General features: G+C 63.1%; 111 protein-coding genes (2 of these 111 cut by a window edge). 50 read left to right on the forward strand and 61 right to left on the reverse strand.

Annotation, left to right across the window (positions count from 1 at the left end):
• The 3 genes from spoT to gmk form a co-directional block, all read right to left on the reverse strand.
• A protein-coding gene (gene spoT / locus HV822_RS09195) for a bifunctional GTP diphosphokinase/guanosine-3',5'-bis pyrophosphate 3'-pyrophosphohydrolase (RefSeq protein WP_238869674.1) crosses the window boundary here: on the reverse strand, positions 1–99 show its beginning. Its footprint begins 2,046 nt before the window's first position; the window shows 99 of its 2,145 coding nt (coding positions 1–99); it begins with the start codon at positions 97–99; its stop codon lies off the left edge, out of view.
• Positions 100–173: 74 nt separating this feature from the next.
• Positions 174–437: a DNA-directed RNA polymerase subunit omega gene (rpoZ, locus tag HV822_RS09200; protein ID WP_238869676.1), complete on the reverse strand. Its 264-nt coding sequence runs from the start codon at positions 435–437 to the stop codon at positions 174–176.
• Positions 438–525: 88 nt separating this feature from the next.
• Entirely contained in the window at positions 526–1,149 is a 624-nt protein-coding gene (gene gmk / locus HV822_RS09205; RefSeq protein WP_238869678.1) for a guanylate kinase, read from the reverse strand.
• Between the two features lie 106 nt (positions 1,150–1,255).
• On the opposite strand from gmk, the gene HV822_RS09210 reads away from it, so the two are divergent.
• Genes HV822_RS09210 through HV822_RS09220 form a run of 3 tightly spaced genes read left to right on the forward strand, consistent with a single transcriptional unit; the run spans position 1,256 to position 3,676 of the window.
• A complete protein-coding gene (locus HV822_RS09210; protein ID WP_238869680.1) occupies positions 1,256–2,503 on the forward strand; it encodes a DUF2254 domain-containing protein in 1,248 nt (415 codons plus the stop codon).
• 59 nt (positions 2,504–2,562) lie between these two features.
• Positions 2,563–2,874, forward strand: a complete 312-nt coding sequence (locus HV822_RS09215; RefSeq protein WP_238869682.1) for an EthD family reductase — start codon at positions 2,563–2,565, stop codon at positions 2,872–2,874.
• A 46-nt stretch (positions 2,875–2,920) separates the two neighbouring features.
• Complete coding sequence (locus HV822_RS09220) at positions 2,921–3,676, forward strand: GntR family transcriptional regulator (RefSeq protein ID WP_238869683.1); 756 nt, start codon at positions 2,921–2,923, stop codon at positions 3,674–3,676.
• 30 nt (positions 3,677–3,706) lie between these two features.
• On the opposite strand, the gene HV822_RS09225 is transcribed toward HV822_RS09220, so the two are convergent.
• A complete protein-coding gene (locus HV822_RS09225) occupies positions 3,707–5,065 on the reverse strand; it encodes an NCS1 family transporter (RefSeq protein ID WP_238869685.1) in 1,359 nt (452 codons plus the stop codon).
• A 111-nt stretch (positions 5,066–5,176) separates the two neighbouring features.
• Positions 5,177–5,920, reverse strand: coding sequence for an aspartate/glutamate racemase family protein (locus HV822_RS09230; RefSeq protein ID WP_238869687.1), 744 nt, complete (start codon positions 5,918–5,920; stop codon positions 5,177–5,179).
• A 138-nt stretch (positions 5,921–6,058) separates the two neighbouring features.
• On the opposite strand from HV822_RS09230, the gene puuE reads away from it, so the two are divergent.
• The 10 genes from puuE to HV822_RS09280 all read left to right on the forward strand — a co-directional run bounded on the left by puuE (position 6,059) and on the right by HV822_RS09280 (position 16,857).
• Positions 6,059–6,994, forward strand: coding sequence for an allantoinase PuuE (gene puuE, locus HV822_RS09235; RefSeq protein WP_238869688.1), 936 nt, complete (start codon positions 6,059–6,061; stop codon positions 6,992–6,994).
• A 2-nt stretch (positions 6,995–6,996) separates the two neighbouring features.
• On the forward strand, positions 6,997–7,842 hold the full coding sequence (locus HV822_RS09240; RefSeq protein WP_238869689.1) for a bifunctional allantoicase/(S)-ureidoglycine aminohydrolase: 846 nt from the start codon (positions 6,997–6,999) through the stop codon (positions 7,840–7,842).
• Positions 7,843–7,852: 10 nt separating this feature from the next.
• Entirely contained in the window at positions 7,853–8,350 is a 498-nt protein-coding gene (locus tag HV822_RS09245) for an ureidoglycolate lyase (RefSeq protein WP_238869690.1), read from the forward strand.
• A gap of 205 nt (positions 8,351–8,555) precedes the next feature.
• On the forward strand, positions 8,556–9,446 hold the full coding sequence (locus HV822_RS09250; RefSeq protein ID WP_238869692.1) for an AraC family transcriptional regulator: 891 nt from the start codon (positions 8,556–8,558) through the stop codon (positions 9,444–9,446).
• A gap of 99 nt (positions 9,447–9,545) precedes the next feature.
• Positions 9,546–11,753: a TonB-dependent siderophore receptor gene (locus HV822_RS09255; RefSeq protein WP_238869694.1), complete on the forward strand. Its 2,208-nt coding sequence runs from the start codon at positions 9,546–9,548 to the stop codon at positions 11,751–11,753.
• A 3-nt stretch (positions 11,754–11,756) separates the two neighbouring features.
• Entirely contained in the window at positions 11,757–12,680 is a 924-nt protein-coding gene (gene fepB, locus HV822_RS09260; protein WP_238869696.1) for a Fe2+-enterobactin ABC transporter substrate-binding protein, read from the forward strand.
• Positions 12,677–13,681, forward strand: a complete 1,005-nt coding sequence (locus HV822_RS09265) for a FecCD family ABC transporter permease (RefSeq protein ID WP_238869697.1) — start codon at positions 12,677–12,679, stop codon at positions 13,679–13,681. Before fepB ends, HV822_RS09265 begins: the two co-directional genes overlap by 4 nt.
• Positions 13,678–14,700, forward strand: a complete 1,023-nt coding sequence (locus HV822_RS09270; RefSeq protein WP_238869698.1) for a FecCD family ABC transporter permease — start codon at positions 13,678–13,680, stop codon at positions 14,698–14,700. The genes HV822_RS09265 and HV822_RS09270 overlap by 4 nt, the downstream gene beginning before the upstream one ends.
• An 11-nt stretch (positions 14,701–14,711) precedes the next feature.
• On the forward strand, positions 14,712–15,530 hold the full coding sequence (locus HV822_RS09275) for a heme ABC transporter ATP-binding protein (protein ID WP_238869699.1): 819 nt from the start codon (positions 14,712–14,714) through the stop codon (positions 15,528–15,530).
• 10 nt (positions 15,531–15,540) lie between these two features.
• Entirely contained in the window at positions 15,541–16,857 is a 1,317-nt protein-coding gene (locus HV822_RS09280) for an NtaA/DmoA family FMN-dependent monooxygenase (protein WP_238869701.1), read from the forward strand.
• Between the two features lie 44 nt (positions 16,858–16,901).
• Here HV822_RS09280 and HV822_RS09285 read toward each other — a convergent pair whose 3' ends face one another.
• Entirely contained in the window at positions 16,902–17,768 is an 867-nt protein-coding gene (locus tag HV822_RS09285) for a YicC/YloC family endoribonuclease (RefSeq protein WP_238869703.1), read from the reverse strand.
• A gap of 149 nt (positions 17,769–17,917) precedes the next feature.
• Here HV822_RS09285 and rph point away from each other — a divergent pair, with 149 nt between their 5' ends.
• On the forward strand, positions 17,918–18,637 hold the full coding sequence (gene rph, locus HV822_RS09290; protein WP_238869704.1) for a ribonuclease PH: 720 nt from the start codon (positions 17,918–17,920) through the stop codon (positions 18,635–18,637).
• 77 nt (positions 18,638–18,714) lie between these two features.
• Positions 18,715–19,107 (forward strand): DUF4870 domain-containing protein, encoded by a 393-nt coding sequence (locus HV822_RS09295; protein WP_238869706.1) that lies wholly within the window; start codon positions 18,715–18,717, stop codon positions 19,105–19,107.
• Positions 19,108–19,286: 179 nt separating this feature from the next.
• On the opposite strand, the gene HV822_RS09300 is transcribed toward HV822_RS09295, so the two are convergent.
• Entirely contained in the window at positions 19,287–20,066 is a 780-nt protein-coding gene (locus HV822_RS09300; RefSeq protein WP_238869709.1) for an exodeoxyribonuclease III, read from the reverse strand.
• Positions 20,067–20,138: 72 nt separating this feature from the next.
• On the opposite strand from HV822_RS09300, the gene pyrE reads away from it, so the two are divergent.
• Complete coding sequence (gene pyrE / locus HV822_RS09305) at positions 20,139–20,783, forward strand: orotate phosphoribosyltransferase (protein ID WP_238869711.1); 645 nt, start codon at positions 20,139–20,141, stop codon at positions 20,781–20,783.
• 113 nt (positions 20,784–20,896) lie between these two features.
• Positions 20,897–21,490, forward strand: a complete 594-nt coding sequence (locus HV822_RS09310; protein ID WP_238869713.1) for a DUF4124 domain-containing protein — start codon at positions 20,897–20,899, stop codon at positions 21,488–21,490.
• A gap of 5 nt (positions 21,491–21,495) precedes the next feature.
• Here the strand turns inward: HV822_RS09310 and HV822_RS09315 are convergent, their stop codons facing one another.
• From HV822_RS09315 to coaBC, 5 genes are read right to left on the reverse strand one after another with little or no spacing between them, the layout of a single operon-like run.
• Positions 21,496–21,960, reverse strand: coding sequence for an acyl-CoA thioesterase (locus HV822_RS09315; protein ID WP_449555748.1), 465 nt, complete (start codon positions 21,958–21,960; stop codon positions 21,496–21,498).
• Entirely contained in the window at positions 21,957–22,862 is a 906-nt protein-coding gene (gene argB / locus HV822_RS09320; RefSeq protein ID WP_238869715.1) for an acetylglutamate kinase, read from the reverse strand. Before argB ends, HV822_RS09315 begins: the two co-directional genes overlap by 4 nt.
• Positions 22,863–22,888: 26 nt before the next feature.
• Positions 22,889–25,393 (reverse strand): phosphomannomutase/phosphoglucomutase, encoded by a 2,505-nt coding sequence (locus HV822_RS18170; protein ID WP_275419338.1) that lies wholly within the window; start codon positions 25,391–25,393, stop codon positions 22,889–22,891.
• A gap of 41 nt (positions 25,394–25,434) precedes the next feature.
• Positions 25,435–25,890 (reverse strand): dUTP diphosphatase, encoded by a 456-nt coding sequence (gene dut, locus HV822_RS09330; RefSeq protein ID WP_238869716.1) that lies wholly within the window; start codon positions 25,888–25,890, stop codon positions 25,435–25,437.
• Between the two features lie 9 nt (positions 25,891–25,899).
• The gene (gene coaBC / locus HV822_RS09335; protein WP_238869717.1) at positions 25,900–27,102 is read right to left on the reverse strand and encodes a bifunctional phosphopantothenoylcysteine decarboxylase/phosphopantothenate--cysteine ligase CoaBC; all 1,203 of its coding nucleotides are present in this window, start codon (positions 27,100–27,102) and stop codon (positions 25,900–25,902) included.
• Positions 27,103–27,225: 123 nt separating this feature from the next.
• On the opposite strand from coaBC, the gene radC reads away from it, so the two are divergent.
• From radC to rpmG, 3 genes are all read left to right on the forward strand, one after another.
• Complete coding sequence (gene radC / locus HV822_RS09340; RefSeq protein WP_238869718.1) at positions 27,226–27,900, forward strand: RadC family protein; 675 nt, start codon at positions 27,226–27,228, stop codon at positions 27,898–27,900.
• A 186-nt stretch (positions 27,901–28,086) separates the two neighbouring features.
• Positions 28,087–28,323, forward strand: coding sequence for a 50S ribosomal protein L28 (gene rpmB, locus HV822_RS09345; protein WP_083723971.1), 237 nt, complete (start codon positions 28,087–28,089; stop codon positions 28,321–28,323).
• A gap of 11 nt (positions 28,324–28,334) precedes the next feature.
• Positions 28,335–28,490 (forward strand): 50S ribosomal protein L33, encoded by a 156-nt coding sequence (gene rpmG / locus HV822_RS09350; RefSeq protein ID WP_083723973.1) that lies wholly within the window; start codon positions 28,335–28,337, stop codon positions 28,488–28,490.
• Between the two features lie 83 nt (positions 28,491–28,573).
• On the opposite strand, the gene HV822_RS09355 is transcribed toward rpmG, so the two are convergent.
• Both HV822_RS09355 and desA read right to left on the reverse strand, forming a co-directional pair.
• Positions 28,574–29,461: a M23 family metallopeptidase gene (locus HV822_RS09355; protein WP_238869719.1), complete on the reverse strand. Its 888-nt coding sequence runs from the start codon at positions 29,459–29,461 to the stop codon at positions 28,574–28,576.
• Positions 29,462–29,537: 76 nt separating this feature from the next.
• Positions 29,538–30,719 carry a delta-9 fatty acid desaturase DesA gene (desA, locus tag HV822_RS09360; protein ID WP_238869721.1) on the reverse strand — a complete coding sequence of 394 codons (1,182 nt, stop codon included), beginning with the start codon at positions 30,717–30,719 and terminating at the stop codon, positions 29,538–29,540.
• A 150-nt stretch (positions 30,720–30,869) separates the two neighbouring features.
• On the opposite strand from desA, the gene HV822_RS09365 reads away from it, so the two are divergent.
• Positions 30,870–33,137, forward strand: a complete 2,268-nt coding sequence (locus HV822_RS09365; protein WP_238869722.1) for a putative bifunctional diguanylate cyclase/phosphodiesterase — start codon at positions 30,870–30,872, stop codon at positions 33,135–33,137.
• Complete coding sequence (locus HV822_RS09370) at positions 33,130–33,795, forward strand: cupin domain-containing protein (protein ID WP_238869723.1); 666 nt, start codon at positions 33,130–33,132, stop codon at positions 33,793–33,795. Before HV822_RS09365 ends, HV822_RS09370 begins: the two co-directional genes overlap by 8 nt.
• A 7-nt stretch (positions 33,796–33,802) precedes the next feature.
• On the opposite strand, the gene HV822_RS09375 is transcribed toward HV822_RS09370, so the two are convergent.
• Positions 33,803–34,600, reverse strand: a complete 798-nt coding sequence (locus HV822_RS09375) for an undecaprenyl-diphosphate phosphatase (protein ID WP_238869726.1) — start codon at positions 34,598–34,600, stop codon at positions 33,803–33,805.
• A 246-nt stretch (positions 34,601–34,846) separates the two neighbouring features.
• On the opposite strand from HV822_RS09375, the gene HV822_RS09380 reads away from it, so the two are divergent.
• Positions 34,847–35,866, forward strand: a complete 1,020-nt coding sequence (locus tag HV822_RS09380) for a cyclase family protein (protein ID WP_238869727.1) — start codon at positions 34,847–34,849, stop codon at positions 35,864–35,866.
• Between the two features lie 261 nt (positions 35,867–36,127).
• Entirely contained in the window at positions 36,128–38,251 is a 2,124-nt protein-coding gene (locus HV822_RS09385; RefSeq protein WP_238869729.1) for a methyl-accepting chemotaxis protein, read from the forward strand.
• 422 nt (positions 38,252–38,673) lie between these two features.
• Here HV822_RS09385 and HV822_RS09390 read toward each other — a convergent pair whose 3' ends face one another.
• The 6 genes from HV822_RS09390 to HV822_RS09415 all read right to left on the reverse strand — a co-directional run bounded on the left by HV822_RS09390 (position 38,674) and on the right by HV822_RS09415 (position 46,197).
• A complete protein-coding gene (locus HV822_RS09390; protein ID WP_238869731.1) occupies positions 38,674–39,603 on the reverse strand; it encodes an electron transfer flavoprotein subunit alpha/FixB family protein in 930 nt (309 codons plus the stop codon).
• Between the two features lie 2 nt (positions 39,604–39,605).
• The gene (locus HV822_RS09395; RefSeq protein WP_238869732.1) at positions 39,606–40,355 is read right to left on the reverse strand and encodes an electron transfer flavoprotein subunit beta/FixA family protein; all 750 of its coding nucleotides are present in this window, start codon (positions 40,353–40,355) and stop codon (positions 39,606–39,608) included.
• 165 nt (positions 40,356–40,520) lie between these two features.
• The gene (locus tag HV822_RS09400) at positions 40,521–41,654 is read right to left on the reverse strand and encodes an acyl-CoA dehydrogenase family protein (RefSeq protein WP_238869734.1); all 1,134 of its coding nucleotides are present in this window, start codon (positions 41,652–41,654) and stop codon (positions 40,521–40,523) included.
• 11 nt (positions 41,655–41,665) lie between these two features.
• The gene (locus HV822_RS09405) at positions 41,666–42,862 is read right to left on the reverse strand and encodes an acyl-CoA dehydrogenase family protein (RefSeq protein WP_238869736.1); all 1,197 of its coding nucleotides are present in this window, start codon (positions 42,860–42,862) and stop codon (positions 41,666–41,668) included.
• A gap of 65 nt (positions 42,863–42,927) precedes the next feature.
• Positions 42,928–45,021 (reverse strand): 3-hydroxyacyl-CoA dehydrogenase NAD-binding domain-containing protein, encoded by a 2,094-nt coding sequence (locus HV822_RS09410; RefSeq protein WP_238869738.1) that lies wholly within the window; start codon positions 45,019–45,021, stop codon positions 42,928–42,930.
• Positions 45,022–45,399: 378 nt separating this feature from the next.
• Positions 45,400–46,197, reverse strand: coding sequence for an IclR family transcriptional regulator (locus HV822_RS09415; RefSeq protein ID WP_238869740.1), 798 nt, complete (start codon positions 46,195–46,197; stop codon positions 45,400–45,402).
• Between the two features lie 256 nt (positions 46,198–46,453).
• Here HV822_RS09415 and HV822_RS09420 point away from each other — a divergent pair, with 256 nt between their 5' ends.
• Complete coding sequence (locus HV822_RS09420; protein WP_238869741.1) at positions 46,454–48,079, forward strand: AMP-binding protein; 1,626 nt, start codon at positions 46,454–46,456, stop codon at positions 48,077–48,079.
• Positions 48,076–48,744 carry a crotonase/enoyl-CoA hydratase family protein gene (locus tag HV822_RS09425; protein ID WP_238869743.1) on the forward strand — a complete coding sequence of 223 codons (669 nt, stop codon included), beginning with the start codon at positions 48,076–48,078 and terminating at the stop codon, positions 48,742–48,744. The genes HV822_RS09420 and HV822_RS09425 overlap by 4 nt, the downstream gene beginning before the upstream one ends.
• 56 nt (positions 48,745–48,800) lie before the next feature.
• Here the strand turns inward: HV822_RS09425 and HV822_RS09430 are convergent, their stop codons facing one another.
• From HV822_RS09430 to HV822_RS09450, 5 genes are all read right to left on the reverse strand, one after another.
• A complete protein-coding gene (locus HV822_RS09430; RefSeq protein ID WP_238869745.1) occupies positions 48,801–49,628 on the reverse strand; it encodes an acyl-CoA thioesterase in 828 nt (275 codons plus the stop codon).
• A gap of 148 nt (positions 49,629–49,776) precedes the next feature.
• The gene (locus HV822_RS09435) at positions 49,777–50,256 is read right to left on the reverse strand and encodes a YbhB/YbcL family Raf kinase inhibitor-like protein (protein ID WP_238869746.1); all 480 of its coding nucleotides are present in this window, start codon (positions 50,254–50,256) and stop codon (positions 49,777–49,779) included.
• Positions 50,257–50,311: 55 nt separating this feature from the next.
• Positions 50,312–50,608: a hypothetical protein gene (locus HV822_RS09440; RefSeq protein WP_238869747.1), complete on the reverse strand. Its 297-nt coding sequence runs from the start codon at positions 50,606–50,608 to the stop codon at positions 50,312–50,314.
• 201 nt (positions 50,609–50,809) lie between these two features.
• Positions 50,810–52,009, reverse strand: a complete 1,200-nt coding sequence (locus HV822_RS09445; RefSeq protein WP_238869748.1) for a 3-oxoadipyl-CoA thiolase — start codon at positions 52,007–52,009, stop codon at positions 50,810–50,812.
• Positions 52,010–52,013: 4 nt separating this feature from the next.
• Positions 52,014–53,528, reverse strand: coding sequence for a 3-hydroxyacyl-CoA dehydrogenase (locus HV822_RS09450; protein ID WP_238869749.1), 1,515 nt, complete (start codon positions 53,526–53,528; stop codon positions 52,014–52,016).
• A 224-nt stretch (positions 53,529–53,752) separates the two neighbouring features.
• Between HV822_RS09450 and HV822_RS09455 the strand changes: the two genes are divergently transcribed.
• From HV822_RS09455 to HV822_RS09475, 5 genes are all read left to right on the forward strand, one after another.
• On the forward strand, positions 53,753–54,181 hold the full coding sequence (locus tag HV822_RS09455; protein WP_238869750.1) for a PaaI family thioesterase: 429 nt from the start codon (positions 53,753–53,755) through the stop codon (positions 54,179–54,181).
• Positions 54,178–55,524 (forward strand): hypothetical protein, encoded by a 1,347-nt coding sequence (locus HV822_RS09460; RefSeq protein ID WP_238869751.1) that lies wholly within the window; start codon positions 54,178–54,180, stop codon positions 55,522–55,524. The genes HV822_RS09455 and HV822_RS09460 overlap by 4 nt, the downstream gene beginning before the upstream one ends.
• Position 55,525: 1 nt before the next feature.
• Positions 55,526–56,338, forward strand: coding sequence for a bifunctional DNA-formamidopyrimidine glycosylase/DNA-(apurinic or apyrimidinic site) lyase (gene mutM / locus HV822_RS09465; RefSeq protein WP_238869752.1), 813 nt, complete (start codon positions 55,526–55,528; stop codon positions 56,336–56,338).
• Between the two features lie 132 nt (positions 56,339–56,470).
• Positions 56,471–56,803, forward strand: a complete 333-nt coding sequence (locus tag HV822_RS09470; protein ID WP_238869753.1) for a multidrug transporter — start codon at positions 56,471–56,473, stop codon at positions 56,801–56,803.
• Positions 56,804–56,887: 84 nt separating this feature from the next.
• A complete protein-coding gene (locus HV822_RS09475) occupies positions 56,888–58,693 on the forward strand; it encodes a Na/Pi cotransporter family protein (protein ID WP_238869754.1) in 1,806 nt (601 codons plus the stop codon).
• Positions 58,694–59,141: 448 nt separating this feature from the next.
• Here the strand turns inward: HV822_RS09475 and fusA are convergent, their stop codons facing one another.
• Positions 59,142–61,226 (reverse strand): elongation factor G, encoded by a 2,085-nt coding sequence (gene fusA, locus HV822_RS09480; RefSeq protein WP_238869755.1) that lies wholly within the window; start codon positions 61,224–61,226, stop codon positions 59,142–59,144.
• Between the two features lie 293 nt (positions 61,227–61,519).
• Between fusA and HV822_RS09485 the strand changes: the two genes are divergently transcribed.
• Positions 61,520–62,965 carry a YfcC family protein gene (locus tag HV822_RS09485; RefSeq protein ID WP_238869756.1) on the forward strand — a complete coding sequence of 482 codons (1,446 nt, stop codon included), beginning with the start codon at positions 61,520–61,522 and terminating at the stop codon, positions 62,963–62,965.
• 36 nt (positions 62,966–63,001) lie between these two features.
• Here HV822_RS09485 and ggt read toward each other — a convergent pair whose 3' ends face one another.
• From ggt to HV822_RS09515, 6 genes are all read right to left on the reverse strand, one after another.
• Entirely contained in the window at positions 63,002–64,717 is a 1,716-nt protein-coding gene (gene ggt / locus HV822_RS09490) for a gamma-glutamyltransferase (RefSeq protein WP_238869757.1), read from the reverse strand.
• 4 nt (positions 64,718–64,721) lie between these two features.
• Positions 64,722–64,973, reverse strand: a complete 252-nt coding sequence (locus HV822_RS09495; RefSeq protein WP_238869758.1) for a YfhL family 4Fe-4S dicluster ferredoxin — start codon at positions 64,971–64,973, stop codon at positions 64,722–64,724.
• Positions 64,974–64,989: 16 nt separating this feature from the next.
• A complete protein-coding gene (gene coaD, locus HV822_RS09500) occupies positions 64,990–65,469 on the reverse strand; it encodes a pantetheine-phosphate adenylyltransferase (protein ID WP_238869759.1) in 480 nt (159 codons plus the stop codon).
• A 125-nt stretch (positions 65,470–65,594) separates the two neighbouring features.
• Positions 65,595–67,184, reverse strand: coding sequence for a GMC family oxidoreductase (locus tag HV822_RS09505; RefSeq protein ID WP_238869760.1), 1,590 nt, complete (start codon positions 67,182–67,184; stop codon positions 65,595–65,597).
• Between the two features lie 9 nt (positions 67,185–67,193).
• Entirely contained in the window at positions 67,194–67,730 is a 537-nt protein-coding gene (locus tag HV822_RS09510; RefSeq protein ID WP_238869761.1) for a twin-arginine translocation pathway signal protein, read from the reverse strand.
• 36 nt (positions 67,731–67,766) lie between these two features.
• Positions 67,767–69,209 (reverse strand): coniferyl aldehyde dehydrogenase, encoded by a 1,443-nt coding sequence (locus HV822_RS09515; protein WP_238869762.1) that lies wholly within the window; start codon positions 69,207–69,209, stop codon positions 67,767–67,769.
• Between the two features lie 147 nt (positions 69,210–69,356).
• Between HV822_RS09515 and HV822_RS09520 the strand changes: the two genes are divergently transcribed.
• A complete protein-coding gene (locus tag HV822_RS09520; RefSeq protein ID WP_238869763.1) occupies positions 69,357–70,013 on the forward strand; it encodes a TetR/AcrR family transcriptional regulator in 657 nt (218 codons plus the stop codon).
• On the opposite strand, the gene HV822_RS09525 is transcribed toward HV822_RS09520, so the two are convergent.
• From HV822_RS09525 to HV822_RS09540, 4 genes are read right to left on the reverse strand one after another with little or no spacing between them, the layout of a single operon-like run.
• Positions 69,983–70,984 carry a hydrolase gene (locus HV822_RS09525; RefSeq protein WP_238869764.1) on the reverse strand — a complete coding sequence of 334 codons (1,002 nt, stop codon included), beginning with the start codon at positions 70,982–70,984 and terminating at the stop codon, positions 69,983–69,985. The two genes, HV822_RS09520 and HV822_RS09525, sit on opposite strands and share 31 nt — an antisense overlap.
• The gene (gene rsmD / locus HV822_RS09530; RefSeq protein WP_238869765.1) at positions 70,981–71,562 is read right to left on the reverse strand and encodes a 16S rRNA (guanine(966)-N(2))-methyltransferase RsmD; all 582 of its coding nucleotides are present in this window, start codon (positions 71,560–71,562) and stop codon (positions 70,981–70,983) included. The genes HV822_RS09525 and rsmD overlap by 4 nt, the downstream gene beginning before the upstream one ends.
• The gene (locus tag HV822_RS09535) at positions 71,559–73,127 is read right to left on the reverse strand and encodes a M16 family metallopeptidase (protein WP_238869766.1); all 1,569 of its coding nucleotides are present in this window, start codon (positions 73,125–73,127) and stop codon (positions 71,559–71,561) included. The genes rsmD and HV822_RS09535 overlap by 4 nt, the downstream gene beginning before the upstream one ends.
• A complete protein-coding gene (locus HV822_RS09540) occupies positions 73,124–74,470 on the reverse strand; it encodes a M16 family metallopeptidase (protein WP_238869767.1) in 1,347 nt (448 codons plus the stop codon). The genes HV822_RS09535 and HV822_RS09540 overlap by 4 nt, the downstream gene beginning before the upstream one ends.
• 145 nt (positions 74,471–74,615) lie before the next feature.
• Here HV822_RS09540 and ftsY point away from each other — a divergent pair, with 145 nt between their 5' ends.
• The 5 genes from ftsY (at position 74,616) to HV822_RS09565 (ending at position 79,401) form a co-directional block, all read left to right on the forward strand.
• Positions 74,616–75,818 (forward strand): signal recognition particle-docking protein FtsY, encoded by a 1,203-nt coding sequence (gene ftsY / locus HV822_RS09545; RefSeq protein WP_238869768.1) that lies wholly within the window; start codon positions 74,616–74,618, stop codon positions 75,816–75,818.
• Entirely contained in the window at positions 75,819–76,484 is a 666-nt protein-coding gene (gene ftsE, locus HV822_RS09550; RefSeq protein ID WP_096006367.1) for a cell division ATP-binding protein FtsE, read from the forward strand.
• Positions 76,484–77,482 (forward strand): permease-like cell division protein FtsX, encoded by a 999-nt coding sequence (gene ftsX, locus HV822_RS09555; RefSeq protein WP_238869769.1) that lies wholly within the window; start codon positions 76,484–76,486, stop codon positions 77,480–77,482. Before ftsE ends, ftsX begins: the two co-directional genes overlap by 1 nt.
• A gap of 333 nt (positions 77,483–77,815) precedes the next feature.
• Positions 77,816–78,679, forward strand: coding sequence for an RNA polymerase sigma factor RpoH (rpoH, locus tag HV822_RS09560; RefSeq protein WP_238869770.1), 864 nt, complete (start codon positions 77,816–77,818; stop codon positions 78,677–78,679).
• A gap of 116 nt (positions 78,680–78,795) precedes the next feature.
• Positions 78,796–79,401 (forward strand): hypothetical protein, encoded by a 606-nt coding sequence (locus HV822_RS09565; protein ID WP_238869771.1) that lies wholly within the window; start codon positions 78,796–78,798, stop codon positions 79,399–79,401.
• Between the two features lie 10 nt (positions 79,402–79,411).
• Here HV822_RS09565 and mtgA read toward each other — a convergent pair whose 3' ends face one another.
• A complete protein-coding gene (mtgA, locus tag HV822_RS09570; RefSeq protein ID WP_238869772.1) occupies positions 79,412–80,164 on the reverse strand; it encodes a monofunctional biosynthetic peptidoglycan transglycosylase in 753 nt (250 codons plus the stop codon).
• Between the two features lie 50 nt (positions 80,165–80,214).
• On the opposite strand from mtgA, the gene HV822_RS09575 reads away from it, so the two are divergent.
• The 4 genes from HV822_RS09575 (at position 80,215) to trmB (ending at position 82,510) form a co-directional block, all read left to right on the forward strand.
• On the forward strand, positions 80,215–80,589 hold the full coding sequence (locus HV822_RS09575) for a DUF423 domain-containing protein (protein WP_238869773.1): 375 nt from the start codon (positions 80,215–80,217) through the stop codon (positions 80,587–80,589).
• A gap of 108 nt (positions 80,590–80,697) precedes the next feature.
• The gene (thiS, locus tag HV822_RS09580) at positions 80,698–80,898 is read left to right on the forward strand and encodes a sulfur carrier protein ThiS (protein WP_238869774.1); all 201 of its coding nucleotides are present in this window, start codon (positions 80,698–80,700) and stop codon (positions 80,896–80,898) included.
• A gap of 23 nt (positions 80,899–80,921) precedes the next feature.
• Entirely contained in the window at positions 80,922–81,713 is a 792-nt protein-coding gene (locus HV822_RS09585) for a thiazole synthase (RefSeq protein ID WP_238869775.1), read from the forward strand.
• 65 nt (positions 81,714–81,778) lie between these two features.
• Positions 81,779–82,510 (forward strand): tRNA (guanosine(46)-N7)-methyltransferase TrmB, encoded by a 732-nt coding sequence (trmB, locus tag HV822_RS09590; protein WP_239031115.1) that lies wholly within the window; start codon positions 81,779–81,781, stop codon positions 82,508–82,510.
• A gap of 32 nt (positions 82,511–82,542) precedes the next feature.
• Here trmB and HV822_RS09595 read toward each other — a convergent pair whose 3' ends face one another.
• The gene (locus HV822_RS09595; RefSeq protein WP_238869776.1) at positions 82,543–83,862 is read right to left on the reverse strand and encodes a substrate-binding domain-containing protein; all 1,320 of its coding nucleotides are present in this window, start codon (positions 83,860–83,862) and stop codon (positions 82,543–82,545) included.
• Between the two features lie 223 nt (positions 83,863–84,085).
• Between HV822_RS09595 and HV822_RS09600 the strand changes: the two genes are divergently transcribed.
• From HV822_RS09600 to gloA, 3 genes are all read left to right on the forward strand, one after another.
• Entirely contained in the window at positions 84,086–85,261 is a 1,176-nt protein-coding gene (locus HV822_RS09600) for a GGDEF domain-containing protein (RefSeq protein WP_238869777.1), read from the forward strand.
• Positions 85,262–85,715: 454 nt separating this feature from the next.
• A complete protein-coding gene (locus HV822_RS09605; RefSeq protein WP_238869778.1) occupies positions 85,716–86,576 on the forward strand; it encodes a crotonase/enoyl-CoA hydratase family protein in 861 nt (286 codons plus the stop codon).
• 249 nt (positions 86,577–86,825) lie between these two features.
• Positions 86,826–87,356 carry a lactoylglutathione lyase gene (gene gloA, locus HV822_RS09610; RefSeq protein ID WP_238869779.1) on the forward strand — a complete coding sequence of 177 codons (531 nt, stop codon included), beginning with the start codon at positions 86,826–86,828 and terminating at the stop codon, positions 87,354–87,356.
• 85 nt (positions 87,357–87,441) lie between these two features.
• On the opposite strand, the gene HV822_RS09615 is transcribed toward gloA, so the two are convergent.
• The 11 genes from HV822_RS09615 to HV822_RS09665 all read right to left on the reverse strand — a co-directional run bounded on the left by HV822_RS09615 (position 87,442) and on the right by HV822_RS09665 (position 96,501).
• Entirely contained in the window at positions 87,442–87,987 is a 546-nt protein-coding gene (locus HV822_RS09615; protein ID WP_238869780.1) for a DUF922 domain-containing protein, read from the reverse strand.
• Complete coding sequence (locus tag HV822_RS09620) at positions 87,987–88,424, reverse strand: acyl-CoA thioesterase (RefSeq protein WP_238869781.1); 438 nt, start codon at positions 88,422–88,424, stop codon at positions 87,987–87,989. The genes HV822_RS09615 and HV822_RS09620 overlap by 1 nt, the downstream gene beginning before the upstream one ends.
• Positions 88,425–88,442: 18 nt before the next feature.
• Complete coding sequence (locus tag HV822_RS09625; protein WP_238869782.1) at positions 88,443–89,606, reverse strand: iron-containing alcohol dehydrogenase; 1,164 nt, start codon at positions 89,604–89,606, stop codon at positions 88,443–88,445.
• A 475-nt stretch (positions 89,607–90,081) separates the two neighbouring features.
• On the reverse strand, positions 90,082–91,284 hold the full coding sequence (gene hemW, locus HV822_RS09630) for a radical SAM family heme chaperone HemW (RefSeq protein WP_238869783.1): 1,203 nt from the start codon (positions 91,282–91,284) through the stop codon (positions 90,082–90,084).
• Positions 91,285–91,403: 119 nt separating this feature from the next.
• On the reverse strand, positions 91,404–92,021 hold the full coding sequence (gene rdgB / locus HV822_RS09635; RefSeq protein WP_238869784.1) for an RdgB/HAM1 family non-canonical purine NTP pyrophosphatase: 618 nt from the start codon (positions 92,019–92,021) through the stop codon (positions 91,404–91,406).
• A complete protein-coding gene (locus HV822_RS09640) occupies positions 92,011–92,442 on the reverse strand; it encodes a DUF4426 domain-containing protein (protein WP_238869785.1) in 432 nt (143 codons plus the stop codon). The genes rdgB and HV822_RS09640 overlap by 11 nt, the downstream gene beginning before the upstream one ends.
• A 23-nt stretch (positions 92,443–92,465) precedes the next feature.
• Complete coding sequence (gene metW, locus HV822_RS09645; protein ID WP_238873578.1) at positions 92,466–93,056, reverse strand: methionine biosynthesis protein MetW; 591 nt, start codon at positions 93,054–93,056, stop codon at positions 92,466–92,468.
• A gap of 2 nt (positions 93,057–93,058) precedes the next feature.
• On the reverse strand, positions 93,059–94,201 hold the full coding sequence (gene metX, locus HV822_RS09650) for a homoserine O-succinyltransferase MetX (RefSeq protein WP_238869786.1): 1,143 nt from the start codon (positions 94,199–94,201) through the stop codon (positions 93,059–93,061).
• A 171-nt stretch (positions 94,202–94,372) separates the two neighbouring features.
• On the reverse strand, positions 94,373–94,963 hold the full coding sequence (locus HV822_RS09655; RefSeq protein WP_238869787.1) for a YggT family protein: 591 nt from the start codon (positions 94,961–94,963) through the stop codon (positions 94,373–94,375).
• Positions 94,964–94,972: 9 nt separating this feature from the next.
• On the reverse strand, positions 94,973–95,791 hold the full coding sequence (proC, locus tag HV822_RS09660) for a pyrroline-5-carboxylate reductase (RefSeq protein WP_238869788.1): 819 nt from the start codon (positions 95,789–95,791) through the stop codon (positions 94,973–94,975).
• A 23-nt stretch (positions 95,792–95,814) separates the two neighbouring features.
• Positions 95,815–96,501 (reverse strand): YggS family pyridoxal phosphate-dependent enzyme, encoded by a 687-nt coding sequence (locus HV822_RS09665; RefSeq protein WP_238869789.1) that lies wholly within the window; start codon positions 96,499–96,501, stop codon positions 95,815–95,817.
• A 78-nt stretch (positions 96,502–96,579) separates the two neighbouring features.
• Between HV822_RS09665 and HV822_RS09670 the strand changes: the two genes are divergently transcribed.
• Both HV822_RS09670 and HV822_RS09675 read left to right on the forward strand, forming a co-directional pair.
• The gene (locus tag HV822_RS09670; protein ID WP_238869790.1) at positions 96,580–97,614 is read left to right on the forward strand and encodes a type IV pilus twitching motility protein PilT; all 1,035 of its coding nucleotides are present in this window, start codon (positions 96,580–96,582) and stop codon (positions 97,612–97,614) included.
• A 61-nt stretch (positions 97,615–97,675) separates the two neighbouring features.
• Positions 97,676–98,830, forward strand: coding sequence for a PilT/PilU family type 4a pilus ATPase (locus tag HV822_RS09675; protein WP_238869791.1), 1,155 nt, complete (start codon positions 97,676–97,678; stop codon positions 98,828–98,830).
• Positions 98,831–98,996: 166 nt separating this feature from the next.
• Here the strand turns inward: HV822_RS09675 and siaD are convergent, their stop codons facing one another.
• The 11 genes from siaD to gshB form a co-directional block, all read right to left on the reverse strand.
• On the reverse strand, positions 98,997–99,788 hold the full coding sequence (siaD, locus tag HV822_RS09680; protein WP_238869792.1) for a biofilm regulation diguanylate cyclase SiaD: 792 nt from the start codon (positions 99,786–99,788) through the stop codon (positions 98,997–98,999).
• Between the two features lie 7 nt (positions 99,789–99,795).
• Positions 99,796–100,173, reverse strand: a complete 378-nt coding sequence (siaC, locus tag HV822_RS09685) for a biofilm regulation phosphoprotein SiaC (protein WP_238869793.1) — start codon at positions 100,171–100,173, stop codon at positions 99,796–99,798.
• Positions 100,174–100,194: 21 nt separating this feature from the next.
• Positions 100,195–100,737, reverse strand: coding sequence for a biofilm regulation protein kinase SiaB (gene siaB, locus HV822_RS09690; protein WP_238869794.1), 543 nt, complete (start codon positions 100,735–100,737; stop codon positions 100,195–100,197).
• Between the two features lie 19 nt (positions 100,738–100,756).
• Positions 100,757–102,748, reverse strand: a complete 1,992-nt coding sequence (siaA, locus tag HV822_RS09695; RefSeq protein WP_238869795.1) for a biofilm regulation protein phosphatase SiaA — start codon at positions 102,746–102,748, stop codon at positions 100,757–100,759.
• A 62-nt stretch (positions 102,749–102,810) separates the two neighbouring features.
• Entirely contained in the window at positions 102,811–104,091 is a 1,281-nt protein-coding gene (locus HV822_RS09700) for a dihydroorotase (RefSeq protein WP_238869796.1), read from the reverse strand.
• A gap of 3 nt (positions 104,092–104,094) precedes the next feature.
• A complete protein-coding gene (locus HV822_RS09705) occupies positions 104,095–105,090 on the reverse strand; it encodes an aspartate carbamoyltransferase catalytic subunit (RefSeq protein WP_118131860.1) in 996 nt (331 codons plus the stop codon).
• Positions 105,091–105,097: 7 nt separating this feature from the next.
• On the reverse strand, positions 105,098–105,607 hold the full coding sequence (pyrR, locus tag HV822_RS09710) for a bifunctional pyr operon transcriptional regulator/uracil phosphoribosyltransferase PyrR (protein WP_238869797.1): 510 nt from the start codon (positions 105,605–105,607) through the stop codon (positions 105,098–105,100).
• Positions 105,608–105,615: 8 nt separating this feature from the next.
• Positions 105,616–106,044, reverse strand: a complete 429-nt coding sequence (ruvX, locus tag HV822_RS09715) for a Holliday junction resolvase RuvX (RefSeq protein ID WP_238869798.1) — start codon at positions 106,042–106,044, stop codon at positions 105,616–105,618.
• The gene (locus tag HV822_RS09720; protein ID WP_238869799.1) at positions 106,044–106,601 is read right to left on the reverse strand and encodes a YqgE/AlgH family protein; all 558 of its coding nucleotides are present in this window, start codon (positions 106,599–106,601) and stop codon (positions 106,044–106,046) included. Before HV822_RS09720 ends, ruvX begins: the two co-directional genes overlap by 1 nt.
• 140 nt (positions 106,602–106,741) lie before the next feature.
• Positions 106,742–107,638 (reverse strand): energy transducer TonB, encoded by an 897-nt coding sequence (locus HV822_RS09725; RefSeq protein WP_238873579.1) that lies wholly within the window; start codon positions 107,636–107,638, stop codon positions 106,742–106,744.
• 143 nt (positions 107,639–107,781) lie between these two features.
• Complete coding sequence (gene gshB, locus HV822_RS09730; RefSeq protein ID WP_238869800.1) at positions 107,782–108,735, reverse strand: glutathione synthase; 954 nt, start codon at positions 108,733–108,735, stop codon at positions 107,782–107,784.
• 225 nt (positions 108,736–108,960) lie between these two features.
• On the opposite strand from gshB, the gene HV822_RS09735 reads away from it, so the two are divergent.
• The 3 genes in view from HV822_RS09735 to HV822_RS09745 are tightly spaced (at most 51 nt apart) and all read left to right on the forward strand, a layout consistent with a single transcriptional unit that may run on beyond the window.
• Positions 108,961–109,374, forward strand: coding sequence for a response regulator (locus HV822_RS09735; RefSeq protein WP_238869801.1), 414 nt, complete (start codon positions 108,961–108,963; stop codon positions 109,372–109,374).
• A 38-nt stretch (positions 109,375–109,412) separates the two neighbouring features.
• Positions 109,413–109,778, forward strand: a complete 366-nt coding sequence (pilH, locus tag HV822_RS09740; protein WP_083725030.1) for a twitching motility response regulator PilH — start codon at positions 109,413–109,415, stop codon at positions 109,776–109,778.
• 51 nt (positions 109,779–109,829) lie between these two features.
• Positions 109,830–110,018: the beginning of a chemotaxis protein CheW gene (locus HV822_RS09745; RefSeq protein ID WP_238869802.1), read on the forward strand. The gene runs 348 nt beyond the window's last position; 189 of the gene's 537 nt are visible here — the first part of the coding sequence; it begins with the start codon at positions 109,830–109,832; the stop codon falls past the right edge of the window.

Below are 110,018 nucleotides of genomic sequence, written 5' to 3' on the forward strand. Positions count from 1 at the left end.
GGCCTGTTCGGCGTAGAAATAGGCGCGCCGGACCAGGTTGACCTGCTCCGGCTCAAGGTAGTTACCCAGATTGTCGGCAAAAACCTCTATCGCAGACATGTAGCTCTCCCGCACCCGCCAGCGCGGGTGATGACCTCAGGGATAGCCGGCCTGCGCAACAGCAAACCTGTCTCTTACTCGGCCAGCTCGTCGGTCGCTTCCAGCGAGTACAGCGGCTCCTGCTGATCCTGCAGGGCTTCTTCGGCCATGATGGCGTTGGTGACCAGGCCGTCGGCCACTTCACGCAGTGCCACCACGGTGGGCTTGTCGTTTTCCCAGGCTACCTTGGCTTCTTTGCCACCGGTGGCCAGCTGACGGGCGCGCTTGGAGGCCAGCATGACCAGCTCAAAACGGTTTTCTACATTTTCCAGGCAGTCTTCAACGGTAACGCGAGCCATGGGGTACTCCGGAAAGGATAAACAATTGAACGCAAGGCGCCCCGAAACGGACAGGGGCGCAGGACCTGACAGTCTACCGGCTGGCGCCTCAGTCTGACAAGAGTGCCTGCAGCAGCTCGGTGTGACGGGCTTGCTGGGTGACCGTCTGCAGCCGGTCGCTGCGCACGATGGCGCGCAGGTCTTCCAGGGCGTGCTCAAAGGTGTCGTTGATGACCAGGCTGTCAAATTCGACGTAGTGGCTCATTTCGGCCTCGGCCTCGGCCATGCGCTGGTCGATCACCTCGTCCTGATCCTGACCGCGCTGGGTCAGACGCTGGCGCAGGGCCTCGCGCGAGGGCGGCAGGATGAAGATCGAATGTGCCTGCGGCAGCTTGTGGCGCACCTGCTGCGCGCCTTGCCAGTCGATTTCCAGAATCAGGTCACGGCCTTCGGCCAGTGCTTTTTCGACCGCGCTCTGGGAGGTGCCGTAGAGGTTGCCGAACACCTCGGCGTGTTCCAGAAAATCACCGGTCTCGACCAGCTTGAGGAAGGTCTCGCGGTCGGTGAAGTGGTAGTTGACGCCATCCTCCTCGCCGGGCCGCATCGGCCGGGTGGTGTGCGATACCGACACCTGCAGGTTGGGGGTCAGCTCGATCAGCGCCTTGACCAGGCTGGTTTTGCCCGCGCCGGAGGGGGCGGAGACGATATACAGGGTGCCGGTGGCATGGCTCATCGAGGTGGTTCCTGCGCCTTGGGGGAAAGCGCGCCATTATAGGACGTATGCCGTTCCGCGTCATGGGTGCGGTAAGCTGTGGTCATGACTGGCATGGGGACGGAAGATGATTTCGAAATGGCAATGGCTGCTGGCGCAACTGACGCGCACCTTATGGATCAGGGCAACCCTTTACGTCGTGCTGGCGCTGGCCGCCGTACTGCTGGCGGTGCCCCTGGAGTACTGGTTGCCGCCGCTGCCGGTGGATGTGGGCGCCGATGCGGTGGATCGTATTCTGGATATCCTGGCCTCCAGCATGCTGGCGGTCACCACCTTCTCGTTGAGTGTGATGGTGGCGGCCTATAGCGCCGCAACGGCCAATGTGACACCGCGTGCCACCCGCCTGCTGATGCAGGACACCACCACGCAGAACGTGCTGGGCACCTTTATCGGCTCCTTTCTGTTCAGCTTGGTGGGGCTGATAGCGCTGAGTACCGGTGTCTACGGCGAAAGCGGACGGGTCATGCTGTTTGCCGTGACCTTGCTGGTGATCGCCCTGATTGTGGTAACCATTCTGCGCTGGATCGAGCACCTGTCGCGCTTTGGCCGGGTAGGCGATACCACCGAGCGGGTTGAGCAGGTCACCGCACGCGCGCTGTCTGAGCGGATTGCCAACCCCTGTCTGGGTGCGCATTGTTGGGATGGGGAGGTGCCGCTCGGCTGCCATCCACTGTATCCGACCGACAGTTTCTACCTGCAGCATCTGGATGTGCTGACCCTGTCCGAGCTGGCCGAGGAGCACCAGCTGGCGCTCTACGTGCCGGTGCAGCCCGGCGCCTTTGTGCACCCCGCCCAGCCACTGCTCTGGGTGCAAGGGCTGCTGAACGATGACCTGCGGTGTGCGCTGTGCGATTGCTTTACCCTGGACAGCTTTCGCTCCTTCGACCAGGATCCGCGCTTTGGTTGCGCAGTATTGTCGGAGATAGCCTCGCGGGCGCTGTCGCCGGCGGTCAACGACCCCGGTACGGCCATCGACATTCTCGGACGCAGTGTGCGTCTGCTGGCGCCCTGGGCGCAGGGGCCGTTGCCGCAGCAGGCCGAGGTGTCCTGTCGGGGCGTGTGGCTGACGCCGCTCGCGCTTGATGATCTGTTTGATGACCTGTTCGGCCCGATTGTTCGCGATGGCGCAGCGCGTATCGATGTGCAGCTGCGCCTGGTCAAGTCGCTGCAGGCGCTGGCCGCGCAGCACGACTGTTTTGTAGCGCCGGCCCGGCGCCTGGCGGCAGAGGCGTTGGCGCTGGGTGAGCAGTCGCTGTTGCTGGAGGTGGACCGCCAGCGTCTGCGCAGCCGGGTAGAGGGGTTCGTCCGGCACTGACGCGTGCTATGGTGCAGGGCCGGCCAAACGGCCTATAACAACAATCGGAGTAACGCCCCATGATTCGAGTAACCGTTAGCTATCCCGCCCAGGAAAACGCCCGTTTTGACCACAGCTACTATCAGAAGCAGCATGCCGAGCTGATCCATCAGCAGCTGGACGGTCATGGCCTGCTCAAGCTGGAGGTTGACCAGTGTCTGGCCGACGGCGCTGGCCAGAGCCCGGCTTTTGTTGCCTCCGCGCACCTGTTCTTTAGCGACCTGGCACAGTTTCAGGCGGCGTTTGCTGCTGGCGGCAAAGCGCTCAATCAGGATATGACCAATTACACCGATATCGTGCCGGTAATCACCATCAGCCAGGTGGTTGCCTAGGCTACAATAGCGCGCCTTACCTTCCACTGAGCCGAGGACCCTCCTGATGACTGCCCGCCGGGTTGCGTCGGTGCTGCGTGCCGCCGACAAGAAAACTGCTAACGCCAGCGCTGTCTCTGGCGCCGGGGCGCAGCGCCACGAGCGGATCTACCAGGCCATCAGCGCGGCCATCATTGAACACCGCCTGCAGCCGGGTGCCCGGCTGCGTGAGGATGCGCTGGCCGAGGTCTTTGGCGTCAGTCGTACGGGCATTCGCAAGGTGCTGCAGCGGCTGGCGATGGATCAGCTGATTACCTTGACGCCCGGCAAGGGTGCCAGTGTCACCCGGCCGTCTGCCGAGGAGGCGCGCGAAGTCTTTGAGGCACGGCGGCTGGTGGAATGCGGCCTGATGCAGCCGCTGGTGCAGGCACTGGATGCCGAGGGGCTGCGCCAACTGCAGGCGCTGGCCGCGCGCGAGCAGCAGGCGCTGGAAGCCGGTGAGCAAAGTACCGCGATCCAGTGCTCTGCGCAGTTTCACAGTGCGTTGGCGGCGCTGGCGGGCAACCAGACCCTGGCCACCTTCGTGGTACAGCTGTGCTCGCGCTCGTCGCTGATTCTGGCGGTTTACGGCAACTCAGGCAATTTGGGCTGTGATTGCACCGATCACCAGCAGCTGTTGACGCTGCTCGAGCAGGGAGATGGTCAGGCGGCGACGGCCTTTATGGCCAAGCACCTGAATGAGATCGAGGCGTCCCTGTCTATCGACGAAGCGCCGCAGGCGGTGCCCGATCTGCAGGATGTTTTTGCCGGGTATCGCCGCTGAGTGACATCCACTCAGCGGCGATAATCAGGCTTACTGTCTGAAGCGTGCGCAGGCGGGCCAGTACTGCATCAGCAGGTAGTAGCTCAGGCCGGCGGGGATCAGGCTGGCGTACCAGGAGATGCTGGAAACGCTCAGCGCCGCCGCCACACCGATGGCCGTTGCCACCAGAGCCGCGTAGTTGACGCCGCGATAGGGGCCGTTGGCATCGTACAGGTGCTGCAGGTTCAGGGTGCGCTTGCGGATCAGGTAGTAGTCCACCACCAAGATGGCAAAGATTGGCCCCAAGAACGCCGAGTAAGTCTGTACAAACACCTGCAGGCCTTGGGCCGAGTCCGCACTGACCAGCTTCCAGGGGAAGGTGGCAAAGGCCAGCAGGCCGACGATCACCGTGGCTGGGCGGAATTTCAGCTTGAATACATCCATCAGCACATAGGTCGGCGGCACCACGTTGTTCAGCACGTTGGTGGTGACCTGCGCAAAGGCGATAAACAGCAGGGTGCACATCAGCAGCGGCGTGTTGTCCACGGCGTTGGCAAAGACCTCGATGGGGTCGGCAACACCGGTGGCCTCGGACACCATATAGCCGATCAGCCCCATGAACAGGGTGCACGGCAGGATCGACATTGAGTAAATGGTGGTCAGCAGCCCGGGGCTGGTGCCCTGCTTGTGCTCGCGTGCGTAGTCGCTGACGTTGAGGATCATGGTGCTGTAGATGCCGAGGAACAGCATGGTTGCGCTCCAGAACGGCAGCCCCCAGGAGCCTTGCATGGTCAGCAGGCTCATCGACAGCTCGTCACCGTAGCGCTGCACTGTGCTGTAGAACATGTACACCAGCGAGGCCAAGATAAAGGCGCTGCCGACGTTCTCCAGCCACTTGATGCCCTGAAAGCCCATCACCGACAGACCAATCTGCAGAAACTGAAAGGCAATGAAGAAGAACACCAGGTTGTCGAAGCCGAACAGCGTGGCCGAGACCATGTTCAGCGCGCCGGCGCCAATCCAGCTTTGAAAGCCGTACCAGACAATCGCCGGCACCGCGCGTACCAGGCCCGGCAGGCGGGTGCCGGTAAAGCCGAAGGCGCTGCGCGCCTGCACTACGAAGGGAATGCCGTACTTGTAGCCGGCGGCGCCATTGAGGACCAGCGCAATGCCGATCACAAAGCAGCCGATGGCGATGGCCAGGGTGGCCTGAATCAGATTCAGGGTGCCAACCACGCTGGAGCCCATGGTGAAGGTGCCGATGGCGACACAGCCGCCAAACCAGGCCAGCAGGTAGGAAAAGCGGCCCATGATGCGGACCTGTTGAGGGGCCAGGGACTCGTCCCCGGCGGCCTTGCCGTTCTGTGCCGGCAGCTCGCTGGCCGTTGCGCTGCTGATATCAGTGCTCATACGGCCTCCAGTTGATGTGTGATGCGCATTATTGTCTCCCGCGATTCTGTGATCGGTCGGTGGTTGTCATCCACATCCGGGGCCGCCCACGCCAGCCCCGGCGTGGTGTGCTCAGTCGGGCGTCAGGTTCGAATACTCGGCAAAACGTCCGGTGAAAGGTTTGGGCAGCGGAAAGTCCAGATCGCCGTGCTTGCTGGTTTGCAGTCCCAGGCCAACCAGCGCTTCGGCCAGCTTGACCGCGGCAGTCACGCCCTCAACGATCGGCAGGCCGACGGCGGCGCTGATCTGCGGTGTGAGGTCAGCCATGCCGCCGCAACCCAGCACGATTGCGCCAATGCCATCTTCCTGTTTGGCCTTCAGGCACTCCTCGATGATGCGCTCCAGCGCCAGGTCCGGGTTGGCTTCCAGCTCCAGCACCGGGATGTCGGCAGCGCGCACACGGCGGCAGCGGCTGGCCATGCCGTAGCTGTCGAGCAGATGCTCGGCAATAATGGTAGTGCGCGGCAGGGTGGTGACTACCGAGAAGCGGGTGCTGATCAGGGTGGCGGCGTGGAAGGCCGCCTCGGCGATGCCGATGACCGGTGCGCGGGTAAGCTCGCGTGCCGCGTTCAGGCCGGGGTCGCCAAAGCAGGCGATGATGTAGGCATCGACGCCTTCGCGCTCGCCGGCGCGGATTTCATCCAGCACGCCGAGCACGCTGACCGCCTCGTCAAAGTGGCTTTCGATGGACACCGGCCCGCTGCTCGGCTGAGTGGCAGTGATGCGTGTGTCGGCTGCGGCCACGGCGCTGGCGGCGGAGCCGATGGTGTCGGTCATGGCCTGGGTGGTATTGGGGTTGATAACGCGTATATGCATGCTGGAAACCTGTTTGTACACAACGAAACTGATTAATTGTATACAATTGCCGGCGTCAACAAAATCGAATCAGTAGCGGTGATGCTGGCTGAAAGCCTGCTTTTTGCCGGTACCTGGCTATTTCAAAGGTGATTTCCCATGGTTCAGAGCACTGAGTATCCCCGCGATCTGGTGGGTTATGGTCGCACCCCGCCGCACGCCAACTGGCCTGGCAAGGCCCGGATCGCCGTTCAATTTGTGCTCAATTACGAAGAAGGCGGTGAAAACTGCGTGCTGCATGGCGACAGCCACTCCGAGCAGTTCCTGTCCGAGATAATCGGTGCGGCGGCTTTTGATGACCGCCACATGAGCATGGAGTCGATCTACGAGTACGGCTCACGCGCGGGCGTCTGGCGCATCCTCAACGAATTTGAACGCCGGGGCCTGCCGCTGACGGTGTTTGGCGTGGCCATGGCGCTGGAGCGCCACCCGGAGCTGGCCCAGGCCTTTGTCGAGCTGGGGCATGAGGTGGCCTGCCACGGCTGGCGCTGGATTCACTACCAGAACATCCCCGAAGCGGTAGAACGCGAGCACCTGCAGCGTGCCATGGACATCTTCCAGCGCCTCTACGGTGCCCAACCCGAAGGCTGGTACACCGGTCGCGACAGCCCCAATACCCGCCGTCTGCTGCTGGACCATGGTGGTTTTACCTACGACAGCGATTACTATGGCGACGATCTGCCGTTCTGGACCCGCGAGGCCGACAGCCAGGGGCAGTTGCATAATCACCTGATCGTGCCCTATACCCTGGATACCAACGACATGCGCTTTGCCGCCCCCCAGGGCTTCAATACCGGTGACCACTTCTTCCAGTACCTGAAAGATGCCTTCGACGTGCTCTATGCCGAAGGTGAAGAGGCGCCCAAGATGCTGTCGATCGGTCTGCACTGCCGCCTGATCGGCCGCCCGGGCCGCTTCCGTGCACTGCAGCGTTTTCTTGATTACATCGAATCCCATGACCGGGTGTGGGTGACACGTCGTGTCGATATCGCCCACCACTGGGCAGCCCACCACCCGGCTCAACCTCAGGAGTAAGCATGGCCAAGCAATCTGAACCCCGCAGCTACTATGCGCCCACCGGCGGACATCCGCCGCAGACCCAGCTGACCACCGACCGCGCGGTGTTTACCGAAGCGTACGCAGTGATCCCCAAGGGCGTGATGCGCGACATCGTTACCAGCCACCTGCCGTTCTGGACCGGTACCCGCCTGTGGGTACTGTCGCGTCCGCTCTCCGGCTTTGCCGAGACCTTCTCGCAGTACATCATGGAAGTGCAGTCGGGTGGCGGTAGCGACAAGCCGGAAACCGACCCGACCGCCGAGGGCGTGCTGTTCGTGGTGGAAGGTGAAATGACCCTGACCCTCAACGGTCAGCAGCACCAGATGAAAGAGGGCGGCTACGCCTTTATTCCGCCGAGCAGCGACTGGCAGTTGCATAACAACAGTGGCGCCGTGGTGCGCTTCCACTGGGTGCGCAAGGCCTACGAGAAAGTCGACGGCGTTGATGTGCCGGAAGCCTTCGTTACCAACGAAAACGACATCACCCCGCTGGAAATGCCCGGCACCGATGGCGCCTGGAGCACTACCCGTTTTGTCGACATGAGCGACATGCGCCACGACATGCACGTGAACATCGTCAACTTCCAGCCGGGCGGCGCGATTCCCTTCGCCGAAACCCACGTCATGGAGCACGGCCTCTATGTGCTGGAAGGCAAGGCGGTCTACCTGCTGAACAAGGACTGGGTCGAGGTTGAAGCCGGCGACTACATGTGGCTGCGCGCCTTCTGCCCGCAGGCTTGCTACGCCGGTGGCCCGGGCCCGTTCCGCTACCTGCTGTATAAAGACGTCAACCGTCACATGAAACTGCCGACCTTTGGCCGTTGAGGAGCAGGGGATGAGCGCTGACGTATTGCAACTGAAAGCCCAACCCCTGACACCGGAGGCCTTTGCGGCCTTCGGTGAGGTGATCGATTCGCGCAGCTCCGAGCACTTCATGATCAACTCGGGGCGCACGCGCCGGCATCACGATCTGGCCAAGATCGAGGTCGCTGGTGAGTCGCCGCGGGTGCTGATCAGCATCTTTGTCAGCCAGCCGGTCAGCGTGCCGCTGGAGCTGACCTTTCTGGAGCGCCATCCGCTCGGCAGTCAGGCCTTCGTGCCGATGCACGAGGAGCAGTTCCTGGTTGTGGTGGCGCCGCCGGGCGATGTGATTGATCCGGCTGAGGTACGCGCCTTCATCACCGACGGCCGGCAGGGCGTGAACTACCGTATCGGCACCTGGCACGCGATTCAGTCGGTGCTGGAGCGTGAAGGGGAGTTTCTGGTGGTCGATCGCGGTGGTGCCGGGCACAACTGCGATGAGTACCCGCTCAACCTGCGCATCGTTCTGTAGCGAGTCGCTGGTTAATCAGCGCCTCCCTATCTGTCTCGGGGAGCTGAGCCCGCCAGGCTTGGCTCCCTACGGCGTGATCCTCTCTGCGCCTTTTGCGCATGAAAACAATTCTCATTTGCGACCCTCTCGGGTATGCTGTGGCGCTGTCGGTCTTCTGACTGCGGGCTGATCGCTGCGCAGTCATTTGCCGTGTATTGGAGGCCATGTGCAGCAGTCCGTTTTGTCATCCATTTCGCCCGAGTCCACCGTCGGTCAGCGCCTGCTGCGGCCGGGGCTGCATTTGCACTTCGGTAGCCAAACCGCCACCGAGGATCTTCAGCGGTATGGCACCTTGAGTGATTACGTAAAACTGGTGGTGCTGCTTGACGGGGTACTGGATCTGCGGTTTGGCAATCGTCGTGTGCGCCTTGATGCCGGGCGTGTGCCGCAAATGACGCTGGTGCGTCTGGACGCGCCGCAGGACTTTGCCCGGGTGACTCACAAGGGCGAGTACTCCCGTCGCCTCAGCCTGGGCATCAGCCAGGAGTGGCTGGCGCAGGCCATGCCGCTGGCGGGTCTGGCCGGGAAGGGAGTGCAGGTGCTGCACTGGCCGGCGTCGAAGCGTGCCTGCGCGCTGGCCGAGCAGATGCTGCAGCCACCGGCGCTGGCACCTGAAATGGCCGGCATGTACTTGGAATGCCGCGCTATTGAGTTGCTGATGGAGGCCTTGATGGGCAGCAAGCTGGCGACCTCTGCGAGCTCGCCCGCCGGCATGCGTGCAGCGGCCTATCGGCGTATATGTGACCTCAGGGCCTGGTTGCAGGCTAATGCCTCGCAGCCGCTGAGTATGGATCAGATCGCGGCGCAGGGGCACACCAGCGTCGCAACCTTGCAGCGGCACTTCCGTCAGGCCTACGGCATCAGCGTGTCTGAGTTCATTCAGCGCACCCGGCTGGAGCAGGCCAGGGCGGCGCTGGAGCAGGAGGGCATCAGTGTGACCGCCGCCGGTGCCCGGGCCGGCTATGCCAATCCTGCCAGTTTCTCCACTGCCTTCAAACGCCACTTTGGCGTGTCGCCCCGTCAGTTGCAGGCGCGCATTCAGGTTTCGCGACAATGAGGCCGTCGCAAAGGTTTCTGCTGCGCTAACGAAAGACGACCACGCAGGCTCTTGAAATAATTTCGATGAGAATTATTCCCAACAAAAAGGAGCCCGTCCATGTCGTTTCATCACCCGCTGTTGCGCTCGTCTATCCCCTTTGCTCCGGTATTGTCGGTGGTGCTGTTGAGCAGCGCCGTGCAGGCGCAAGGGCAGGACGTGGAGGCGGCGGAGACGATCGCGCTGCCGGCCCTCACGGTCAACGCTTACCGCACCGCCGAGACAATCGGCGCTTCCACCAAAACCGATACAGCGCTGGTGGAAACCCCGCAGTCAGTTTCGGTAATCGAGCGCGACGAGATGGATGCGCGCGGGGTGCGCAGTCTGAACGAGGCGACGCGCTACTCGGCAGGGGTGCTACCGGAAAGCCAGGGCATCGATAATCGCGTGGATGACTTGTATATCCGCGGTTTTGACGCAGGCTCGTTCAGCAACAACGTCATGCTCGATGGCCTGCGGGCACCGTCGGACAGCAATCTGAGCTGGAACCGTACGGCCTTTGACAGCTGGAACATGGAGCGAGTGGAAGTGCTGAAGGGCCCGTCCAGTGTGCTCTACGGCCAGATTGCACCTGGCGGGTTGGTCAATCAGGTGAGCAAGACGCCGCGAGAAGATCAGCAGCAGGTGCTGCGACTGCAGATGGACGAGCATGGCCAGCGCGAAAGCGCTTTTGACCTGGGCGGCGGCAATGGACAGGGCAACGCCCTGTGGCGTGTGGTGGGGTTGTGGCGCGACGGCGACACGCAGATTGACCACACCGAGCATGAGAAATGGTTCATCGCGCCCAGCACTACCCTGCGTTTCAACGACGGCGATACCGAGGTGACGCTGCTGGGGCTGTACCAGAAGGACGATGGCGGCTCGACCTTCCAGTTTTTGCCCTATCAGGGCACCGTGGTGCCGGCCGCCGAAGGCTATATCGACAATGAGACCCTGTTGGGCGAGCCCGACTGGAACCAATACGACCGCACCGTGTGGACGGCCGGGTGGTTGGCGCGACACCAGCTGAACGAGCGCTGGAGTGTCAGCCAGAGTGCCCGTTACACCCATGTTGACTCGTTGTATCGCGCGACCGTCGGCTATGGCGTGCGCGGCACGGCGCCGACCAATCTGGATACCTTGATTGACGGGCGCTGGTTGCGTCGTCGTGCGGTGCAGGGTGAGGGTGATTCCGACGCCATCACGCTGGATACCCGGCTGCAAGGCGACTTGAGCTTTGGGGTGACGGACCACCAGTTGCTCGCCGGCCTGGATTATCAAAAAACCGACTGGACCTTCCTGCGCAAGATGGCCGCGGTCAACCCTACCCTGATTCAGGTTGACGTGTTCAACCCGGTCTATACCGGATACGACTTTGCCGCTGTGCTGGCCGACCAGTTATCGACCAAGGAAACCGATCGCCAACTCGGCCTCTACCTGCAGGATCAGATTGCCCTGAATCGCTGGCGCGTGACCCTGGGTGCGCGCTATGACCAGTTTGAGATCGACACCCTCGACCGCCTGACCAATGTGCGCTCGCAGGTAGATGATGGCGCGCTGACCTGGCGGGCCGGGCTGACCTACCTGTTTGATAACGGGCTGGCACCATACCTGAGTTACTCCGAGTCCTTTCAGCCAGCCACCGGCACTGATCGCAGTGGGGGCACATTCGAGCCGATTACCGGCGAGCAGTGGGAGGTCGGTGTGAAGTATGAGCCCGAGCGTATTGACGGCCTTGTCACGCTGGCCGCCTACGACCTGCGACAGAAAAATGTGCTCACCGCTGACCCGGACAACCTGGCAGGTGAGCGGTATCAGGTGCAGACCGGTGAGGTGCGCGTGCGGGGTATTGAGCTGGAGGGGCGAGTTACACCGCTGCCGGGCATCAGTGTGATCGGTGCGCTAACCCGCTTTGATTCGGAGGTGACACGTAACAATGATGGTTACGAAGGTAATCACATGGTGCGCGTACCGGACTGGATGGGCTCGCTGTGGGTGGATTACAGCTTTTACGGCGGCCTGCTGGACGGTCTCAGCCTGGGTGGCGGTGCCCGCTACGTGGATGAGACCTATGGCGACCTGGGCAATTACCTGAAGATTCCGGATTACACCTTGTATGACGCCGCCGTGCGTTACGACCTGGGCCGGTTTGGTGCCACGGCTGTGCAGCTGGCACTCAATGCCAGCAACCTTACCGATGAGCGTTACGTGGCAACCTGCACCGCTGCGACCGCCTGCTACTACGGCAGCGGCCGCACGTTGACGGCCAGTGTGCGTCTGGGCTGGTAACCCATGGCCGGTATGTTGCGCCTGAGTGCTGGGCTGCTGCTGTTGCTGTGCCTGTCGGTGCAGGCGGCGGACTGGCCGCGGGAGGTGATCAGCGCCGATGGGGTGATGCTGGTGCTGCAGCAGCGGCCCCTGCGCGTTCTGTCCACCTCGGTAACTCTGACCGGCAGTCTGCTGGCCATTGATGCGCCAGTGATAGCCAGTGCCACTGCCAACAATGGTGTGTACTTTGACCAATGGGCTGCGCTGGCCGAACAGCGCGGCGTGGAGCGGTTGTGGCCGGCGGGCAGCATCGACCTGGAAGCGGCCTACGTGCATGCGCCAGACCTGATTGTGGTTTCCAGCGAGGGCGCCGATTCGGCGTTGGCTCAAGTTGCCGAGTTGCGCAACATCGCGCCCACGCTGGTGCTCAGTTACGGCGATCGCGACTGGCAGGAGCTGGCCCGCCAGCTGGGTGACGCGCTGGGCCTTGAGGCCCAGGCGGAGGCGCGCATTCGCGGCTTTGAACGGCGTCTGCAGCAGGTGCGCTCAAGCATCGTGGTGCCGCCGGGCAAGGCCAACATCATCAGTTACAACGGCGCGGGCATGCCTAACCCTATCGCCACGCCCAGAGGAGCCCATGGCCGCCTGCTGGCAGCGCTGGGCTTCTATATTGAGGCGCCGGAGCCGGCCTGGCACAGCGGTCTGGATTCACCCGAAGCGTTCGTGCGTAGCGAGTACGAATATCTTACCCGTCTGCAGGCTGAAACCAGCTTCCTGTTGCGTCAGGCGCCAGCTGACACCAGCGCCTTTGTCGGTGACCCGGTGCTGGCCAATCTGCCATCGGTGCGCGCAGGCCAGGTCCATGGTTTGGGGCGTAACTCCTTTCGCATCGACTTTTTTAGCGCCAGCGAGATTGTCGATGGCATCGAGCAGGGGTTTGCACGGTGACAAGCGTCGGCTTGCGGGGCTGGCCACTGGCGCTGTCGGCTGCTCTGCTGGGGTTGGTACTGGTGTTGCTGAGCATTGGGCTGGGCAGCGCCCGCATGCCGCCGCAGACCACCCTGGCAGCGTTGCTGCAGTTTGATCCCGGCAACAGCGATCACTTGCTGGTGCGTGAGCTGCGCGTGCCGCGTACCTTGCTGGCGCTGGTGGTGGGCGCGGCCCTGGCCGCCTCTGGGGTGATCATGCAGGCGCTGACCCGCAATCCGCTGGCTGATCCGGGTGTATTGGGTGTCAACGCCGGTGCCGCCGCCGCAGTGGCAGCCGGTATTGCGCTGGTCGGCGTGCAGTCGGCTACCGGGCAGTTGCTCTGCGCGCTGCTGGGCGCCGCGCTGGCGGGAGCGTTGGTGGTGTTGCTGAGCGGGTTGCGCAGCGGCGCCGACCCGATCCGGGTAGTGCTGGTAGGCACCGCCCTGAGCGCCGTGCTGCTGGCACTGACTCAACTGATTACGCTGAACAGCGAAGAACAGGTGTTTGACCAGTTCCGCCACTGGGCGGTGGGTTCGTTGCAAGGGCGGGGCATGGCGGTGTTGTTGACGCTGCTGCTGCCGGTCGGTGGGGCGCTGCTGGCCTCGTTGCTGCTGGCGCGCGCGCTGGATGCGCTGGTGCTTGGCGAGGAGCTGGGCAGTGCGTTGGGTGCCCGGCCCCGGCTGACCTGGCTGCTGTGCGCTGGTGTGATTGCTCTGTTGGCTGGTGCGGCTACCGCGGCTGCTGGCCCGATAGCTTTTGTTGGGCTCACCGCGCCCCATCTGGCACGTCAGCTCGCGGGCGGCAATCACCGGCAGCTGCTGCCGGTGGCCATGCTGTGCGGTGCCCTGCTGACGTTGCTGGCAGATCTGTTTGGGCGGTTGGTGGCGCACCCCGGTGAGGTCAGTGTAGGCATCATGGTGGCGCTGATTGGCGGTCCCAGCTTTGCGCTGCTGGCCCGGCGCAGGCGGTTTGTCTTGTGAGCGCGCGGGTATGGCGGCTGGGGACGCTGTCGGTGCCGGTGCGCCGCCGGGTGCTGCTGGTCAACCTGCTGCTGTTGGTGCTGATCCTGCTGCTCGGATTGCTTGGAGCACTGTCGGGGCGGCTGACCTTCACGCCGGCGCAATTGCTGGAGTTGCTGCTGGCGCCGCAGCAGGGCGGTGTGCCGGGCCGCATTCTGCTGCATATTCGTTTGCCGCGTGTGCTGACTGCCCTTTGCGCAGGTGCAGCGCTGGGCGTATCAGGGGCCATTTTCCAGTCCTTGTCGCGTAACCCGCTCGGCTCACCGGACATCATCGGTTTCACCACTGGCGCTGCCAGCGGCGCCATCGCCTATCTGGTGTTTGTCGGCCAGCAGCCGCTCGGGCTGCTGCTGGCGACCCTCGCAGCCGGGCTTGCCACCGCGCTACTGGTCTATCTGCTGGCGCGGCGCGATGGTCAGGTAGACAGCTATCGCCTGGTGCTGATCGGTATCGGGATTGGCTCGACCCTGGCGGCGGTCAATGGTCTGTTGCTGGTCAAGGGCAGCCTGGACAACGCCATGCAGGCCAATCTGTGGCTGGCCGGCTCGCTTAATGCACGCAGCTGGATGCACGCCCTGCCGGTACTTGGCGGGTGCCTGGTGCTGATTCCGCTGGCGCTGTTGGGGGCACGTCAGCTGACGCTGCTGGAAATGGGGGACGACCTGGCTGCCCAGCTGGGCGTACGGATCGAGCGGGTACGCGGCTCAATGACGCTGGCTGGAGTGTTGTTGGCGGCGCTGGCCACCGCAGCCGTCGGGCCGCTGGCGTTTATCGCGCTGGCGGCGCCGCAACTGGTGCTGCGCCTGGGACGGGGACAGGGTGTACCTGTCTGCGGCGCGGCGCTGATGGGAGCCTGTCTGCTGCTGGCGGCTGATCAGGTGGCGCAGCGCATGCCCGGCGATCTGATTCTGCCTATCGGCCGCATGACTGCGCTGTTGGGCGGTTTGTACCTGCTGTGGTTGTTGACCCGCCAGCGCTGACAGGAGAAGACATGAACAACCTCACTGACACCAATGGCGTACAACTGCGGGCCGAGCATGTGGCGCTGGCCTATGACCGCCAGCGAATTATCCAGGATCTGGACCTGCAACTGCCGGCGGGCAAGATCAGCGTGATCATCGGCCCCAACGGCTGCGGCAAGTCGACTCTGCTGCGAGCGCTGGCCGGGCTGCTGAAACCGCAGGCCGGTCAGGTCTTGCTGGATGGTCGTGCGCTGGCGCGTCATGGCGCACGTGAGTTGGCCAAGCGCCTGGGGTTGTTGCCGCAAAGCTCCAGCGCGCCAGCCGGCATCAGTGTTGCCGATCTGGTGGCGCGCGGACGCTTTCCGCACCAGGGACTGTTGCGCCAGTGGAGCGCTGAGGACGCGGCAGCAGTCAGTGAGGCACTGCGCCTGACCGATCTAACCACCCTGGCCGAGCGGCCGGTCGCGCAGCTGTCTGGCGGGCAGCGCCAGCGGGTGTGGCTGGCGCTGGTACTGGCACAACAGCCGCAATTGCTGCTGCTGGATGAGCCCACCACCTATCTGGATATCGCTCACCAGTACGACGTGCTGGAGCTGTGCCGGCGACTTAATCGCGAGGCCGGCCGCACGCTGGTGCTGGTTCTGCACGACCTGAATCAGGCGGCGCGCTACGCCGACCACATGGTAGCCATGCAGCAGGGGCGCGTGGTCGCCGCCGGCACGCCAGCGCAGGTACTGCAACCGGCGTTGATTCGCCGCGTATTTGGTATCGACGCCCTGGTCGTACCCGACCCGGTGACCGGTACACCTATGGTGGTGCCGCGTCCGCCGCAATCACAAGAAGCTTGAGGATTAACCCATGAACACCCCGCAACATTTGTGTATCGGCCTGTCGCTGGCCGCGACCTGGCTCAACGGCGATGCCTGGTGCCGGCCTGACAGCCGGGTTGAGGCGCTGCACAGTGTGGACCTGTATGCGGAACTGGCGCGCCGAGCCGAGTCGGCCTGTATCGACTTTGTGTTTCGACCCGACTCGTTGTTCATCGACCCTGCCACGCTGGAGCACGGCCCCGGTTTCAGTGGCCTGGACCCGACCCTGCTGATGACCGCGCTGGCCCGCGAAACGCGGCACATCGGACTGGTGACCACCGCCTCGACTACCTTCAATCAGCCCTACATCGTCGCCCGGCAGTTGCAGTCCCTGCAGCAGATCAGCGCCGGGCGCGCCGGCTGGAATGTGGTGACTGCACTCGACGGCCAGCAGAACTTTGGTCTGCAGGAGATGCCATCGGCTGATGCGCGCTACGCCCGTGCGGCTGAGTTTACTGCGGCGGTTCGTCAGCTCTGGCGCAGTTATCCGGCTGAGGCGCTGGCGCTGGACAGGGCCGGTGGACGCTACGCCGACAGTAGCCGCGTGCGGCCGATTGACTTTGATGGGCAGCACCTAGCGGTACAGGGGCCGCTCAGCCTGCCGGGCCATCCGGCTGGAGAGGTACCGCTGTTTCAGGCCGGTGCCTCCGAGGTCGGGCGCGAGTTTGCTGCGCAGATCGCCGATGCCATCTTTGCCGCCACGCCGGACATGCACAGCGCTCGCGCGCTGCGTGCTGATCTGCAGGCTCGCACCTCACGTCTGGGGAGGGGGCCGGGCGCGGTTCGCGTGTTGCCGGGTCTGAGTTTGTATCTGGCCGGCACCCGGGCGCAGGCGCAGGAGCTCTTTGAAGCCGCCCGCAGCGAGCAGCAGCGCGCGCGCAAGCTGGCCGCATTGCAACCACTGATGCAGGTGGACTTAAGCCAGCTGCCGGCGGATCAGCCACTGGGTGTTGACGCGATGATAGCTGAGGGCGCGCCGGTGCGCAGTCGCACCCACGCCACGTTGCTGCGCCAGTTGTTGCAGCGAGAACGCCTGACTCTGGCGCAACTGTTGCGACGCCCGGAAGTGTCCGGCTCGTCACACTGGCAGGTGGTGGGGACGGTCGCTGATGCGCTGGTGGAGATTCGTCGCTGGCACGCCGCGCAGGCGATTGACGGGTTTATCGCCTTGCCGGGCGGCAGCCTGCAATCGCTGGCATTGTGCTGCGATGAGCTGGTACCGGCGCTTGCCGATCTGGGGCTATTCCGGCATTCCTACCGGAGCAGCACCTTGCGAGGACATTTGGGCCTGGCAGAAACCGGCTGAGCCTGGCCCAGGCCGGTCAACGGGTTGGGGTGAGCTGGGCGATATTACTCAATATTCTGGATCTGCTCGCGCATCTGCTCGATAAACACCTTCAGATCCACAGCGGCCTGGGTGCTGCGGGTATCGATGGCCTTGGAGCCGAGGGTGTTGGCTTCGCGGTTGAATTCCTGCATCAGAAAATCCAAGCGGCGGCCGATGGCGTCCTTGCTGTCGAGTACGCGGCGGGTTTCGACCACGTGGGTGTCGAGGCGGTCGAGTTCTTCGGCCACGTCGATCTTCTGGGCCAGCAGTACGATCTCCTGCTCGACGCGGGTGCTGTCTAGCTCCAGCTTGGCGTCGTTGAAGCGGTCGATCAGCTTCTGCCGGTGGGCGGTGAGCAGGGTCGGCATCATCTCGCGCAGGATCGCCGTGCGGTCGCTGATGCTGCCCAGGCGATCAATGATCAATTGCTTCAGCTCGGCGCCTTCGCGGGCGCGGTGCTCTTTCAGCTCCTTGAGGGCCTGATCGAACAGCGTGCGGGCCTGTTTGACCAGGTCGGCCTGATCGGTCTTCTCGCCCATTACCACACCTGGCCAGGCCAGCAGCTCCAGCGGGTTGATCGGGCCGGCGTTGTGCAGGCGGGCGCCGAGCTGCTCGGTGGTGCGGATCAGCTGGTCAAGCAGCGGCTGGTTCAGGCTGAGTTCACTGGACTGCTGCTCGGCCGGGTTAAAGCGCAGGGTGCATTCGACCTTGCCGCGTGCCACTTGCTTGCGCAGCAGCTCGCGCAACGGGCCCTCCAGTTCGCGGAAGGCTTCGGGCAGGCGCAGGGTGACCTCCAGGTAGCGATGATTGACCGAGCGCAGTTCCCAGGCCAGGTTGCCCTGATCGGTGCTGAGTTCGCTGCGCGCAAAGGCGGTCATGCTGTTGGCCATGGTGTCGTGCTTCCCTGTCAGTAGTCGGTGGATCGACCGGCATTGTAACCCCGCCAGCCTGCGCCTGGGCAATCTTCAGTACGCCAGAAAGCCGCCCATGCCTGCTATACTCCGCGCACTTCCTCCCCGCTGTACAAGGACTCCCGATGATGAAACGCCCCAGCGAACGTGCCGCCGACCAGATGCGCCAGGTCACTTTGACCCGCCACTACACCAAGCACGCCGAAGGCTCTGTGCTGGTTGAGTTTGGTGATACCAAGGTGATCTGTACTGTCAGCGTTGAAGCTGGCGTGCCGCGCTTTCTGCGTGGTAGCGGTCAAGGTTGGGTCACCGCAGAATACGGCATGCTGCCGCGCTCGACCGGCTCGCGCATGCAGCGTGAGTCCAGCCGTGGCAAGCAGGGTGGTCGCACCCTGGAGATTCAACGTCTTATCGGCCGTTCGCTGCGCGCCGCGGTTGACCTCAAGACCCTGGGCGAAAACACCCTGTATATCGACTGCGATGTGATTCAGGCCGACGGTGGTACGCGCACCGCATCGATCACCGGTGCCTGTGTGGCGCTGGTCGATGCGCTGCGAGCCATGAAGCAGCGCGGTGCTATCAAGAAGGTGCCTGAAGTGCAGATGATTGCCGCCATCTCCGTGGGTATCTATCAGGGTGTGCCGGTGCTGGACCTGGACTACCCGGAAGATTCCTCCGCCGATACCGACCTGAACGTCGTTATGACCGACAAGGGCGGCTTTATCGAAGTGCAGGGCACCGCCGAGGCGGCCCCTTTCAGCGCTGATGATCTGAACGCCATGCTGGCGCTGGCGCGTCAGGGTTGTGAGCAGCTGTTCAGCCTGCAGCAGGCCGCATTGGCAGACTGAGACGGCGTTGGTAGGCAGTGACGCACAAGTCTGTTACAACGGGCATTCTCTTCTTTAACGCATGCAAGGAGTGCCCGATGACCGATCCCGTTGATCCTGCTGTAGAAGCCCCCGTCCCACCGCCAGGCAAGCCGAGTTCGGAAGCGCGACAGTGGGCGCTGATTGCGCATGTCTCCGCCTTGCTGGGCTGCGTGTTGCCGTTCGGCAACCTGATTGGTCCGCTGATTGTCTGGCAGCTGAAAAAGGACATGGACCCTTTTGTCGATGATCAGGGCAAGGAAGCGCTGAACTTCCAGATCACGGTCACCCTGATGCTGCTGGTCTGCGTGCTGCTGATGCTGGTGCTGATCGGTATTCTGCTGGCCTGGGTGGTGGGCGTCGCCGCCTTGGTGCTGGTGATCATCGCCGCCATCAAGTCCAACGAAGGCACCGCCTACCGTTATCCGTTCTGCTGGCGCCTGATTAAATAGGCGCAAAAAAAGCCCCCGCAACCATTGGCTGCGGGGGCTTTTTGCTGTGAGGTACCTTGCTCGTATGCTTGCACCCAGACCGGTTCGCCTGGACCATCGTCTTCAGTCTTCAGTCTTCAGTCTTCAGTCTTCAGTCTTCAGTCTTCAGTCTTCAGTCTTCAGTCTTCAGCCTTCAGCTATCAGATACTCAGCGTCCAGTCGTAATCAATGATGACCGGAGCGTGCTGGGAGAAGCGGACATTGCGCGGGATCTTCGCCTGCTTGACGAAGCGGCGCAGGCCCGGGGTCAGGATCTGGTAGTCAAAGCGCAGGCCAAGATTGAGGTTTTCGGCCTGCTCGCTGTTGGGCCACCAGCTGTACAGCTCGGACTCGCGCGTGACTTCGCGGGTGGCGTCGACGTAGCCCATATTGCCGAAAATCTCGTCCATCCAGGCACGCTCCGGTGCCATAAAGCCGGGTTCATTCTGACAGTCACGCCAGTTTTTCACATCCAGCTTGAGATGGGCGACGTACAGTGAGCCGCAGTAGATGAACTCTCTACGCTTGCGGCGTTGCTTGTTCAGGTAGCCGGCAAAGTCGTCCATGAACTTGAATTTCTGGTTCAGGTCGGCGTCGCCGTCACGGCCCGAAGGCAGCAGCAGGGAGGTAATGCTGACCTTGTCGAAGTCAGCCTGCAGGAAGCGGCCGTAGCGGTCGGCGGACTCGAAACCCAGCCCCATGATGATGGCCTTGGGCGCGGTGCGGGTGTAAATGGCAACGCCGCCCTGGGAAGGTGTTTCGGCTTCAAAGCAGTATTGCCAGTAGCCGTCCAGCCAGTACGGGTCCTGCTCTAGCTCGGGGGCGGTAACGCGGATGTCCTGCAGGCAGATGACATCAGCGTCCTGCGTGCGCAGCCAGTCAAACAGACCGCGCTCGGCTGCGGCCTTCACTCCATTGACGTTGAGACTGATGATTCGCATGCGTGGCTCCCCAAAAAAGCAGCGTGTATGATACCCGAGGTTTATTGAATTTTGTAAATGATGAGGGTGCAGATGCACGAATATCAGCGGGAGTTCATTCGTTTTGCGCTGGATCGCAATGTCTTGCGGTTCGGTGAATTTACCCTCAAGTCCGGGCGCAAGAGCCCGTATTTTTTTAATGCTGGCCTGTTTAACGACGGTGGTTCGCTGAGCCGTCTAGGGCGTTTTTACGCCCAGGCGCTGGTCCACAGTGACCTGTCTGATGTGGATGTCATCTTTGGCCCGGCCTACAAGGGCATCCCGCTGGCGGCGGTGACCGCCGTTGCCCTGGCTGACAGCTTTGACCGCGATTTGCCCTATTGTTTCAATCGCAAGGAAGCCAAGGACCACGGTGAGGGCGGTACGCTGGTCGGCGCCCCGCTGGAGGGTCGCGTGCTGATCATCGACGATGTGATTACCGCAGGCACCGCCGTGCGTGAAGTCATGCAGATTATTCAGCAGGCTGGCGCCACCCCGGCTGCCGTGATGATTGCGCTGGACCGCCAGGAGCGTGGTCAGGGCGAGCTGTCGGCGATTCAGGAAGTGGAGCGGGACTTTGGCATCCCGGTGATCAGCATTGTCAGCCTGAATCAGGTAATGGACTTCATCAAGGACGACGATGAGCTGCAACAGCACCTGCCGGCAGTGCAGGCCTACCGGGCTCAGTACGGTATCTGATCCATTGCTCTGAGCAGGCAGCTATAGTTAATGTGATTTGGGTCGATATACTGCCAACTGGCCATCAACCCGATGAGGCCAAGCTGAACGCCACGGTAAAGGAACCGCCTGCGATGAAATGGATGATGACACGCGTCACGCTGACACTGGCTATGCTGAGCCCCGCGCCGGTGGTGGCAGAGTTGTACCGCTATGTCGACGATAACGGCGTAACGGTGCTCGACAGCCGGGTGCCGCCGCAATTCATCAGCCGTGGCTATGAGGTGCTGGATTCGCATGGTCGGGTAAAGCAGGTAGTGCCGGCGGCGCCCACTGCCGCTGAGCGCGACGCCCGTCGTGCGGCGCTCGAAGAGCAAGCGCAGCGTCAGGCTGCGGACTCAACCCTGTTGCGCCTGTATAGCAGCCTGGCGGATCTGGACCGGGCCCGGCAGCGTCAGCTGCAGCAAATCGACAACCAGATCACGGTAGCCAAGACCAATATCCAGGAGCTGCGTGCCGAGCGTGAGGCGTTGCAATCGCAGGCGGCCAGCCAGGAACGTGCTGGGCGGGCCGTGGAGCAGAGCATTCTTGACCAGTTGGCGGCGGTGGATGCTGAAACCCAGCGTCTGCAACGGCTGGTCCAGCGTCAACAGCAGGAGACAGTCAAGGTCACCGAAGATTTTGCGCGCCAGCGCGAGCGGCTGGCGTTTCTGCTCGGCGAATCCTGAAACCCCTAACCCTGTACGGCCGGCGCGGCCTGCTCAGGTGCGACACACTCAAAGCTGTTCACCGTCCGTTTAAAACTCTCAGGGATAGGTGTGGGCCGGCGGGTGCTCTGGTCGGCGTGCACGTAGACCACCTCCCCGGTCAGCAGCAGCTCGTCGCCTCGGTAGATCGCGGCGACAAAGCGCATGCTGCTGTTGCCAAAGTAGGCCACCCGCATATGCACATCCAGCAGGTCGTCGAACATCGCCGGCGCCTTGTACTCCAGCACGGTCTTGGCGGCAAAAAACTCGCTGCCATCCAAGCCGTCACCGGGCTGCACCCCGGCTGCCGCGCGCAATGCCCGGTAGTACTCGGTCACGCCTACGTCCACATAGTTGAGGTAGTGACCGTTGAACACGATGCCCTGCGGGTCAGCCTCGGACCAGCGCACGCGCAGCGGCGTGCTGAAGCGGAAGTCGCTTTTGCGCATCATGCTTCGCGCACCTGATTGGTGATCAAGGTACCAACGCCGGTATCGGTGAACAGCTCCAGCAGCACCGCGTTGGGCACTCGGCCGTCAACGATGATGGCGCTGCCGACGCCGCCCTGCACGGCGTCCAGGGCACAACGGATCTTCGGCAGCATGCCGCCGTAGATGGTGCCGTCGGCGATCAGCGCGTCCACCTGGGTGGTGCTCAGGCCGGTCAGCACCTTGCCTTCCTTGTCCATCAACCCGGCGATATTGGTCAGCAGCATCAGCTTCTCGGCGCCCAGCGCCTCGGCGACCTTGCCGGCAACCAGGTCGGCGTTGATGTTGTAGGAGGCGCCGTCAGTGCCCACGCCAATGGGCGCGATGACCGGGATATAGTCGTCGGAGACCAGCCGGTTGATCAGGTTGGCGTTGACGCTGGAGACCTCGCCCACGTGGCCGATGTCGATGATCTCGGGTTTGTCCATGCCGGGTGTGTGACGGCTGACCTTGAGCTTGCGGGCCTTGATCAGGCCGGCGTCCTTACCGGTCAGGCCGATGGCGCTGCCGCCATGCTGGTTGATCAGGTTGACGATGTCCTTGTTGACCTGACCGCCAAGTACCATCTCGACCACGTCCATGGTCTGGCTATCGGTCACGCGCATGCCTTCGATGAATTGACTCTCGATATTCAGACGCTTGAGCAGGTCGCCGATCTGCGGGCCGCCGCCATGCACTACCACCGGGTTGATGCCGACGGTCTTCATCAGCACGATGTCGCGCGCGAAGCTGTTTTTCAGCTCGTCGTTCTCCATGGCGTTTCCGCCGTACTTGATGACGATGGTCTTGCCGGTGAAGCGCTGGATGTAGGGCAGTGCTTCGGTAAGAACGCGTGAAACCTGGGCGGCGGCGTCGCGACTCAACATGGTGGTCTGGTGTCTCCTGTGATGATTCAGAATGAGGGGGTGAGGTCGGGTGCGACAGCCTGCAGGCGCTCGCGGAACAGGGTCTTGACCCGGTTCAGTTCCTCACTGCTGTCGGCCTCAAAGCGCAGCACCAGCACCGGTGTGGTGTTGGAGGCGCGGATCAGGCCCCAGCTGTTGGCAAAGTCTACACGGATCCCGTCCAGGCTGGTGACCTGGCCGTCACCCCAGTCGGCCTGCTCGGCCAGCGCACGAACAATCTCGAACTTGCGTTCTTCGCCGACTGTCAGGTTGATTTCCGGGGTGCTGATGCCGGCTGGAAAGCGGGCCATCACGGCGTCGGCGCTGTCGGGCTGCATGGACAGCAGCTCCAGCAGGCGACAGGCGCTGTACAGGCCGTCGTCAAAGCCGTACCAGCGCTCCTTGAAGAACAGGTGGCCGCTCATTTCGCCACCGAGCAGGGCGCCGGTTTCCTTCATCTTGGCCTTGACCAGCGAGTGACCGGACTTCCACATGACCGGGCGACCACCGGCCTGGCTGATGACCTGCGGCAGCTGGCGCGAGCACTTGACGTCAAAGACGATGTCGGCGCCGGGGTTGCGGGTAACAATGTCTTCGGCGAACAGCATCATCAGGCGGTCGGGGTAGATCATTTCGCCGCTGTCGGTGACAAAGCCCAGGCGGTCGGCATCGCCGTCAAAGGCGACGCCCAGGTCGGCGCCGCTGCGCTTGACCATTTCGATCAGGTCGGTGAGGTTTTCCGGCTTGCCCGGGTCCGGGTGATGGTTGGGGAACAGTCCGTCGACGTCGCAATACAGCGGGATCACTTCACAGCCGATGTCGCTGAGCAAGCGCTCGGCAATGACCCCGCCGACACCGTTGCCGCAATCGACCACTACCTTGAGGGGGCGAGCGATGACAATGTCGTCGACGACCTGCTGCAGATAGTCGTCCAGCACGTGCAGTTGGTCGCGGCTGCCGCTACCGGCACGCAGGTTGTTCTGCTGCAGGCGCTGGTGCAGGGCGCTGATCTGATCGCCCGACAGCGTCTGGCCGGCGATTACAATTTTCAGGCCGTTGTAGGCTGGCGGGTTGTGGCTGCCGGTGATCATCACCCCGGAGGTGGCGCCGCTGGTGTGCGTGGCAAAGTAGAGCACCGGGGTGGGGGCCATGCCGATATCGCTGACCTGACAGCCGCTGTCCATCAACCCCTGGATCAGCTGCTCGCTGAGCGCCGGGCCGGAGAGTCGGCCGTCACGGGCGACCAGCACGCGCTGTTCGCCGGCATCCAGCGAGGCGCTGCCAATGGCCCGGCCGAGCCAATACACGCCTTCCTCGGTCAGACTTTTGCCGACCACGCCGCGAATATCGTAGGCGCGGAATATTTCTGCCGGCAGGGCGGGAATGGCCTGGGCGCTGGTGACGTTGTCGTCGGCATCCTGCATGGCAAAAGGGTCGTCGTCGAGGATGTCGATGTCCAGCACTTCGGTGGGCTGGAAGACCGGCTTGCTCAGCCCATCGTCGGATGGCGGCACTGGCTTGGCGGGGCTCTCACGAGGCACATTGACGCCGACCGTCTGGCCGCTGCGCTTGACCAGTTGCAGGATGTTCTGCGCCGCTGCCTCCAGCGGGCCGAGCGCCAGGCCACCGGCTTTATGGCCGAGGGTCAGCTGGGTCAGGGTGTTGGCGTCGGCGCGCACGGCGGCGCTCCAGCCGCGCTGCAGCAGCAGTAGCGCGAAAAGTCCGCCAAGCAGCGCGAGCAGGGCACTGGCAACCAGCAACAGGATATTGGGCGTTACGCTGGACAGGCCGCTGCCGGGCTGAAACTCCAGTTGCCAGGCCGGGTTGTCGGTACTCAAGCGGATGCTCTGGCCCTGGCCGCTACCCCGTTCAAACAACACCTGCTCCGGGCCGCCGGGAAACTGCTGAATCAGGCGTACTCGGCCGGCGTCATCGGTTAGCGCGGGCAAGCTGCCGAGAATGCGCGAGAGCTGCATCACGGCGGCCAGGGTGCCGTTGGCTGGCGCGTTGGGCGAGGCGCGTAAAGGCTTGACGCTATACAGCAGCCACTGATCACCGAGCTGGTGGGCTTCGGCTGGCACCGGCAGGTCACGCTCGGCGCGGCGAATCATGTCCAGCGCGGCAAAGTTAAGCGGCGCACTACCCGATTCAATGCGTTCAGCCTTGCCGGGCGCGTGCGTATAGATGGCCAGGGTATCGGCCTGGTGGTAGTTCAGCAGTCGATCCAGGGTGGCGCTACCGCCCTGGCTCAAGGCGACCTGCAGCTGCGGATTGGCGGCAACGCGGGCCAGGTCGCGGTCCAGCTGCGCCAGCCCCTGATTCAGACCGCTGACCTGCTGGCTGGCGTAACCCTTGACCAGCGCCTGGTTGAGGCTGCTGGCATAGCCGCTCATGGCCACCCAGAGGACCACTGCGGCCGCGCCAATGCCGACCATGGCTAGGGCAACGGGAAGGTTGACGCTGGGCAGCCCGGCAGGCTTGCTGGCGCTTGGTGTTTTGCGGCTGAGTTTCATCTGCTTATGTGCCTCCCTGCGAACATGAACGGAAAGACCGGTCAGTGGGTCCCTGTGTGGCCAAACCCGCCTGCACCGCGTTGGCTATCGTCAAACTCCTTGACGATCTGCAGCTGGGCTTGCAAGACCGGGACCAGCACCAGCTGTGCAATGCGCTCGCCCGGGTTGATGGTAAAGGCGCTGCTGCTGCGGTTCCAGCAGGACACCATCAGCTGGCCCTGGTAATCGGAGTCAATCAGACCAACCAGGTTGCCCAGCACGATGCCGTGTTTGTGGCCCATGCCCGAGCGCGGCAGGATCATTGCGGCCAGACCGGGGTCGGCAATATGGATGGCCAGGCCGGTTGGCAGCAGGCTGGTTTGCCCGGCTTCCAGTGTCAGCGGGGCCTCGAGCATGGCGCGCAGGTCCAGGCCGGCGGAGCCTTCGGTAGCGTAGCTCGGCAGCGGCCATTCTTGGCCCAGGCGGGCATCCAGTACTTTTGCTTGCAGCGCGTGCATCAGGTGTCCTTAAAGTTGTTCGGCAATACGGGTGATGATCTGGCGAGCCAGCTTCTGCTTGCTGGCCTGTGGCAGGCTGCTGCGCGCCAGTTGGCGGTCAATCAGGGTGACGGCGTTATCGTCACTATTAAAGCCGATCCCGCTCTGGCTGACATCATTGGCGACGATCAGGTCCAGCTTTTTGCGTTGCAGCTTGTCGGCAGCATAGCTCAGCACGTCGTGGGTTTCGGCGGCAAAGCCCACGCAGAATGCGGGGCGCTGGTTGTGGCTGGCCAGGGTCGCGAGGATGTCCGGGTTGCGCACCAGCGTCAGGGTGAGCCCATCGTCGCTGGCGGTATCTTTCTTCATTTTTTGCTCGGCGGCGCTGGCCGGGCGATAGTCGGCGACCGCCGCCGAGGCAATAAAGATGTCGGCTGGCAGGGCGGCCTGGCAGGCGTCGAGCATGTCTTGCGCGCTGATCACGTCGATGCGCTGCACCCGTGCCGGGGTTGCCAGATTGACCGGGCCGGCGACCAGCGTAACCCGCGCTCCCGCTTCGGCGGCCGCCTCGGCCAGGGCAAAGCCCATCTTGCCGGAGCTGTGGTTGGAGATGTAGCGCACCGGGTCGATGGCCTCGCGGGTGGGGCCGGCGTTGATCAGCACGTGACGGCCAGTCAGCAGGCCGCGCTCGAAGCACTCGCTGGCCCGCGCAGCGATATCGGTCGGCTCCAGCATGCGGCCTGGCCCAACGTCACCGCAGGCCTGGCCGCCGTCACCGGGGCCGAACACTTTCACGCCGCGCTCCAGCAGCTGTGTCAGGTTGTGCTGGGTGGCGGCGTCGCGCCACATGGCCTGGTTCATCGCCGGTGCGATGGCGATGGGGGCGTCGGTGGCCAGTACCAGCGTGGTCAGCAGGTCATCACCGCGGCCCTGGGCCAGGCGGGCCATCAGGTCGGCGGTGGCAGGCGCAATCAGCACCAGGTCGGCCCAGCGGGCCAGCTCGATATGTCCCATCGCGGCTTCCGCTTCCGGGTCCAGCAGGTCGCCGTGCACCGGGTGACCGGACAGCGCTTGCAGGGTGAGCGGTGTAATGAACTCGCGGGCGGCGTTGGTCATGACTACACGCACCTCGGCGCCGGCGTCGCGCAGGCGGCGGATCAGCTCGGCGCTCTTGTAGGCGGCGATGCCACCGCTGACGCCCAGCACCACCTGTTTGTTGATTAACGACTGCATTGTGAACTCGCCCTCATGCTGCAAAAGGGGGCTTTGAGGGCCCCGCGAAATGCCCGCTACGATAGCACAGCCGCTATGTGTGGCGCTGCGCAGCACGGTGCTGGTGCGCGACAGGGAGAGTCCATGGCGATTACCGATTGGCCGATCAGTGAGCGGCCGCGTGAAAAGCTGTTGGCGCAGGGCGCGCCGGCGCTGTCTGATGCCGAGTTGCTGGCGATTTTTCTGCGTACCGGCCTGCCGGGCTGCAGTGCGGTGGACCTGGCGCGTCAGCTGTTGACGCGTTTTGGCAGTCTGCGCGCGTTGTTACAGGCAGATTTGCGTCAGTTCTCCGCCCATCCCGGGCTTGGGCCGGCCAAGTACGCGCAGTTGCAGGCGGTGCTGGAGATGGGGCGGCGGCACCTGTTCGAAGACCTCAAGCGTGGCGATGCACTGACCTCGCCGGGTGCCGTGCGGGCATTTTTGCGCAGCCGGCTGGCCGCGCTGCCGCACGAGGTCTTCGCCTGCCTGTTTCTGGATAACCAGCACCGGGTGATTGCCTTTGAAGAGTTGTTTCGCGGCACCATCGACAGCGCCAGCGTTTATCCCCGTGAAGTGCTCAAGCGGGCGCTGGCGCACAACGCTGCTGCGCTGATCCTTACCCATAACCACCCGTCGGGTGTGGCCGAACCGAGTCAGGCTGACCTGCAGCTGACCCGGCGACTGCGCGAGAGTCTGGCGCTGCTGGATATTCGGGTGCTCGACCATCTGGTGATTGGCGATGGCGACCCGGTTTCCATGGCCGAGCGGGGGTTGCTGTAACGACATTGCACTGGAAAAGTCGTTGCCTGTGTTGGCGCTTTTTGGTATAAAGCTCCGCTCTTCTCGGGGCTGCGCCTGTAATGTGTGTTTTCAGGCGGGTTAAATCCACTCGCCCCGGCTGGACAACAGATTCTTTTATGGCTTCCAACCAGTTTGGGTTGGGCAAGTGGTTGGAGAGGGTTAACCATGTCTCGAGTATGTCAGGTGACCGGCAAGGGCCCGGTTACTGGGAACAACGTTTCCCACGCTAACAACAAAACCAAGCGTCGTTTTCTGCCTAACCTGCAGTACCATCGTTTTTGGGTTGAGTCGGAAAAGCGTTTCGTTCGTCTGCGCACTTCCGCCAAGGGCATGCGCATCATCGACAAGCGCGGCATTGATGCCGTGCTGACTGAAATCCGCGCCCGCGGCGAAAAAGTCTAAGGAGCATCATCATGCGTGAATTGATTCGTTTGGTGTCTTCTGCCGGTACTGGTCACTTCTACACTACCGACAAGAACAAGCGCACCACTCCCGACAAGATCGAAATCAAGAAATTCGATCCGGTCGTGCGTAAGCACGTGACCTACAAGGAAGCCAAGATCAAATAAGATCTTCGCTTGCTGACAAAAAACCCGCTTTCGAGCGGGTTTTTTGTTGCCTGTGATCTAGGGCCCAGCAGAAGGCCCCAGGCTCAGGGCTCTCCGCCGATGGCAAAGTTCGGCAGGCTGTCGACGGGTTGGGCAAACTCGAAGGGGATGGATACCGTCTGCAGGCCGACGTTTTTCTGCACTACAAAGTGCAGGTGCGGGCCGGTGCTGTTGCCGGTGTTACCCGACAGAGCCAGCAACTGGCCCGGGTTGATGCGCTCGCCCTCGCGCACCTGTACTGAGCCGCGCTTGAGGTGCAGGTAGACGCTCATGGTGCCGTCGTCATGCAGCAGGCGGACAAAGTTGCCCGAAGGGTTGGTGCCGCGGCCGCTCTGGTTGTTCTCGATTTTCACGACCTGGCCGGCGCGCGCCGCCACGATGGGTGTGCCCTCCGGCATGGCGATATCGATGGCGTAGCGGCCCTTGAGGCCGGTGTGGCTGTAGCGCCCGCCCGGGCCCTGGGTCATGCGGAACGGGCCGCCGCGCCAGGGCAGCGGGTAATGGGTCAGGGTTTGCTCGGCGCGCGGGTCGCCCAGGGCGTGCTCGAGACGGTAGTCGTAGCTGGGGGCGCCGTCTGCGGTGGGTTGCAGGGTGACCAGACGAATCTGCTGGCGCGGCGGCAGTACCCAGTTGATGGGTTCGCTGGGTGCGCCAAGCACATTCTGGGCGTTGCTGACGGTCAGGCGGATTTCCACCGGCGCGTAGAGGTCGTTGTGGACAATCAGCGTCTCGCCACCGGCGTGCCGGCGCTTGGTGACGTACACCTCGCGGTCCACGTTTTCCACCATGGCATCGCGAAACACGATGACCTGTGCGCCCTCTACCCGTTGGTCGGTATAGGTGGTCACACCGTTGGCATCGGTGTACTTGTAGATGTTGCCGGCCAGCGCCAGCGGGCTGGCCAGCAGAAGTGTTGGCAGTAAGGCACGCATCCGCTGCTACCTTTGTTGTGATTGGTGCTTTTCTGCGAGTCTAGCGCTGAACGCGGGCCGTGGCGACCCGCGTTTGTCAGCTGGCCGGGCGTAGCGAATAGGTACGCAGCGAGTCGGCAAACTCCTGCAGCGCCTTGATACCGCTGTCTTCGGCCTGATGGCACCAGTCTTTCAGCGCCTGCAGCATGTCGTGGCTATTGGCGCTGGTACGGCCCCAGATCTGTTGCAGGGCCAGGCGTTTCTCGTAGATCACCTTGAGTGCCTGGCTATGCTCCAGCATGGTCTGAATGCGGGCCTCGTGCTTTTCATTCAGCAGGCTGGTTTCGCGGCTGAGCAGGCGCTTGGCGCGGCGGAACAGGTGACGCACCGACTGATCCATGCGCTCCAGTTCACTGCGCACCGCCGGCTTGATGACCAGCTTGCGGTACTGGGCCATGATCTGGAAGCGGTTGTTGAGAATCGCCATGGCAGTGTCCATGTCCAGCGTTTGCTTGCCCTCAACGCGGTGGGCAATCGGTGCGGTACGGCGCACTTCGGCCAGGCCCAGCAGGCTGAACAGACGAATCCACAGCCAGCCCATGTCAAACTCCCACTTCTTGACCGAGAGTTTGGCCGAGTTGGGGTAGGTGTGGTGGTTGTTGTGCAGCTCTTCGCCGCCGATCAGGATGCCCCAGGGCAGGATGTTGGTGGCGGCGTCGCGGCACTCGAAGTTGCGGTAGCCCAGGGCGTGCCCCAGGCCGTTGATAACGCCGGCTGCTAATACCGGAATCCACATCATCTGCACCGCCCAGATGGTAATGCCTAGCACGCCGAACAGTGCCAGGTCGATCAGCGCCATCAGGGTCACGCCGGCAATCGGAAAGCGGCTGTAGAGGTTGCGCTCAATCCAGTCATCCGGGCAGTTCTTGCCGTAGATGCGCAGGGTTTCCTCGTTCTTGGCCTCTTCCATGTAGAGCTCTGCACCTTTGCGCAGCACGGTAGTCAGGCCCTTGTGCACGGGGCTGTGCGGGTCATCGGGTGTTTCGCATTTGGCATGATGCTTGCGATGGATGGCGGTCCATTCGCGGGTGTTCATGCTGGTTGTCAGCCACAGCCAAAAGCGGAAAAAATGCTTGAGCGCAGGATGCAGTTCAAGAGAGCGGTGCGCCGAGTAGCGGTGCAGGTACACTGTGACGCTGACGATGGTGATGTGTGTCAGGACCAGCGTGACTGCAATCAGTTGCCACACGGACAGGTCAAGTAAGCCGTTGTACCACATAAAGACAGTTTACCTCGTTAGAATGCGCGGGCTGCACGCCCGTTTCCGGCCGATTATGGACCAACAGATGTACGATGAACATGACCATGGGTCGCTCTGCCCCCCCTACTATAGTTACCGAATGTTGATTTGCCGCCCCGGAAACATCCCATGAGGTCCTCTTCCGGTGCTTGGGCCGTCACGCTGTCCTATATCGCTGTGGCGACGGTCTGGGTGCTGTTCAGCGACTCCTGGTTACGCATGCTGGATACGGAGCTGCAGTATCGCCTGCAAACGGTCAAGGGGGTCGGCTTTGTGCTGGTCACCGGGGTGCTGCTGTTCTTCTCGGTGCGCTATCACCTGCGTCGTCGCCGGCAGCAGGAGCGCGCGTTGCGCCGTAGCCAGGAACGTTTTGACCTGGCGTTGACCGGGGGTAACGACGGTGTCTGGGACTGGAACATCGACGCGCAGCAGCTATACCTGTCGCCACGCAGCTGCGAAATTCTGGGCTTGCCGCCTGGCAGCGCACCGCTCGGTGATTGGCTGCACCTGCTCGCCGCCGAGGACCGGGCCGGCGCCCATACGGCGCTGGTGCAGCACCTGCGCGGGGACTCTGAGCGGCTGGATGTGACCTGCCGTGTGGAGCACCCGGACGGCGGGGGCGGCTGGGTGCATGCCGGAGGTCGCGCCGTGCGCGACGAGATTGGCCGGGCCACGCGGCTGGTAGGCGTGCTGCGTGATGTCAGCGAGCAGGTGGCGCGCGAGCTGCGATTGCGGCAGGCAGGGGTGATGTTTGACTGTACCAGCGAAGGGATGCTGATCTGTGATGCTGGCCAGACCATTATCGACGTCAATAACGCCTTCTGCAGTATCACTGGTTATCGTGCGGACGAGGTGATTGGCCGTCACCCAAACCTGTTGGCCTCCGGACGTCACGACGCAGCCTTTTACCGACAGATGTGGCAGCAGCTGATGGGCAGCGGTCGCTGGTCCGGGGAAATCTGGAACCGGCGCAAGAATGGTGAAATCTATCCCCAATGGCAGAACATCATCGCCGTGCGCGACCAGCGCGGTGAGCTGAGCCATTATGTGGCGGTGTTTGCCGATCTCAGCACACTCAAGCGCAACCAGCAGGAAATCGACTACCTGGCCCACCACGACCCGCTGACCAAGCTGCCCAACCGCCTGCTGCTGAACGAGCGTCTGAGCACCGCCTTGGCGCGCGCTCGGCGCCAAGGCGGCGAGCTGGGCGTGCTGTTTATCGACCTGGACCGCTTCAAGGGTGTTAATGACAGCCTGGGGCACAGCGCCGGTGATCAACTGCTGCAGCGGGTGGCTGAGCGCATGCAGAGGGTCTGCGATGACGGCGATACGCTGGCGCGTCTGAGTAGTGACGAGTTTGCGTTGCTGATCGAGCGGCCGCTGGATGTCGAGCAGTTGGGCAAGCTGGCCGAGCGCATCCTGCGGCTGTTGCAGGCGCCCTTTGAGCTGTCCGGGCAACTGCTGCATATGAGTGCCAGTGTCGGTTTGGCGATTTTTCCGCGTGATGGCTGCGATGGCGCAGAGCTGCTCAAGAATGCGGATTCGGCGATGTCGCTGGCCAAGCAGCGCGGACGCAATGGTTACGCCTTCTATACCCAGGACCTGACCGCGCAGGCGCGTCGACGCCTAAGCCTGGAAACCGACCTGCACGAAGCCATCAACACCGGGCAGCTGCGTGTGTATTACCAGTTGCAGAAATCCTTGAGCGAAGACCGCTGGGTCAGTGCCGAGGCCTTGGTGCGCTGGGAACACCCCAGTCAGGGCATAGTCGCGCCCGGCGAGTTCCTGCCGGTGGCGCGGCAGGCCGGGCTGATGGGCGAGATAGACGAGTATGTGCTGGATGAAGCCTGCCGCCAGCTGCGCAACTGGCAGCAGGCCGGCTATGGTCTGGAGTCGGTGGCGGTAAACATGTCTGGCTACTGGCTGGAGCGCGGCGATGTAGTGCGTTGTGTCGAGCAGGCGTTGCGGCGGCACGGGTTGCCACCTGCTGCGCTGGAGCTGGAGGTGACCGAGGACGAGATGATGCAGTTTGGCGATGCTGCCGTGCAGCTGCTTGATCGGCTGGCTGCGCTGGGAGTGCGGCTGGCCATTGATGATTTCGGTACCGGCCACTCCTCGTTGTTGCGACTCAAGCGCATGCCGGTTAACAAGTTGAAAATCGACCGCGGTTTTGTCGTCGATCTGCCGGGTAGCGAACGCGATAGTGCCATGGCTCGCGCAATCATTGCGCTGGGCAAGGGCCTGCACCTGCAGTTGATTGCCGAGGGCGTGGAAACCGCAGCCCAGCAGGCGTTGCTGCGCGAGCTGGGCTGCGATGTCGGGCAGGGCTACCTGTACAACCGGCCGCTGCCGGCGGCGCAGATCGAGCCGCTGCTGCAGGCGCCGCCGCATGCCTGAGTTTCAGCCGTTGCGAATGGCACGTGCGGCGCCGTGCCGGGTCGGCCCGCAGGATCAGAGCTGGCTTGCCGCGCCACAGGCCCCCATCCGGCGCTGGCCGCTGGAGCGCGAAGCGCCGGAGAGCGGACAGGTCACCAGTCTGGTTGAATACCTGCCGGGCGCGCGTTTTCCGGCCCATTGCCATCCGGCTGGCGAGGAGATACTGGTACTCGACGGCGTCTTCAGCGATCAGAGCGGTGACTTCCCGGCTGGCAGTTACCTGCGCAGCCCGGCCGGCTCGTCCCATGCGCCCTTTTCCCAGCCCGGGTGTGTGATATTCGTCAAGCTGAACCAGCTTGCTGCCGAGGACCGGCAAACCCTGCGTCTGCTGCCCGGTGCCGTGTCCAGTCAGGCCTTCGCGCCGGACATCACTGGCCAACTGCTGCATGAACATGGCCCGGAGCAGACCTGGCTGTTGAACTGTGCCGTCGGCGCGCGTCTGGTTTGGGCGGGGGCGCCGGCGGCCGAGTTGCTGGTGTTATCGGGGGGCTTGCAGGAAGGGGAGGTACGCGCTGGAGCGCTGAGCTGGTTCCGCGACCCGGCGCTGGGCAGGTTGGGGCTGCTGGCCGCGGCCCCGACCCGTGTGCTGCTCAAAATCGGGGCGCTGCGCGGCCTCTAGCGGCCGCTTACAGGAAGATCCACAGCAGCAGCGCGCCCAGCACGATGCGGTAGACCACAAACGGCTGCATACCGATGCGCTTGATGAACGCCAGGAAGTAGTGAATGCACAGGTAGGCGCTGATGCCCGACAGCACCACACCGGCTGCCATCTGCGCCCAGTCGACCGCAACCTGGCTCTCGACCAGCTCGATGGTTTCCAGGCCGCAGGCCAGAACGATCACCGGAATCGACAGCAGGAACGAGAAACGTGCCGAGGCTTCACGGCTCATGCCCAGCATCAGCGCGGCGGTCATGGTGATGCCCGAGCGCGAGGTGCCAGGGAATAGCGCCAGCGCCTGTGCGCAGCCGATGAACAGCACATCCTTCCAGTTCATCTGATATTCGCTGCGGTTGCCGCGACAGCGCCAGTCCGCCCAGCCCAGCAGCAGACCGAAGGCGATCAGGCCGATAGACAGATAGACAGGCGAGCGCAGCACTGTCTCCACCGTATCCTTGAGCAGCAGGCCGGCGAGGCCGACCGGAATGGTACCGAGAATGACCGCCCAGGCCAGCTTGGCGTCGGCGTCCAGCTGGCGCGTGTGCAGCGAGCGGAGCCAGCTCTGCAGCATGCCGATGATGTCGCGACGAAAGTAGATCAGCACCGCCGACAGGCTGCCCAGATGCAGGGCGACGTCAAAGGCCAGCCCCTGGTCCGGCCAATCGGTCAGCACTGGTACCAGAATCAGGTGGGCAGAACTGGAAACGGGAAGAAATTCGGTGATGCCCTGAACGATTGCCAGGATGACGACCTGCAGCCACTCCATGTTGACGCTGTGCTCCGTGAGTTGAGGTTGGGCGGACGCGCTCGCGCCGCTGCGGCAAAGAGGCGCAAGTAAAGCATGCCGGACCGGCGGGCGCGAGCCTTTAGGAAGTGCTGATCAACTCCTTGACGGCGGCCCTTGGCGATTATGCGCAAATAACACGCTCATTGATCGACCTGCGCGCGGATGGTTCCCGGCCGGTATTGCATGGCATTGTCGGACAAATACAACAACAAACAGGAGAGGCGCATGCGCTGGACACATCGACCAGAGGGTTCCAACTGGGGTGATTTTGGTGCCGACGATGAGCTGGGTCGGCTTAACCTGCTGACCGCAGGCAAAGTACTGCAAGGCGTGGCCGAGGTGCGCGAGGGGCGCAGTTTCTGCCTGAGTCTGCCGCTCGACTACCCGGGCGGTAATGCGCTCAATCGCTTGCGCCATCCGCCGCGGCGTTTTACCTCTGGGCGCGGCGACAAGCTCAACTACAACTTCGAGCTGCACCGGCTGAACCCGGACTTTACCGACGTGGTCAGTGACGATGCGGTACTGCTGTACACCCAGTACTCGACCCAGTGGGATGCCCTGTCGCACGTGGGTGGCCTGTTTGATGCCGATGGCGACGGCGTGCCCGAGCCGCTGTATTACAACGGCTGGAAGGCCGGAGAGCATATCTGTGGGCCGGCCGGCCACGAGGACGCGCTGGAGGGCGTGAACGCGGCGCGGCTGGGTATCGAGAAGATGGCCGAAACGGCCGTCAGCGGACGCGCAGTGCTGATCGACCTGGAGCGCCACTGCGGCCATGAGCGGGTGCTGGTGGACTATGCGCGCCTGCAGCAGATCATGCAGGCTGACGGCGTGGTGGTAGAGCCCGGCGATATGGTTTGCCTGTATACCGGCTTCGCTGATGTGATTCTGGAGATGGCGCGCGAGCCCGATGCCCAGCGTCTGGCAGCCAGCTGCGCGGTGCTCGATGGCCGCGACCCGGCACTGCTGCAATGGATTACCGACAGTGGCTTGAGCGTGCTGATCGCCGATAATTATGCGGTGGAGGCCTATCCGGCGCGCGAGGGCGACGGCTGTTGCGCGGCGCTGCCGTTGCACGAGCATTGTTTGTTCAAGCTGGGTATTCACCTGGGCGAGCTGTGGTATCTGACCGACCTGGCGCGGGCGCTGCGCGCCGCCGGCCGCCACCGCTTTCTGCTGACCGCACCGCCGTTGCGGTTGCCCGGCGCAGTGGGCTCGCCGGTCTCGCCAGTTGCACTGATCTAGGGCGGTTTTACCCTGCCGCCAGACGGGCTGGACCGCTCAAAACCCGACCATTTGGACAGGTGTGGTTCTATATTGGTGCGCAGGCTCTGTCATGGTGCCTTTTTCTGATCTTTTTTGGTGCGCCGGTTTGGGCGCGTGTTGATGGCATCTTAGGTCGGGCGCCGATATGGCGGGGTGCCATCATCTGTGGTGTGCTTTTTGCAGGAGCGTTGTTCCGACTGACTCCGCGAGGCCGCCGCCGTGACTCTACGAAGCGATCAAATGAATCTGTCTGCGGTCGAGCGCCGCTGGTTGCCTTGGTTCGGTCCCGGCGGCAAGATCGCCATGGGCTGGGCCTGCCGGGTCAATCGCAACCGCTACGCGCAGCTGGAATCGATCTTCAACAGCTTTGCAGCGACCCGTGTAAGGCTGCTGCAGCAATGGTGTGAAAACCAGTGGAGTGGCCTGCATAGCATTGCCCAGCAGTTGGGAGAGGGGCTCGGCACGCTTGATGAGACCAGCTTGTTGGCGCTGCGCAACAAGCTGCCGGATGCCTCCGAGCTATTCGTGCTGGACAGCACAGGCTCGCCGCTGTGCAGCAGTGCTGGCCAGCTGGGCGGCCTGCAACCTGATGCTCAGGCGGTACGCGCCGGCCTGCAGCATCGCTTTCTGCACGGCCCTTACGTAGACCCGCGCACCCGTCAGTTGGGGCCGTCCACCTCCAGTTTCCATGACGCCGTAACCCTGATGTTCTATCTGCCACTGAGCAATGCAGCCGGTCAGCCGTCGGGCTGCCTGTGCGCCCGGATACCCAACGACGTGCTGGGTGACCTAATTCAGCGTGAGGCGGGGCACATCTATCAGGAGTCCGGCGACAACTACATTTTCATGGTCGAATCGCGCTTCAATCCGAGTATCGAACCCGGGCGGGCGCTGTCGCGCTCGCGCTTTGAAGACAGCACTTTCAGTCATGGCGACAACCTGAAAAGCGGCATCAAGACGGCCTGGGGCACCGTTTCCGTGCGTGAGCACACCGAGTTTGAGGTGCGCTTTACCGACCCGGCTACCGGTGAGTTGCATCCGGGGGTACGCGAGACCATTCGCAACGGCGAAAACCTGTACGTTAAATACCCCGGTTACTCCGACTACCGGCACATTCCGGTTATCGGCAAGGGCGTCACCTTCAGCCTGCCCGGCTCGCCTGACCGTTGGGGCATGATGTGCGAGGCCGACCTGGAGGAGGTTTACCGTTATCGCTCGCTCAGTTTCTCGCTGATGCAGCAGTTTTGGCTGCTGGCGGTGCTGGTATTTGCCGCGCAACTGGGTTTTGCCTGGGCCGGGCTTCAGGGTTGGGTCATGCACCTGGCCCACGTAGGGGTGCTGCTGGGGGCGGGCCTGTGGTTCCGCGTTGCTGCAACGCGCAAGCTGGCCCGCCGACTGGGCCGCATGACCGAGATTATCCGCAATATCGCCGAGGGCGAGGGCAACCTCAGTCAGCGTATGGACACCACCCGCCTGGTGGCCGACGAGACCGGCGAGCTGGGGCGCTGGATCAACAGCTTTATCGACAACCTCGACACCATCGTGGGCCGGGTCAAGCAGGCCAGCCGTCACGCCTTGCAGAACAGCGAGCAGATGCTCGGGCGCAACCAGCAGGCCAGTGATACCGCCGAGGAGGTGACCACCAATATCCAGCAGATGCTGAGCATGATCGAGGCACAACTGCAGACCGTGAACTCAGCGTCGGAAACCGCCGCGCAGATGAAGGCCAGCATGGCCACCGTGGTCGAAGCGGCGCGGGCGCGGCTGGATACCGTCACCAGCGGCACTCGCAAGATTCGTGACATTGTCGAAAGCTCGGCGGCCAGCGTGCAGGTGCTGGATAACCGCACCGGTGAGATTGTCGGCATGGTCTCGCTGATTACCGACATTACCAGCCAGACCAACCTGCTGGCGCTGAATGCGGCCATTGAGGCGGCGCGTGCGGGCGAACACGGCCGGGGCTTCGCCGTGGTCGCTGATGAGGTACGGGCGCTGGCTTCGCGCACCGCTAAGGCGGCCGAGGAGATCAGTCAGGGCATCACCAGCATCCGCGATGCGACTCGCGAAACTGTGGTGGTGATGGAGCGCGGCGTGGCTGATGTGGATGTGCAATTGCAGCAAGCCGCCAGCGCGTCTGATGACAACAACTTGCTGCATCAGACCGTCGAGGAGCTGTTTGAAGTGATCTCGGTGATGGACACCAACAGCAAGGAGCACGGCCGCCAGGCCGGCCACGTAGCCGAAGCCACGCGCTCCATGAGCCAGGTAATCACCGCCCTGCGCGCCAGCTCCGGGCAGGTCAAGGAAACCGCATCACGGCTGCATCAGTTGTCGGATACGTTTCAGGTTAGTGCCGACCGGTAGCCGGCTGCAGGCCGGCTAACGGCGGCTGGAAGCTAGAGGCTGGAAGCTGGAAGACGTAGATCGGTGGGGTGTTGTGGATCTGCGCCCCGGCGAAGCTTGTGGGGCGCCCTTTGTAGATGGCTCTGGCTGGAGGCCAGAGGCTGAAGGCTGGAAGTTTTGGCTCCGAGTAAACGTCAAACCGACTCGCAAAGGCCCTTCCCATAGCCCAGCCACTCACTGAGAATTATGGCTTCCAGCTTCCAGCTTCCAGCTTCCAGCTTCCAGCTTCCAGCCAGCCCTCAACCGTTTCCCCAAAAACAAAACCCCCAACGCTTGCACGTCAGGGGCTTTGTTCAAACCGAAAAACCAGCCACTCACACGGCGGTGGTCTTCCAGCTTTCAGCTTCTAGCTTCCAGCCGCCGGCCAAAGGCCGGCTTGTGGCTTAGAGCTTACCTTCCAGCTCAGGGATAGCCTCGAACAGATCGGCTACCAGGCCGTAATCGGCCACCTGGAAGATCGGCGCTTCTTCGTCCTTGTTGATCGCAACGATCACCTTGGAGTCTTTCATACCGGCCAAGTGCTGGATGGCGCCGGAGATGCCGACCGCAACGTACAGCTGCGGCGCAACGATCTTACCGGTCTGACCAACCTGCATGTCGTTCGGTACAAAGCCTGCGTCGACTGCGGCGCGCGAGGCACCTACAGCAGCGCCCAGCTTGTCGGCGACCTTGTACAGCATTTCGAAGTTGTCGCCGTTCTGCATGCCGCGACCACCAGAGATGACGATCTTGGCACCAGCCAGTTCCGGCCGGTCAGACTTGGCCAGCTCTTCACCAACAAAGCTGGAGGTGCCAGCGTCGTGGGCAGAGGCAACGGCTTCAACGGCAGCGCTGCCGCCTTCGGCTGCAACAGCGTCAAAGCCGGTGGTACGTACGGTGATAACCTTGATGGCGGCGCTGGACTGCACGGTGGCAATCGCGTTACCGGCGTAGATCGGGCGCTTGAAGGTGTCAGCGCTTTCAACAGCAGTGATCTCGGAGATCTGATCAACGTCCAGCAGCGCAGCGACGCGCGGCAGGTAGTTTTTGCCGTTGGTGCTGGCCGGCGCCAGGATGTGGCTGTAACCCTTGCCCAGCTCTGCGATCAGCAGGGAAACGTTTTCCGGCAGCAGGTTTGCGTAGGCAGCGTTATCAGCCAGCAGGACCTTGCTTACGCCAGCAACTTTGGCAGCTGCGTCAGCAACGGCTGCGCAGCCAGCACCGGCAACCAGTACGTCGATGTCGCCACCGATAGCCTGAGCGGCCGCAACGGTGTTCAGGGTAGCTGCGTTCAGCTCGGCGTTGTTGTGTTCAGCAATAACCAGAATGCTCATGTTCAGATCACCTTGGCTTCGTTCTTCAGTTTGTCGACCAGCTCGTCAACGCTCTTGACCTTGATGCCAGCACTGCGGGCAGCCGGGGCTTCAACCTTCAGGGTGGAGACGGTGGAGGCAGTGCTCACGCCCAGATCTTCCGGCTTGAGGGTTTCCAGCGGCTTCTTCTTGGCCTTCATGATGTTCGGCAAGGAGGCGTAGCGCGGCTCGTTCAGACGCAGGTCAGTGGTAACAATGGCCGGCAGCTTCAGAGCAACGGTCTGCAGACCGCCGTCGATTTCACGGGTGACCTTGACGCTGTCGCCTTCAACGGCGACTTCAGAGGCAAAGGTGCCCTGAGCGTAGCCAGACAGTGCAGCCAGCATCTGGCCAGTCTGGTTGTTGTCGGAGTCGATGGCTTGCTTGCCGAGGATAACCAGCTGCGGCTGTTCTTTATCAACAACAGCTTTCAGCGCCTTGGCGATGGCCAGGGAGCTCAGATCGTCCGCGGACTCAACCAGAACCGCGCGATCGGCGCCCAGTGCCAGGGCGGTGCGCAGTTGTTCCTGGGCGGCGGTCGGGCCGACAGTGACAGCGACGATTTCGGTGGCCACGCCCTTCTCTTTCAGGCGAACAGCTTCTTCTACGGCGATCTCGCAGAAGGGGTTCATCGACATCTTGACGTTGGCCAGATCAACACCGGAGTTATCGGCCTTGACGCGAACCTTGACGTTGTAATCGACCACGCGCTTAACGGCAACGAGGATTTTCATGGACGTTAGTCCTCCACAAGTCTTGAGACGCCCGCAGGCGCACGACGTTAAAAGGGGTGCCTAGGATACCGGGCAGAGGGGGCGCCCGGAAGTACAAATTGTCGCTATGCTGGACAAAAACGCCGGAATGGCGACCGATTGGCGCCATTCCGGTGGTCTGGCAGCTTACGCGGCGCCCAGTTGGGCGGCGTAGGCTTCCAGGTGGTGGTCGTCATCACCGAACTGGTGGCTGATCATGACCAGACGCTTGGCGTAGTGAGCACCGTTGTATTCCCAGGTCATGGCGATACCGCCATGCAGCTGGATGCACTGTTCGGCGACATAACGGCCAGCGCGGTTGATGACGAACTTGGCGGCGGCCAGCTTGGCACTGCGCTCGGCGCTGTCTTCGTCGTCAGCCAGACAGGCTGCCAGGATTGCCATGGAGGTGGCGCGTTCCAGCTCGCTGATCATGTCGACCATGCGGTGCTGCAGTACCTGGAACTTACCGATCGGCACGCCGAACTGCTTGCGTGTCTTCAGGTAGTCCAGAGTCAGGTCGCAGGCAGTGCGCATGGCGCCAACGGCTTCGGCACACAGGGCCGCGATGGCACGACCGCTCTGGTAGCGGATGGCATCAAAGGCATTGCCGGCTTCGCCCAGCAGCTCGCCCTGGGCGTTGTCCAGGAACAGCTCGCAGGCTTTGCGACCGTCAACGGTGGCGTAAACGCGGCGGGTTACGCCCGCTGCGTTCGGGTCAACCACGAACAGGCTGATGCCTTGCTCGTCACGGTTGTTGCCGGCGGTGCGGGCCGATACCAGGATCTTGCCAGCAGTCTGGCCGCCGATGACCACACCCTTGCGACCGCTCAGGCTCCAGCTGCCGCCCTGTTCGGTGGCGGTAGTGGTGACGCTGGCCAAGTCGTAGTGGCTGTTCAGCTCGTCCAGTGCAACGGCCGCTTGCAGCTCACCGGTGGCGATGCCGCCCAGCAGTTCTTCTTTCTGGGCATCGCTGCCCAGCTGGCCGATCAGGCCGCCGGCCAGAATGACCGACTCCATGTAGGGCTCAAGGCAGATGCCCTTGCCCAGTTGTTCCATGATCAACATGGTTTCTACGCCGCCGCCGCCAAAGCCGCCCAGCTCCTCGGAGAAGGGGATGGCGGTCAGGCCCAGCTCGCCCAGCTGCTGCCAGAAGGCGGTGCTGAAACCGGCTTCGCTTTCGCTGAATTTGTTGCGGCTTTCGAAATCGTAAACGTCGCGAACCAGGCGTTCAGCGGTTTCTTTGAGCATCTGCTGCTCTTCAGTCAGTTTGAAATCCACGGTCGGCCTCCTCAGAGCTCAAGAATCATTTTCGAGACGATGTTCTTCTGGATCTCGTTGGATCCACCGAAGATCGACAGTTTGCGCATGTTGAAGTACTGCGAGGCCGGGGAGGCCGCGTAGTCGTCAACCAGCAGCTCGCCGTCGACGTCCAGGTCCAGCTCTTCCGGCAGGAAGGGCAGGGCATACGGACCCAGCGCCTTGCGCATCAGGTGAGTGATCGCCTGACGGATTTCAGTACCCTGTACCTTCAGGATGGAGCTCTCGGAGCCCGGTACGCCACCTTCGGACGCGGCTGCGACAATACGCAGGGTGCTCATTTCAGCGGCCATCAGCGACATTTCAACTTCGGCGATCTGGCTGCGGAACAGGCTATCTTCCAGCAGCGGCTTGCCGTTCTTCTGCTGCTTGGAGGCGATGCGCTTGAGGTTGGTCAGTGCTGCCTTGGACGCACCGATACCCGCCAGGCCGGTACGCTCGTGGGTCAGCAGGTACTTGGCACAGGTCCAGCCCTTGTTCTCTTCGCCAACCAGGTTTTCGACCGGGACCTTGACGTCGTCAAAGAAGACTTCGTTGACTTCGTGGTCGCCGTCCAGGGTGATGATCGGGCGAACGGTGATACCCGGGGTCGCCATGTCGATCAGCAGGAAGGAGATGCCACGCTGCTGCTGGGCTTCGGGGTCGGTACGCACCAGACAGAAGATCCAGTTGGCGTGCTGGCCCAGGGTGGTCCAGGTTTTCTGACCGTTGACGATGTAGTGATCGCCATCGCGCACGGCGCGGGTCTTCAGCGAGGCCAGGTCGGAACCGGCGCCCGGCTCGGAGTAACCCTGACACCACCAGTCGGTGCCGTCGAGGATGCGCGGCAGGTAGGTGGCTTTCTGCTCTTCGCTACCGAACTTGATGATAACCGGGGCAACCATGTTGACGCCGAACGGCACCAGACGCGGTGCGCCAGCGGCGGCGGACTCTTCGTCAAAGATGTGCTTCTCGATCGGGCCCCAGGTGGTGCCACCGTGCTCGACCGGCCAGCCCGGCGCATACCAGCCGCGCTTGGACAGAATTTTCTGCCAACGTTCGTGGTCGGCCTTGTGCAGGTGCTTGCCCAGTTTGACCTTGGCAGCGATGTCGGCAGGCAGTTCCTGCTTCAGAAAGTCACGCACTTCATCGCGGAAGGCGAGCTGTTCGGGAGAATAATGGATTTCCATTGTGGTTCCTCGTTGTAATACGGGTATCCGACGGCCAGCCCGCGCGGGCTGACCGTACTGATTCATCACAGGTCGGCGAACTTGCGCCCTTCCTTGGCCAGTTTTTCCAGCAGGGCGGCCGGTTTCCACCAGGCGCCGTGTTGCTCGTGAAACTCGCAGATGCGGGCGTATACGCGATCCAGGCCGACCGCGTCAGCATAGAACATCGGGCCACCCTGATAAGCCGGGAAACCGTAACCGTTCAGGTAGATGACGTCGATATCGCTGGCGCGCTGGGCGATGCCTTCCTCGAGAATCTTGGCGCCTTCGTTGATCAGCGCGTAGATGGTGCGCTCGATGATGTACTCATCGCTCAGCTCACGACGCTCGATGCCCTGCTGTTTGGAAGCGGCCTCCATGATGGCCGGCAGTTCCGGGTTGGGCAGCGGGGTGCGCGAGCCCTTCTCGTACACGTAGAAGCCCTTGCCGGTCTTCTGGCCCAGCAGGCCGGCTTCGGCCATCTTGTCCAGTACCACCGGCAGTTTAAACTCGGCCGGCAGGGTCTGACGCTGACGGGTGCGAATGGCCAGGCCGATGTCCAGACCGGAGAGGTCACGCATGGCGAAGGGGCCCATGGCCAGACCGAACTTGCGCAGCGCGCCGTCGATCTGCTCCGGTGTACCGCCTTCTTCCAGCAGGAACTCGGACTCGCGACCGTACTGGAACACCATGCGGTTGCCGACAAAGCCGTCGCAGACGCCAACCGGCACCGAGACTTTCTTCAGCTTCTTGCCGATCGCCATGGCGGTGGCCAGCACGTCGTTGGCGGTTTTCTCGCCACGGACCACTTCCAGCAGGCGCATGACGTTGGCCGGGCTGAAGAAGTGCAGGCCAACCACGTCTTGCGGACGCTTGGTGAACTGAGCAATCGCGTTCAGATCCAGCGAGCTGGTGTTGGAGGCCAGAATGGCGCCCGGCTTGCAGTTGGCATCCAGCGCTTCGAACACCTTCTGCTTGACGCCCATGTCTTCGAACACGGCTTCGACCACAACGTCGACGTCGGACAGGTCGGCGTAGTCGGTCACGCCGCTGATCAGGGTCATGCGCTGCTCCAGCGCGTCCTGGCTCAGGCTGCCGCGCTTGACGCTCATGCCGTAGGTGTCACGGGCGCGCTCAAGGGCCTTGTCGCGGGCCTCTAAGCTGATTTCCAGAATCTTCACCGGGATGCCGGCGTTGGCGAAGCAGATAGCAATGCCGACGCCCATGGTGCCGCCACCGATGACAGCAGCCGACTTGACGTCGCGTACCGGGGTGTCTTTGGGCAGATCGTTGATCTTGGAGGCCTGACGCTCGGAGAAGAAGGCGTGGACCAGTGCGGCGCGCTGCGGAGAGACCAGGCACTCGCCGAACAGCTCGCGCTCGCGCTTCAGACCCTCTGCCAGCGGCAGGGTGAAGGCGGCTTCAACCGCGGAAACACAGCGCTGGGGAGAGAACAGACCCGGGGTCTTTTTCTCGATTTCGGCGCGCTTGGCAGCCACGGCGCCTGCGTTGTCTGCGCCTTCCAGCTTGTCGGTGCGCTCGCCGGTGCGGCGCGGGCCCTTGCCCTCGGCCAGCAGTTTTTCGGCGAAGGCGATGCCGGCGGTAGTCAGATCACCCTCGACCAGCTCGTCGATCACACCCAGCTGATTGGCTTCGGCAGCGCTGATGGGCGCGCCGCTGACGATCATGTCCAGTGCTTTGGCGACGCCGACCAGACGGGGCAGGCGCTGAGTACCGCCAGCGCCCGGCAGCAGGCCCAGCTTCACTTCTGGCAGGCCGACCTTGGCGCTCTTGACGGCGATGCGGTAGTGGCAGCTGACGGCGACTTCCAGGCCGCCGCCCAGGGCAGTACCGTGGATCACGGCAACGCTCGGCTTGCTGCAGGCCTCAATGCCGTTGACCACGTCCGGCAGGCTCGGCTCCTTCGGCGGCTTGCCGAATTCCTTGATGTCGGCACCGGCCATGAAGGTTGCGCCTTCACAGACCAGAACGACAGCCTTGACCTCGGGATCGGCCTCGGCAGCGCTGAAGCTGCTCTGCAGGCCTTCGCGTACAGCGATGCCCAGCGCATTGACCGGCGGGTTGTTGACGGTGACGACCGCAATGGCGCCTTTCCGTTCCAGAGTGACCACATCAGACATGCTGAATCTCCGTCTGTATTGTTGGGTGTGTTTCACTAAGCGAAATAGCGGAATCATGTTTCGCTAGGCAAAATACAAAAAATAAAACCGCTTGTCGATGCCCCGAGCGGGGGAAATGGAGGTTTATTAGTTAAGGTGATGGATGGCGCCCGCGCTAGCGCGGGCGGCTGGAGGCTGAAAGCTAGAAGCAAAAAGCAGTCCGAGCTGCTGGGCGGATTGGTGTTTGGTTTAGGGGGGGGGCGGGCTGAAGGCTGGAAGCTTGAAGCAGTCCGAGTTGTCGCGGGCGTTGGTCTTTTCCGCAGACTCCGCTTGACGGGCTTGTGCCCGGTCCCTCTCTGATTAAGCCTCCAGCCTCCAGCCACCGCCCAGCGGACGGTGTTAAACCCCCAGCCGCTCGATATCCCGTGCCAACATGGCCAGCTGGTGGGCGAGCTGGTTTTTGACGCGTTCTTCGGAGACTAGATAGGACGGGGCGCCGCAGGTGAGGACCATCAGGCTGCCGTCCTGCAGGTGCAGGGGCACGCCGGCGGCGTTGACGTTGCGGTCCCAATCGCCAAGCGAGAGGCAGAAGCCCTGATCCTGATATTCGGCGAAGCTGCGTTGCAGCGAGGCGTACAGTTCCGTCCAGGTGTCCGGGTTGCGGGCCTTGATGGCGTCGAGCAGGTGGCTGCGCTCGTCTTCTTTCATGGCCGCCAGGTAGGCCCGGCCGGCGGCGGTGGTGGCCAGCGGCAGGCGCTCGCCCACATCCATGCGCAGGGAGGTGGATTCCGACGGGCGGCAGTTTTCGACGTAGATCATCGACAACCGGTCGCGGCAGGTCAGGCCGACCGAGGTGTTGGTGTTGCGGGCAAACTCGTCCAGATAGGGCTTGGCCAGCTGGCGTACGCGCAGGTTGGAGACGTAGGCGTAGCCGAGCGCCAGTACGCCCGAGTCGAGCTGATATTTTTCCAGCTGGGTGGAGTAGCTCAGGTAACCGAGCTTGGTCAGGGTGTAGGTCATGCGCGAGACGGTCGGCTTGGGCAGACCGGTAATGCGGGCGATATCCTGGTTGCCCATGACCACCGAACCCTGGCTGAAGGCGCGTAAGACGTCCAACCCACGAGACAGCGCTTCAACGAACTTGCGATCCTTGGCGGGGGGAGTGTCCTGTACTGCTGCTTCCAACTCATCTTTCATTGGGTTGTATACCTTGTGGCGCATCGGAGGGTGCGGCCGATGTGATTCGGTGCTTTCTTTATTATTGTTGTCAGAGCGCGGAACGATAGCACGATCAGGCGTTCTGCACAGTGATACAGCGGCGCTGTGTTGCTGTTTTGTTAACGGGGGCTGCAGCAAGTGTCTCGATCATTGCACAGTCACCCTCGAATAGAATAGCATCTTTTTGGTATTTCGTTTCGCAGTGCAAAACAATAGTTCAAAAAAAGAGGTTGAGATGTCTACACCTGAGCAGTACGCCGTCAGCTCACAGCTGGCCGAACTGGGTCATACCACCATCTTCGATATTCTCGATCAGTCCTGTAGCCGTTACGGCGACCAGCCGGCGTTCTCCTGTGGTGCCGACACTCTGACCTTTAACCAGCTGCGCGGCCGTGCCGACGCCTTTGCTCGCTATCTGCGCCAGCATGCCGGTCTTGAGCCGGGCGACCGGTTGGCGATTCAGCTGCCCAACCTGCTGCAATACACCATTGCCATCTTTGGCGCGTTGCGCGCCGGTCTGGTGATCGTCAACACCAACCCCCAGTACACCTACCACGAGACCCGTCACCAGTTCGCCGACTCCGGCGCACGCGCTGTGGTGGTACTCGACAAGCTGGTGCCGCTGGTGCGCAAGACTCAGGGCGCGACAGAGATCGAGACGCTGATCGTCACCAGCATGGATGACTACAGCAACCCGCAGTTTGACAGCAGCGAATCCGACGAGGTGCGTTTCATGCAGGCGCTGCGCCTGGGTGATGAGCTGCCGCCGATCGAAACCGAGCGCGGTCTCGACGATCTGGCGCTGCTGCAGTACACCGGCGGCACCACGGGCGTATCCAAGGGCGCGATGCTCACGCATCGCAATATCCTGTGCAACGTGCTGCAGGCGGTCAGCATCCTGCAGGAAGGCGACGTGAACTACGGTGCTGAGGTACGTGTTTCGCCGTTGCCGCTCTACCATATCTTTGCGTTCACGGCGAACTGCATCGCATCGGTTTATACCGGCTTTCATAGCATCCTTATCACCAACCCGCGTGATCTGGACGGCTTGATTGGTGATCTCAAGCGTCACCCCTTTACCCTGCTGACCGGCATCAACTCGCTGTTTGTGTCGTTGATGAACCATCCCGAATTCGACAGCGTCGATTTCAGCCGGCTGAAATGGGTCAATTCCGGCGGTGCGCCGCTCAACACCGAGATTGCCCGCCGCTGGCAGGCGCGCACCGGCAGTGTGGTACGTGAAGGCTACGGCCTGACCGAGACCTCGCCGGTGGTAGTCGCCTCGACATCCAAGACGCCCTATAAAGAAGGCTTTATCGGCCAGCCGGTGATTGATACCTGGGTCAAGACGGTCGATGACGACGGCAAGGAGACGCCGCGTGGTGAGCCTGGTGAAGTGCTGATCAAGGGGCCGCAGGTGATGCAGGGCTACTGGCACCGCCCGGATGAAACCGCAGCGACCTTCTCTGCGGACGGCTGGCTGAAAACCGGTGATGTAGGCGTGCTCGACGAGGACGGCTTCCTCAAGCTGGTAGATCGCAAGAAGGACATGATTCTGGTGTCCGGCTTTAACGTCTACCCCAATGATGTGGAAGACGCGGTCATGCGCCACGCGGGTATCCGTGAATGCGTGGCGGTGGGTGTGCCGGACGAGCGTACCGGCGAAGCAATCAAGATCTTTGTCAGCCTGAATGATGCTGCGCTGGATGAAGCGGCGATTATTGCCCACTGCCGCGAGAACCTGACCGGTTACAAGATTCCGAAGCACGTTGAGATTCGCGATGATCTGCCCAAATCCACCGTGGGTAAGCTGCTGCGTCGCGTGCTGCGCGACGAAGCGCGCGGTGAGGCCAAGGCGTGAGCGCGCCGCTGCAGTTCAGCCTGCAGGACGGCGTTGCCGAGATTCAGCTGGACGACGGCAAGGTTAATGCCCTGTCAGAAAGCATGCTGGACCAGCTGCTGGCTGCAATCGCCAAGGCGGCCGAGGCCGATGCGGCGCTGCTGATCAGCGGTCGCCCCGGTGTCTTTAGTGGCGGGTACGACCGCAAGCTGATCGACGCTGGTGGCCCGGCCTGCGACGCCATGCGCGCCGCCGGTGATCGGCTGACCCTGGCGCTGCTCGATTATCCGGCCCCGGTCGTCATTGCGGCTACCGGCCACGCGATGGCCAAGGCAGCCTTCATGTTGCTGTTGGCTGACTACCGGTTGGGTACCGAAGGGGACTTCCGGGTGTCGCTGAATGAGGTCGCCATCGGCATGACCATGCCGGTTGGCGCCATGCTGCAGGCGCGTGCACGTTTATCACCGCAGTGGCTCAATCGCTGTGTGCTGCAGGCTGAGGTGTTTGCCTCGGCCGGCGCGCTGGAAGCCGGTTTTTTTGATGAGCTGCAGCCGGCAGACCAGTTGCTTGAGCGCGCCCGCGCCAAAACCCGTCAGCTGGCGGGGCTGGATCGGCGTGCCTACCGCGAGACCCGCGCGCTACTGAATGCGCCGCTGCGTGAGGCGTTTGTCGGTTTGCAGGGCTGATCGAGGCGGGGCACAGCATGCTGTGCCCCTACGCCTGGTTGGGCGTCTCGCCTGCCTTATTCCTTGAAATACGCGACCTGCGTGGTGGTCAGCAGCAGCTGGCCGTCATCGCTCCACAGGTGCGCGATCTGATCTGAATAATTGTTGTGCATGCGCGTGGCGCGCGCGTGGCCGAGCAGGTGGCGGTCGTCGGCGGCGGCCAGCTGCGCTGCATCGGCGTGAAAATAGTGGGTCAGTGACACGGTGCCGGCCGGCGTGAAGCGCTGGCGGCGATGGAAGATGCGCGGTGCGAACACATCGCCCAGCGCGGTCAGTGAGGCAAAGTCGAGGGGCCGGGCGGGGTGGTCGCGGGTCCACAGCAGGGTTTCAGTGTCGGCTTCGCTCGGGTTGGTATCGCCGCGGCTCGGGTCGAACAGGCCGGACACATAGCGGAAGTCGTAATTAGCAAACCAGTTGCGCTCACCCCGCACCAACTGCGGCAGGCTGTTGGCAGCAGGTGCGTGCGGCATAGGCTGCTGCTGCTCGGACCATGTCTCGCGGCGAGTGGCAAAAAAGGCGGTGCCACTGGTGACCACTTCACCGTCCTGGCGCTGCAACAGCAGCCAGTGTTGCGTCGAGCGGTTGGTGCGCAGCGCCACCGCTTCAATGTCGAAGGCACCCGGTTGGACCGGTCCGGCAAAGTTGATGGTCAGCGAGACCGGCTCACCGATGCGCTCGGGGTGCTGCAAGGCGGCGTTCAGCAGCGTAGCAGCCGTCAGGCCGCCAAAGGGGCCGACCATGTTTTGATAGCGGTCACCGACTTCACCGGCAAACAGGTTGTCGCCCTTGGCGGTGAGGCTGATGGCCTGGTCAAAGGCGTGGCTGTGGGTCTCAGAGGCGGTCATGGGCGAGGGTCCGTTACGGCGGGATCAGGCATATATGATGGTTGTAATAAGCGAGACTGAACAGCAAGTTTGATGCTGTGAATCCGCTGTTATGGGTGGTGCAGAGATAGGTTGGGGCGCCGCTGCAGGCGCCCCAATACAGCGTTGATCAGCGCTGGTAGGTGCCGATCAGGCGGTTCATTGCGGTGGCGTGCGGCTCAATCTTTTCCAGCAGCTGCCACAGGGTCAGGCCGGCGGGCAGATCCAGCTCAGCGTCCAGCGCGATAACCCAGAAATAGTACTTGTGCTGGCCGTGACCTTCCGGCGGCAGCGGACCGTTGTAGCCGCTGTTGCCAAAGTTGTTCACGCCCTGGGTGTAGTCGGCGCAGCCTTCGGCCAGCGCGCTGACGTTGGCCGGAATGTTATAGAGCACCCAGTGAACAAAACCGTAGGTGCCGTTGGCGGAAATCAGCGGTGCGTCCGGATCGTGGCAGATGACGGCAAAGGACTTGGTGCCCGCTGGTGCGTTCTTCCAGTTCAGCGCGGGAGAGACGTCGACATCATCGCCGGTGTGCTTGGCGGCGATGGCGCCGTTGTTGCCAAACGCGCTGCTGGTCAGTTCCAGGTCGTTGGAAAATGCAAATCCCATGGTGTTCTCCTTAGGTTATGAGCTGAAAACTAGCCTGCCTGGCGACAGGCAGGTGTCACTTGATCAGAGCGCTCAGCAGCCAGAGCCCGAGCAGCACCCAGACGATACCCAGCACGATCTTGCGGCGAATAAAGGCGCGTACGCCGGTGTAGATAAGAAACAGGCCGAGGATGACAGCGGCGATGCTCAGCAGGTTGCTGTTGACCCCCAGGGCGCGGGAAAACCCGTTGATGAAATCTGAGCTGGCGTTGCTCAGCAAAGTGAACAGCCAGATCAGGCTGTCGAGCACGACACGGACCACGGTACCGATGGCCGAGCCGAGCCATTCAAAGGGGCTGGAGTTGAGCTGCATGCAAGGGTCGCTGACAGGGAATGAGGGGTAGAAGCTATCAGCTTCAAGCGGCAAGCTTCAAGCAGAACGCGGCGCTGTGCACCGCGTTGGGCTGGAGGCGAAAGGCTGGAGGCTGGAAGGTCAAGCAGGGGGAGGTGGCCGGGCGGTGTGGTGGCACAAACCTCTGACACACTGCCCCAGCCTTCAGCCTGATCGAGCGCGTTAAACGCGCTCGATCACCGCCGCCACACCCTGACCCAGGCCGATGCACAGGCTGACCAGCGCGTAGCGCTTGCCGGTGCGCTCGAGCTGGCGCAGGGCGGTCAGGGCCAGGCGAGCGCCGGAGGCGCCCAGCGGGTGGCCGACCGCGATGGCGCCGCCGTTGGGGTTCAGGCGCGGGTCGTCAAAGGCGATGCCCAGCTGCTTGGCGCAACCGAGAACCTGCGAGGCGAAAGCCTCGTTGATTTCGATCACATCCATGTCGTCCAGGCTCAGGCCGGCGCGGCTCAGGGCTTTTTTGCAGGCTTCAACCGGGCCCAGGCCCATGACACGCGGGGCGACACCGGAGACGGCGCCGGCCAGGATGCGTGCGCGCGGCTTGATGCCGTACTTCTGGCCAATGGCTTCGCTGCCAATGATCAGCGCAGCGGCGCCATCGTTGACGCCAGAGGCGTTGCCAGCGGTAACCACGCCACCTTCAAACAGCGGACGCAGGCCGGACAGGGCGGCCATGTCGCTGCTCGGGCGCGGATGCTCGTCTTGATCGACCAGCTTGGCGGGCTTCTTGCGGCCCTGGGACACTTCAATCGGGTGGATCTCTTCGGCAAAGAAACCGTCAGCACGGGCCTTCTCGTACAGCGCCTGGCTGCGTGCGGCATAGGTGTCGGCTTCTTCGCGGCTGATACCCAGGTCGGCAGCGACGTTGTCGGCGGTTTGCGGCATGGTGTCATCGCCGAACTGCTTCTCGACCTTGGGGTTCGGGAAGCGCGCACCGATGGTGCTGTCGAAGGCGCGGAAGTCGCGGCTGTAGGCGCTTTCGCTCTTGGCGATAACGAAGGGTGCGCGGCTCATGCTTTCCACGCCACCGGCGACGAACAGGTCGCCTTCACCGGCTTTGACGGCGCGAGCGGCGTCGAGGATGGCCGCCAGGCCGGAGCCGCACAGGCGGTTGACGGTAACACCGGCCACGTCCTGCGGCAGGCCGGACATCAGGCCGGCGTGGCGAGCAACGTTGCGCGCGTCTTCACCGGCCTGGTTGGTGTTGCCCATGACCACGTCTTCGTAGTCGGCACCGTCGAAGGGGTTGCGGGTAACCACGGCGCGGATCACCTCGGCCAGCAGGTCATCGGGGCGCACGCTGGCGATGGCGCCGGCGTGGCGGCCGAAGGGGGTGCGCAAACCATCATAGATGTAGGCAGTCATGCTCTTACTCCTGGAAGTCGGGTGTAGTCAAAGGCAGTTCCAGCTGCACGCGGCGACGCAGCCAGGGGCTGGGGCGGTAGCGCGGCTCGCCGTAGACGGCCTGAATGTTGTTGAGAACAGCAAGAATGTTGGCTTCGCCATAGTGCTCGCCGAAGGCCAGCGGGCCCTTGGGGTAGCCCAGCGCCAGTTGAATGGCGCGGTCCAGTGTTTGCGGCGCGGTGATGCCCTTCTGCACGATTTCGCAGCCCAGATTGACCACGCTGGCGATCAGGCGCTGGATAACAAAGCCGGCTGAATCGTTGATGACTTCCACTGGCACGCCGTCGGCGCTCAGCGCCTGGCGCGCCTGGGCGACCACGTTGGCGCTGGCGGCGGGTTGGCGCATCAGGGTGCGGCGCTTGTCCCAGTTGGCGAAGCTGTCCAGTGCCAGGGTGCGATCCGCCGGCAGGCCCAGCTGAGTCAGGGCGGTGCTGCAGTCATCGCCCAGCGGGGTGATCAGGCAGATGGCGTCGTCCGATGGCTTGCTACCGGCTTCCAGGGTGGCGCCGGCTTTGGTCAGTACCTCTTCGACCTGGCTACGCAGCGCATCATCATCGGTCTCCAGCCAGAACGGACGGTTGATCAGCACGGTTTCTGGCTGCGGCTCGGGCTGCTCGATCTTCTGACCGTCCTCGTAGCGGTAGAAGCCCTGGCCGGTCTTGCGACCCAGCAGGCCAGCGGCCACGCGCTGGGCAGCGATGAACGAGGGGGTGTAGCGCGGGTCGTGGTAGAACTGCTCGTAGACCGATTCCATCACCGCGTGGGAGACGTCCAGACCGGTCAGATCGAACAGCTCGAACGGCCCCATGCGAAAGCCTGGGCCGTCGCGCAGGATGCGGTCGATCTGCTGCACACTGGCCACGCCTTCGCTGAGGATACGCAGGGCTTCGGTGCCGAAGGCGCGGCCGGCGTGATTGACCAGAAAGCCGGGGGTGTCCGGGGTAATCGCCGGGAAGTGACCAGCCTGTTCGGCCAGCGCCACCAGCGCCTGAATATGACGCTCATCGGTGCGCTCGCCGCGCACGACTTCGACGATCTTCATCAACGGCACCGGGTTGAAGAAGTGGAAGCCGGCGACGCGCTCGGGCTTGTTCGCGGTGCTGGCGATGCGGGTGACGGAAAGGGAAGAGGTGTTGGTGGCCAGGACGCAGTCATCGCTGACAATGGCTTCCAGGTCGGCAAACAGCTTCTGTTTGACGTCCAGCAGCTCGACGATGGCTTCAATCACCAGATCGCAGTCTTGCAGCTCTTCCAGCGTCTGCGCTGGTTGCATGCGGGCGATGGTCGCTTCCAGTTCGGCTTCGGTCATCTTGCCCTTGGCCTGCGCCCGTTGCAGCAGGTTGCGGTTGAAGGCCAGCGCGTCGTCGATGGCTTCTGCGCGGGTATCGAACAGCAACACCTGCTGACCACTGCTGGCGAACAGTTGCGCGATGCCGCGCCCCATGGCTCCGGCGCCGATGACGCCAATCCGCTTGAACATGCTTTGCCTCCTGGAGTACGCTCATTGTTCCGCATGGCGAAACGGTATTTCGTTTAAAGTGCAGCGAGATTAAATCTTGCGCAGTAGGAGTGCAAGTTTGGCGACAGTCTGCATCGGCACTGTCGTGCCATACTTGCGCCATGCAAGCTGGTCGTCGTCTGCCCGCAGTCGAGTATCCCGACCGCATCGCCCATCGAGTGTAGTGAATAAAAGGTGTCGCACCCGTGAATCAAGCAGAACGTCAGGCCATTGCCCGCACCGTGACCGGTTTCTTTCAGGAACTGGGCGCTGAACTGGAAGAGTACAGCGAGGGGCGCGCAGTCGTTGGCCTGACTCTGACCGACAAGCACATGAACAATGCCAGCTCGCTGCACGGCGGTGTCACGGCGAGCCTGCTGGATATCGCCATGGGGTTGTGCGGCACCTGGGCCGCGTCGCCGCAAGACCGCCGGGTGGCTATCACCCTGTCGTTGAACACCAACTTCACCTCCACCGCACCGGTCGGTACGCGCGTGCGTGCAGTGGCGAGCTGCCGCAGCGCTGGCCACAAGGTGTTCATGGCTAGCTGTGACCTGCTGGATCAGGATGACAAGCTGATCGGCTTTGGCGAGGGCGTATTCAAGAAGGGCGCCTACCGCAAGGACCTGCCGTGACCCCGGCGTGGTTGCTGCCCCTCGGGGTGGCGCTGGAGCTGGGCGCGCTGCTCGCTCATCTGCCTGAGCTGAGCTGGGCGGCAGCACTGGCCTTTGTGGTCTATTTTCTGCTGTTTTTCCGGCGGTTGAATCCTTATCCGCGCTGGTTGGGCTTGGCTACCCTGGCGGTACTGGTGGCGGCGCTCTGGTTTGCCCGCCCGGAGGCGTCGCTGTGGCCCAAGCTGGCCAGCTCGGTGGCCTACTACACCAGCTTCCTTGGTGCGCTGGGGCTGATGCAGTTGCTGGCCCAGCGGCTGCCGCAGCTGCGCGAGCTGCACAAGGCGCTGCTGTCAGGCTCCAAGGTGATCCTCTATCCGCGCTATGTGCTGGCGGCCGGCAGTATCGGCTCGATCCTCAATTTCGGCATGATGAACCTGCTTTGCGGCACCCTGAGCGAGCACCTCAAGCGCTACCCGCTGAGCGCCGAACAGCGTCGCGACGGGTTGCGCAGTGTGATGGTGACTACCCTGCGGGGCTTTGCCCTGGTGCCCCTGCTGGCACCTACCAGCGTGACCATCGCCATTATCTCCCGCGAGATGCCGGAGCAGTCCTGGAGCACCATGGTGCCCTACGGCGCGGTGGCTGCGTTGATGATGATCGTGGTGGGCTGGCGCAGGGAGACCACCGGCCTGCTGGCGCTGCGCGACAATATTGGCGACACCAGCAAGGCCGACGGCATGCCGCAGCTGCTGATTGGCAGCCTGCTGGGGCTGGGCGCTATCGGTCTGCTGGCCTCAGTGACCGATCTCGGCGCATCCCAGGCGGCGATGGTGCTGGTGCCTGCCGGGGTGATCAGCTATCTGTTGTGGCGCGAACGCTCGCCGGGGCAGGTGCTGGAGGAAGTCACCGGCAACATGGTCAGCATGCACAACGAGATGTTCATTTTTGGCTGCGCGGCGTTGCTTGGCGGCGTGCTGGGCGCGGTGGCGCCGTTGGAGGAGATTGCCGCCTGGCTGGCTCAGGAGCCCAAGTACAACGTACTGCTGGCCATTGGCGCGCTGTTCAGCACCATCGTACTGGCGGTGCTGGGGCTGGCGCCGATTGTCTCGCTGTCGCTGACGGCAGGCCTGTTGGCGCAGCTGGCCCATCTTGGTGTGCCGATCATGACGCCGGCGGTGGGGCTGATGTGCGGCTTCTCACTGGCCATGATCTTCTCGCCCTTTGGGCCGTCCACCCTTATCCTGTCGCGCTACAGTGGCGAGTCGCCCTACCGGGTGGCCTTCGGCTGGAACGGGCGCTTTGTCGTCAGTGTCATGCCGCTGCTGCTGTTGCTGATTTTCTTTACCTACTTGCAGCAAAGCTGAGATGCCTGAATTACCTGAAGTCGAAACGACGCGGCGCGGTATAGCGCCCCATTTGCAGGGCCAGCGGGTGCGCCGTCTGGTGGTGCGTGAGCGGCGGCTGCGTTGGCCGATCCCCGAAGACCTGGCGATCCAGATCGAAGGGCAGCGCTTTGACGCCATCGAGCGGCGGGCCAAATACCTGCTGATGCGCATTGGCGGCGGCACTCTGATTGGTCACCTGGGCATGTCGGGGAGCCTGCGTCTGGTGCCCGCCGGCACACCGCCCGGCAAGCACGATCATGTGGATATCGAACTGGAGTCGGGCATGGCGCTGCGCTACACCGACCCGCGCCGTTTTGGTGCGCTGCTCTGGGCCCGTGCTGACGAGCCCCACGCGCTGCTTGGCAAGCTGGGGCCCGAGCCGCTGTCGGCCGCCTTCGACGGCGAGCGGCTGTATCAGCTGTCGCGTGGCAAGGGGACGGCGGTCAAGCCCTTCATCATGGATAACGCGATCGTGGTGGGAGTGGGCAACATTTACGCCAGCGAGGCGCTGTTTGCCGCCGGCATCGATCCGCGCCGCGAGGCCGGGCGCATCAGCCGCCAGCGCTATCAGCGCCTTGCCGAGGAGATCAAGCGCATTCTGGCAGCCGCCATCGAGCGTGGCGGCACCACACTGCGTGACTTCGTTGGGGGTGACGGGCAGCCGGGCTATTTCAAGCAGGAATTGTTCGTCTACGGACGCGGCGGGCAGCTGTGCAAACAGTGCGGCACGACCCTCTCCGAGGTCCGTCTGGGGCAGCGCAGTTCGGTATTCTGTCGCAACTGTCAGCGCTGAGGTGGGTGATTTGCAGGCGGGTGCGTTCCGTATTCGCGTGATTGTGCCTACAATGCAAGGGACGCCGACGGCCCAGAGGAATTGGGCGGGCGAGATAATCAATGCCTTTCGGGCCACAACCAGGGATTAACTATGCGCCTGTTACGTCATTCCACCGCACTTATTGCCGGCCTGCTGATGAGCGCCAGCGTCATGGCTGCGGACTCTTATAACGAATACCACCAGGACGAGCCGGGCTACTTTGCCATGGTCGGGGATCTGGTCATCGCTCGCCCGCTGCTGCTGGGTGTGACGCTGGTTGGCGCGGGCGCCTTCCTGGTCAGCCTGCCGTTCAGCGCCATGGGTGGCAACGTGGGTGAGGCCGGTCACGAGCTGGTAATTCGCCCGGCCGAAGAGACCTTTGTACGCTGTCTGGGCTGCAGCCGCGCCGGTTATGGCCGCAAGCAGCAGGACGAAGTGCGCTGATCGACCCGCACGGCTGAGCCATGCAACGGGTCGGCGCAGTAGGGTGGGCCAGGCTGCAGCCAACACGGTGGCAGCATCGCTGAGGTGCGCCTGAGTAGCAAGCTGGTGCCGCTGCTGCGCCCGCTCGGGCTGTTGCTCGGGCTGGCGCTGGTGGTGTTGCTGTTTCTCAGAAGCCCGCCACTGGCGCTGCTGGTCGCCGGCGTGGCGCTGTTTTTGCTGGGCATGCGCTATCTGGAAGATGGCTTTCGCGCCTTCACCGGTGGTGCGCTGGAACGCTGGCTGGCAGTCAGCACCGACCGGCTTTGGAAAAGCCTCACCTTCGGTACCCTGAGTACCGCGCTGGTGCAATCCAGCTCCCTCGTGACGCTACTCAGTATCGCCTTTCTCAGCGCCGGGCTGATTAGCCTGACGGCGGGTATCGGCATCGTCTTTGGCGCTAACCTCGGTACCACCACGGGCGCCTGGCTGATTGCGCTGGTGGGCCTTAAGCTGGATCTAGCGCAGGTTGGCATGCCGCTGCTGGTGTTTGGCGTGGTGTTGGAGCGCAACCGTCAGGCGCGCTGGCGCGGTACCGGACAGGTGCTGCTGGGCATCGGTCTGCTGTTTCTCGGTATCGACCAGATGAAGGCCGGTTTTGCCGGGCTGGATCAGGTATTCGAGCTGGCGGCCTATCAGGTCGAGGGTTGGCAGGGCATTGTGCTCTACGCCTTGCTGGGCACTCTGGCGACGGTATTGATGCAGTCCAGTCACGCCACGCTGATGATCACCCTGGCGGCGCTGGCAAGCGGGCAGCTTGATTATCACAATGCCTTGGCGATGGCGGTCGGGGCCAACCTTGGCACTACGGTAACCGCGCTGATTGCCGCATTGGGTGCCAATAACGCCGGTCGGCAGCTGGCCGCAGCCCATATTCTGTTCAATGTGTTGACGGCTCTGGTGGCGCTCAGCATCCTGCCGCTGCTGGCGGGTCTGGTCGATCAGCTGGCTGACGACCTGGGTATCGATGCGGGCGCCCATACCCTGAAGCTGGCGCTGTTCCACACGCTGTTCAATCTGCTCGGTCTGCTGTTGATGCTGCCGCTGGTGCCGACTCTGGTGCGCCTGCTGCAGCGTTGGCTACCGGCTCCGGCACTGGTGTCTGGTGAGGATTTGGCCGAGCAGCCGCGCTCTCACGCCCTGTATCTGGATGAGGCGGCGCGGCGCCATGCCGACACTGCGCTCAAGGTGTTGCAGCAGGAGCTGGGGCATCTGGCGGCGACCAGTCGGCAGGTGATTGCGTCGGCACTCTATCTGCCCGCCGAGTTTCGTCAGGACATGACCCGTGAGCGCGCACTCAGTGAGCCCTTGCCGGTGCCGCCGCTGGCCGAGCGTGAAGACGCTGATGCGCTTTATCACCAGCACATCAAGGGTATCTACGCCGACATCATCGACTTTCTCAGTCATCTGGACTGCGAGACCCTGCCAGCACAGCAGCAGGCGCTGATGCAGCTGAATCTGGCAGCGCGGGACCTGGTGGAGGCGGTGAAGGCGGCCAAGCACCTGCAGAGCAATCTGCGCAAGCATATCGACAGTGCGCGGCCGGCGCTGCGCGAGGGCTACCGCCAGCTGCGCGAGCAGGGGCGCTTGCTGCTCAGCGACCAGGCCCGGCGTGACGCCGATGGTTTGTCTGTCGCGGCCGAGCAGCAGCGCTCGGAAGCCTATGTGGACCAGCAGCAGTTGTTCCGCAGCCAGTTTGAGCAGCGCCTGAACCAGCAGCTGCGCGCCGGCGAACTGGACGGCTGGCAGGCCACCAGCCTGCTGAATGACCTGCACTACCTGCTGGAGTCCAGCGCCAACCTGCGCGCCGCCCACGACGCCCTGAGTATTCCGGCGGACCTTGCCGAGGCCTGAGTGTTGTTGGGGTTGTGGCATGCCTTCCTAGCCCATTGCGCTAAAACAGTTTGCCGAATGCTCGGATGGTGGGGTGTGCACCCGGGTTTCGTCCCGTTTACGCGGGCGAGTAGCGCAGGGCTGGCGGGAAAAAGAGCGGCAGCATGTCTGAGGAGCGTAGCGACGAGTTCTGCCGCTACCTAGCCGGCCACCCCCGCCCAACCGAGCAACGCAGCGAACCCGAAGGGCCGCGTAGCCGGGTGCCCCGGGGGATTGCTAAGTAAAGGCGAAAGGCGGACTTAGCACCAGCACGATGCCGAAGATACTGGGTTGCAACAGGATGGACTAGCAGCGCAAAAGTAGGGAGGCGCGCCGCTGGAGGTATCGCTCCTTGCTGATTCCCGATAACCCATAAAAAAACGCCTGATGCAGAGCATCAGGCGTTTTTCGGTGCAGAGTAACGCGAGCCTTATTTGGCAGCGCGCTTCTCTTTCTCCTTGGCGATCACGGTCTCGGCAACGTTGGCCGGGCACGCGGAGTAGTGCGAGAACTCCATGGAGAACTGGCCACGACCGGAGGTCATGGTACGCAGGGTGCTGATGTAGCCGAACATTTCTGCCAGCGGTACATCGGCCTTGATGCGTACGCCAGTTACACCGGCTTCCTGGCCAGCGATCATGCCACGGCGACGGTTCAGGTCACCGATGACGTCACCAACGTGGTCTTCGGGGGTGAACACGTCCACCTTCATGACCGGTTCCAGCAGCTGCGGGCCGGCCTTGGGCATGGACTGACGGAAGGCACCCTTGGCGGCGATTTCGAACGCGATGGCCGAGGAGTCAACGGCGTGGAAGCCACCGTCGGTCAGCTCGAAGTCAACGTCCAGAACCGGGAAGCCAGCCAGCGGGCCAGTGCCCATCAGAGAGGCGAAGCCCTTCTCGATAGCCGGGAAGAATTCCTTCGGTACGTTACCGCCAACAACGCTGGACTTGAAGGTGAAGCCGGAGTTCGGCTCGCCGGGACGAATGACGTAGTCGATCTTACCGTATTGACCAGAACCACCCGACTGCTTCTTGTGGGTGTAGCTGTCTTCAACTTCGCGAGTGATGGTTTCGCGGTAGGCAACCTGCGGCTGACCTACAACCAGCTCAACGCCGTAGGTACGCTTGAGGATGTCGACCTTGATGTCCAGGTGCAGCTCGCCCATGCCCTTGAGGATGGTTTCGCCGGAATCCGGATCGGTTTCAACGCGGAAGGTCGGATCTTCTGCAACCATCTTGCCGATGGCAACACCCATCTTCTCGGTGGAGCCCTTGTCTTTCGGCTCAACAGAGATAGAGATTACCGGCTCGGGGAAGACCATCGCTTCCAGGGTGCAGGGGTTCTTCGGATCACACAGGGTGTGACCGGTTTGAACGTTCTTCATGCCGACGATGGCGATGATGTCGCCTGCGGTAGCGAAGGTCAGTTCGTTACGCTCGTCCGCCTGCATTTCTACCATGCGGCCAACACGTTCGGTCTTGCCGGTGAACGAGTTGAGGATGGTGTCACCCTTGTTCAGGTTACCGGAGTAGATGCGGCAGAAGGTCAGGGCGCCGAAACGGTCGTCCATGATCTTGAAGGCCAGGGCGCGGAAGGGCTCGTCGGCAGAGACGATAGCGTGCTCACCGGTGGGGTTACCTTCTTCGTCGGTCAGCGGCTGCGGGTTAACCTCAGTCGGCGACGGCAGGTAGTCAACAACGGCGTCGAGCAGCAGTTGCATGCCCTTGTTCTTGAACGCGGAACCGCAGTAGGTCGGGAAGAACGCCAGCTCCAGGGTGCCCTTGCGGATGCAACGCTTGATGTCGTCGATGGCCGGTTCTTCGCCGTCCATGTAGGCCATCATCAGGTCGTCGTCCATTTCCACGGCGCTTTCGATCAGCTGCTCGCGGTAGGTTTCGACGTCGTCAGCCATGTCGGCCGGCACGTCTTCGACCTTGTAGTTTTCCGGCAGACCGGTCTCGTCCCAGATGTAGGCTTTGCGGGTCAGCAGGTCAACCACACCGGAGAAGGTGTCTTCGCGGCCAATCGGCAGGGTCATGATCAGCGGCTTGGCGCCCAGTACGCTCTTGACCTGCTCGGTTACGCGCAGGAAGTCTGCACCGATACGGTCCAGCTTGTTGACGAAGATCAGACGGGAAACTTTGGAGTCGTTCGCGTAGCGCCAGTTGGTTTCGGACTGGGGCTCAACGCCGCCGGAACCACAGAATACGCCGATGCCGCCGTCGAGAACTTTCAGCGAACGATATACTTCTACGGTGAAGTCAACGTGGCCGGGGGTGTCGATGACGTTGAAGCGGTGGCCTTTCCAGAAGCAGCTGACAGCAGCGGACTGAATGGTAATACCGCGCTCGGCTTCCTGTTCCATGAAGTCGGTGGTGGACTCACCCTCGTGTGTTTCACCCAGCTTGTGGATCTTGCCGGTGAGCTTGAGGATACGTTCAGTTGTAGTGGTTTTACCGGCATCAACGTGGGCGAAGATACCAATATTGCGGTAGAGGGATAGATCAGTCATGGCACTCTCTGATAGCCGGGTGGAAAAAACAGGCGGTTAATATACAGGAATCGGAAAAGAAACTCTCGGCTTTTACGATGAAATGGTGTTGTGCCCCCGCCGTTTGTCTGGCGACAGGCGTCTGGGGCGTTGCTGACGTGTGCTGCTGAGCGCCCAGATCATGGGCGTGTGCAATTATGGTGCATCAATTGGACTAATCTGACGGCATGCAGGGTGCTCGACTATTAAGGTTTCCGTTTTTTTGCAGCAGTATTGCCGTTCACCTTGATACAACCGAGCGAGCGGAGAGCCACGTGGCCGATACCAATAATGTAGAACAGGGCGACGCTATCGCCGAAGAGCGGGTCGGCTTTCAGATGCCGCACATCTACGTCATCCTTTTTGTGTTTACCGCTATCGCAGCGGTGCTCACGCACTTTATTCCTGCGGGCCTGTACGACCGGGTGACCCTGGAGAACGGTCGGGTCGCGATCAACCCCGAGAGTTATCGCCAGGTTGAAGCTACCCCGGTCAGCCTGGAGCAATTCATGCTGGCGATTCCGCAAGGCCTAGTCGATGCCTCCATGGTGGTGTTTTTCACCTTCATCATTGGCGGCATGTTCATGGTCATTCGCACTACCGGCGTGATCGATATCGCGGTGGACAAGCTGACCCGCCGCTTTGCCAACCGCTCGGTGCTTATTCTGCCGGTGCTGATGGTTACCTTCTCGGTTGTTGCTACCCTGATCGGGACGCAGGAGCTGGCGCTGGTCTATGTGCCGGTTATTCTGCCGCTGATGATCGCCCTGCGTTTTGACAGTATTACGGCTGTGGGTGTCGCGCTGCTGGCCACCACGGCCGGGTTTTCCTCCGGTGTGCTCAACCCGATCAACACCGGGCTGGGTCAGATGATTGCCGAAGTGCCGATCTACTCCGGTGCGGGTCTGCGTTCGCTGCTGTTCCTGCTGCTGGTCGGGTCTGGTGTGCTCTATATCACGCGCTATGCCCTGAAGGTGCGGGCCAATCCGGCGCTGAGCCTGATGGCGGGTGACAGCAAGGAAGCCGAAAAGCGCCGCCATTACCAGCACGAGGATATCGGTGAGCCGATGCACTTCACCCCTCGCCAGTTCTGGGCGGGCATCTCAGCACTGGGCTTTTTCGCGATCATGGTCTGGGGCGTGCTGACGCGCGGCTGGTTCATGATGGAAATGGCCGGTCTGTTCGTGATCATGGGTGTGGCTGTGGGCATGATCGCCGGCCTGTCGCTGGGCACTATCTGCGAGGCCTTCAATCGCGGCTTCCGTGAAGTGCTGGTCGGCGCCATGATCTGCGGCCTGGCGCGGGCTGTGGCGGTGATGCTGGAGCAGGGTCAGGTAATGGACACCCTGGTGTTCGGATTGGGCAATCTGGTTGGCTCCTTCCCCGAGACGCTGGCAGCCGTTGGCATGTTCATCTCTCAGGTGGGCTTCAACTTTGTGATTCCGTCCGGAAGTGGCCAGGCGCTGGTGACCATGCCGATCATGGCGCCGCTGTCCGACTTGATTGGTGTCACCCGTCAGACGGCGGTACTGGCGTACCAGCTGGGTGACGGCCTGTCGAACATCCTGTATCCGACCTCGGGCTACTTCATGGCGACATTGGCGCTGGGTGGCGTCACCTGGGATCGCTGGGTGCGTTTCTTCCTGCCGCTGTTCGGCATCTGGATCGGCATTTCCCTGTGCTTTGTCATCTATGCCCAGGTAGTGGGCTGGACGGGCTGAGCAAATGGTGTGAACTGAACAGCCGGGAGTGGGTGACTACTCCCGGCTTTTTTCTGCCTGCATGCGGGGCTCACCCAGTTGGGCGCTGCCGATGCCACGCGGGTCGCTGGCGGCCGACACACGGTTGCCTGCCTTGTCCCAGGACACCGCGTGCATATTGCCGTAGTCGCGGCCAACCGGCTTGATCTGGTGCCCCATGGCCTGCAGGGTCGCCTGTTGGTCGGTATCGAAGGCAGCGTCTTCTACCTGAATATGGTCCGGCAGGTACTGGTGGTGAAAACGCGGGCGGCTGACCCAGCGCTCGACTGGCTCGCCATGCATGGCTTCCAGCGTGCCAAGCAGCACCATGGTAATGATGCGGCTGCCGCCGGGGGTGCCGAGCAGGGCCAGCTGCTGGTCGTTTTCCAGCATGGTCGGGGTCATGCTCGACAGCGGACGCTTGCCGGGGGCGATGGCGTTGGCCTCGCTGCCGGCCAGGCCGTAGGCGTTGCTGCCGCTGGGGTCGGCGGCAAAGTCGTCCATTTCATTGTTGAGCAGCACGCCGGTGCCGGGCGGGGTAAAGGCCGCGCCGAAGGGCAGGTTGATGCTCAGGGTGGCTGAAACGGCGTTACCGTCGGCATCCAGCAGCGAGAAATGGGTGGTGTTGGTGCCTTCGTGGAAGTCGCGCAGCGGCCCCAGCTCGCTGCTCGGGGTGGCGCGCTCGGGGTCAATGTCCTGCGCCATGGCCACGGCGTAGGCCTTGGATGTCAGCTCGGCCACCGGTACGGGCACAAAGTCGTTGTCGCCCAGCAGCATGGCGCGGTCACGGTAGACGCGGCGCATCAGCTCAACCAGCTGGTGGGTCTGCTGAATCGAGCCGTTGGGGCTGGCCGGTAGCGCGGGCAGCGCCTGCAGAATACCGGCCAGCGCAATGCCGCCGGCCGAGGGCAGCGGCGCGCTGATGACCTGATACCCGCCGCTGGAGAAGCGAATGGGGCTGCGTTCGATAACCCGGTAGTTGTCCAGGTCGGCCTGTTGCCAGACCCCGCCCGCGGCCTGCACGCCGCGCAGCAGTTGCTCGGCGACCGGGCCGCGGTAGAAGCCGTCGCGGCCGTCCTTTGCAATGGCACGCAGGGTGGCGGCCAGCTCGGGTTGGCTAATCAGGGTGCCAGCGTCGGGCGCCTGATTGTCGCGCAGAAACAGCCGTGCGGTTTCCGCGTCGCGTTGCATGGTCTCCAGGCGGAAGCCGACTAGCGTGCGGTAGTGCTCGCTGCTGTGGAAGCCGTTCTCGGCAGCTTCAATGGCTGGGGCAAGGGATTGCGCCAGCGGCAGGCGACCGTAGTGCTCGGCCAGATGAACCAGCGCTGCCGGAATGCCGGGAATACCCGCTGCCAGCGGCCCATTGATGGCCGGGTCGCGCTGCACCTCACCGCTGGCGTCGCGGTAGAGATCGCGGCCAGCCTGGCCTGGCGCGGTTTCGCGGGCGTCGATAAAGCGGTAGGGCTGGTCGCTGTTGCCGGGTTGGCGCAGCAGGAAGAAACCGCCGCCGCCAATACCGGAGCTGTAGGGTTCGACCACCGCCAGGGTGGCGGCTACCGCAATCGCGGCATCGAAGGCATTGCCGCCGTCGGCCATGATCTCAAGGCCAGCGTCGGTGGCCATCGGGTGGGCGCTGGCGACCGCGCTGCGGCCCGGGCCGTCCGCCGCCAGCAGGGGGGCGCTGCACAACAGCAGCACACCGAGGCTGAGGGGCTGGCACAGGCGGGTCAGCATGCGCTTAGCCCTGACCTGTGATGATCTTGTACTTGTCCATCAACTCGTCCTGGCTTTCGACGTTGTCGGGGTCGAGCGGAATGCAGTCGACCGGACACACCTGCTGACACTGTGGCTCGTCAAAGTGGCCGACGCACTCGGTGCACAGGTTGGGGTCGATAACGTAGATCTCTTCGCCCTGGGAGATGGCGCCGTTGGGGCACTCCGGCTCGCAGACGTCGCAGTTGATGCAGTCGTCGGTGATGATCAGTGACATGCTGGCTCCTGCGACCTCAGCGGCTAAAGCGCTCGGTCAGCGCCTCATTGACCACCGGGTGAACGAACTTGGTCACGTCGCCACCGAGCGCAGCAATCTCGCGCACCAGGGTGGAGGAGATGTAGGAGTATTTTTCGGACGGCGTCAGGAACAGGCTTTCCACGTCGGGGGCCAGCACCCGGTTCATGTTGGCCAGCTGGAATTCGTACTCGAAGTCGGAGACCGCACGCAGGCCGCGCAGCAGCACATTGGCGTTTACCTCTTTTACGAAGTGCGCCAGCAGTGAGGAGAAGCCCACTACTTCGACGTTGGGCAGGTGACCCAGTGCGGTCTTGGCCATGTCGACGCGCTGTTCCAGCGTGAAGGCGGGATTCTTTTTCGGGCTGGCGGCGACAGCCACCACCACGCGGTCAAACAGCCGCGCGGCGCGCTCGACCAGATCGGTATGGCCCTTGGTGATGGGGTCGAAGGTGCCGGGATAGAGTACGGTGTTCATGCCTGAGCGGGTCCTGCAGCGGGTGGTAGAGAGGCAAATGGTAGCTCAACGACCATCGAAAACCCAGCTGTGAACCGCTCGCCCGCCGGGGACGGGCGGCACGGATCAGCGTATCTTCCTGGCGTTCAGGACAATTCCTCGGCCAGTTGGCTGGCCAGCCGGGCAACCAGTCCATAGATCGACAGCTGCGGGTTGGCGCCGATACTGGTGGGGAATAGCGAGCCATCGAGGATCGACAGGTTTTCCAGCTGATGATGTCGGCCCCGGCTATCAACCACGGCGGTTTGCGGATCTTCGCCCATGGCGCAGCCCCCCATGACGTGCGCGCTGGCCAGGCGCACATCGTGGGCGCGGTAGGACAGCTCGGCAACTTGCTGCTGGAAGTCCGCCCAGCTGGTGCTCAGGCGCCCGTGGGCGTGGCTGGGCATCACCGCTTTGGCGCCGGCAGCAAACTGGACCTCGCCCATGCTCAGGTAGGCGCGGCGCGCGCCATCCCAGAGGTAGTCGTTGAGCGGGTAGTCGAGTACCGGATCGCCATTGTCGCGCAGGCTGACGCTGCCGCCCTGGCTTTGTTCGTGGAAGCCGTCGCGCAGCAGCGCCAGCAGCACGTTGCTCTGCGGTAACGCCGCCATGCGCTGCAGACTCTGCATGCCAAAGCCGCCCATCAGTGTGGCGGTGATACTTGGCTGCATGGGCGGGACTTCCAGCTTGTAGCCCATCGGACCGGTGGTGCCCTGGTTCCATTGAAAGTGGTCGGAGTAGATGGATTGTGGCGCGCCGTAATAGCCGTGGATGTCGCGATCGTACTGCGCCAGGGTCAGGTTGACCGGGTGCAGGAAGGTACGCTTGCCGACGCGCTGGTGCGGGTCGGGTGCTTCGGAGCGCAGCAGCAGGCCGGGGTTGTTGATGCCGCCGCCGGCCAGCACGATATGCGGCGCGCGCAGGGTCAGCCGGTGACCGCTCGGGCGGCTGAGGTGTGCGTCCATCGCGCGGCACTGCACGGCGCTGACGCGGTCGCCGCTGAACGCCAGGCGTTCGGCGCGGGCGCTGTGTATCAGCACGGCGCCCTTGTCCAGGGCGGCTGGCAGCGTGGTGACCAGCATCGACTGCTTGGCGTTGGCCGGGCAACCGGTGCCGCAGTAACCCAGATTCCAGCAACCGCGCACGTTACGCGGAATGACCTTCCAGTGATAACCGAGCTGTTCGCAACCCTGACGAATCACGTCGTTGTTGGCGTTGGGCGGTATCGCCCAGGGCGCGACGCCCAGGCGCTCCTCCATCTTGGCGAACCAGGGCGCCATGCTGGCGCTGTCGAGCCCCTTCACATTGTGCTCGGCGGCCCAGTGCGCCAGGGTTGGATCGGGTGTGCGGAAGCTGCTGGTCCAGTTTACCGTGGTGGTGCCGCCAACGGTGCGACCCTGCAGGATGCCGATGGCACTGTCGCCGGTGGCCCGCGCCGAGCCCTCCTGGTACAGCTCGGCGTAAGCCTTGCCTTCGTCGTTCTTGAAGTCGCTGGAGGTCTTCAGTGAGCCTTCTTCCACCAGCAGCACACGCAGGCCGGCGTTGGCGAGAATTTCGGCACTGGTGCCGCCGCCGGCGCCAGTGCCAATGATGATGACGTCTGCTTCAAGCTCACGGTCGCTATCCAGTTCACGGGCATCAATAACCTGCCAGCCGCGCGCCACGCCCTGCAGGAAAATATCGGGTACAGGCATAAAAACCTCTCAGACTTGCGGCGGGCCGGGGTAGCCGACGGCTGCCCAGGATTGTGGGGTGGCGTACCAGGACAGCTGTAGCAGCTGGGTGATGGCCTTGTGGCCCTTGCGCAGCAGATCGAATCGGCTGTCGCGCCAGCGCAGCAGAAAGGCCTCCAGTTGCGCCGGACTGGCCTCGGCCAGATTGCCCCAGATGCCGGTCAGCGGTCCGCGGGTGAGCGGCAGCGACAGCATGCCCAGCAGGTTGAGCACTTCCTCCTGCACAAAGGGCGAAGCGGCTTGCAGCGAGCGGTCCAGCTGCGCTGTTGCTGCGTCGGCGGCCTGGCCCTGGTCAAAGGCCGGATGTGGGCCGATCACGGCCGGGTAAAGGGCGCGCAGCAGCGGCAGGTCGGAGTCGCGCAGCACGGCAAAATTTGTCGCCGGCGCATTGCTGCTGCAACCGCTGAGGCTGGCCGTCAGGCCTGCGGTACCGAGCACCATGGAGGCGCCCAGTCCCAGCTTGAGCAGGCTGCGCCGGTCGAGATTCGGCGAGGTGGTATCAGGCATGGTCTTTCTTCTTTATTTGTTGTTGCCTGCGCTGTTTCAGCGCAGGAACAGTTTGTACACCAGCTTCAGCAATGTGCCACCGTAGGGCGGGTAGATCGGCTTAGCGCCGTTGTAGCGCTGCTTTATATAGACGCCCTTGGCCTTGCTCATGGCCAAAAAGCCCTCGTGGCCGTGGTAGTGCCCCATGCCGGAGGCGCCGATGCCGCCGAAGGGCATGTCGTCCTGGGCAACGTGCAGTACGGCATCGTTGATGCACATGCCGCCGGCGTGGGTTTGCTGCATCAGGCGCTGCTGCTCGGCTTTGTCGTAGCCAAAGTAGTACAGGGCCAGTGGGCGCGGGCGCTCGGCGATATAGCTCAGGGCGGCGTCCAGGTTATCGTAGGGCAGAATCGGCAGCAGCGGCCCGAAGATCTCATCCTGCATCACAGTCATGTCGTCGTTGACGTTGAGCAGCAAGGTGGGCGCGATCACGCGGGTGCCGTCCAGATCCTCGTTGGCCGGGTTGACCGGCAGAATGCGCGCACCCTTCTCGTTGGCATCGCTGAGATACCCCTGCAGGCGCAGGTACTGGCGCGGGTTGACGATCTGCGTGTAGTCCGGGTTGTCGCGCAGGCTTGGGTACATCTGGGCAAAGCGTTGTTGCAGGGCCTCGGCCAGCGGCTCGACGCGGTCGCGCGGGCAGAGGATGTAGTCGGGGGCCACGCAGGTTTGACCGGCGTTGACCGCCTTGCCGAAGGCGATGCGTTCGGCGGCGTCGGCCAGCGGTACGTCCTGGGAGACGATGGCCGGTGACTTGCCGCCCAGCTCCAGGGTGACTGGGGTCAGGTTGTCGGCGGCGGCGCGCATCACGTGACGGCCGATGCTGGTTGCGCCGGTGAACAGCAGGTGATCGAAGGCCAGACGGGAAAACGCGGCGCCTACCTCGGCTTCCCCGGTGACCACCGCTACCTGTTCTTCGGTGAAGACGCTACCCAGCATGCGCTCCAGCACCTCGGCGGTGCGCGGCGTCGACTCACTCATTTTGATCAGGGCACGGTTGCCGGCGGCCAGCGCGGTGACCAGCGGCCCAATTGCCAGATACAGCGGATAATTCCAGGGCACGATGATGCCAACGACGCCCAGCGGTTGGTAAACCACTTGGGCGCGGGCCGGCTGAAAGGCCATGCCGACCTTGCGGCGCGAAGGCTTCATCCAGCGGCGCAGATGCTTGCTGGCGTAGTGAATGGCTTCCAGCGAGGGCATGATCTCGGCCAGCCGCGTTTCATCGGCTGAGCGTCGGCCAAAGTCGGCATTGATGGCCTTGATGAAAGCGTCCTGGTGGTTGAGCAGCACCTGCTTGAGTGCCTTGAGTTGGTCCACCCGGGTGTCGGCATCGGGCATGGGATCCTTCGCAAAGGCCGCCTGCTGGGCGCTAAACAGTTGCTGCATGCGGTTGATGGATTGTTGCTGATCCTGCAGGTAAGCAATATCGGCGACCATGGACGCCTCCCATTTGTTGGTGTTTTTGTCGGTTGTGGCGCTGGGTGAGGGCGCGTAAGGCAGTATTTTTAGAGTAATTACTCTAGAGTGTCAAATACGGTAAGATGTCGACCCTAGCCCAGTGCAACCCAACGCCCGACGAATGTGATGAAAACCCGCGACCGCATCCTTCATGCCAGCCTGCAGCTGTTCAACGAACAGGGAGAGCGCAGCGTGACCACCAACCACATTGCTGCGCACTTGGGTATGTCACCCGGCAACCTGTATTACCACTTCCGCAACAAGCAGCAGATCATTGCCGAGCTGTTCGAGGGCTACGTAGCGGAGATGGAGCAGAGTCTTGCTTTGCCGCAGGGGCGCGCGCTGGATCTGGACGACAAGGCGGGTTACCTCGAAGCGGTAGCTGCGGTCATGTGGCGTTATCGATTCCTGCTGCGTGATCTGGAGCACCTGCTGGCCAGCGATGCAGCGCTGGCGGCGCGTTACCGACCCTTCTCGCGTAATGCGCTACAGGCAATCGAGGCGATTTTTCAAGGCACCATCGACGCCGGCATTCTCGATGCCCGTTACGCCGATGCGTCGGTGTTGGCGCTCAACAGCTGGCTACTGATGAATAGCTGGGTCAGTTTTCTGTGCACTACGGTGCTTAACGACGCGCAGGACAGTCTGACGCTGCAGATGTTGCAGCGCGGCGTCTATCAGGTGCTGGCGCAGGAGAGGGGCCTGTTGAGTGAAGCGGCCAGGCCGCGGGTTGAGGTCATGCTGCAAACGCTCTACGCCGACTTGCCTGCCGATCCCAGCTGAGCCGCCAGCCAGGTCGGAATACGACGCTCCAGATAATAGCCAGGGCGCCAGAGCGGCCCCTCCACAAAGCCGACATGGCCGCCGCGCTGGTGCAGCTCAAACTCGGTACGCGGCCCCAGCTCGTCCAGCTGCGGCAGGCTGCGCGGGTAGACAAAGGGGTCGTTGAGCGCCTGAATCAGCAGGCAGGGGCGCTGAATGCGGCCGAGAAAGAAGCGGCTGCTGCAGCGTCGGTAATAATCCTCGGCGCTGGCGTAACCGTGCAGCGGCGCGGTTATCCGGCCATCGAAATCCCAGAAGGTATCCATGCCGTCCATCGAGCCAAGGGCGTCGAGCCGGGCGTGTTCGCTGTGCCAGCCCTGGTGCTGAAACAGCCGCTTCTTGTTGCTGACGTAGGCCAACATGTCGCGCATAAAGCGGCTCTGATAGACCCGCGAAAAGCCTTCTTGCAGCCGGTCGGCGCATTCGTCCAGACGAAAGGGCACGGATACCGCAACCGCCGCACCGAGCGGGCAGTCGTCACCGCATTCACCCAGATACTTGAGCAGCACGTTGCCGCCCAGTGAGAAGCCGGCCGCCGCCAGCGTGCGCCCGGGACAGCGCAGCAGCACATGCTTGACCACGTCGGCCAGATCATCGCTGGCGCCGGAGTGGTAGGCGCGGGCGCTGTGGTTGGGCTCGCCCGAGCAGCCGCGCCAGTTGACCGCCACACTGCGCCAGCCAAGCGCTGCCAGCTGCCGCTGCTGGCCGAGGATATACAGTGAGTTGGAACTGCCGGTCAGGCCGTGCAGCAGAATTACGCAGGGTTGCTCTGGGTTATCCGGGCCAAACCAGTCCAGATCAAGAAAGTCGCCATCGGCCAGCGTCAGGCGTTCACGCTCGCGCTGCAATGGTAGAGAGCGGCGCAGCAGCGGGCTGAACAGGGTCTGCAGGTGGCCGCCGGGCAGCCAGCGCGCGGGCCGAAAGCGGCTCACGCTGTGCGGTGCCACAGGCTGTACCAGACCTGGCCAGCGCGTTTTTCACGGTGCAGTTGCCAGCTGCCGGGCAGGGTCAGCTGGCTGGGCGACTGCTCGCTTTCGATATAGATCTGCGCGTCGTCAGCCAACCAACCGTTGGCTTCCAGTGCTGTGCAGGCCGGCTCCAGCAGGCCCTGATGGAACGGCGGGTCGAGAAACACCAGATCAAACTGGCGCGGCGGCGTACCGCTCAGCAATGACAGGCCGTCCTGCTGGATCACCTCGGCGCGGTCGCATTCCAGTGTCTGCAGGTGGCCGCGCAGGGTCTGTACCACGTCGCGGCTGAGGTCGCCGGCCAGGGCGCTGGCCGCGCCGCGCGACAGGGCTTCCAGCGTCAGCGCGCCACTGCCGGTGAACGGGTCCAGGCAATGGGCGCCGGGTACCGCGCTGCTCAGCCAGTTGAACAGCGTCTCACGCACGCGGTCGGGCGTCGGGCGCAGGCCCGGCTGTTCGGTGAAGCTGAAGCGGCGGCTGCGCCACTCGCCGGCGATGATGCGCAGCTGGCTGACACGCGCCTTGGTGCGAACGGGTTTCATGTGTTCTCGTCCTCGGGGGGCTGGGTGGCCGAGTCGCCGTCGGTCTCGCTCTCGGTATCGTCTTGCTCAGGCTCAGGCTCAGGCTCAGGCTCAGGCTGCGGTGGGCCGACGGTGATGATCAGGCGCTCGCTGGCAGGCAGGTGCCGGGCAAAGGCGTCGCGAATATCCTCGGCGGTCAAGGCCTGCACACGGTCGAGAAACAGCTGCATATAGTTCAGCGGCAGGCCATAGAAACCGATGGCGCCCAATTGCGAGACGATGGCGCCGTTGCTCGCGGTGCTCAGCGGAAATTCACCCAGCATTTGCTGCTTGGCGCGGCTCAGTTCGGTCTCGGTCGGCCCGGTGAGGATGAACTCATCCAACACCTGATTGGCGACGTCCAGCGCCTGCTCGGCCTGATCGGCGCGGGTCTGAATGCTGATATAGAAGGGGCCGGGGGCCTGCATGGCGCTGAAGGTGCTGCGCGGCGAGTAGGCCAGGCCGCGTTGCTCGCGGATCTCGTTGACCAGGCGTGAGCCAAAGCCGCCGCCGCCCAGAATCTGATTGCCCAGATACAGCGCGGCGTAGTCCGGATCGTCACGGCTGATGCCTTGCTGGGCGATCAGGACATGGGTCTGGTTGCTGGCAAAGTCGATATGCTGGGTGCTGGCGCTGACCGGCTGGGGTGCCGGGGTGCGCGGCGCAGCCTCGCCCTGCGGCATGGCATCGGCCAGATGCTGGGCCAGTTGCTCGGCGCGCTGGCGGCCAACCGCGCCAACCAGTGCGATCACCGCATTGCCGGCGCTGTAATAGGTTTGCTGGAAAGTCTGCAGGTCTGCACGGGTGATCGCGTTGATGCTTTCTTCGGTGCCGTCCGGCGGGATGCCGTAAGGATGGCCGGCGTACAGGCTGGACCAGAGCGCTTCGCTGGCCTGGCTGCCCGGGCGTTGGCGGGCATAGCGCAGGCCGGCCTGCATCTGCTCGCGGATGCGCTGCAGCGAGGCCTCGGGGAAGCTGGGTTTGGCCAGAATCTGAGCAAACAGCGACAGCGCCGGTTCCAGCTTGTCGCTGGCGGTCAGGGTGCGCAGGCCAAGCAGGCCCATATCGCGGTGCGAACTGTTGCTGAACTGCGCGCCCAGGCGCTCGAAGCCTGCGGCGATATCGCCGGCATCCAGGTTGCCGGTGCCTTCGTTGAGCATGGCGTTGGTAAAGCCGGCCAGGCCCGGCAGCTCGCCATCGCGGCTGGCGCCGGCGGCAAACAGGATCTGCACATCCAGCATCGGCAGCTCATCGGCCTGCATGTAATAGACCGGGGTGCCCTGGCTGGTCTGCCAGTGCTGCAGGTCCAGCCCGCGGCGCGCCGGCGGCGTGTCCAGGTCCAGCTCTTCCAGCGATTGCAGTGCCGGCAACGGCTCGCCAAAGACTTCGCTGGCGGTACCGGTGGCCGCTGGCGCTTCGCTGGGTACGCTGACCGGCTCGGGGGTGGACTGCTCGGGCGCACGCTCAACCAGCAGGAACAGCATGCCGCCGAGCACCAGTAGCGCGATCAGCCAGCGCAGGGCAGAAAACGGGGAGCGGGGGCTCATGGTTGCGCCTCCTCGGCAAGCGGCAGGTTATAGCTGCGGGTGTAGCGTTCGCGTGTCAGGTATTTGCGGGCGACCGCGCTGACCTGCTCGGGAGTGATGGCCTGCAGGGCGGCGGAGTCTTCGTCCACCAACTGCCAGGGCAGTCCGACGACCTCCAGCGTACCGATGCGATCGGCTTGCGCCATGATGCTGTCCTGGGCGTAGACCAGCCCGGCAACCACCTGGGCCTGCACGCGCGATAGCTCTTCGGCGCTGGGCGGGGTCTGCTTCAGTTCGTCAATTTGCTGCCAGATCGCGTCTTCCAGCTGCGGCAGGTCAACTGCGCGGGCCTCGTTGGGTATGCCGCTGAGAATAAACAGGGTGTCGCCCCGGGTGAACGCGTCGTAGCCGCTGCCGACCGAGGTGGCGATGGCCTCGCCACGCTCCAGCCGGCTGGACAGGCGGGCGCTGTAGCCGCCGTCCAGCACGGCGCTGAGCAGGCGCAGGGCGTGTACTTCCCAGGCCTCGCTGGCGGTGTTCAGCGACGGCACGTTGAAGCCCATCAGCAGGGTGGGTAGTTGCAGGTCCAGATGCAGCGTCATGCTGCGCTCACCGGGCGCTGGCAGTTCCAACGGAGCCCGGGGCAGCGGTGCGCTGCCAGCCGGCACGGCGCCAAAGTAGCGCTCGACCAGTGGCTTGACCGTTTCGGGGTACACATCGCCGACAATCACCAGCACGGCGTTGCCCGGTGCATAGTGCTGCTGGTACCAGGCGCGCAGATCCTCGATGCCCATGCGCTCGATGTCGTGCATCCAGCCGATAACCGGCTGGCGATAGGGGTTGGCGGTGTAGGCCTGGGCGAGAAAGCGTTCGTAGGCCAGGCCATTGGGGTTGTCGTCCACGCGCATGCGGCGCTCTTCTTTGATGACCTCGATCTCCTTGACGAATTCGTCTTCGGGCAGGGTCAGCAGGTGCATACGCTCGGCTTCCATTTCCAGTGCGACCGGCAGCTGGTCGCGGCTGAGCATCTGGTAGTAGGCCGTGTAGTCGCGGTTGGTCATGGCATTTTCGCTGGCACCCAGGCTGTTGAGCAGGTGGGATGCCTGACCGGGCTCAAGGTGCTTGCTGCCCTTGAACATCATGTGTTCGAGCGCGTGAGACAGGCCCGTCTGTCCGGGCGGCTCATCGGCGCCGCCGACCTTGTACCAGACCTGCGAGACCACCACTGGTGCGCGGTGGTCTTCGCGGATGATGACCTTCAAGCCATTGTCCAGGGTGTAGCTGTGGGTGGGTTGGCGGCTCTCGGCGTGGGCCAGCGGCGCCAGCAGCGGGAGCAGAAGCAGGAGGTAGCGCAAGGGCTGCATGCAGGTTTCCTGTTGTACGGCGTGGTCGGAAGGCGAGCCGGCAGACGGCTGCTGCGGGTCATACCGCCCTCGGCGGAAGTGGGGTAGGATAACCCAACCTTCAATGAGGCGGACATGCGCCGCCGAACTCAGATAGTGACACTTCATGTTTGGTTCCAAAGACAAACCGCAAGACGCCGACTCCCAGGACAACAGCAAAACCGAGAAGAAGGGGCTGTTTGGCTGGGCACGTCGCAAGGATAAGCCCGCCGACACAGCGGCACAGGCTGATGCACCAGCCCCGCTGAGTGGCGACCTGAATACCATCGAAGGCCGTGAGGCCGCCGCGCGCGAAGCCGCCGCCTCGCTGTTTTCCGAGCTGGGTCAGCAGGCGAGCGCCGAGCCACCGGCCGAGCCCGTTGAGCCCGAAGTGCAGCCCGAAAGCGGCGGCTTTTTCTCGCGTATGCGCCAGGGGCTGTCCAAGACCAGCGCCAACCTCGGCGAGGGCATGGCCAACCTGTTCCTCGGCGAGAAAGAAATCGACGACGAACTGCTGGAAGAGATGGAAACGCGCCTGCTGATGGCTGACGTGGGCATCGAAGCCACCACCATGATCATGGAAACCCTGCAGCAGCGGGTTACCCGCCGTCAGGTCTCCAGCCGCAAGGCGTTGTACCGCGCACTACAGGATGAGCTCGAAGCGCTGCTGGCGCACGTAGCCAAGCCGCTGGAGATCGACACCAGCAAAAAGCCCTACGTGATTCTGGTGGTTGGCGTGAATGGTGTTGGCAAGACCACCACCATCGGCAAACTGGCCAAGCGCCTGCAGGGCGAGGGCAAGCAGGTGATGCTCGCCGCTGGCGATACCTTCCGCGCCGCTGCCGTCGAGCAGTTGCAGGTCTGGGGCGAGCGCAACAAGATTGGCGTGATTGCCCAGCACACCGGTGCCGACTCGGCCTCGGTGATCTTCGACGGCCTGCAGGCCGCCAAGGCCCGCGGCGCCGATGTGCTGATTGCCGACACTGCCGGCCGTCTGCACAACAAGGATCACCTGATGGACGAGCTGGCCAAGGTCAAGCGCGTGATGGCCAAGCTGGATGCCGACGCGCCGCACGAGGTAATGCTGGTGCTCGACGCCGGTACCGGCCAGAACGCCATTTCCCAGACCAAGTTGTTCGATCAGGCCGTTGGCCTGACCGGCCTGACCCTGACCAAGCTCGACGGCACAGCCAAGGGCGGGGTGATCTTTGCGCTGGCCAAGCAGTTTGGCCTGCCGATCCGCTTTATCGGTGTGGGCGAGCAGATCGATGACCTGCGCCCCTTCACTGCACCGGATTTTGTCGCCGCGCTGTTTGGACAGAAGCCATAAATGATTCGCTTCGAGCAGGTCAGCAAGCGCTATTCCAACGGTCACCAGGGGCTGGATAACCTCAGCTTCCACATTCGGACCGGTGAGATGGTGTTTATTACCGGGCATTCAGGCGCGGGCAAGAGCACCCTGCTGAAGCTGATCATGTGCATGGAGCGGCCCAGTAGCGGCGCCGTGCATGTGGGTGGGCAAAATCTGCGTGATCTGGGCAGTGATGACATCCCCTACCTGCGCCGTCAGGTGGGCGTGGTATTTCAGAATCACCAGTTGCTGTTTGATCGCACCGTCTTCGACAACGTCGCGCTGCCGCTGATCATCAACGGCACCCCGTCGGATGAGGTGGGCCGACGGGTGCGCGCCGCGCTCGACAAGGTAGGCTTGCTGAGCAAGGAGAACAGCTACCCCATCGCGCTGTCCGGTGGTGAACAGCAGCGCGTCGGCATTGCCCGTGCAGTGGTGCACAAGCCTGCCCTGCTGCTGGCGGACGAGCCGACCGGTAACCTCGATCCCGAGCTGTCGGCGGAGATTATGGGGCTGTTCGAAGACTTCAACCGCGTGGGTGTGACCGTGATCATCGCCAGTCACGACCTGCCGCTGATCGCGCGCCTGCACCATCGTACCCTGACACTCGATCAGGGCCGGCTGCTGGCTGACGGGGAGTCCTGATGAGCAGTAACAAACCCACCCAGCCCGTCCGCCGCAAGGCACCCAGCGGCGCGGCACGCTCCCAGCGCAACTGGCGTCACCCGCTGCGCAGCTGGCTGGGCAGTCACCGAACCAGCGCCGTGCAGGCGCTGGAACGCGTGCGGCATTACCCGTTCAGCAGTGCTATGACCGTGCTGGTCATGACCATCGCTCTGGCACTGCCCATGGGGCTCTCGGTGCTGATCAATCAGGTCAAGCAATTGGGGGTGAACTGGCAGGAAGCCGCGCAGATCTCCGTTTATCTGGCCGACAGCGTCAGCGCTGAGCAGCAACAGGTGCTGACCGAGCAGGTTGGCCAACTAGCGGGCGTGGCCAATGCCCAGTTGCTCGACAAGGACCTAGCCCTGGCCGAGTTCCAGCAGCACGCCGGCATGGGCGACGCCCTGCTGCAGCTCGACTACAACCCCTTGCCCAGCGTGATTGTGGTCACCCCCAAGAGCATTGAGGGTGGCGCCGCTGCACTGGAGCCCCTGCGTGATCGGCTGGTGGCGCTGGACGGGGTAGATCAGGTGCAGATCGACCTGCTCTGGGTCGAGCGGCTGTCCGCCATCCTGGCGATGTTCGAGCGTTTTGCCAGCGGTTTGGCGGTGCTTTTGATCATTGCCCTGCTGCTGGTCATGGCCAACACCATCCGCCTGGCCATCGAGAGCCGCCGCGAGGAAATTCTGGTAATCAAGCTGGTCGGTGGCACCGATGCCTTCGTGCGCCGCCCGTTCCTCTATATAGGCGTGCTCTACGGCCTGCTGGCCGGCCTCTTGGCCTGGGTGCTGCTGGCGCTGGGCCTGGCCTGGCTGAATGTCACCGTGGAGCGGGTCGCAGCGCTCTACCAGAGCGACTTCGCCCTGTTCGGCATGCCCTTCACCGACGGCCTGGCCCTGGTCTTCGGCGCCATGCTACTCGGCCTCGCCGGCGCCTGGCTGGCGGTCGGGCAGCACGTCAGGGCGATTGAGCCGCAATAGGCGCAACTCGGAGTCTATTTGGGCAACGGCTTTTGGTTTGGGTTTTGGGTTAAGGGTTTAGGGCGCAAGGCTGAAAGCTGAAGGCTGGAAGCTTGAAGCAGTCCGAGTCGTCGCAGATAGCGGTTTTTTGCTCATCCTCCGCAAATCCTGCTTGATAGGCTTTAAGGCTAGTTCATCCTGATTGGCCTCCAGCCTCCAGCCTCCAGCCTCCAGCCTCCAGCCTCCAGCCTCCAGCCTCCAGCCTCCAGCCTGAGTTCGCGTTGAACTTTAACCTACGTTCACAGTCGGATTTTGCGGTGATACACTGGGCCGTCATTTTTAGTGAGGTAGCGCATGAGCACTGCACTGCAGCCTGTTCATAACCTGGCTCCGGGAGCGAATCTCGAAGCCTACATTCAGAGCGTCAGCAGCATTCCTGTCCTGAGCGCGGAAGAGGAGCGCGTGCTGGCTGACCGCCTGTACTATCACGAAGACCTTGAAGCTGCCCGCCAGTTGGTCATGTCCCATCTGCGCTTTGTGGTGCACATCGCCCGCAGCTATTCGGGCTATGGCCTGGCACAGTCCGACCTGGTGCAGGAAGGCAACGTCGGCTTGATGAAGGCGGTAAAACGCTTCAATCCGGAGATGGGCGTGCGCCTGGTCTCCTTTGCGGTGCACTGGATTCGCGCCGAGATTCACGAGTTCATTCTGCGCAACTGGCGCATCGTCAAAGTCGCCACCACCAAGGCCCAGCGCAAGCTGTTCTTCAACCTGCGCAGCGCCAAGAAGAAGCTGGCCTGGCTGTCGCAGAACGAAGTCGAAGCCGTTGCCGCCGATCTGGGCGTGGCCGAGCGCGAAGTGCGCGAGATGGAAAGCCGCCTGTACGGGCAGGATCTGGGCTTTGATGGTGCTCAGGACGACGACGATGACCATGCCTACGCGCCGGTGCACTATCTGGAAGACAAACGCTACGACCCGGCTACCCAGCTGGAGTCTGCCGACTGGTCCGACAGCGCCAGCAACAGCCTGCTGAGTGGGCTGGATGAGCTGGACGAGCGCAGCCGCGATATTCTTTACCAGCGTTGGCTGGCTGAAGAGAAGGCGACGCTGCACGAGCTGGCAGCCAAGTATCAGGTGTCGGCCGAGCGTATTCGTCAGCTGGAAAAGAACGCCATGAACAAGCTGAAAAAGAACCTCGAGACCGAGGTCGCCATTTAAGGCATTTCAGGCGTACTGAAAGGGCATCCACGGGATGCCCTTTTTGTTGGTCAGGCCATCCGCCCGATAATCCTATTTTGTGTACCCAATCCGATAACAAGACCAAGGAGTAACGCATGACGCGCCGTCAGGGTGTGCGACTGGCCACACTGTTTGCCGTGGTAATTCTCACTTTCTATGCCTTTGGCTACTGGCAGTCGAAGCCGGCTGCGCCGGAGCCGATGGACTGGTACGGCCAGTATCAGGAGTCGCTGTTCAAACCCCTGCAGGCCCAGCGCCTGACGCTGGCCGATGCCGGCGCGGCGCTCGGGCATGGCACCCTGTGGATGATCAGCTCTGAAGGCGAGCCGCTTTTGGTGAGTCGCTACACCCTGGAGAGCGATGATCTGAGCTGGCGAGCGCAGGCGGTCATCGCGCTGACGCCCGAGCAGACTGACAGTCTGGTGCAGGCTCAGGCCTGGCAGCCGGAACTGCCCGATCAGCCGATCAGCTCGGCGGTGGGTGATGCCCTCAAGGACCGTAAGGTGGTGCGCCTGAGCATGATCCCCAACGAGCCGATGTCATTGGCGCAGGTGCAGGGCACCTTTGGCAATCCTGACCTGCGGTTGCCGGTCAGCGAGGGCGAGGCCTGGGTCTATCCGAAGGTGGGGGCCGTGGTGGCCGTGGGTGAGGAGCAGGCGCACTCCATCATGTTTGGTCTGCGCGAAGATCTTGGCGAGTAGCCAGGCGCTCTTACATCTCCAGCCGGTTGCGCCAGTAGCGCAGGGTCAGCCAGTCGGGTAGCGGCTGGCCGGCTTCCATGCGGTCCAGATAGTGTCGTCCGCCCAATTGCTGGCTCTGCTGGCGAATCCAGTTGGCGCGGCGCAGGGCATGCGGTGGCGGGCTGGCGGCATCCCAGTTGAGCGGGCTGGGCAGCACCGCGGCCAACTGGGCCGACTGCTGGCTGGACAGGTAACTGGCCCCCACACCAAAGTGGTGACGCGCCGCCGCCGCTACGCCGTACACGCCGTGATCCCATTCGGCGATGTTCAGATACATCTCCAGAATGCGCTGCTTGGGCCAGATCAACTCGATACCTAGGGTAAACCAGGCCTCCAAGCCCTTGCGCAGATAGCTGCGGCCGGACCAGAGGAACAGGTTCTTGGCGACCTGCTGGCTGATGGTGCTGGCGCCGCGCAAATTGCCGCCCTGCATGTTATGTTCCACGGCGGCGCGGATGGCCTTGAGGTCGAAGCCGTGATGCTCGGCAAAACGCTGATCTTCAGCGGCGATCACCGCCATTTTCATGCTGTCGGGGATTTGTGCGTAGGGCGTCCACTGATACTGGCGTTGATAGCCGGGCGTGTCGCGCTCGGCCACCCAGCGCTCGACCATCAGCATCGAGCCGGGCGCAGGTGCCCAGCGCAGCACCACGACGGGCAGCAGGCTGACGGCGGCGGCAATCAGCAGCCACTTGGCAATCTTGCGCAGGATGAGTTTGAACATGGGCGTCCGGGTGGCGAGTCTGCCCGGAGTATAAACCGAGGGAGCAAAGCATGGCCAAATGGCTGTTGATGTTGGCATCACTGAGCGGGTTTACCGGCGTGGCGCTGGGGGCATTTGCCGCCCACGGGCTGCGCGGCACGCTGCCGGACAACCTGCTCAACGCCTTTCAGACCGGTGTGAGCTATCAGCTGTGGCACACCATGGCGCTGATCGGCGTGGCCCTGCTGTTGTTGCGCGGCCCGGATAGCGCTCTGCTGAAAACCAGCGGCGTACTCTTTGCCGTGGGTATCCTGCTGTTTTCCGGTAGCCTGTATGCGCTGGCGCTCAGCGGCCTGGGCAAGCTGGGCATGATTACCCCGCTGGGCGGCGTGACCTGGCTGGTGGCCTGGTTCTGCCTCGGCCTGGGTATCTGGCGTACGCTCTGAGCGTGGCCAGCGGGCGGCAAAGAGCGTTATCATAGCGCTCTTGTCGCCGGTCAATAGTGGCCGCGCCATGCTGCCTTATCATCTCCATCCGCTGTTACCGAGCCGCCCATGCAGATTCTCTTGAACGGTGAGCCCCACCAACTGGACCAGCCCCTGACCCTCAGCGCGTTGATCGATGAGCTGGGTCTGACCGGCAAGCGCCTGGCGGTTGAGCTGAACCTTGAAATCGTGCCGCGCAGTCAGCACGCCGACACCCGTCTGAGCGAGGGTGACCGGGTAGAGATCGTGCATGCCATCGGTGGCGGCTAACTCAATCCTCGTTGGAGACCCTGATGACTGATATGACCCAGGATGCGCTGGAAATCGCCGGCGTTCGCTACCGTTCCCGCTTGTTGGTCGGCACCGGCAAGTACAAGGATCTGGACGAAACCGGCCGCGCGATTGAAGCCTCCGGCGCTGAAATCGTAACCGTCGCGATTCGCCGTACCAACATCGGCCAGAACCCGGATGAGCCCAACCTGCTGGACGTAGTTTCACCTGATCGCTACACCATCCTGCCGAACACCGCCGGCTGTTACACCGCAGACGAGGCCGTGCGCACCTGCCGCTTGGCCCGCGAGCTGCTGGATGGCCACAAGCTGGTCAAGCTGGAAGTGCTGGCCGACCAGAAGACCCTGTTCCCCAACGTGGTTGAAACCCTCAAGGCCGCTGAAGTGCTGATCAAGGACGGCTTTGACGTCATGGTCTACACCAGCGATGACCCGATCATCGCCCGTGAACTGGCTGCCATGGGCTGCGTTGCCGTGATGCCGCTGGCCGGTTTGATCGGCTCCGGCATGGGTATCTGCAACCCGTGGAACCTGCGCATCATTCTGGAAGAAGCCACCGTGCCGGTGCTGGTGGATGCCGGTGTTGGCACCGCCTCTGATGCGACCATCGCCATGGAACTGGGCTGCGCCGGTGTACTGATGAACAGCGCCATTGCCCACGCCGATCAGCCGGTGCTGATGGCCCAGGCCATGCACCACGCCGTGGTGGCCGGTCGCGCCGCCTACCTGGCCGGCCGCATGCCGCGCAAACTGTACGCCTCGGCGTCTTCGCCGCTGGACGGCACCCTGCGCTAAGCAGGCTATCCTTCTGTCAGGCGCCCTGCGGGGCGCCGCTTTATCCGACCATTACCGAGCACCCCATGTCCGATACGCCCGAACTGCCCGACAGCGCAGAGACCCCCAACCCTGATAGCCCACCGCGTCGCGCCATCCGCAGCTTCGTCATGCGCGCAGGCCGCATGACCGAAGGCCAGCAAAAGGGCATCGACCAGGGCTGGCCGCGCTTTGGTCTGACGCTGGATCAGGGCATGCTTGATCTCGACGCCCTGTTTGGCCGCAGCGCACCGCGCACCCTGGAAATCGGCTTTGGCATGGGCCACTCGCTGCTGGAAATGGCCGCTGCCGCGCCCGAGCAGGACTTTATCGGCATTGAAGTGCACCGCCCGGGCGTGGGCGCACTGCTCAATGGTCTGCTGACTGAGGGGCTGAGCAACGTGCGGGTGTTCGACTGCGACGCCATTGAAGTGCTCAACCGCTGCATTCCGGATGGCAGCCTGGATCGCCTGCTACTGTTCTTTCCGGACCCGTGGCACAAGAAGAAGCACCACAAGCGCCGCATCGTGCAACCAGCCTTTGCCGAGCAGGTGCGTCGCAAGCTCAAGGTGGGTGGCGTGTTTCACATGGCGACCGACTGGGAGCATTACGCCGAGCACATGCTGGAAGTGATGAACGCGGCCCCCGGTTATCGCAACCAGGCCGGTGAAGCCGGCTACGTACCCCGCCCGGACGAGCGCCCGATCACCAAGTTCGAGCGCCGCGGCGAGCGCCTGGGCCACGGGGTGTGGGATCTGAAGTTCGAACGAGTCGACTGATCAGGCGGGAATCCAGCCGCACGGGGCACGCCCTAGCGGCGTACCCACACCTCAACCCGGCCGTTGCGCCGCGCGCCACTTTCACCACCTGCCGAGCCGACCGGTTTGTAGTGTCCGTAGCCAATATGCCCCTGTACCGGTGATCCCATCTCACGCAACACCTTGGCGGCGGACAGGGCGCGCAGCTCGGAGATCATCTGCGCGCGCAGTTCATGGCTCTGCTGGTCGGCAAAGCCAATCAGCATGACATCGCGGCTGCTTTTGCCGCTCTGCACCAGGTATTGCTGAATGCGCAGCAGATCGCGCTTGGCCTTGTTGTCCAGGTCGGTGTGGCCCTCGCCAAAGCGAATGTTGACCGACAGCCGTTGATAGTTGGCGGTCAGGCGCTGGAGGCTGTCGGGTACGCTGTCGTCCATCACCGGGTCCACGGCGAAGGGCGTCTGCGAAAAGAACCCGGACTCGGCCACCAGCGCCTGACCGGCCTCGCTTTGGGCAAAGGCAACAAACTGCTGTGCCAGCGGCTCGCCGCCGGCGCCCGGGGTGTACAGGTAGAGACGCCGCGACAGCGGGTAATCTTCCGTGGCCACGGTCAGCTTGCTGGGCTTGAGCGCGGGCGCCTCACCGTCGGCAATGGCCAGCAGCTTGGCGCCTCGTACCGAGGCAAAGCCGGCAAAGCCAATGCCGCCGGGGTTGGCGGTTACGTCGTCAGATAGCTGGTCATTCGACTCATAGCGGCGCGCGCCCTCGCTCAGACTGTAGCGCCCGGCCAGCACCAGCTCCTTGAAGGTGTCCCAGGTGCCTGACTGCTCATCCCGGGCGTAGATATCAATTTCCCGGTCTGGCCCGCCAACGTCCGACCAGTTGCTGATCTCGCCGGCAAAGATGCGCGCCAGAGTATCGATATTCAACTGCTCCACCGGGTTGGACGGGTGCACCAGAATGGCCAGCCCGTCGATGGCGATAATGTGCTCGCTCTCACCGCTGAGCAGGTCGGCCCGACTGGCCATGGCCTGGGCCTCGCTGCCCTTGACCCGCCTTGAGGCGGCCCAGACATCAGCCTGTCCGGCGGCCAGTGCACGGTAGCCGGTGCTGGAGCCATGCGCAGCCACCAGCGCGGTCAGCGGTTGGCCGTCTCGCTGAGTGCTCAGCACGGTCTCGTTGGCGGTGCCGGTACCACTGCTGGTCACCGGCTGGCCGCTCAGCTGCTGCAGAAACTGCGTCATCAGCATCGGTGCCAGGGTTGCCCCGATGGTGTTGGAGCCGTGCACTTCCAGTGCGTGGGCGCTGGCCAGACCGGGCAGCAGGGCAAGGGAAAACCACAGGTGGCGCAGGGGGCGGCGAAGGCAGTGCATGATGGACCTCATTCATCGGACAGCAGGTGTGCGGGCTGCCAGAGTGCGACAAGGAGATGACATGCAGGTTACGGCCGCGTGACACTTGAGCGTTGTGTCTCTGGTTTGTCGTGCGGATCACAGGAGGGCTGGCCCGTGTTGCGGCCCGAGCGGCAAGACTAATGATGTCCTCAGCCGCGCCTTGGCACATAATAGGGGGTACTGACTCGACGATGCGTACTGTATGGCCGTAACTCCCCTGTACGACCCGAAAACCCTCATCATGCTGGCCAGTCTGCTGGTCGGCGTCATGGGCATTGTTCTGCTGCTGATGGGGCGTGCCACCCGACCGCGTATTCCGGGTGTCCACCATTGGGCGGCGGGGTCGCTGCTGACCGCGCTGGCGGGTGTGCTGATTCTGCTGCGAGGCTCTGCGCCCGAGTGGCTGACCTTCACGGCGCAAAACACCGCCGCGATGCTGGCCTACACGCTTTACTGGCTCGGCAGTGCCAAGCACTTCGGCCACCGGCCGGCCCTCAAGATCTGGGTGCTGCTGTTTGTGCTGGCCTGGTGCGGGCAGGCCTACTTCATCCACGTTGAGGACAGCCTGCGTGGCCGCTACCTGAGCCTGACCGGCTACGTCTTTGCCGTCAGCCTGATGCACAGCATCGTCTTTGTCAGGGAGCTATACCGCCACCGCGGTGATCATCACCAGCGCCTGCTGGGTGCGGGTTTTACCTGTTTCTGGGTTGTCTATTCGACCCTGGTGTTTGGTGCCCGTTGGACGCATGCCATCTTTGAGCCGCAAGACGGGCAGGGCTTGCTCGATGTCTCCTGGCTGCAGGCGCTGTATCTTGGGACCTTCAGTTTTGGTCTGGTGATCGTCAACATCGGTTTTCTGCTGCTCGTGTCCGAGCGTATCCGCAGCAACTTTGAAGAGTTGGCCATGACCGATACGCTGACCGGCGTGCGCAGCCGCCGTGCGGTGGTAGATGTCGCCAGCGACCTGTTCAAACGCAGCCGCCGCAGCGGTGAACCGTTCTCGGTGCTGTTACTCGATCTGGACCACTTCAAGGCCATCAACGATCAGTATGGGCATCAGAGCGGAGACCGCGTGCTGCAGGCATTCTGTCGGCGCATGGAAGACACCTTGCGTCAGTCCGACGTGTTTGGCAGGCAGGGCGGCGAGGAGTTTATTCTGCTGCTGCCGGCCACCTCAATGGCCCAAGCCGGCGAACTGGCTGAGCGCCTGCTGTTGGCTGCCGTGACCAGTGAGCCCGACCTGCCCGGCGTAACGGTCAGCATTGGCTTGACCGACTGGCGCCCCGACGACACCTCGATAGATGACCTGCTCAACCGTGCAGACCGCGCTCTGTACGCCGCCAAGGACGCAGGGCGCAACAACGCCAAGTATTGCTAGGGCTGTCTGCCGGGGCTTCCTTGCCAGGCAGGCTGCGATGTTAGCCTGCCCAACACTCTCGGCCTCAATCACATTTGCGCCCAACGCCACATAAACCGCCAGACCCTCAACCGCCGCCTGAAACAGGAACGCACCAGCTATACCGGACTACTGCATGAGATACGCCGGGAGCTGTCGTGGCGCCTTATCGCACAAGGCCTGATCTAGCGAGCGGGCAATCAGGCACTGGTATCGGGTTGTGCCGACAGCGCTTGTAGCAAAGGTTAATCCGCACGATCGTGCGGATTAACCTTGAAATTGATCGGCGAAGGGCTGAATCCTCACGTTCGTGAGGTTTTCTTTTACGTGCTATCCACCCCACCAATACCCCCACATACGCCACGGTAACTCAACTGGTTACCGTGACTGGCCGGTTCTACACTGGGCGCCATTTGAACAACCAGGGAAAGCCCAGATGACTTACGAAACCCTTGATTACCAGGTGGAGGACGGTGTCCTCACGCTGACGCTGAACCGTCCTGACCGCATGAACGCTTTCAACGGTCAGATGCGTCGTGATCTTATCGCGGCCTTTGATGCGGCCGATGCGGATGATGCGGTACGGGTTGTCATCATGACCGGTGCGGACCGTGCGTTCTGTGCCGGTGCGGATCTTGAGAAGGGCGGTGATACCTTCAACCGCCACAAGCGTCAGGATCAGCCCGAGGGTGATGACCTGCGTGATGGCGGCGGTACTGTCTCGCTGCGTATCTACGAGTGCACCAAACCGGTCATCGTTGCTTTCAACGGCGCGGCTGTCGGCGTGGGTGTGACCATGAGCCTGCCGGCGGATATTCGCATGGCCGCGACCAACGCCAAGTTCGGTTTCGTGTTTGCCCGTCGCGGTATCACCATGGAAGCCTGCTCCAGCTGGTTCCTGCCGCGCCTCGTTGGCCCGATGCAGGCGGCTGAGTGGGTCTACACCGGCCGTGTCTTCAGCGCTGAAGAAGCGCTCAAGGGCGGTCTGCTGCGCAGCGTGCACGAGCCGGACGAGCTGCTGCCGGCGGCGCGCGAGCTGGCCCGTGAGATTGCCGATAACACCTCGGCCATGTCCGCCGCGCTGAACCGTCAGCTGCTGTGGCGCATGATGGCGGCGGATCACCCGATGGAAGCGCATATCGTGGATTCCCGTGCGATTGCCTTTATGGGTGAATCCGAGGACGCGAAAGAGGGCGTCAGCTCCTTCCTGGAGAAGCGTGCACCGCAGTTCAAGCTGCGTCCCAGCACTGATAAGCCTGCGTTCTTCCCATGGTGGGAAGAGCGCAAGTTCCGATAAAAGCTACCTGCGTTGGCATTACTGCGTTGAAGTAAAGGCCAAAATGCTCATTTACTCTTTGTAAGGTCGGACGCAACACCGATCGCTTTTTGGCCTTCACTTCGCCTTGCACTGCCTGCCTCGGTGACGCTTTTATTGTTCGCCACCAGCGCGACGCGCTGCTGACTGAATCCGACGCCCGCGCACGTTCTGTGTGCGGGCGTTTCAGTGTTAGGCTTTGGCTTTTTCTACCCAATGGGAGCTGTTGCCATGAGTCGTCACTTTGAATCCGCCCCGGGCCTGTGCGAGAACCGCGATCCGGCCACCGAGGGGTTTGTCTTCAACCAGACCATGCTGCGCATCAAGGACCCGAAAGCGACCCTGGATTTCTATACCCGCGTTATGGGCATGACGTTGGTGAAAAAGCTGGATTTTCCGGCGATGAAATTTAGCCTGTACTTTCTGGCCGCGGTCGACAGCAACGCGCTGGACACCTGGTCAGACGATCCGGTCGAGCGCACCCACCAGACCTTCGGCCGCCCGGCCATGCTCGAGCTGACCCACAATTGGGGCACCGAGGACGACCCTGAATTCAGCTACCACAACGGCAACGAAGACCCGCGTGGCTTTGGTCATATCGGCTTTGCTGTGCCGGATCTGGTAGCGGCCTGTGCGCGTTTTGAGGAGCTGGGCGTGTCCTTCGTCAAGCGTCCGCAGGACGGCAAGATGCACAACATCGCCTTTATCCGTGACCCGGATGGTTACTGGATCGAGCTGTTTGCGCCGGGTGGGATGGCCTGATACGCGACCCGCTGTGCCGGGTGAGGGCGGCCGGTGGAGAAGCCGTTGGCGTTCTCCACCCTACAGGCGGTGCAGTTCTGTTTTTTTACGGGAAGTGCGCGCCGTCTAGCGTGCCCTGTTGAGTGCGTTTGTCGTACTCGCGGTCGTCTGCTGCAAGTTGTTCCAGCAGGCGGCGGCCGGTGGCGTTGGCGCTGGCCTGCAACTGATCGCAGGAGCTGGCCGGTGGCAGCGCCATGATCGCCCGCTCTATTTCTCTGGCGCTGTTCAGTGCCAGCTCTACGTGCCCTTCCTGATGTGCCTGCAATGCCAGCAGGTAGCTGTCCCACTGTTGCTGCACGCTGGCAGCGCGCTGCGGGTCGGGCTGCAGGCGCGGGATGTAGGAGGTCACGCTGACGTCGGTGGTTGCTTCGGTGATGCGGCACTGACCGGGCGTGGACTCCCAGTTGAAGTGCCAGTTGACCCGGTTGGCGCTGTGCTGCCGGTTGCGGTTGAGACTGGCGCGGATGGTGTCGACGGTGGCGCCGCTGACATCAACGCTTTCCACCCGGCTCTGCAGCCGAGGCTCGGCGCTGATCGGGCCTGCGACCAGCAGCGGACAGAGCAGCAGCGGCAACATCAACCGGCGACGCATCAGATTGGGTCCATCAGGCGCTCAAGGGCTGCGCGGCAACGGTTGGGGATCGGGAAGGCGGTGTTGCTGGCGCGGTCCACGAAGACATGGACGAAACGCCCTGCCGCGCAGGCTTCGTCGCGGCCTTCCTTGAATACGGCCAGTTCGTAGTGCACCGAGCTGCTGCCCAGGCGCGCGACCTTGACGCCGATCTCGATGGCGTCGGGGAAGGCGATGGGGGCGAAGTAGTCGCAGTTGGAGCTGACCACAAAGGCAACCTGGTCGCCGTTGTGGATGTCCAGCCCGCCCTCGGCGATCAGCCAGCTGTTTACCGCGCTGTCGAAGTAGCTGTAGTAGGTCACGTTGTTGACGTGGCCGTAGATGTCGTTGTCGTGCCAGCGGGTGGTGATGGCGTGCAGGTAGTGATAGTCGCTGCGCGTGGGCTTGCTTGTACTCATGAATACTCCGCTTGCGGCTCAGTAGGCCAGGTTGTAGATGGCCAGCGCGTCGGCTTCGGTGACTTCGCGCGGGTTGTTGGCCAGCAGACGCTGCTGCAGCATGGCGTCCTTGGCCAGCATTTCCAGTGCATCCTTGGGCACGCCTGCATCGCGCAGGCGGCTGGGCAGGCCGCAGCGCGGGCTCAGATCGCCCAGCGCGCGCACCAGTTGTTCGGTGAGGCTATCGGCATCGCCCGGCACCAGATCGGGGCCGACGATCAGTGGTGCCAGCTCGGCATACAGCGGCGCGGCAGCCGGCGCGTTGAATTCGATCACGGTTGGCAGCACCAGCGCGTTCGACAGGCCGTGGGGAATATGGAAGTGGCCGCCGAGCGGGTAGGCCAGTGCGTGGACCGCAGCGACCGGGGCGTTGGCGAAGGCCTGACCAGCCAGCAGCGCGCCGAGCAGCATGGCCTGGCGCGCCTCGCGGTTCTGACCGTCCTGCACCACCGCATCCAGATTGCCGGCCAGCAGGCGCAGAGCCTCGCGGGCGAGCATGTCGGATAGCGGGTTCTTCTTCAGCTTGCTGGTGTAGGCCTCAATGGCGTGCACCATGGCATCGATGCCGGTGGCGGCGGTGACGTGGGCGGGCAGGCCCAGGGTCAGGTCGGCATCCAGCAGCGCCAGATCTGGCAGCAGAATCGGGGAGACGACGCCCATCTTGGTCGTCGCGCCGGTGGTGATGATCGCGATCTGGGTCACCTCCGAGCCGGTACCGGCGGTGGTTGGCACCTGAATCAGCGGCAGGCGCTGGCCGCGGGCGTTACCGACGCCGTAGATGTCTTGCAGGGACTGCGTGCAGTTGGGGTGGGCGAGCAGGGCAACCAGCTTGGCCACGTCCATCGAGCTGCCGCCACCAAAGCCGATGATCAGTTCCGCTTGCATGGCTTTGGCTTGCTCAACGGCGGCCAGTACTACGGATTCTGGCGGGTCAGCTTCTACCTGATCGAATACCTCGGCGGCAACCTGTGCCTTGGCCAGCGTTGGCAGCACGTCATTGAGCAGGCCGATCTTGGTGATGCCGGGGTCGGTAACGATAAGCACGCGGTGGGCGTCGCGCAGCTTGCACAGCTCGCCCAGCTGGGCGGCGGAGCCGGATTCGCAGAGAATCTGCGCGGTGGTGGCAAAGCTGAAGGGGTTCATCGGGCCTCCGGGTTAGGTGCGGGTTCGATCTGCTGCGTGCCCGTGGGCCGCGGTTGTTGTGTGGTCGTCGCCGGCTAGTTGCCGACTGGCGAGATCGAAATCAGTTTCCAGACTGAGCCAATTCTGCGGACTGTACGTTCATGCGGCAAGGGCTATTGATGTTACCGATGGTAATTCACAGCCCGGCGTGTCGGGTGCCGCGGGTTAGGGGAGCACTGATTAATTCCGCATGCCCTCTGGCGCTCAGTCTGGGCTGCAATCAAGGCGTGGTATCGAAGGCATGTCTTGACCTGTCGAGACATCACAACGCAGAGTGCGGCCCAGCCGGATGCGGCCCAGACTGAACGCCTCGCAGGGCGAGCGCTCAAGCATGCACCTGCTGCGTTGCGCTGCTTGCCAATAGAGCCGCACATCGCGCCTTGCATCTGCACGCATGAGCTCTTGCAGAGCGCGTGTGAAATTAATCAGTGCTTCCTTAGAGGAACATTTCCAGCAGGTCGTTGAGAAACAGGCGACCACGTTCGGTCGGGCGCAACTGTCGGTGCCAGGGTTCCAGCAGCCCCTTGGCCTCGGCCTGATTCAGGGTATCGGCGACCTGCTCCAGCGACTGGCCGGTGCGCTCGGCGTACCAGGCGCTGGGCACGCCATCGACCAGACGCAGGGCGTTCATCAGAAAGTCGAAGGGTAGCTCGTCGGCGCTCAGCACCTTGCTACCGGCCAGATAGGCTTTGTCCGGGTTGAGATAGTCCTTGGGCAGGCGGGTTTTCCAGTAGCGCTGTACGGCGCCGTTGGCGTCGGTCAACTTGCCATGCGCGCCGGCACCCAGGCCAAGAAAGTCGCCGTACTGCCAGTAGTTGAGGTTGTGGCGGGCGCGGCGGCCACCCTTGGCATAGGCGGAAATCTCGTACTGGGCGTAGCCACCGGCAGCCAGCCGTTGCAGCCCGGCTTCCTGAATCGACCAGAGAATGTCTTCCTCGGGCAGTGTGGGCGGGCGCGAGTAGAACACGGTGTTGGGCTCCAGCGTCAGCTGATACCAGGACAGGTGCTCCGGTGCGAGCGCCATTGCCTGATCCAGATCGGCCATGGCCTGGGCGTGGTCCTGATTCGGCAGGCCGTGCATCAGGTCCAGATTCAGGTTGTCGAAGCCGGCGCGCCGCGCCATCTCGACGGCGCCGAGGGCTTCGTGGTCGTCATGAATGCGGCCTAGCGCCTTGAGGTGCTCGGCGTTGAAGCTCTGGATGCCTATCGACAGGCGGTTAATGCCGGCCAACCGGTAGTCACGAAACCTGGCCTGCTCGAAGGTGCCGGGGTTGGCTTCGAGGGTGATTTCGATGTCGTCTGCGAAGGGTACGCGCTGATTCAGCGCCTGCAGAAAGCGGTCGAGTGCGGCGGCCGAGAACAGACTCGGGGTGCCGCCACCGAAGAAGATCGAGGTCAGCGGCCGGGCGGGCAGGTCGCCCCGTGCCTGCAGATCCTGCTCCAGATCATCAATCAGGGCGTCGACGTACTCGCTCTCGGGCAGAGCATCGTGAGTGGTGTGCGAATTGAAGTCGCAGTAGGGGCACTTCTTCACGCACCAGGGGATGTGGACATATGCCGCCAGTGGCGGCAGAGGGCTGAGCGTCGGCTGCGCCTGCTCGGGCTGAAGGCTGGAGGCTGGAGGCTGGAAGGTCGGCATAGTGTGCTGGTTCTGTTTTGTGGAAAGGGCAGGGTGTTGGCACCGCTTGATGTCGCGGTGCTCCTGCCTTCCCTGGATAAGGAGCAGCCCAGTTGATTCAAGGCTTCCAGCCTACAGCCTCAAGCGGGCTGCAAGCCCAGCTTGGCGCGCAGCTGCGCCATCGCCCGGGCGCGGTGGCTGAGCTGGTTCTTCTCTTGCGGACTGAGTTCGGCGCTGGCGCAGTTGCGTTCGGGTACCCAGAACAGCGGGTCGTAGCCGAAGCCGTGCTCGCCGCTGGCGGCGTGCAGGATGCGGCCTTGCCAGGCGCCTTCGCAGATCAGCGGAATCGGGTCTTCGGCGTGGCGCAGCAGGGCGAGGGCGCAGATGAACTGGGCGCCGCGCTCGGTGTCGGGGACGTCTTTCAGTGCATCGAGCAGCTTGGCGTTGTTGGCGGCGTCACCGGCGCCGCCGGCGTAGCGGGCGGAATAGATGCCGGGCGCGCCGCCGAGGGCGTCGACTGCCAGACCGGAGTCGTCGGCCAGTGCCGGCAGACCCGATACGCGGGCGGCGTGGCGCGCCTTGATCAGCGCGTTTTCAACGAAGGTCAGCCCGGTTTCTTCGGCTTCGATATCGGTGAAGTCGCTTTGCGGGCGGACGGTGATGCTGTCACCCAGCATGGCCTGGAGTTCAGCGAGCTTGCCCTTGTTGTTGCTGGCGAGCACTAACTCACTGAAGGGCAGGGTGGCGTTACTGGTCATCGGGGAAAAATTCCTGCTGGAAGCTCAGGCTGTGCACCATGGCGCCCTGTTCGGCCTGAATGTCGACCTTGAACAGCAGGATGCCGCGCTGGGTAGCGGTGTAGTTGGCGACGAAGTAGATGGCATCGCCTTCCTGAATGCGTTTGAAGTCGAGCGCGACCGGTTGGCCGATCAGGCTGCGCACGTCGCCCTTGAGCACCGCGTCGACCGCGCTGCCATCGGCGCGCTGCACCGCCACGTTGAGCACGCCGTGGGTCGGGCCGCGCTTGAGTCCGGCGTTGGCGGCGATGTCGGGTTGCAGCATGTTGCTGTTGAAGACGTTGTGGTAGACCACCAGATCACCGAAGCGGGTCGGTTCGGGGCCGGCGATGGCGTTGAGGCTGAGCAGCATCAGGCTCAGCAGGCAGAGACGACGAATCATGGCAGTTCTCCTGTCGTTAGGGACTAGCGGCTGACGCGGTAGATCGCCACTTCACCGAGCAGGTTGGGCCACAGGCCGCTCAGCCAGCTGCTCTGGTGGGTCTGGTCGACCACCAGGCGGTCGAGCACCTTGATGTTGCGCTCACGGCACAGCTGCTCGAAGTCCTTGAAAGTACAGAAATGGATGTTCGGGGTGTTGTACCAAGTGTAGGGCATGAACTCGGACACTGGCATGCGCCCCTTGGTGCCCAGATACCAGCGGCAGCGCCAGTGGGCAAAGTTGGGGAAGGTGAGAATGCCTTCGTGGCCGATGCGCAGCATGTCTTCCAGTACCCGGTCGGGGTAGTGCATGGCCTGCAGTGACTGGGTCATGACCACAGTGTCGAAGCTGTTGTCCTCGAAGTTGTCCAGGCTCTCGTCCAGGTTCTGCTCCATCACGTTGACGCCGTGGCGGATGCAGGTGCTGATCTTGTCCGGGTCAATCTCCAGGCCGTAGCCCTGCACTTCTTTGTGGTCGCGCAGGTGGCGCAGCAACTGGCCTTCGCCGCAGCCCAGGTCGAGTACGCGGCTGCCGGGGCGAATCCATTGCTGGATGATCTCAAGGTCGGCGCGCAGGCTCATTGGCTCACCTCGATGCGATTCATGTAGCCACTCAGGGCCTCGATATAACGGGGGATCGGCAGCAGGAAGGCGTCGTGCCCCTGCGCCGCTTCAATCTCCAGGTAGCTGACCTCCTTGCGGGCGGCCAGCAGGGCGTCGACCAGCTCGCGCGAGCGTTCGGGCGAGAAGCGCCAGTCGGTGGTGAAGGACATCACCAGACAGCGTGCCTTGATACCGGCCAGAGTGCGCGCCAGGTCGCCGCCGTGGGCGCCAGCCGGGTCAAAGTAGTCCAGCGCCTTGGTCATCAGCAGGTAGGTATTGGCGTCAAAGCGGCCGGAAAACTCCTGGCCCTGATAGCGCAGGTAGCTTTCTACCTCAAACTCGACACTGGTGAAGTCGTAGTTGAGTTGATCGGAGCGTAGCTCGCGGCCGAACTTGGCGCCCATCGAGTCATCCGACAGGTAGGTAATGTGGCCGACCATGCGAGCCAGCATCAGGCCGCGCTTGGGGATCACGCCAAAGGCGGCGTAGTCACCATTGTGGAAATCCGGATCGGTGATGATGGCCTGCCGGGCCACCTCGTTGAAGGCGATGTTCTGTGCCGACAGCTTGGGTGCGGTGGCAATCGCGACGCAGTGACGGATGCGCTCGGGGTAGCTGATGGCCCACTGCAGCGCCTGCATGCCGCCCAGGCTGCCGCCCACGACCGCCGCCCACTGGGTGACGCCGAGCACATCCGCCAGTCGCGCCTGACTGTGTACCCAGTCTTCGACGGTCAGCACCGGGAAGCTGGCGCCGTAGCTGTTGCCGGTTTCCGGGTTGATGCTGGAGGGGCCGGTGGAGCCGTGACAGCCGCCGAGGTTGTTCAGGCTGACGACGAAGAAGCGGTTGGTGTCGATGGCCTTGCCTGGGCCGATACAGTTGTCCCACCAGCCGGGCTTGCGCTCATCCATGCTGTGGTAACCGGCGGCGTGATGGTGGCCGGACAGCGCGTGACAGATCAGCACCGCGTTGCTGGCGCTGGCGTTCAGCTCGCCGTAGGTCTCATACACCAGCTCATAGCTCGGCAGCGCTCTGCCGCAGGCCAGCGGCAGTGGCTCGGTAAAGGTGTGGCGCTGGGGGGTGACCAGGCCGACGGAATCGGCAGGTAGTTCGGACATCGGTAACCTGTTCCTGTGTCGCTTGGCCGGGCTTCGCTGGGGGACTTGCTCCCGGTACAGCAGGCAGGCGAAGGGCCAATAATAGAGGCGCCAGTCTAAATAGCGCTTGGTTGTGGCGCAATATTCGGCGGTCCGCAGCGGTCAGCCGCTGCGCAGGACGCGCTGGCGCGGTCAGAGCGCCAGGGTCAGGCCGCCGGGCATGCCGGCAGCGGCCGCCAGATTGGCGATCACCAGCATGTCGAACAGGCGAATGGCGATAAAGGCAAAAATTGGCGAGAGATCCAGGCCGCCCAGGGCCGGCAGGATCTTGCGGATCGGCGCCAGTATCGGCTCGCACAGCTGATTGATCAGAATCACTGCCGGGTTGTAGCTGCCCTGCGCGACCCAGGACAGGATCACGCTGATGATCAGCGCAAAGAAGAATATCTTCACAAACAGCGCCAGCACACCAATCGCCGCCCAGCTGACCAGCAGCAGGATGTTGGGCAGTGCATAGCCCATGAGCAGGATGATCATGATCAGCATTGCCAACTGGATGGCAATGCCCAGCACCAGCGAGGCAAAGTCCAGCCCGCCATAGCCGGGGATAATGCGCCGTAGCGGCATCAGCAGCGGCTTGGTGGCGCGCACGATAAACTGCGACAGAGGGTTGTAGAAGTCGGCCCGGACCAGCTGCAGCAAAAAGCGCAGCAGTACGATCAGCAGGTAGAGACTGCCGAGGGTCTGGATCAGGTAGATAGCGGCCGTGTTCAGGCTGTTCATGCGGTTTCCTCAGGCAAGCTCGCGGGACATTTCGGCGGCGCGGTCGGCACAGGCCTGCATGGCGTCGTCGACCATCTTGGGCAAGCCCTGGCTGCGGAAGGTTTCAATTGCGCGCTCGGTGGTGCCATTGGGCGAGCAGACACGGCGGCGCAGCTCGGCCACGTCCACGTCGCTGTGCACCGCCATGTCGGCCGCACCCAGGCCGGTGAACAGCGCCAGACGCTCGGCGGTGTCGCGCGGCAGGCCGAGCCTCTCGCCGGCATCGATCATGGCTTCGATCAGGTAGAAGAAGTAGGCCGGGCCGCTGCCGGACACGGCGGTGACCGCGTCGATCAGCTTTTCCTCATCCAGCCACACGCTGATGCCCACGGCGTTGAGGATGGATTCGGCCTGCTCGCGCTGCTCTTCGCTAACCGCCGCAGTGGCGTACAGACCGCTGACGCCCTGACCGCGCAGCGACGGCGTGTTGGGCATGCAGCGCACGATGGCGGTGCCGGTGCCCAGCCAGCGTTCCAGACTGTCGCAGCTGATGCCGGCAGCAATCGAGATGACCAGCTGGCCCGGCTTGCGCTCACGCGGCAGGGCGCGGCAGACGTCCTGCATGACCTGCGGCTTGACCGCCAGCAGCAGCACGTCGCACTCGGCGGCCAGCACGGCGTTGTCGGTGCTGGTGCGAATCTGGAACTGGCGCTCCAGGGCGGCGCACTGCTCCGGCTTGCTGTCGCTGGCGATCACGTTCGCCGGTTTGACGTTCTTCTGCAGCATGCCGCCGATCAGGCTGGTGGCCATGTTACCGGCGCCGATGAATCCGATTACGGGTGCAGTCATGAAAACCTCGCTGCGCGTGCTAATTAGGGTTGGGGGTACTGGCGCCGCCCGAACAGGGCGGTGCCGATACGCACGATGGTGGCGCCTTCCTGTACTGCCTCGCTCAGGTCATCGCTCATGCCCATCGACAGTGTGTCCAGTGGCAGTGACAGCTGTGTGGCGGCCTCGCGCAGCGCGGCCAGCGGCACGCGCCGCTGCTCGCTGCTGTCGGCCGGCGCCGGAATCGCCATCAGCCCGCGCAGTTGCAGGCGCGGCAGGGTGGCAACGGCCTCAGCCAGTGCCGGCAACTCGGCCAGCGGCACGCCAGACTTGCTGTCTTCGCCACTGATATTGACCTGCAGGCAGATGTTGAGTGCCGGCAGGCTCTCGGGGCGCTGATCAGACAGACGCTGGGCGATCTTCAACCGGTCCACGCTGTGCACCCAGTCAAAGTGCTCGGCGATGGCGCGGGTCTTGTTGGACTGGATCGGGCCGATGAAATGCCAGTGCAGCGGCAGGTCTTGCAGTTCGGCCATCTTGTCGAGGGCTTCTTGCAGGTAATTCTCGCCGACATCACGTTGCCCGGCTGCCCAGGCTTCACGGATGTCACCGGCCGGTCGGGTCTTGCTGACTGCCAGCAGGGTAATGCCGGCCGGATCGCGCCCGGCGACCTCGGCAGCCCGGTTAATACGTTCACGAACGTTTGCAATATTCTCTGCTATCGTGGACATTACGGACGTTAATACCTTGCCAATGGAATAAGACACTGTCCGCATTCTACATGCTTGCCGGACGTTATGGGGAACCCTATGGATATTACCGAGCTGTTAGCCTTCAGCGCCAAACAGGGCGCGTCGGACTTGCATCTGTCGGCAGGATTGCCGCCCATGATTCGCGTCGACGGCGACGTGCGCCGAATCAACGTGCCGGCCATGGAGCACAAGCAGGTTCATGCGTTGATCTACGACATCATGAACGACAAGCAGCGCAAGGATTTTGAAGAGTTCCTGGAGACGGACTTCTCCTTTGAAGTGCCGGGTGTCGCGCGCTTCCGGGTTAACGCCTTCAACCAGAACCGGGGCGCTGGCGCCGTATTCCGGACCATTCCTTCCAAGGTACTGACCATGGAAGATCTGGGTATGAGCGATGTGTTCAAGAAGATTTCCGACAACCCGCGCGGTCTGGTGCTGGTCACCGGCCCGACCGGCTCGGGTAAATCCACCAGCCTGGCGGCCATGGTGGACTACCTCAACAGCACCAAGTACCAGCATATCCTGACCATCGAAGACCCGATCGAATTCGTCCACGAGTCCAAGAAGTGTCTGGTGAACCAGCGTGAAGTACACCGCGATACCCTGGGCTTTGCCGAGGCCCTGCGTTCGGCCCTGCGGGAAGACCCGGACATCATCCTGGTGGGCGAGATGCGTGACCTTGAAACCATTCGCCTGGCGTTGACCGCCGCAGAAACCGGTCACCTGGTGTTCGGCACCCTGCACACCACCTCCGCCGCCAAGACCATCGACCGTATCGTCGACGTGTTCCCCGGCGAAGAAAAAGCCATGGTGCGCTCGATGCTGTCCGAATCGCTGCAGGCGGTGATCTCCCAAACCCTGCTGAAGAAGATTGGCGGCGGCCGGGTGGCGGCGCACGAGATCATGATCGGCACCCCGGCGATCCGTAACCTGATCCGCGAAGACAAGATCGCCCAGATGTACTCGGCCATTCAGACCGGCGGCAACATTGGCATGCAGACACTCGACATGTGCCTGAAAGGGCTGGTCGCCAAGGGTCTGATCACCAAGGAAAGCGCCCGCGAAAAGGCCAAGGCAGTCGACGGTTTCTAACCCGGCTGGCAGTTATGGCGGGCGTTGAGCAGCCTGCCGCAAAGGAAAAAAGAGGCAGAGCATGGAGTTTGAAAAGCTGTTGCGGTTGATGGTCGAGAAAGGCGCCTCCGACTTGTTCATCACCGCCGGTGTGCCACCGAGTATGAAGGTTCACGGCAAGATCCTGCCGGTTACCAAAACGCCCCTTTCACCGGAACAGACCCGCGAGACCGTCCTCGGGGTGATGACCGAGGCCCAGCGCCGCGAGTTTGCCGAAAACCGCGAGTGCAACTTTGCGATCAGTGCGCGCGGCATTGGCCGCTTCCGGGTCAGTGCCTTCTACCAGCGCAACCTGGTGGGCATGGTGCTGCGGCGGATCGAGATCAACATTCCGACCATGGAAGAGCTGCGCCTGCCCGACATTCTCAAGCAACTGGCGATGACCAAACGCGGGCTGGTGATCTTTGTCGGGGCCACCGGTACGGGTAAGTCGACCTCGCTGGCCTCAATGATCGGTTACCGTAACAAGCACTCCAGCGGCCATATCATCTCCATTGAAGACCCGATCGAATTTATTCACCAGCACCAGAACTGCATCGTCACACAGCGTGAGGTCGGCATTGATACCGACTCGTTCGAGGTGGCGCTGAAGAACACCCTGCGCCAGGCGCCGGATGTGATCTTGATTGGTGAGGTGCGTACCAAGGAGACCATGGACCACGCCGTGGCCTTCGCCGAGACCGGCCACCTGTGTCTGGCCACCCTGCACGCCAACAACGCCAACCAGGCGCTGGACCGTATCATCCACTTCTTCCCCAACGAGATGCATCAGCAGGTCTGGATGGATCTGTCGTTGAACCTCAAGGCCATTGTGGCGCAACAGTTGATTCCGACGCCGGATGGCAAGGGACGTCGTGCGGCGATCGAGGTGATGCTCAACACCCCGCTGGCGGCAGATATGATCCGCAAGGGCGAGGTGCACGAGCTCAAGCCGTTGATGGCGCGCTCCAACGAAGTGGGCATGCAGACCTTTGACCAGGCGCTCTACAAGCTCTACAGCGCCGGCGAGATCACCTACGAAGACGCCCTGGCCCACGCCGACTCGGCCAACGACCTGCGCCTGATGATCAAGCTGGGCTCGGAAACCGACGGCAAGCACCTGATGCAGAACCAGCAGGAAGGCGGCTTCTCGCTGGAAGAGGACGAAGACGTGGGGCTGCGCAACCACCGTCGATAGGCTCTGTTGCCGCTTCGTTCATCCGCCTGCCGGAGGCCATTTTTCGGCCAGGCAAGGCGGAAGGAGCGCGCAGTGTGGTCACTCCACGTGAGTGACGCGCGACGCCGAGTGGCGGCTTTACAGGCGCAACAGGCGGGCGAGCGAAGCGGCAGCAGGCCCTGGGGTCTTACTCGGTGGCGATGCTCAGCTGGTTGCGGCCGCCACGTTTGGCGACCAGCAGGGCGTGGTCGGCGCGGCTGATCGTATCGGAGTAGCTGGAAGCCGGCTGATGCTTGGCCACCCCGATGCTGATGGTCATGCTCACGGATTCGTCCTGCACACGAATGGTCAGACGTTCGATGGCGGCGCGAACCCGCTCCATTACCTGCGCAGCGGCCGCGGCATCGGTTTCCGGCAGTAGAATCAGAAATTCCTCTCCACCCCAGCGGCCGCACAAGTCGTTCTCGCGAATTTCTGCGTCCAGCACGCGGGCGATCTCGATCAACGCACCATCGCCTATCTCGTGGCCGTAGCGATCGTTGATGCTCTTGAAGTGATCCACGTCGAGCATGGCGATGCTGAACGAACGCTGGTAACGGGCATAGCGCTCCACTTCCTTCTTCAGCCGATCGACCAGCAGGCGGCGATTGGCCAGACCGGTGAGGGCGTCGTGGGTTGAGGCCTCGCGCAGCGCCTCGTTCAGATCGCGCATCATGTTCTGGTAGCGGTCTGAGATGCGCGCGACCTTTTCCAGTTGACGCAGCTGCTTGTTCAAGCGCTCGGCAAGGGATTGCTCGCGCTGTTTGGCCAGACTCTGGTAGCCATCGGAAATGTGACTGATGCGGTCGATGCGTCGAACGAGGTCCTGGTGCGCTGTCCACAGCTCGCGCAGCGGTGTAGACAGCGGGTTGTCATCGTGTTCGCCGCTCTCCAGCAGCGCCTGGATATGAACCTCCAGGGCCTCTTTGGACGCTTTCATGGGCGCCTCAGCTGTGGCTGATGATATTGAAGGTAAAGGTGCAGTCTTCCTTGAACTCTCCAGCCAGCTCGGCCACGCGTTCGTTTTGCGGGTCGTAGTACCAGTTGACTTGCACTGGCGCGCCATCCTGGTGCGCCGCTTCGAGCAGATCAAAGATATCCATCATGGCCTTGACGCTGCTGGTATTCAAATACAGCAGGCGCAGTTCCAGGCTGAGCGGCTTGCCGCCCTCGCCAAGGTAGCCTTCGATCCAGTCGAAGACCTGCTGGAACATGTCGAAGGAGTTTTCGGGATAGGAGTCGCCGGCCATGAACAGCTGGCCGGCTGCCCAGTCACTGCGGACTTCCGGTGTGGACTGGGAACTGGGAATACTGAAGTCGTTCATTATTTGGTGCTCTCGATTCGGTCAGATCACGGCGCGCAGGCTGAAAAAGCTGCGACCGTCGGCGGCAGGCTGCAGTGAAGCCTGCAGCGGCGCACTGGATTTGCGGGCGATGTCGATTAGCCCGAGACCTGCGCCGGAGGCGCGCTCGGCGTCACGCGGGCGGCGCAGTTGTTCCTTGTAGGCCGCTTTCAGGCCTGCTTTATCCAGCTGGGCGAGCTGATCAATGGATGCAACCAGGCTGTCGCCATCAGCGCTTTCGATAAGGTTGCCGGCGGAGACAATATAGCGGCTCTGCTCGTTACGTGAGACCACCACGGTGGCGCCGGCTTCCTGCTCGTTCCAGCCCTTGGAGCGGGTGTAGTGGCTGATGTTCTGGGTCATCTCGATGTAGACCGCGAACACGTCCATGGCGGCGCTGGGATGGGCGTGGTCGGCAGCCAGGTAGTTGCGCAGCGCATTGCCGATCTCTTCAATCAGGCTGCGCGAAATCGGCCCGTTAAAGCACAGCATGATCTGCTGGCTGTCGAAACGCTCGCGCATGGCGAATAGGTCGATGTTGTCCATTACGGCTCCTGTCGAGGGCTCAGTCAAAACGGAAACACAGCATGGTGATGTCATCGCGCTGCGGGTAGTCACCCTGATAGGCGGCCAGTGTATCGCTGAATGCCGCACTTTGCTCGCGCAGCGGCAGACTGGCGTGGGCGCGCAGCATCTCGGCAAAGCGGCTGTTGCCGAAGCCGAAGCCGCGCTCGCCACCTGCCTGGTCGAGGAACCCGTCGGTACACAGGTAAAAGGTACGGCCTGCGCGCAGCTCGATCTGGCTGTTGTGGTATTCACCCTGGCGCTTGTCGCCGAGTGCCCGACGCGCGCCCGGCAGGTGGTCGACCGTGTCGCCCTCGCTGTAGTACAGGGCTATCTTGGCGCCGGAGAAGGTAACCTTACTCCGTTTCAGGTCAACGTAGGCAAGGCCGACGTCCATATTGGTGGCGACCGACTTGGATTCGTTGGAATCGCTGAGCATGTGCCGCACGATCTGGTCGGTACGCTGCAGTACGGCGGCTGGGTCGTGCAGGCCGCAGTCGTTGATGGCCTGGTCGAGCGCGGCGTGCGCCAGCATGGTCATCAGCGCGCCAGGTACGCCGTGGCCGGCGCAGTCGACCACGCCAAACAGGCAGTGGTCCTGATCGCTGTGGAAGATGTAGAAGTCGCCGCCCACCACGTCGCGGGGGCGCCAGAGCACGGCGTGGTGTTCGCCGAGGGCGTTGACCAGCTCGCGGTTGGGCAGGATAGAGCGCTGAATCAGGCTGGCGTAATCGATGGAGTCCTCGATCTTGCGCTGGGCGTTGCGCATCTGCTGGTTGACCTCTTCAAGGTCACGGGTGCGCTCCTGTACGCGCTGCTCCAGCTCTTGGGTGTGGCTGCGTACCTTTTCGGCCATCACGCCGAAGGCGTCGCTCAGTTCGCCGATCTCGTCGTTGCGACCGGCCGGCATGGCGACATCGTACTGGCCGGCAGCCATCGCCTGGGCGCCGCGCTTGAGCTGGCGCAAGGGGCCGAGCAGCAGACGCTCAATGGCGAAGGCGAAGATCAGTACCAGCAGAATCAGCAGCGCGCCCAGACCAATCAGCAGCGGCGTGAGCCAGGCGCTATCGATCACCTCGGCGCTGCTCAGGTCGACCGCGTTGGCGACGTACCAGTCCAGCGCCGGGAGATAGGTGACCGCCAGCAGTTGGTTGGCACCCTGCAGCTTGACCGGCAGGGTCACGACGCTGCCCGGCTGCTGGCCAACCTGCTCAAGTGCTGCGCGCACGGCGTCGCGGTTATCGGCGGCAACCAGGTTGAGCAGGTTGCTGCCGCTGGCGGTGCTGGCGCCGGCACCGGAGTTCATCACGATCAGGCTGCGGTCCTGGTGTGCCTGAATGGCGCCGTTGGCGTCCACGATCATCGGTGTGACGCCAGCGGTCTCACTGATAATGAAGTCACGAATAAAGTCAGACAGATCCAGCCCGGAGCCAGCCAGTGCCAGCACGCTGCCGTCGTCGTCGGTCACCACCATGTTGAGCCAGACCTTGGTGGTGTCCAGCTCGGGGTTTACGTCGACGTTGAGATTGAAGCCCTGGGTGTTGCGCAGGGTGCTGAAGAACCAGCGGTCTGCGTCCGAGTCAGGGTTGAGGATGTAGCGCGGCTCGCGACTGGGCGGCTGGTCGCCGCCGTTGAAGTAGTAGCCCAGGGTATCCAGGCGGCCAATGAAGTAGGCGTGGTCGCGAAAGTCTGCGCGGTACAGCTCGGCTTCACGGAAGAACAGGTCCGCCTTGGCCGGGTCGTTCGGATCGCGCAGCCACTGGCGGGTGACTTCGGAATTGGCAAAGCGCAGCGACAGGGCCAGCTCGCGGCTGATCGGCGCGCTGATGCGTTCGCGGCTGAGCAGGGTGGCGTTACGTGCGTAGCCCTCGCCGAAGTGCTGGTGGATGTTGCTAAGCACCGACCAGCCAATCAGGCCGGCCGGCACCAATGCCAGTAGACAGGCCAGCAATAATGCCAGCAGGGATTTACCACGTAAGCCGAATGCGGCCATGCCAGTGTCCTTTCCAGTCGCTCAGTGTTGGCCGGCTGCCCGGCTCCGCGCTGACAGCAGCGTCAGGTCAGTTGATATACCAGTTTTCCGTCATGCAGGGTATGGGTAACCGCTGCCGGCGCGCCTTGTCCTATAAAGGGGCAGTTGCTGCCCCGCGATAGCCAGTTACGGCCGATCTCGCAGGCCTGTGCCGGGTCAAACAGGGTGATGTCTGCCGCGCCGCCCAGTTGCAGCTGGCCGATGCCCGCCGGCAGACCCAGCGCGCTGGCCGGCCCGCTGGTTACTCGGGCCACGGCGGCCGGCAATTCCAGCAGGCCGTCGGCGACCAGCGTGAGCGCTAGCGGCAGCAGAATCTCGACGCTGCTGATGCCCGGAGCCGAGGCGGCAAAGGGCACGCGCTTGGCTTCGGCTTCGTGCGGCCGGTGATGCGAGGCGATGGCCTGCACCACGCCGCTCTGCACGGCTTCGCGCAGGGCGCGGCGGTCGCTGGCCGAGCGCAGCGGCGGCATGACGTGCAACTGGCTGGAAAACCCGGTCAGGTCCTCGTCGCACAGCAGCAGTTGGTAAGCGGCCAGGTCGGCGGTAACCGGCAGGCCGCGCGCCTGCGCGTCAGCGAGCATATCCATCGCGCGGGCGCTGGTCAGGCCGCTGAAGTGCGCTCGCACGCCAGTCTGCTCGATCAGCAGCAAGTCGCGGGCCAGGGCAACGGTTTCTGCGCTCTCCGGAATCCCGACCAGGCCAAGGCGCGAGGCGGTCGGGCCTTCGTGGGCCATGCCGCCCTCGGCCAGATCAGCGTCTTGCGGGGTGAAGATGATGGTCAGGTCAAAGGTGGCCGCGTATTCCAGCGCCCGACGCAGGATGCGATTGCTGCCCATGGGTGTCAGGCCCTGGGTAAAGGCGACGCAGCCGGCGTCGCGCAGGGCTACCAGCTCGCTCAGTTGCTCGCCTTCCAGACCCTTGGTCAGCGCGCCGATGGGCAGTACGCGGGCGTTGCCGGCGGCCTGGCTGCGGTCGAGGATCAGCTCGGCCACCGCTGGGGTGTCCAGCACCGGGCGGGTGTCTGGCGGACAGCACAGGGTGGTCACGCCGCCGGCGGCTGCGGCGCGGGTTTCGCTGGCGATATTGCCCTTGCGGCTGTAGCCGGGCTCGCGCAGTGCAACGTTGAGGTCCACCAGGCCCGGGCAAGCGATCAGTCCGCGGGCGTCGATGCGCTGGTTGGGCGTGAAGCCCTCGGGGGCGGCGCCAATGGCCTGGATATGGCCGGCGGCGATGTGCAGGTCGGTGATCTCGTCAAACTGGCTGGCGGGGTCGATAACCCGGGCGCCTTCAATCGTCAGTCGCATGGTTCAGTTCGCTTCCTGGGTGAGCTGGCGCTGGGTGGTCTGTCCGGTCATGGCCATCGACATCACGGCCATGCGTACGGCAATGCCGTAGGTCACCTGTTTGAGGATCACCGATTGCGGGCCGTCGGCAACGTCAGATTCGATCTCGACGCCGCGATTTATCGGCCCCGGGTGCATGACCAGTGCATCGGGCTTGGCCAATGCCAGGGTTTCGCGGGTCAGGCCGTAGAGCTTGTAGAACTCGCTTTCGCTGGGCAGCAGGCCGCTTTGCATGCGCTCTTTCTGCAGGCGCAGCATGATCACCACATCGACATCGCGCAGGCCGACGCGCAGGTCGTTGAAAACCCGTACGCCGTATTGATCAATCCCTTCTGGCAGCAGGGTGCGCGGGGCGATCACGCGGATGTCGGGGCAGCCGAGGGTTTTCAGCGCCAGCATGTTGGAGCGCGCGACCCGCGAGTGCAGGATGTCGCCGACGATGGCCACCGACAGGTTCTCGAAGTCGCCGCGGTGGCGGCGGATGGTCAGCATGTCGAGCATCGCCTGGGTCGGGTGGGCGTGGTTGCCGTCGCCTGCATTGATGACGGCTACGTCCGGGCAAACACGCTCGGCGATAAAGTGTGCGGCGCCGGAGTCGCCGTGGCGTACCACGAACATGTCAGCGGCCATGGCCTCCAGGTTCTGCAGGGTGTCGTACAGGGTCTCACCCTTGCTGGTCGAGGAGGTGGAGATGTTCAGGTTGAGCACGTCCGCCGACAACCGCTTGGCCGCCAGCTCAAAGGTGGTGCGGGTGCGCGTGGAGTTCTCGAAGAACACGTTGCAGACCGTCTTGCCGCGCAGCAGCGGGACCTTCTTGACGGCCCGCTCGCCCACTTCAAGGAAAGAGTCGGCGGTGTCGAGCAGTTCGGTCAGCAGCTCGCGTGATAGTCCTTCAATGGTCAGAAAATGGCGCAGCTGGCCCTGTTGGTTGAGTTGCAGGTGGTGCGGCGTCAGGCTCATGGCGGTCTCAGTTGGTAGCGGCGGTCAGGGTCAGGTGCAGGGGGCTTGGGCCGGCCAATTTTACCCGCTGGCCTGCTGGCAGGGCCAGACCGGCGCCCAGGATGTCGGCGCGGATCGGTAACTGGCGCGCGTCGACGTCGATCAGCGTGGCAAAGGTCACCGAGGCCGGGCGGCCATAGTCGAACAACTCGTTGAGGGCGGCGCGAATGGTGCGGCCGGTCATCAGCACGTCGTCGACCAGGATGATGTGGCGGTCATCGACGCTGAAAGGCAGTTCGGAGGGACGCACCCGTTGCGGTAGGCCGTGTTGCTCAAAGTCGTCGCGGTAAAAGGCGATGTCGAGCGTGCCCATTGGCGCCTCGGGGGCAACCTTGGCATGCAGTGCTTCGGCGATCCAGACGCCGCCGGTATGAATGCCGACAAAGGCTGGATCGCTGATCTGCCGTGCTGCCAAATGGCTGCGCAGCTGTGTGGCCATGCTGTCGAGCAGCGGGCCGACCTCGGGTAGTGCGGTCATGATGTCTCCTAGCTCTGGCTGCTTAGCCAGGTTTGCAACAGCAGGGCGGCGGCGAGGCTGTCGACCGGGTCATCCCGGTAGCTGCTCGGGGTGCGCCCCTGGTCCTTTAAATGCTGTTTTGCCTCGAAGGTACTCAGGCGTTCGTCGACGGTTTCAACCGGCAGCTGGAAGCGGCCGTTGAGGCGGCGGGCAAAGCGTGCGGCGCGTTCGCTCATGTCGCTGGCGCTGCCGTCCATGTTCAGCGGCAGGCCAACCACCAGCACGTTCGGCTGCCACTCGCGTATCAGTCTGGCGAGCTGATCCCAGTCGGGTACGCCGTCACGGGCGCGCAGATTGGTCAGCGGTTCGGCACTGCCGGTCAAGGTCTGGCCCACGGCGACGCCGATCTGACGGGTGCCGTAGTCGAACGCCAGGGCGCGGCGATGGGGTGCTGGCATCAGGCGTGCCCCGCCTGGCTGGTCAGCAGGCTCCAGTCGATACCCAGGGTGCGCGCAGCGGCGCCCAGCCGTTCGCTGTGCGGCAGGCTGAACAGGATGCCGTGCTCGGCCGGGCAGCTCAGCCAGACGTTGTCGGCCAGCTCCTGCTCCAGCTGGCCGGCGCCCCAGCCGGCGTAGCCAAGGGTGATCAGTGCTGCCTGCGGGCCTTCGCCGCAGGCCATGGCGCGCAGCACGTCTTGCGAGGTTGTCAGGGTCAGGGGGCCGAGATCGACGCTGGATTCCCAGCGCCGCTCGCCGTCGTGCAATACGAAGCCCCGTTCCGGCTCAACCGGGCCGCCATTGAATACCGGCTGATCGCTGCGGCCGCTGAGTTCCGGTGCCAGCTGTAACAGCAGGTCATCCAGGTTCAGGTCGCTTGGCTGGTTGATCACCAGGCCCATGGCACCCTCGGCGCTGTGGTCACACAGATAGATCAGGCTGTGATCAAAGCGCGGGTCGGCCATGTGGGGCATGGCGATCAGAAAATGGTGCGTGAGGTAGGTCGGCGATGTCTGCATGCCGACAGTATCGGGCCGAAGGTCAGACAGGGCAAGGGAAGCAAGGATCAATTCCGCCTGCCCGCTGCCACTGCTCGCGCGCGCAGCGCAACGCGGTCAAATGCGCGCTTGAACGCTTGCCCGGCGCAGGGCCAGGCGGGTCAGAAACTGGATACCCGGTCACCCGGCTCAAAGCGCCAGGTGCGGATGATTTCCAGCACGTCGACATCCATCAGTTCGCCAGTAAAGGGCATAAAGGGCGCGGCCAGCCTAACAATCCGCATGGCGGCGTCGTCCAGTACCTGCTCGCCGGACGATTCGAGAATGCGCACTTCGCGCAGGCTGCCGTCGCGGTTGATCTGCACCAGCAGGCGCAGGCTGCCGTAAATGCGGTTGGCACGGGCTTCGGCGGGGTAGTTGAGGTTGCCCACCTGTTCGACCTTGCGGCGCCAGGCGTCCTTATAAAAGGCACCCTTGTCGGCCATGGTCGAGGCGGCGTTCAGGCGCAGGATGCGCGGGCGGCGAGCGTAGGCTTGGCGTTCCTCGGCCAGCTGTGCTTCCAGGCTGGCAATCTCGCGTGACAGATCACTCATGTTGAAGCTCAGTTCGGCGGTCGGCGCTGGCTCGGGCTTCGGTGTGGGAGGCGCAGCGGTTACCTGGTCAAGCTTGGGCGCGCTGGTTGTGATGACCTTTTGCTGCTCGCGCTCGGGCGGCGGCGCGGTGATCTGCTGCTGCGGCGTTACCTGATTGATTTCGCTGTCTTGAAAGCTTGCCTCTTCGGTGGTGCTGGGAGCCGCCTTCTCTTCCAGTGTGCCGCTGCCTTGCTGGTTGATTTGAGCCAGGTAGTCGGCCTGTTCCGGGGCCTCGTCTGCCTGCTGGGTAGCCAGGGTGATTTCCAGGCTTTTGGTCAGCTCGTTGGGGGTTGGCAGATCAAAGGTGATGCCAAGAATCAGCAGGGCGTGCAAGACCGCAGCAATAAATAAGGCAAAGCCCAGCCGGTCGCGGGGGGCAACGTTGAGGGCTTGGCTGGGCGCGGGGGTGTTCACGGCGATATTCATGCTGTCCATAGGCGAGCTCGATATGCGGGCAAGTCTGCCCGCCGATGGCACAAATGTCCATGTGCGCTTCTGTGTGCTGGGTCACGCTGCCAGTCACGGCAGCGCGCAGGGTTTCAGCTGGGCGCCGAGGTGCGCGGCACGTCCTAGCGTGCCTGCAGCATCGCCTCGATGGCATCCATCAGACGGCCACCAATGTCGGTGTCGTAGGCGGCGTCGATTTCGCGGATGCAGGTCGGGCTGGTGACGTTGATTTCGGTGAGGTAGTCGCCAATCACGTCAAGGCCGACAAACAGCAGGCCGCGCTCGCGCAGGGTGGGGCCCACCTGTTCTGCAATCCAGCGGTCGCGGTCGGTCAGCGGGCGCGCCTCGCCGCGGCCGCCGGCGGCCAGGTTGCCGCGCGTTTCACCCTGTTGTGGAATGCGCGCCAGGCAGTAGGGCACCGGCTCGCCCTGGATCATCAGGATGCGTTTGTCGCCATCCTTGATCTCCGGCAGATAGCGCTGCGCCATGATCTGCTGGGTGCCGTGCTGGGTCAGGGTCTCGATAATAACGCTGAGGTTGGGGTCGTTCTCTCTTATGCGGAAAATCATGGAGCCGCCCATGCCGTCGAGCGGTTTGAGAATAACGTCACGGTGCTGCAACGCGAATTCGCGCAGAATGTCGGCGCGCCGGGTGACGATGTGATCTGGCGCGCATTGCGGGAATTGTGTAGCGAACAGTTTTTCATTGCAGTCGCGCAGACTGGCAGGGCGGTTGACGATCAGTACGCCATCGCGCTCGGCGGCTTCGAGGATGTGAGTGGCGTAGAGGAATTCGTTGTCGAACGGCGGATCCTTGCGCATCAGGATCACGTCCAGGCTGTCCAGCGGGGCTTTGGTTTCCTCGCCCAGCTCGTACCAGCGATTGGGGTCGGCGAATACCTGCAGCGGACGCAGGCAACCGTGGGCCTTGCCGTCGACCAGATAGAGGTCTTGCGGCTCCAGGTAGAAGAGCTCCCAGTCGCGTTGGGCGGCGGCCAGCAGCATGGCCAGTGAACTGTCTTTTTTGTAATGGATCGCGTTGATCGGGTCCATCACGATACCGAGGCGAATTCGCATGGGTAGTCTGTATTCCAGGCTGTTGCAGGGGGCTTCGAGTGTAGCGCTGCCATCGCTTGGCAGCCAGTGCTGGCGCTTTTGGCAAGCTGTATCGCGGCTGGGATGGGTTTATAGATTGGTCGCAGAATCTATGCTAAAAGTACGGCGACAGGGAATTGGCTGGTCAGCGGCTGCGTCGGCGTGGCCAACAGGTACGACCCTCCATCAATAACAAAGGCTGGTCTTATGGAAGAAAATTTCGAGAGCCTGAAGGTCATGGTGATTGACGATAGCAAGACGATTCGACGCACAGCAGAAACCCTGCTGAAGAAAGTCGGATGTACCGTCATCACCGCGGTCGACGGCTTTGACGCGCTGGCCAAGATTGCCGACAACCACCCGGATATCATTTTTGTCGACATCATGATGCCCCGCCTGGACGGCTATCAGACCTGCGCGTTGATCAAGAACAATAGCGCCTTTCGGGCTACACCGGTGATCATGCTGTCCAGCAAGGATGGCCTGTTCGACAAGGCCAAGGGCCGCATTGTCGGGTCTGACCAGTACCTGACCAAACCCTTTAGCAAGGAAGAGCTGCTGGGTGCCATCCGCGCCCACGTACCGCAGCCCAGTAACGTGGCCGGCGCCGCTGGCGCCTGAGCGCGAACGCAACACAGAGCACAACCCGGGGGAGTCAGATGGCCCGCATTTTGGTAGTAGATGATTCGCCGACCGAGCTGTATAAGCTGACCGGCATGTTGGAAAAACACGGCTACGAGGTACTCAAGGCCGAAAACGGCGCCGACGGCGTGGCTCTGGCCCGTCAGGAAAAACCCGACGCCGTGCTGATGGACATCGTGATGCCTGGCCTGAATGGCTTTCAGGCCACCCGCCAGCTGACCAAAGACCCGGAAACCGGGCACATTCCGGTCATCATCGTGACCACCAAGGACCAGGAAACCGACAAGGTGTGGGGGACGCGCCAGGGTGCCAAGGACTATCTGACCAAACCGGTCGACGAGTCCACCCTGATCAAGACCCTGAAAACCGTACTCGGCAGCTAGGGCTCTGGGCCGAGTCACTTGATGCCGGATAACAACGAGAACAGGGACGGCATGTCAGACCTTCAACATCCCTTCGAGCTGCTCCAGCAGCTTGCCAGCCAGTGTCGCCAACAGGCTGCGGGCCTTCCGTCGCAAGACGTGGTCAGCGAAACCTGGAGTGGCGTTGGCTTCCGCCTGGCGGGCAGCACCATGCTGGCCGCCATGGGCGAGATCACTGAAATCCTGCACGAACCGCGTTAC

Origin of the sequence: Halopseudomonas maritima (assembly GCF_021545785.1) — a bacterium.
Classification (GTDB): Bacteria; Pseudomonadota; Gammaproteobacteria; order Pseudomonadales; family Pseudomonadaceae; genus Halopseudomonas; species Halopseudomonas maritima.

What these genes read in the sequence shown, in the direction of transcription:
- rpoZ (WP_238869676.1), bottom strand. Translation starts at nt 437, where the DNA reads ATGGCTCGCGTTACCGTTGAAGACTGCCTGGAAAATGTAGAAAACCGT.
- gmk (WP_238869678.1), bottom strand. Translation starts at nt 1,149, where the DNA reads ATGAGCCATGCCACCGGCACCCTGTATATCGTCTCCGCCCCCTCCGGC.
- HV822_RS09210 (WP_238869680.1), top strand. Translation starts at nt 1,256, where the DNA reads ATGATTTCGAAATGGCAATGGCTGCTGGCGCAACTGACGCGCACCTTA.
- HV822_RS09215 (WP_238869682.1), top strand. Translation starts at nt 2,563, where the DNA reads ATGATTCGAGTAACCGTTAGCTATCCCGCCCAGGAAAACGCCCGTTTT.
- HV822_RS09220 (WP_238869683.1), top strand. Translation starts at nt 2,921, where the DNA reads ATGACTGCCCGCCGGGTTGCGTCGGTGCTGCGTGCCGCCGACAAGAAA.
- HV822_RS09225 (WP_238869685.1), bottom strand. Translation starts at nt 5,065, where the DNA reads ATGAGCACTGATATCAGCAGCGCAACGGCCAGCGAGCTGCCGGCACAG.
- HV822_RS09230 (WP_238869687.1), bottom strand. Translation starts at nt 5,920, where the DNA reads ATGCATATACGCGTTATCAACCCCAATACCACCCAGGCCATGACCGAC.
- puuE (WP_238869688.1), top strand. Translation starts at nt 6,059, where the DNA reads ATGGTTCAGAGCACTGAGTATCCCCGCGATCTGGTGGGTTATGGTCGC.
- HV822_RS09240 (WP_238869689.1), top strand. Translation starts at nt 6,997, where the DNA reads ATGGCCAAGCAATCTGAACCCCGCAGCTACTATGCGCCCACCGGCGGA.
- HV822_RS09245 (WP_238869690.1), top strand. Translation starts at nt 7,853, where the DNA reads ATGAGCGCTGACGTATTGCAACTGAAAGCCCAACCCCTGACACCGGAG.
- HV822_RS09255 (WP_238869694.1), top strand. Translation starts at nt 9,546, where the DNA reads ATGTCGTTTCATCACCCGCTGTTGCGCTCGTCTATCCCCTTTGCTCCG.
- fepB (WP_238869696.1), top strand. Translation starts at nt 11,757, where the DNA reads ATGGCCGGTATGTTGCGCCTGAGTGCTGGGCTGCTGCTGTTGCTGTGC.
- HV822_RS09275 (WP_238869699.1), top strand. Translation starts at nt 14,712, where the DNA reads ATGAACAACCTCACTGACACCAATGGCGTACAACTGCGGGCCGAGCAT.
- HV822_RS09280 (WP_238869701.1), top strand. Translation starts at nt 15,541, where the DNA reads ATGAACACCCCGCAACATTTGTGTATCGGCCTGTCGCTGGCCGCGACC.
- HV822_RS09285 (WP_238869703.1), bottom strand. Translation starts at nt 17,768, where the DNA reads ATGGCCAACAGCATGACCGCCTTTGCGCGCAGCGAACTCAGCACCGAT.
- rph (WP_238869704.1), top strand. Translation starts at nt 17,918, where the DNA reads ATGAAACGCCCCAGCGAACGTGCCGCCGACCAGATGCGCCAGGTCACT.
- HV822_RS09295 (WP_238869706.1), top strand. Translation starts at nt 18,715, where the DNA reads ATGACCGATCCCGTTGATCCTGCTGTAGAAGCCCCCGTCCCACCGCCA.
- HV822_RS09300 (WP_238869709.1), bottom strand. Translation starts at nt 20,066, where the DNA reads ATGCGAATCATCAGTCTCAACGTCAATGGAGTGAAGGCCGCAGCCGAG.
- pyrE (WP_238869711.1), top strand. Translation starts at nt 20,139, where the DNA reads ATGCACGAATATCAGCGGGAGTTCATTCGTTTTGCGCTGGATCGCAAT.
- HV822_RS09310 (WP_238869713.1), top strand. Translation starts at nt 20,897, where the DNA reads ATGAAATGGATGATGACACGCGTCACGCTGACACTGGCTATGCTGAGC.
- HV822_RS09315 (WP_449555748.1), bottom strand. Translation starts at nt 21,960, where the DNA reads ATGATGCGCAAAAGCGACTTCCGCTTCAGCACGCCGCTGCGCGTGCGC.
- argB (WP_238869715.1), bottom strand. Translation starts at nt 22,862, where the DNA reads ATGTTGAGTCGCGACGCCGCCGCCCAGGTTTCACGCGTTCTTACCGAA.
- HV822_RS18170 (WP_275419338.1), bottom strand. Translation starts at nt 25,393, where the DNA reads ATGAAACTCAGCCGCAAAACACCAAGCGCCAGCAAGCCTGCCGGGCTG.
- dut (WP_238869716.1), bottom strand. Translation starts at nt 25,890, where the DNA reads ATGCACGCGCTGCAAGCAAAAGTACTGGATGCCCGCCTGGGCCAAGAA.
- coaBC (WP_238869717.1), bottom strand. Translation starts at nt 27,102, where the DNA reads ATGCAGTCGTTAATCAACAAACAGGTGGTGCTGGGCGTCAGCGGTGGC.
- radC (WP_238869718.1), top strand. Translation starts at nt 27,226, where the DNA reads ATGGCGATTACCGATTGGCCGATCAGTGAGCGGCCGCGTGAAAAGCTG.
- rpmB (WP_083723971.1), top strand. Translation starts at nt 28,087, where the DNA reads ATGTCTCGAGTATGTCAGGTGACCGGCAAGGGCCCGGTTACTGGGAAC.
- rpmG (WP_083723973.1), top strand. Translation starts at nt 28,335, where the DNA reads ATGCGTGAATTGATTCGTTTGGTGTCTTCTGCCGGTACTGGTCACTTC.
- HV822_RS09355 (WP_238869719.1), bottom strand. Translation starts at nt 29,461, where the DNA reads ATGCGTGCCTTACTGCCAACACTTCTGCTGGCCAGCCCGCTGGCGCTG.
- desA (WP_238869721.1), bottom strand. Translation starts at nt 30,719, where the DNA reads ATGTGGTACAACGGCTTACTTGACCTGTCCGTGTGGCAACTGATTGCA.
- HV822_RS09365 (WP_238869722.1), top strand. Translation starts at nt 30,870, where the DNA reads ATGAGGTCCTCTTCCGGTGCTTGGGCCGTCACGCTGTCCTATATCGCT.
- HV822_RS09370 (WP_238869723.1), top strand. Translation starts at nt 33,130, where the DNA reads ATGCCTGAGTTTCAGCCGTTGCGAATGGCACGTGCGGCGCCGTGCCGG.
- HV822_RS09375 (WP_238869726.1), bottom strand. Translation starts at nt 34,600, where the DNA reads ATGGAGTGGCTGCAGGTCGTCATCCTGGCAATCGTTCAGGGCATCACC.
- HV822_RS09380 (WP_238869727.1), top strand. Translation starts at nt 34,847, where the DNA reads ATGCGCTGGACACATCGACCAGAGGGTTCCAACTGGGGTGATTTTGGT.
- HV822_RS09385 (WP_238869729.1), top strand. Translation starts at nt 36,128, where the DNA reads ATGAATCTGTCTGCGGTCGAGCGCCGCTGGTTGCCTTGGTTCGGTCCC.
- HV822_RS09390 (WP_238869731.1), bottom strand. Translation starts at nt 39,603, where the DNA reads ATGAGCATTCTGGTTATTGCTGAACACAACAACGCCGAGCTGAACGCA.
- HV822_RS09395 (WP_238869732.1), bottom strand. Translation starts at nt 40,355, where the DNA reads ATGAAAATCCTCGTTGCCGTTAAGCGCGTGGTCGATTACAACGTCAAG.
- HV822_RS09405 (WP_238869736.1), bottom strand. Translation starts at nt 42,862, where the DNA reads ATGGAAATCCATTATTCTCCCGAACAGCTCGCCTTCCGCGATGAAGTG.
- HV822_RS09410 (WP_238869738.1), bottom strand. Translation starts at nt 45,021, where the DNA reads ATGTCTGATGTGGTCACTCTGGAACGGAAAGGCGCCATTGCGGTCGTC.
- HV822_RS09415 (WP_238869740.1), bottom strand. Translation starts at nt 46,197, where the DNA reads ATGAAAGATGAGTTGGAAGCAGCAGTACAGGACACTCCCCCCGCCAAG.
- HV822_RS09420 (WP_238869741.1), top strand. Translation starts at nt 46,454, where the DNA reads ATGTCTACACCTGAGCAGTACGCCGTCAGCTCACAGCTGGCCGAACTG.
- HV822_RS09430 (WP_238869745.1), bottom strand. Translation starts at nt 49,628, where the DNA reads ATGACCGCCTCTGAGACCCACAGCCACGCCTTTGACCAGGCCATCAGC.
- HV822_RS09435 (WP_238869746.1), bottom strand. Translation starts at nt 50,256, where the DNA reads ATGGGATTTGCATTTTCCAACGACCTGGAACTGACCAGCAGCGCGTTT.
- HV822_RS09440 (WP_238869747.1), bottom strand. Translation starts at nt 50,608, where the DNA reads ATGCAGCTCAACTCCAGCCCCTTTGAATGGCTCGGCTCGGCCATCGGT.
- HV822_RS09445 (WP_238869748.1), bottom strand. Translation starts at nt 52,009, where the DNA reads ATGACTGCCTACATCTATGATGGTTTGCGCACCCCCTTCGGCCGCCAC.
- HV822_RS09450 (WP_238869749.1), bottom strand. Translation starts at nt 53,528, where the DNA reads ATGTTCAAGCGGATTGGCGTCATCGGCGCCGGAGCCATGGGGCGCGGC.
- mutM (WP_238869752.1), top strand. Translation starts at nt 55,526, where the DNA reads ATGCCTGAATTACCTGAAGTCGAAACGACGCGGCGCGGTATAGCGCCC.
- HV822_RS09470 (WP_238869753.1), top strand. Translation starts at nt 56,471, where the DNA reads ATGCGCCTGTTACGTCATTCCACCGCACTTATTGCCGGCCTGCTGATG.
- fusA (WP_238869755.1), bottom strand. Translation starts at nt 61,226, where the DNA reads ATGACTGATCTATCCCTCTACCGCAATATTGGTATCTTCGCCCACGTT.
- ggt (WP_238869757.1), bottom strand. Translation starts at nt 64,717, where the DNA reads ATGCTGACCCGCCTGTGCCAGCCCCTCAGCCTCGGTGTGCTGCTGTTG.
- HV822_RS09495 (WP_238869758.1), bottom strand. Translation starts at nt 64,973, where the DNA reads ATGTCACTGATCATCACCGACGACTGCATCAACTGCGACGTCTGCGAG.
- coaD (WP_238869759.1), bottom strand. Translation starts at nt 65,469, where the DNA reads ATGAACACCGTACTCTATCCCGGCACCTTCGACCCCATCACCAAGGGC.
- HV822_RS09505 (WP_238869760.1), bottom strand. Translation starts at nt 67,184, where the DNA reads ATGCCTGTACCCGATATTTTCCTGCAGGGCGTGGCGCGCGGCTGGCAG.
- HV822_RS09510 (WP_238869761.1), bottom strand. Translation starts at nt 67,730, where the DNA reads ATGCCTGATACCACCTCGCCGAATCTCGACCGGCGCAGCCTGCTCAAG.
- HV822_RS09515 (WP_238869762.1), bottom strand. Translation starts at nt 69,209, where the DNA reads ATGGTCGCCGATATTGCTTACCTGCAGGATCAGCAACAATCCATCAAC.
- HV822_RS09520 (WP_238869763.1), top strand. Translation starts at nt 69,357, where the DNA reads ATGAAAACCCGCGACCGCATCCTTCATGCCAGCCTGCAGCTGTTCAAC.
- rsmD (WP_238869765.1), bottom strand. Translation starts at nt 71,562, where the DNA reads ATGAAACCCGTTCGCACCAAGGCGCGTGTCAGCCAGCTGCGCATCATC.
- HV822_RS09535 (WP_238869766.1), bottom strand. Translation starts at nt 73,127, where the DNA reads ATGAGCCCCCGCTCCCCGTTTTCTGCCCTGCGCTGGCTGATCGCGCTA.
- HV822_RS09540 (WP_238869767.1), bottom strand. Translation starts at nt 74,470, where the DNA reads ATGCAGCCCTTGCGCTACCTCCTGCTTCTGCTCCCGCTGCTGGCGCCG.
- ftsY (WP_238869768.1), top strand. Translation starts at nt 74,616, where the DNA reads ATGTTTGGTTCCAAAGACAAACCGCAAGACGCCGACTCCCAGGACAAC.
- ftsE (WP_096006367.1), top strand. Translation starts at nt 75,819, where the DNA reads ATGATTCGCTTCGAGCAGGTCAGCAAGCGCTATTCCAACGGTCACCAG.
- ftsX (WP_238869769.1), top strand. Translation starts at nt 76,484, where the DNA reads ATGAGCAGTAACAAACCCACCCAGCCCGTCCGCCGCAAGGCACCCAGC.
- rpoH (WP_238869770.1), top strand. Translation starts at nt 77,816, where the DNA reads ATGAGCACTGCACTGCAGCCTGTTCATAACCTGGCTCCGGGAGCGAAT.
- HV822_RS09565 (WP_238869771.1), top strand. Translation starts at nt 78,796, where the DNA reads ATGACGCGCCGTCAGGGTGTGCGACTGGCCACACTGTTTGCCGTGGTA.
- mtgA (WP_238869772.1), bottom strand. Translation starts at nt 80,164, where the DNA reads ATGTTCAAACTCATCCTGCGCAAGATTGCCAAGTGGCTGCTGATTGCC.
- HV822_RS09575 (WP_238869773.1), top strand. Translation starts at nt 80,215, where the DNA reads ATGGCCAAATGGCTGTTGATGTTGGCATCACTGAGCGGGTTTACCGGC.
- thiS (WP_238869774.1), top strand. Translation starts at nt 80,698, where the DNA reads ATGCAGATTCTCTTGAACGGTGAGCCCCACCAACTGGACCAGCCCCTG.
- HV822_RS09585 (WP_238869775.1), top strand. Translation starts at nt 80,922, where the DNA reads ATGACTGATATGACCCAGGATGCGCTGGAAATCGCCGGCGTTCGCTAC.
- trmB (WP_239031115.1), top strand. Translation starts at nt 81,779, where the DNA reads ATGTCCGATACGCCCGAACTGCCCGACAGCGCAGAGACCCCCAACCCT.
- HV822_RS09595 (WP_238869776.1), bottom strand. Translation starts at nt 83,862, where the DNA reads ATGCACTGCCTTCGCCGCCCCCTGCGCCACCTGTGGTTTTCCCTTGCC.
- HV822_RS09600 (WP_238869777.1), top strand. Translation starts at nt 84,086, where the DNA reads ATGGCCGTAACTCCCCTGTACGACCCGAAAACCCTCATCATGCTGGCC.
- HV822_RS09605 (WP_238869778.1), top strand. Translation starts at nt 85,716, where the DNA reads ATGACTTACGAAACCCTTGATTACCAGGTGGAGGACGGTGTCCTCACG.
- gloA (WP_238869779.1), top strand. Translation starts at nt 86,826, where the DNA reads ATGAGTCGTCACTTTGAATCCGCCCCGGGCCTGTGCGAGAACCGCGAT.
- HV822_RS09615 (WP_238869780.1), bottom strand. Translation starts at nt 87,987, where the DNA reads ATGCGTCGCCGGTTGATGTTGCCGCTGCTGCTCTGTCCGCTGCTGGTC.
- HV822_RS09620 (WP_238869781.1), bottom strand. Translation starts at nt 88,424, where the DNA reads ATGAGTACAAGCAAGCCCACGCGCAGCGACTATCACTACCTGCACGCC.
- HV822_RS09625 (WP_238869782.1), bottom strand. Translation starts at nt 89,606, where the DNA reads ATGAACCCCTTCAGCTTTGCCACCACCGCGCAGATTCTCTGCGAATCC.
- hemW (WP_238869783.1), bottom strand. Translation starts at nt 91,284, where the DNA reads ATGCCGACCTTCCAGCCTCCAGCCTCCAGCCTTCAGCCCGAGCAGGCG.
- rdgB (WP_238869784.1), bottom strand. Translation starts at nt 92,021, where the DNA reads ATGACCAGTAACGCCACCCTGCCCTTCAGTGAGTTAGTGCTCGCCAGC.
- HV822_RS09640 (WP_238869785.1), bottom strand. Translation starts at nt 92,442, where the DNA reads ATGATTCGTCGTCTCTGCCTGCTGAGCCTGATGCTGCTCAGCCTCAAC.
- metX (WP_238869786.1), bottom strand. Translation starts at nt 94,201, where the DNA reads ATGTCCGAACTACCTGCCGATTCCGTCGGCCTGGTCACCCCCCAGCGC.
- HV822_RS09655 (WP_238869787.1), bottom strand. Translation starts at nt 94,963, where the DNA reads ATGAACAGCCTGAACACGGCCGCTATCTACCTGATCCAGACCCTCGGC.
- proC (WP_238869788.1), bottom strand. Translation starts at nt 95,791, where the DNA reads ATGACTGCACCCGTAATCGGATTCATCGGCGCCGGTAACATGGCCACC.
- HV822_RS09665 (WP_238869789.1), bottom strand. Translation starts at nt 96,501, where the DNA reads ATGTCCACGATAGCAGAGAATATTGCAAACGTTCGTGAACGTATTAAC.
- HV822_RS09670 (WP_238869790.1), top strand. Translation starts at nt 96,580, where the DNA reads ATGGATATTACCGAGCTGTTAGCCTTCAGCGCCAAACAGGGCGCGTCG.
- HV822_RS09675 (WP_238869791.1), top strand. Translation starts at nt 97,676, where the DNA reads ATGGAGTTTGAAAAGCTGTTGCGGTTGATGGTCGAGAAAGGCGCCTCC.
- siaD (WP_238869792.1), bottom strand. Translation starts at nt 99,788, where the DNA reads ATGAAAGCGTCCAAAGAGGCCCTGGAGGTTCATATCCAGGCGCTGCTG.
- siaC (WP_238869793.1), bottom strand. Translation starts at nt 100,173, where the DNA reads ATGAACGACTTCAGTATTCCCAGTTCCCAGTCCACACCGGAAGTCCGC.
- siaB (WP_238869794.1), bottom strand. Translation starts at nt 100,737, where the DNA reads ATGGACAACATCGACCTATTCGCCATGCGCGAGCGTTTCGACAGCCAG.
- siaA (WP_238869795.1), bottom strand. Translation starts at nt 102,748, where the DNA reads ATGGCCGCATTCGGCTTACGTGGTAAATCCCTGCTGGCATTATTGCTG.
- HV822_RS09700 (WP_238869796.1), bottom strand. Translation starts at nt 104,091, where the DNA reads ATGCGACTGACGATTGAAGGCGCCCGGGTTATCGACCCCGCCAGCCAG.
- HV822_RS09705 (WP_118131860.1), bottom strand. Translation starts at nt 105,090, where the DNA reads ATGAGCCTGACGCCGCACCACCTGCAACTCAACCAACAGGGCCAGCTG.
- pyrR (WP_238869797.1), bottom strand. Translation starts at nt 105,607, where the DNA reads ATGACCGCACTACCCGAGGTCGGCCCGCTGCTCGACAGCATGGCCACA.
- ruvX (WP_238869798.1), bottom strand. Translation starts at nt 106,044, where the DNA reads ATGCCAGCACCCCATCGCCGCGCCCTGGCGTTCGACTACGGCACCCGT.
- HV822_RS09720 (WP_238869799.1), bottom strand. Translation starts at nt 106,601, where the DNA reads ATGCAGACATCGCCGACCTACCTCACGCACCATTTTCTGATCGCCATG.
- HV822_RS09725 (WP_238873579.1), bottom strand. Translation starts at nt 107,638, where the DNA reads ATGAATATCGCCGTGAACACCCCCGCGCCCAGCCAAGCCCTCAACGTT.
- gshB (WP_238869800.1), bottom strand. Translation starts at nt 108,735, where the DNA reads ATGCGAATTCGCCTCGGTATCGTGATGGACCCGATCAACGCGATCCAT.
- HV822_RS09735 (WP_238869801.1), top strand. Translation starts at nt 108,961, where the DNA reads ATGGAAGAAAATTTCGAGAGCCTGAAGGTCATGGTGATTGACGATAGC.
- pilH (WP_083725030.1), top strand. Translation starts at nt 109,413, where the DNA reads ATGGCCCGCATTTTGGTAGTAGATGATTCGCCGACCGAGCTGTATAAG.